Source organism: Martinezella sp. CNPSo 3732 (assembly GCF_057784515.1).
The window spans coordinates 741,647-856,989 of the sequence record NZ_JBXSOO010000001.1; the positions used below are offsets into that span (position 1 = coordinate 741,647).

The 115,343-nt window shown below is 58.1% G+C and carries 91 protein-coding genes and 1 pseudogene (2 of these 92 running past the window's edge); 47 read left to right on the forward strand and 45 right to left on the reverse strand.

What is annotated here, in order from left to right; translation table 11 throughout:
- From treS to AC13RM_RS03445, 4 genes are all read right to left on the reverse strand, one after another.
- Positions 1-2,115, reverse strand: the 5' portion of a protein-coding gene (gene treS, locus AC13RM_RS03430; RefSeq protein ID WP_374817879.1) for a maltose alpha-D-glucosyltransferase. Its footprint begins 1,179 nt before the window's first position; the window shows 2,115 of its 3,294 coding nt (coding positions 1-2,115); the start codon lies at positions 2,113-2,115; its stop codon lies beyond the left edge, outside the window.
- 1 nt (position 2,116) lies between these two features.
- Positions 2,117-5,335, reverse strand: a complete 3,219-nt coding sequence (locus tag AC13RM_RS03435; protein WP_374817881.1) for an alpha-1,4-glucan--maltose-1-phosphate maltosyltransferase — start codon at positions 5,333-5,335, stop codon at positions 2,117-2,119.
- 312 nt (positions 5,336-5,647) lie between these two features.
- Complete coding sequence (locus tag AC13RM_RS03440) at positions 5,648-5,938, reverse strand: hypothetical protein (protein WP_285171078.1); 291 nt, start codon at positions 5,936-5,938, stop codon at positions 5,648-5,650.
- A gap of 1,132 nt (positions 5,939-7,070) precedes the next feature.
- Complete coding sequence (locus AC13RM_RS03445; RefSeq protein ID WP_285171077.1) at positions 7,071-7,451, reverse strand: response regulator; 381 nt, start codon at positions 7,449-7,451, stop codon at positions 7,071-7,073.
- 425 nt (positions 7,452-7,876) lie between these two features.
- On the opposite strand from AC13RM_RS03445, the gene AC13RM_RS03450 reads away from it, so the two are divergent.
- Together AC13RM_RS03450 and AC13RM_RS03455 are read left to right on the forward strand one after the other, a co-directional pair.
- Positions 7,877-8,071 carry a hypothetical protein gene (locus AC13RM_RS03450; RefSeq protein WP_374817885.1) on the forward strand — a complete coding sequence of 65 codons (195 nt, stop codon included), beginning with the start codon at positions 7,877-7,879 and terminating at the stop codon, positions 8,069-8,071.
- 90 nt (positions 8,072-8,161) lie between these two features.
- A complete protein-coding gene (locus AC13RM_RS03455; protein WP_440480230.1) occupies positions 8,162-9,289 on the forward strand; it encodes a helix-turn-helix domain-containing protein in 1,128 nt (375 codons plus the stop codon).
- Between the two features lie 67 nt (positions 9,290-9,356).
- Here AC13RM_RS03455 and AC13RM_RS03460 read toward each other — a convergent pair whose 3' ends face one another.
- The 3 genes from AC13RM_RS03460 to AC13RM_RS03470 form a co-directional block, all read right to left on the reverse strand.
- Positions 9,357-9,737 (reverse strand): response regulator, encoded by a 381-nt coding sequence (locus AC13RM_RS03460; protein WP_113232387.1) that lies wholly within the window; start codon positions 9,735-9,737, stop codon positions 9,357-9,359.
- Complete coding sequence (locus tag AC13RM_RS03465; protein WP_488554563.1) at positions 9,730-13,662, reverse strand: chemotaxis protein CheB; 3,933 nt, start codon at positions 13,660-13,662, stop codon at positions 9,730-9,732. Before AC13RM_RS03465 ends, AC13RM_RS03460 begins: the two co-directional genes overlap by 8 nt.
- 357 nt (positions 13,663-14,019) lie before the next feature.
- The gene (locus AC13RM_RS03470; RefSeq protein ID WP_374817971.1) at positions 14,020-14,247 is read right to left on the reverse strand and encodes a hypothetical protein; all 228 of its coding nucleotides are present in this window, start codon (positions 14,245-14,247) and stop codon (positions 14,020-14,022) included.
- A 535-nt stretch (positions 14,248-14,782) separates the two neighbouring features.
- On the opposite strand from AC13RM_RS03470, the gene AC13RM_RS03475 reads away from it, so the two are divergent.
- The 6 genes from AC13RM_RS03475 to AC13RM_RS03500 all read left to right on the forward strand — a co-directional run bounded on the left by AC13RM_RS03475 (position 14,783) and on the right by AC13RM_RS03500 (position 21,249).
- Positions 14,783-15,793 carry a substrate-binding domain-containing protein gene (locus AC13RM_RS03475; protein WP_113232389.1) on the forward strand — a complete coding sequence of 337 codons (1,011 nt, stop codon included), beginning with the start codon at positions 14,783-14,785 and terminating at the stop codon, positions 15,791-15,793.
- A gap of 46 nt (positions 15,794-15,839) precedes the next feature.
- Entirely contained in the window at positions 15,840-17,114 is a 1,275-nt protein-coding gene (locus tag AC13RM_RS03480; RefSeq protein ID WP_374817893.1) for an ABC transporter substrate-binding protein, read from the forward strand.
- A 72-nt stretch (positions 17,115-17,186) separates the two neighbouring features.
- The gene (locus tag AC13RM_RS03485) at positions 17,187-18,038 is read left to right on the forward strand and encodes a carbohydrate ABC transporter permease (RefSeq protein ID WP_113232391.1); all 852 of its coding nucleotides are present in this window, start codon (positions 17,187-17,189) and stop codon (positions 18,036-18,038) included.
- Positions 18,035-18,895 (forward strand): carbohydrate ABC transporter permease, encoded by an 861-nt coding sequence (locus AC13RM_RS03490; RefSeq protein ID WP_208409439.1) that lies wholly within the window; start codon positions 18,035-18,037, stop codon positions 18,893-18,895. Before AC13RM_RS03485 ends, AC13RM_RS03490 begins: the two co-directional genes overlap by 4 nt.
- Positions 18,896-18,908: 13 nt before the next feature.
- The gene (locus AC13RM_RS03495; protein ID WP_374817896.1) at positions 18,909-19,967 is read left to right on the forward strand and encodes an ABC transporter ATP-binding protein; all 1,059 of its coding nucleotides are present in this window, start codon (positions 18,909-18,911) and stop codon (positions 19,965-19,967) included.
- A gap of 31 nt (positions 19,968-19,998) precedes the next feature.
- Positions 19,999-21,249: an MGH1-like glycoside hydrolase domain-containing protein gene (locus tag AC13RM_RS03500; protein WP_374817898.1), complete on the forward strand. Its 1,251-nt coding sequence runs from the start codon at positions 19,999-20,001 to the stop codon at positions 21,247-21,249.
- Between the two features lie 325 nt (positions 21,250-21,574).
- Here AC13RM_RS03500 and AC13RM_RS03505 read toward each other — a convergent pair whose 3' ends face one another.
- From AC13RM_RS03505 to AC13RM_RS03515, 3 genes are read right to left on the reverse strand one after another with little or no spacing between them, the layout of a single operon-like run.
- Positions 21,575-22,789 (reverse strand): c-type cytochrome, encoded by a 1,215-nt coding sequence (locus tag AC13RM_RS03505; protein ID WP_113232394.1) that lies wholly within the window; start codon positions 22,787-22,789, stop codon positions 21,575-21,577.
- A 29-nt stretch (positions 22,790-22,818) separates the two neighbouring features.
- A complete protein-coding gene (locus AC13RM_RS03510) occupies positions 22,819-24,585 on the reverse strand; it encodes a GMC family oxidoreductase (protein ID WP_374817900.1) in 1,767 nt (588 codons plus the stop codon).
- Positions 24,586-24,587: 2 nt separating this feature from the next.
- Positions 24,588-25,349, reverse strand: a complete 762-nt coding sequence (locus tag AC13RM_RS03515; protein ID WP_374817902.1) for a gluconate 2-dehydrogenase subunit 3 family protein — start codon at positions 25,347-25,349, stop codon at positions 24,588-24,590.
- Between the two features lie 182 nt (positions 25,350-25,531).
- Here AC13RM_RS03515 and AC13RM_RS03520 point away from each other — a divergent pair, with 182 nt between their 5' ends.
- Positions 25,532-25,864, forward strand: coding sequence for a hypothetical protein (locus tag AC13RM_RS03520; RefSeq protein ID WP_488554564.1), 333 nt, complete (start codon positions 25,532-25,534; stop codon positions 25,862-25,864).
- Between the two features lie 61 nt (positions 25,865-25,925).
- Here AC13RM_RS03520 and AC13RM_RS03525 read toward each other — a convergent pair whose 3' ends face one another.
- Together AC13RM_RS03525 and AC13RM_RS03530 are read right to left on the reverse strand one after the other, a co-directional pair.
- Positions 25,926-26,558, reverse strand: coding sequence for a response regulator (locus tag AC13RM_RS03525; RefSeq protein ID WP_113232398.1), 633 nt, complete (start codon positions 26,556-26,558; stop codon positions 25,926-25,928).
- 163 nt (positions 26,559-26,721) lie between these two features.
- Entirely contained in the window at positions 26,722-27,747 is a 1,026-nt protein-coding gene (locus AC13RM_RS03530) for a LacI family DNA-binding transcriptional regulator (protein ID WP_374817906.1), read from the reverse strand.
- 156 nt (positions 27,748-27,903) lie between these two features.
- On the opposite strand from AC13RM_RS03530, the gene AC13RM_RS03535 reads away from it, so the two are divergent.
- The 9 genes from AC13RM_RS03535 to AC13RM_RS03575 all read left to right on the forward strand — a co-directional run bounded on the left by AC13RM_RS03535 (position 27,904) and on the right by AC13RM_RS03575 (position 39,094).
- On the forward strand, positions 27,904-30,645 hold the full coding sequence (locus AC13RM_RS03535; protein WP_440480233.1) for a glycoside hydrolase family 2 protein: 2,742 nt from the start codon (positions 27,904-27,906) through the stop codon (positions 30,643-30,645).
- 163 nt (positions 30,646-30,808) lie between these two features.
- Positions 30,809-32,068: an extracellular solute-binding protein gene (locus AC13RM_RS03540; protein ID WP_488554565.1), complete on the forward strand. Its 1,260-nt coding sequence runs from the start codon at positions 30,809-30,811 to the stop codon at positions 32,066-32,068.
- A 64-nt stretch (positions 32,069-32,132) separates the two neighbouring features.
- The gene (locus tag AC13RM_RS03545; protein ID WP_285171049.1) at positions 32,133-33,026 is read left to right on the forward strand and encodes a carbohydrate ABC transporter permease; all 894 of its coding nucleotides are present in this window, start codon (positions 32,133-32,135) and stop codon (positions 33,024-33,026) included.
- 140 nt (positions 33,027-33,166) lie between these two features.
- Entirely contained in the window at positions 33,167-33,904 is a 738-nt protein-coding gene (locus tag AC13RM_RS03550) for a carbohydrate ABC transporter permease (protein ID WP_285171170.1), read from the forward strand.
- An 811-nt stretch (positions 33,905-34,715) separates the two neighbouring features.
- On the forward strand, positions 34,716-35,669 hold the full coding sequence (locus AC13RM_RS03555) for a sulfonate ABC transporter substrate-binding protein (protein WP_285171048.1): 954 nt from the start codon (positions 34,716-34,718) through the stop codon (positions 35,667-35,669).
- Between the two features lie 187 nt (positions 35,670-35,856).
- Positions 35,857-36,162, forward strand: a complete 306-nt coding sequence (locus AC13RM_RS03560) for a gamma-butyrobetaine hydroxylase-like domain-containing protein (RefSeq protein ID WP_374817914.1) — start codon at positions 35,857-35,859, stop codon at positions 36,160-36,162.
- Positions 36,155-37,891: a fumarate reductase/succinate dehydrogenase flavoprotein subunit gene (locus AC13RM_RS03565; RefSeq protein ID WP_488554566.1), complete on the forward strand. Its 1,737-nt coding sequence runs from the start codon at positions 36,155-36,157 to the stop codon at positions 37,889-37,891. The genes AC13RM_RS03560 and AC13RM_RS03565 overlap by 8 nt, the downstream gene beginning before the upstream one ends.
- Before the next feature lie 11 nt (positions 37,892-37,902).
- Positions 37,903-38,136: a 4Fe-4S dicluster domain-containing protein gene (locus AC13RM_RS03570; protein WP_064841978.1), complete on the forward strand. Its 234-nt coding sequence runs from the start codon at positions 37,903-37,905 to the stop codon at positions 38,134-38,136.
- Between the two features lies 1 nt (position 38,137).
- Positions 38,138-39,094: a HEAT repeat domain-containing protein gene (locus AC13RM_RS03575; RefSeq protein WP_285171037.1), complete on the forward strand. Its 957-nt coding sequence runs from the start codon at positions 38,138-38,140 to the stop codon at positions 39,092-39,094.
- A 24-nt stretch (positions 39,095-39,118) separates the two neighbouring features.
- Here the strand turns inward: AC13RM_RS03575 and AC13RM_RS03580 are convergent, their stop codons facing one another.
- Positions 39,119-39,940 carry a Crp/Fnr family transcriptional regulator gene (locus AC13RM_RS03580; protein WP_374817923.1) on the reverse strand — a complete coding sequence of 274 codons (822 nt, stop codon included), beginning with the start codon at positions 39,938-39,940 and terminating at the stop codon, positions 39,119-39,121.
- 364 nt (positions 39,941-40,304) lie between these two features.
- On the opposite strand from AC13RM_RS03580, the gene AC13RM_RS03585 reads away from it, so the two are divergent.
- From AC13RM_RS03585 to AC13RM_RS03595, 3 genes are read left to right on the forward strand one after another with little or no spacing between them, the layout of a single operon-like run.
- A complete protein-coding gene (locus tag AC13RM_RS03585) occupies positions 40,305-41,717 on the forward strand; it encodes an ABC transporter substrate-binding protein (protein ID WP_488554567.1) in 1,413 nt (470 codons plus the stop codon).
- Between the two features lie 8 nt (positions 41,718-41,725).
- On the forward strand, positions 41,726-42,520 hold the full coding sequence (locus tag AC13RM_RS03590) for an ABC transporter permease (protein WP_488554568.1): 795 nt from the start codon (positions 41,726-41,728) through the stop codon (positions 42,518-42,520).
- Positions 42,517-43,359 carry an ABC transporter ATP-binding protein gene (locus tag AC13RM_RS03595; RefSeq protein ID WP_113232411.1) on the forward strand — a complete coding sequence of 281 codons (843 nt, stop codon included), beginning with the start codon at positions 42,517-42,519 and terminating at the stop codon, positions 43,357-43,359. Before AC13RM_RS03590 ends, AC13RM_RS03595 begins: the two co-directional genes overlap by 4 nt.
- A 291-nt stretch (positions 43,360-43,650) precedes the next feature.
- Here the strand turns inward: AC13RM_RS03595 and AC13RM_RS03600 are convergent, their stop codons facing one another.
- Together AC13RM_RS03600 and AC13RM_RS03605 are read right to left on the reverse strand one after the other, a co-directional pair.
- Positions 43,651-45,177, reverse strand: a complete 1,527-nt coding sequence (locus AC13RM_RS03600) for a SulP family inorganic anion transporter (RefSeq protein WP_488554569.1) — start codon at positions 45,175-45,177, stop codon at positions 43,651-43,653.
- A 4-nt stretch (positions 45,178-45,181) separates the two neighbouring features.
- Positions 45,182-45,871, reverse strand: coding sequence for a carbonic anhydrase (locus AC13RM_RS03605; protein ID WP_113232609.1), 690 nt, complete (start codon positions 45,869-45,871; stop codon positions 45,182-45,184).
- Positions 45,872-46,246: 375 nt separating this feature from the next.
- On the opposite strand from AC13RM_RS03605, the gene AC13RM_RS03610 reads away from it, so the two are divergent.
- Positions 46,247-46,483 carry a hypothetical protein gene (locus tag AC13RM_RS03610; RefSeq protein ID WP_113232413.1) on the forward strand — a complete coding sequence of 79 codons (237 nt, stop codon included), beginning with the start codon at positions 46,247-46,249 and terminating at the stop codon, positions 46,481-46,483.
- 232 nt (positions 46,484-46,715) lie between these two features.
- On the opposite strand, the gene AC13RM_RS03615 is transcribed toward AC13RM_RS03610, so the two are convergent.
- The 3 genes from AC13RM_RS03615 to AC13RM_RS03625 form a co-directional block, all read right to left on the reverse strand.
- A complete protein-coding gene (locus AC13RM_RS03615) occupies positions 46,716-47,477 on the reverse strand; it encodes a LuxR family transcriptional regulator (RefSeq protein WP_374817975.1) in 762 nt (253 codons plus the stop codon).
- Between the two features lie 597 nt (positions 47,478-48,074).
- Positions 48,075-49,163 (reverse strand): hypothetical protein, encoded by a 1,089-nt coding sequence (locus tag AC13RM_RS03620; RefSeq protein WP_113232415.1) that lies wholly within the window; start codon positions 49,161-49,163, stop codon positions 48,075-48,077.
- Positions 49,164-49,468: 305 nt separating this feature from the next.
- Positions 49,469-49,591, reverse strand: a complete 123-nt coding sequence (locus tag AC13RM_RS03625; RefSeq protein ID WP_488554570.1) for a hypothetical protein — start codon at positions 49,589-49,591, stop codon at positions 49,469-49,471.
- 183 nt (positions 49,592-49,774) lie between these two features.
- Between AC13RM_RS03625 and AC13RM_RS03630 the strand changes: the two genes are divergently transcribed.
- From AC13RM_RS03630 to AC13RM_RS03650, 5 genes are all read left to right on the forward strand, one after another.
- Positions 49,775-50,350 carry a PE-PGRS family protein gene (locus AC13RM_RS03630; RefSeq protein WP_488554571.1) on the forward strand — a complete coding sequence of 192 codons (576 nt, stop codon included), beginning with the start codon at positions 49,775-49,777 and terminating at the stop codon, positions 50,348-50,350.
- Positions 50,351-50,453: 103 nt separating this feature from the next.
- On the forward strand, positions 50,454-52,169 hold the full coding sequence (locus tag AC13RM_RS03635; protein ID WP_374817937.1) for a type I secretion system permease/ATPase: 1,716 nt from the start codon (positions 50,454-50,456) through the stop codon (positions 52,167-52,169).
- A gap of 14 nt (positions 52,170-52,183) precedes the next feature.
- Complete coding sequence (locus AC13RM_RS03640; protein WP_374817939.1) at positions 52,184-53,629, forward strand: HlyD family type I secretion periplasmic adaptor subunit; 1,446 nt, start codon at positions 52,184-52,186, stop codon at positions 53,627-53,629.
- A gap of 7 nt (positions 53,630-53,636) precedes the next feature.
- Complete coding sequence (locus AC13RM_RS03645; protein WP_285171169.1) at positions 53,637-53,915, forward strand: transposase; 279 nt, start codon at positions 53,637-53,639, stop codon at positions 53,913-53,915.
- Positions 53,916-54,801: 886 nt separating this feature from the next.
- On the forward strand, positions 54,802-55,329 hold the full coding sequence (locus tag AC13RM_RS03650; protein ID WP_374817941.1) for a GGDEF domain-containing protein: 528 nt from the start codon (positions 54,802-54,804) through the stop codon (positions 55,327-55,329).
- Between the two features lie 367 nt (positions 55,330-55,696).
- Here the strand turns inward: AC13RM_RS03650 and AC13RM_RS03655 are convergent, their stop codons facing one another.
- The gene (locus tag AC13RM_RS03655) at positions 55,697-64,189 is read right to left on the reverse strand and encodes a glycoside hydrolase family 94 protein (RefSeq protein ID WP_488554572.1); all 8,493 of its coding nucleotides are present in this window, start codon (positions 64,187-64,189) and stop codon (positions 55,697-55,699) included.
- A 557-nt stretch (positions 64,190-64,746) separates the two neighbouring features.
- Here AC13RM_RS03655 and AC13RM_RS03660 point away from each other — a divergent pair.
- Positions 64,747-65,096: pseudogene (locus tag AC13RM_RS03660) on the forward strand (LysR substrate-binding domain-containing protein); the annotation flags it as partial.
- A gap of 268 nt (positions 65,097-65,364) precedes the next feature.
- Here the strand turns inward: AC13RM_RS03660 and AC13RM_RS03665 are convergent.
- The 3 genes from AC13RM_RS03665 to AC13RM_RS03675 all read right to left on the reverse strand — a co-directional run bounded on the left by AC13RM_RS03665 (position 65,365) and on the right by AC13RM_RS03675 (position 70,026).
- Positions 65,365-66,624: a hypothetical protein gene (locus AC13RM_RS03665; RefSeq protein ID WP_488554573.1), complete on the reverse strand. Its 1,260-nt coding sequence runs from the start codon at positions 66,622-66,624 to the stop codon at positions 65,365-65,367.
- 38 nt (positions 66,625-66,662) lie between these two features.
- Positions 66,663-68,627, reverse strand: a complete 1,965-nt coding sequence (locus AC13RM_RS03670; RefSeq protein WP_488554574.1) for a glycosyltransferase family 2 protein — start codon at positions 68,625-68,627, stop codon at positions 66,663-66,665.
- Between the two features lie 70 nt (positions 68,628-68,697).
- Positions 68,698-70,026, reverse strand: a complete 1,329-nt coding sequence (locus AC13RM_RS03675) for an HlyD family secretion protein (RefSeq protein ID WP_488554575.1) — start codon at positions 70,024-70,026, stop codon at positions 68,698-68,700.
- Between the two features lie 759 nt (positions 70,027-70,785).
- Here AC13RM_RS03675 and AC13RM_RS03680 point away from each other — a divergent pair.
- Together AC13RM_RS03680 and AC13RM_RS03685 are read left to right on the forward strand one after the other, a co-directional pair.
- Complete coding sequence (locus tag AC13RM_RS03680; protein ID WP_488554576.1) at positions 70,786-72,573, forward strand: methyl-accepting chemotaxis protein; 1,788 nt, start codon at positions 70,786-70,788, stop codon at positions 72,571-72,573.
- A gap of 164 nt (positions 72,574-72,737) precedes the next feature.
- Positions 72,738-73,508 carry an SDR family NAD(P)-dependent oxidoreductase gene (locus tag AC13RM_RS03685; RefSeq protein ID WP_488554577.1) on the forward strand — a complete coding sequence of 257 codons (771 nt, stop codon included), beginning with the start codon at positions 72,738-72,740 and terminating at the stop codon, positions 73,506-73,508.
- 215 nt (positions 73,509-73,723) lie between these two features.
- Here AC13RM_RS03685 and AC13RM_RS03690 read toward each other — a convergent pair whose 3' ends face one another.
- A complete protein-coding gene (locus tag AC13RM_RS03690) occupies positions 73,724-75,655 on the reverse strand; it encodes a methyl-accepting chemotaxis protein (protein WP_374820909.1) in 1,932 nt (643 codons plus the stop codon).
- A gap of 277 nt (positions 75,656-75,932) precedes the next feature.
- A complete protein-coding gene (locus AC13RM_RS03695) occupies positions 75,933-76,118 on the reverse strand; it encodes a hypothetical protein (protein ID WP_374820912.1) in 186 nt (61 codons plus the stop codon).
- A 228-nt stretch (positions 76,119-76,346) separates the two neighbouring features.
- Between AC13RM_RS03695 and AC13RM_RS03700 the strand changes: the two genes are divergently transcribed.
- Positions 76,347-78,521, forward strand: coding sequence for a CHASE2 domain-containing protein (locus AC13RM_RS03700; RefSeq protein ID WP_374820914.1), 2,175 nt, complete (start codon positions 76,347-76,349; stop codon positions 78,519-78,521).
- A 136-nt stretch (positions 78,522-78,657) separates the two neighbouring features.
- On the opposite strand, the gene AC13RM_RS03705 is transcribed toward AC13RM_RS03700, so the two are convergent.
- Positions 78,658-79,698: a FecR family protein gene (locus AC13RM_RS03705; RefSeq protein ID WP_374821238.1), complete on the reverse strand. Its 1,041-nt coding sequence runs from the start codon at positions 79,696-79,698 to the stop codon at positions 78,658-78,660.
- Positions 79,699-80,386: 688 nt separating this feature from the next.
- Between AC13RM_RS03705 and AC13RM_RS03710 the strand changes: the two genes are divergently transcribed.
- On the forward strand, positions 80,387-81,811 hold the full coding sequence (locus tag AC13RM_RS03710) for a hypothetical protein (protein WP_374820917.1): 1,425 nt from the start codon (positions 80,387-80,389) through the stop codon (positions 81,809-81,811).
- A 219-nt stretch (positions 81,812-82,030) separates the two neighbouring features.
- Complete coding sequence (locus AC13RM_RS03715) at positions 82,031-82,510, forward strand: hypothetical protein (protein WP_374820920.1); 480 nt, start codon at positions 82,031-82,033, stop codon at positions 82,508-82,510.
- Positions 82,511-82,707: 197 nt separating this feature from the next.
- On the opposite strand, the gene AC13RM_RS03720 is transcribed toward AC13RM_RS03715, so the two are convergent.
- The 3 genes from AC13RM_RS03720 to AC13RM_RS03730 form a co-directional block, all read right to left on the reverse strand.
- The gene (locus tag AC13RM_RS03720) at positions 82,708-83,688 is read right to left on the reverse strand and encodes an SDR family oxidoreductase (RefSeq protein WP_374820923.1); all 981 of its coding nucleotides are present in this window, start codon (positions 83,686-83,688) and stop codon (positions 82,708-82,710) included.
- Positions 83,689-83,858: 170 nt separating this feature from the next.
- Positions 83,859-84,500, reverse strand: a complete 642-nt coding sequence (locus AC13RM_RS03725) for an NrsF family protein (RefSeq protein ID WP_374820926.1) — start codon at positions 84,498-84,500, stop codon at positions 83,859-83,861.
- The gene (locus AC13RM_RS03730) at positions 84,487-85,044 is read right to left on the reverse strand and encodes a sigma-70 family RNA polymerase sigma factor (protein WP_113232432.1); all 558 of its coding nucleotides are present in this window, start codon (positions 85,042-85,044) and stop codon (positions 84,487-84,489) included. Before AC13RM_RS03730 ends, AC13RM_RS03725 begins: the two co-directional genes overlap by 14 nt.
- A gap of 260 nt (positions 85,045-85,304) precedes the next feature.
- On the opposite strand from AC13RM_RS03730, the gene AC13RM_RS03735 reads away from it, so the two are divergent.
- The 3 genes from AC13RM_RS03735 to AC13RM_RS03745 all read left to right on the forward strand — a co-directional run bounded on the left by AC13RM_RS03735 (position 85,305) and on the right by AC13RM_RS03745 (position 87,678).
- On the forward strand, positions 85,305-85,916 hold the full coding sequence (locus AC13RM_RS03735; RefSeq protein WP_112342907.1) for a hypothetical protein: 612 nt from the start codon (positions 85,305-85,307) through the stop codon (positions 85,914-85,916).
- A 128-nt stretch (positions 85,917-86,044) separates the two neighbouring features.
- Entirely contained in the window at positions 86,045-86,905 is an 861-nt protein-coding gene (locus AC13RM_RS03740) for a cytochrome b/b6 domain-containing protein (RefSeq protein ID WP_374820930.1), read from the forward strand.
- Positions 86,902-87,678, forward strand: a complete 777-nt coding sequence (locus AC13RM_RS03745) for a molybdopterin-dependent oxidoreductase (protein WP_374820933.1) — start codon at positions 86,902-86,904, stop codon at positions 87,676-87,678. Before AC13RM_RS03740 ends, AC13RM_RS03745 begins: the two co-directional genes overlap by 4 nt.
- A gap of 354 nt (positions 87,679-88,032) precedes the next feature.
- On the opposite strand, the gene AC13RM_RS03750 is transcribed toward AC13RM_RS03745, so the two are convergent.
- From AC13RM_RS03750 to AC13RM_RS03770, 5 genes are all read right to left on the reverse strand, one after another.
- Positions 88,033-89,019 (reverse strand): substrate-binding domain-containing protein, encoded by a 987-nt coding sequence (locus AC13RM_RS03750; protein ID WP_374821241.1) that lies wholly within the window; start codon positions 89,017-89,019, stop codon positions 88,033-88,035.
- 53 nt (positions 89,020-89,072) lie between these two features.
- Positions 89,073-90,116 carry an ABC transporter permease gene (locus AC13RM_RS03755; RefSeq protein WP_113232437.1) on the reverse strand — a complete coding sequence of 348 codons (1,044 nt, stop codon included), beginning with the start codon at positions 90,114-90,116 and terminating at the stop codon, positions 89,073-89,075.
- On the reverse strand, positions 90,116-91,633 hold the full coding sequence (locus AC13RM_RS03760; protein WP_374820936.1) for a sugar ABC transporter ATP-binding protein: 1,518 nt from the start codon (positions 91,631-91,633) through the stop codon (positions 90,116-90,118). The genes AC13RM_RS03755 and AC13RM_RS03760 overlap by 1 nt, the downstream gene beginning before the upstream one ends.
- Positions 91,630-92,628, reverse strand: a complete 999-nt coding sequence (locus AC13RM_RS03765) for a LacI family DNA-binding transcriptional regulator (RefSeq protein WP_113232439.1) — start codon at positions 92,626-92,628, stop codon at positions 91,630-91,632. Before AC13RM_RS03765 ends, AC13RM_RS03760 begins: the two co-directional genes overlap by 4 nt.
- A 578-nt stretch (positions 92,629-93,206) precedes the next feature.
- On the reverse strand, positions 93,207-93,980 hold the full coding sequence (locus tag AC13RM_RS03770; protein WP_113232440.1) for an SDR family oxidoreductase: 774 nt from the start codon (positions 93,978-93,980) through the stop codon (positions 93,207-93,209).
- An 88-nt stretch (positions 93,981-94,068) separates the two neighbouring features.
- Here AC13RM_RS03770 and AC13RM_RS03775 point away from each other — a divergent pair, with 88 nt between their 5' ends.
- Both AC13RM_RS03775 and AC13RM_RS03780 read left to right on the forward strand, forming a co-directional pair.
- Positions 94,069-94,686, forward strand: a complete 618-nt coding sequence (locus AC13RM_RS03775; protein ID WP_488554578.1) for a TetR/AcrR family transcriptional regulator — start codon at positions 94,069-94,071, stop codon at positions 94,684-94,686.
- Positions 94,687-95,065: 379 nt separating this feature from the next.
- Positions 95,066-96,049 carry a L,D-transpeptidase family protein gene (locus AC13RM_RS03780; RefSeq protein WP_488554579.1) on the forward strand — a complete coding sequence of 328 codons (984 nt, stop codon included), beginning with the start codon at positions 95,066-95,068 and terminating at the stop codon, positions 96,047-96,049.
- 132 nt (positions 96,050-96,181) lie between these two features.
- Here the strand turns inward: AC13RM_RS03780 and AC13RM_RS03785 are convergent, their stop codons facing one another.
- Complete coding sequence (locus AC13RM_RS03785; RefSeq protein WP_374820948.1) at positions 96,182-96,394, reverse strand: hypothetical protein; 213 nt, start codon at positions 96,392-96,394, stop codon at positions 96,182-96,184.
- Positions 96,395-96,450: 56 nt separating this feature from the next.
- On the opposite strand from AC13RM_RS03785, the gene AC13RM_RS03790 reads away from it, so the two are divergent.
- The gene (locus tag AC13RM_RS03790; RefSeq protein ID WP_374820951.1) at positions 96,451-97,326 is read left to right on the forward strand and encodes an alpha/beta fold hydrolase; all 876 of its coding nucleotides are present in this window, start codon (positions 96,451-96,453) and stop codon (positions 97,324-97,326) included.
- 297 nt (positions 97,327-97,623) lie between these two features.
- Here the strand turns inward: AC13RM_RS03790 and AC13RM_RS03795 are convergent, their stop codons facing one another.
- Positions 97,624-99,414: an ABC transporter ATP-binding protein gene (locus AC13RM_RS03795; RefSeq protein WP_374820954.1), complete on the reverse strand. Its 1,791-nt coding sequence runs from the start codon at positions 99,412-99,414 to the stop codon at positions 97,624-97,626.
- A gap of 533 nt (positions 99,415-99,947) precedes the next feature.
- Entirely contained in the window at positions 99,948-100,373 is a 426-nt protein-coding gene (locus AC13RM_RS03800; RefSeq protein WP_374820957.1) for a DUF3592 domain-containing protein, read from the reverse strand.
- Between the two features lie 248 nt (positions 100,374-100,621).
- Between AC13RM_RS03800 and AC13RM_RS03805 the strand changes: the two genes are divergently transcribed.
- A complete protein-coding gene (locus tag AC13RM_RS03805) occupies positions 100,622-100,888 on the forward strand; it encodes a hypothetical protein (RefSeq protein ID WP_113232447.1) in 267 nt (88 codons plus the stop codon).
- A 319-nt stretch (positions 100,889-101,207) separates the two neighbouring features.
- On the opposite strand, the gene AC13RM_RS03810 is transcribed toward AC13RM_RS03805, so the two are convergent.
- From AC13RM_RS03810 to AC13RM_RS03820, 3 genes are all read right to left on the reverse strand, one after another.
- Positions 101,208-101,420, reverse strand: coding sequence for a hypothetical protein (locus tag AC13RM_RS03810; protein WP_113232448.1), 213 nt, complete (start codon positions 101,418-101,420; stop codon positions 101,208-101,210).
- Positions 101,421-101,606: 186 nt separating this feature from the next.
- The gene (locus AC13RM_RS03815; protein WP_113232449.1) at positions 101,607-101,900 is read right to left on the reverse strand and encodes a hypothetical protein; all 294 of its coding nucleotides are present in this window, start codon (positions 101,898-101,900) and stop codon (positions 101,607-101,609) included.
- A gap of 219 nt (positions 101,901-102,119) precedes the next feature.
- Entirely contained in the window at positions 102,120-103,508 is a 1,389-nt protein-coding gene (locus AC13RM_RS03820) for a flavin-containing monooxygenase (protein ID WP_440480244.1), read from the reverse strand.
- Positions 103,509-103,543: 35 nt separating this feature from the next.
- On the opposite strand from AC13RM_RS03820, the gene AC13RM_RS03825 reads away from it, so the two are divergent.
- The 3 genes from AC13RM_RS03825 to AC13RM_RS03835 all read left to right on the forward strand — a co-directional run bounded on the left by AC13RM_RS03825 (position 103,544) and on the right by AC13RM_RS03835 (position 106,427).
- On the forward strand, positions 103,544-104,020 hold the full coding sequence (locus AC13RM_RS03825) for a hypothetical protein (RefSeq protein WP_488554580.1): 477 nt from the start codon (positions 103,544-103,546) through the stop codon (positions 104,018-104,020).
- 260 nt (positions 104,021-104,280) lie between these two features.
- Positions 104,281-106,134: an ABC transporter ATP-binding protein gene (locus AC13RM_RS03830; RefSeq protein WP_440480246.1), complete on the forward strand. Its 1,854-nt coding sequence runs from the start codon at positions 104,281-104,283 to the stop codon at positions 106,132-106,134.
- A gap of 113 nt (positions 106,135-106,247) precedes the next feature.
- Complete coding sequence (locus AC13RM_RS03835) at positions 106,248-106,427, forward strand: hypothetical protein (protein ID WP_488554581.1); 180 nt, start codon at positions 106,248-106,250, stop codon at positions 106,425-106,427.
- A 328-nt stretch (positions 106,428-106,755) separates the two neighbouring features.
- Here AC13RM_RS03835 and AC13RM_RS03840 read toward each other — a convergent pair whose 3' ends face one another.
- The gene (locus AC13RM_RS03840; protein WP_488554582.1) at positions 106,756-108,270 is read right to left on the reverse strand and encodes an oligosaccharide flippase family protein; all 1,515 of its coding nucleotides are present in this window, start codon (positions 108,268-108,270) and stop codon (positions 106,756-106,758) included.
- A 77-nt stretch (positions 108,271-108,347) separates the two neighbouring features.
- Positions 108,348-109,268, reverse strand: a complete 921-nt coding sequence (locus tag AC13RM_RS03845) for a CheR family methyltransferase (protein WP_488554583.1) — start codon at positions 109,266-109,268, stop codon at positions 108,348-108,350.
- 275 nt (positions 109,269-109,543) lie between these two features.
- On the opposite strand from AC13RM_RS03845, the gene AC13RM_RS03850 reads away from it, so the two are divergent.
- From AC13RM_RS03850 to AC13RM_RS03865, 4 genes are all read left to right on the forward strand, one after another.
- Entirely contained in the window at positions 109,544-109,999 is a 456-nt protein-coding gene (locus AC13RM_RS03850; protein ID WP_488554584.1) for a hypothetical protein, read from the forward strand.
- Between the two features lie 397 nt (positions 110,000-110,396).
- A complete protein-coding gene (locus AC13RM_RS03855; protein ID WP_113232613.1) occupies positions 110,397-110,828 on the forward strand; it encodes a CBS domain-containing protein in 432 nt (143 codons plus the stop codon).
- Positions 110,829-110,855: 27 nt separating this feature from the next.
- On the forward strand, positions 110,856-111,122 hold the full coding sequence (locus AC13RM_RS03860) for a hypothetical protein (protein ID WP_488554585.1): 267 nt from the start codon (positions 110,856-110,858) through the stop codon (positions 111,120-111,122).
- Positions 111,123-111,180: 58 nt separating this feature from the next.
- Complete coding sequence (locus tag AC13RM_RS03865) at positions 111,181-112,116, forward strand: NADP-dependent oxidoreductase (RefSeq protein WP_488554586.1); 936 nt, start codon at positions 111,181-111,183, stop codon at positions 112,114-112,116.
- Between the two features lie 334 nt (positions 112,117-112,450).
- On the opposite strand, the gene AC13RM_RS03870 is transcribed toward AC13RM_RS03865, so the two are convergent.
- The 4 genes in view from AC13RM_RS03870 to AC13RM_RS03885 are tightly spaced (at most 32 nt apart) and all read right to left on the reverse strand, a layout consistent with a single transcriptional unit that may run on beyond the window.
- Positions 112,451-113,308, reverse strand: a complete 858-nt coding sequence (locus AC13RM_RS03870) for a transporter substrate-binding domain-containing protein (RefSeq protein WP_488554587.1) — start codon at positions 113,306-113,308, stop codon at positions 112,451-112,453.
- Positions 113,309-113,340: 32 nt separating this feature from the next.
- Positions 113,341-114,108 carry an ABC transporter ATP-binding protein gene (locus AC13RM_RS03875; protein ID WP_113232457.1) on the reverse strand — a complete coding sequence of 256 codons (768 nt, stop codon included), beginning with the start codon at positions 114,106-114,108 and terminating at the stop codon, positions 113,341-113,343.
- Positions 114,105-114,845: an ABC transporter permease gene (locus tag AC13RM_RS03880; RefSeq protein ID WP_113232458.1), complete on the reverse strand. Its 741-nt coding sequence runs from the start codon at positions 114,843-114,845 to the stop codon at positions 114,105-114,107. Before AC13RM_RS03880 ends, AC13RM_RS03875 begins: the two co-directional genes overlap by 4 nt.
- Positions 114,845-115,343: the 3' portion of an ABC transporter permease gene (locus AC13RM_RS03885; protein ID WP_488554588.1), read on the reverse strand. 221 nt of this gene lie beyond the right edge of the window; the window shows 499 of its 720 coding nt (coding positions 222-720); its start codon lies off the right edge, out of view; it ends in the stop codon at positions 114,845-114,847. Before AC13RM_RS03885 ends, AC13RM_RS03880 begins: the two co-directional genes overlap by 1 nt.

Consider the following 115,343-nt stretch of genomic DNA (forward strand, 5'->3'; position numbering starts at 1 on the left):
CGAGCGATCGCATAGGCCTTGAAAAATGCCGCGTGCCATCATCTCGACGGCAAATCCGTCGGTCAAGAATCCAACCCGCCTACCCTGCCGGATGCGCGCAAGGGAAAGCTGCTGAGCGAGCACGTTGGGCGCCGTATCATCCCATTCGGCTGCGAGCGGCAATTGATAGCTCTCCACATGATCCGGCAGCACAACCTCGATCTCTCCGAGCACGATACCGTCGGCAAAGGGTATCGGTGTCGCGGAAACAAGCCTCGCCTCCTGCAGAGCCTGGTCCTTGGCGCCGAACCAGCGGCGCTTCGCAAGATAGGCCGGCAAGATATCCCTGCTCAGCATCGCCGTGTGATGCGGCAGCTCGGCAAGCTCCGTCAGGCTGCGTCTGATAACGATCGTCACCAGATCGACAAGTTGCTCAGGCGGAGCCGTGCGCCAGGCCGGCCCGTCGGCTTCGGCAGCGAGCTGGAACCAGAAGAAACCATAGGGAGGCAGTGTGAGCAGATAGGTGAGCTGCCCGATCGGCGGGAACGGCGACATACCCGTCAACTCCACCGGAACTCGCCCTTCGAACTGCTGCAGATCGAGCTCTACCGCCTGGGGAACGCGTGACAGGTTTGCAACGCAAAGAATGACCTCATCATCATATTCGCGCAAATAGGCGAGAATCCGCCGGTTCGCCGGCGTCAGAAACCGCATTGAACCCCGCCCGAAGGCGCTGTGGCGACCGCGCAGCGCCAGCATTCGCCGTGTCCAATTCAACAGCGAATGCGCGTCCGACACCTGCGCCTCGACATTCAATGCCTCGTAGCCGTAAAGGGGATCGGCAACCGGCGGCAATACGAGGCGTGCCGGATCTGCGCGCGAAAAGCCGCCGTTGCGATCGGGGGACCATTGCATAGGGGTGCGCACCCCGTCCCGGTCGCCGAGATAAATATTGTCTCCCATGCCGATCTCATCGCCATAATAGACGATAGGTGTTCCCGGCATGGACAGCAGCAATGCATTCATGAGCTCGATACGGCGGCGGTCGCGTTCCATCAATGGCGCCAACCTGCGGCGGATGCCAAGGTTGATACGGGCGCGCTTATCGGAGGCATAAGTCTCCCACAGATAATCGCGTTCAGCGTCGGTGACCATTTCGAGCGTCAATTCGTCATGATTTCTGAGGAAGATCGCCCATTGGCAGATGTCGGGGATCTCAGGCGTTTGACGTATGATGTCGGTGATCGGAAAGCGGTCCTCCTTGGCAATCGCCATGTACATGCGCGGCATCAGGGGAAAATGGAACGCCATATGGCATTCGTCGCCGTCGCCGAAATATTCGCGCGTGTCCTCTGGCCACTGGTTTGCCTCGGCAAGGAGCAGCACGCCGGAATGTGTCGCATCAAGCGCCGCACGGATCTGTTTGAGAATCAGATGGGTTTCCGGCAGATTTTCATTGTTGGTGCCTTCGCGCTCGACAAGATAGGGGATCGCATCGAGCCGGAAGCCATCGATGCCAGTCTCAAGCCAGAAACGCATGACATCGATAATCTCCTTCATGACCAGCGGATTATCGAAGTTGAGATCTGGCTGGTGCGAATAGAAGCGATGCCAGTAATAGGCGCCCGCCACGGGATCGAATGTCCAGTTCGATTTTTCCGTATCGAGAAAAATGATGCGGGTCTCGGGAAATTTCAGGTCGGTATCCGACCAGACGTAGAAGTCTCGTTCGGGGCTTCCGGCAGGCGATTGCCGCGCGCGTTGGAACCAGGGATGTTGGTCCGACGTGTGATTGATGACGAGCTCGATAATGACGCGGATATTGTGTTCATGCGCAGCCGCCACGAACTTCCGGAAATCCTCCAGCGTCCCGTAATCAGGGCTGACGTTGCGATAATCGGCAATATCATAACCATCATCGCGCCGGGGCGAGGGAAAGAACGGCAGGAGCCAAATGGCATTGACGCCGAGTGCAGCGATATAGTCGAGCTTCTGGTACAGGCCTTCGAAGTCGCCGATGCCATCGCCATTGGCATCGTAAAAGGACTTGATGTGCAGCTGATAGATGATCGCATCCTTATACCATAGCGGATCATCGGCAGCACTATCGACCTCGGGCATGTGAACAGTGTCCATCTTAGACCTCCCCTGCCCTGACGCGCCAGATGGCAAAGGGCAAATGGGCCGGATCGAGCCGGATCATCTGCCACTTCCCCGTGCGGCTGAATCTTTGGCCGCTAACGAGATCCTCGAAAGCGAGCGTCCCTTCGTCTGCCAGGCCAAACCGCCAGAGCGGAAATTCGATATTGCTTTCCTCTATCGCGTGCGGATTGAGCGTCACGGCGACAAACAGAACGTTGTGGCGTCCGCCGCTTGCCTTTTCGAAAAACATGACGTTGGGGTTCGACGAGGGCAGAAATGTCAGGCCGAGATGCGAATGCAGGGCTGAATTATTCTTGCGAATGCGGTTGAGCATCGAGATTTCCGCCTTGATGTTGCCCGGTCGGTCGTAATCCCAGGCGCGGATCTCGTATTTTTCACTATCGGCATATTCCTTGCGCTTGGCATCCGGACGTCCTTCGCACAGCTCGAAGCCGTTATAGACGCCCCAAAGGCCGGACAGTGTGGCAGCCAGCGCGGCCCGGATGAGAAAGGCAGAGCGCGGCGCGTTCTGCAGGAAGTCCGGGTTGATATCATGGGTGTTGACGAAGAAATGCGGGCGAAAGAATTCCCTGACCTCACTTCGAGTAAGCTCGGTCAGATATTCCTCCAGCTCTGCCCTTGTGTTGCGCCAGGTGAAGTAGGTGTAGGACTGGGAGAAGCCGACCTTTGCCAGCCGGTACATCACCTTCGGTCTCGTGAAGGCTTCCGAAAGGAACACGACCTTCGGATGACGCGCGCGGATATCGCCGATCATCCACTCCCAGAAAGGAAAAGGCTTGGTATGGGGGTTATCGACGCGGAAGATTTCCACGCCTTCTTCGATCCACATTTCGACGATGTCGCGCAGTTCGACCCAAAGTGCCGGCACGGCTTCCGGTGCATAGAAATCGACATTGACGATGTCTTCGTATTTCTTCGGCGGATTTTCCGCATAGCGGATCGTGCCGTCGGGGCGCCAGTCGAACCAGCCCGGATGCTCCTTTAGCCACGGATGATCAGGGGAGGCTTGAATCGCTAAATCGAGCGCAATCTCCAATCCGAACCGCCTTGCTTCCGAGATCAGATGCTCGAAGTCATGGAATCCTCCAAGCAGGGGGTGGATTGCCTCATGTCCCCCGGCTTCCGAACCGATTGCGTAAGGACTGCCCGGGTCGGTCGGAGCGGCAATAAGAGAATTGTTGCGGCCCTTGCGGTTGGTATGGCCGATCGGATGGATCGGCGGGAAGTAAAGCACGTCGAAACCCATATCGCGGATGGCCGGCAAACGTGCGATGACGTCTTCGAACGTGCCGTGGCGATTGGGATCCCCGCTCTGCGAGCGTGGAAATATCTGATACCAGCTTGCAAAGGCCGCCTCGCGGCGTTCGGCTTCGATACCATAGGTCCGCGAGTGCGAGGCAAAGGGACGGCGGTCGGCGAGCGACATGAGTTCGTTTGTTCGTGTGGCAAGCAGCAATTCAAGCTTGCCTGGCCCGTCACGCCTTTCGAGCTCGGCAAGCAGCGCCGCGAGTTCCGTCCTATCCTCATCCCTCATCCGTACGCCGCCATCGACTGCAGCATCCCGGATCAACTCTTCGCCTTCGATCAGTTCCAACCGGAGATCGAGCCGCGCTTCGCTCTTCTTGAGAAGCTCGTAGCGGAAAATGGCAAAGGGATTTTTCCAGGCCTCGACCATGAAATCGAAGCGCCCGATGCGATCGAGCAGGAATGCGCCCTGCCAGCGATCGTTTTCGGAAAGGGCCATCTTGGTTTGACGCCAATCAAGCTCATCGTGGGCGCGGTAAAGCAGGGCCGCCGACAGCAGATCATGGCCATCGGCAAAGATGTCCGCCTCGACGATTACGGTATCGCCGACGATGCGCTTGATTGGAAAGCGTCCATCGTCGACCTGCGGCGTAACATGTTCGATGGCGATGCGTGGAGAGGCCGTCGCTTCGGCGAGGGACAGCTGCCCTTCGTCAGCCGTGACGAGAGGGCGCGCCTCGGTTGTGACAACACGCACCTCGCCCGGAGCGATCCTGCGGCTGCTAGGCACCGCCTCGATGGGCAGGAAAGGCGAAGCCAAGCGATGCATGATATCGTCAGGCAGTTCCGCGGGACGACGCGGATCTCTGTTAACAGCGAGAAGCCGCGCATGCGTTGCATCCCGCAATGCAGACCGATCAGCCTGGGCAATCACCGTCGCCTGGCTGGTTGTTTCGCAACGAAGGGTCATCGGTCGAGCGGAGCCGCGTGGCGCGGAATTCAGATCGCGTATATCCCCCGAGATATCGTAGGCTCCCTCGGCTTTAACGACACGCAAGCCCTGTCCATGACCATATGTCGGATCGAGCGGCAGGGTGGCGCCGAATTCGAAACCCATCGGCACAAGCAATCCATCGCCGAGTTCGGCCGCAAGATGGAGAGCGCGGCGTGATTTTCGCTCGCGGATTTCCCTGCTTTCGGTGCCATGCGCCAGGCGCCGTCCAAACGGCACTTCCGGAAAGGCGATCTGCCGTCCGAAAGGAAGCTGCAGGTGATATTCCTCAAGGAACCAGCCTTCTCGCAGATCCCACCAGGCAAGCGAGGAAAAGGCACCATCGAAGCCGCAGTCCCGTAATGCCGAGCGTAGGGCGAAATCCGTCCCCGGCGTGTACGCAAAAAACCTCGTTCCCGGTCGTGCCTTTTTCGCGCTGGTCATCAAGCGCCGCCAGCCATCGACAGGGAGGCCGGCAATGCCAAGGACCCGATATCCAGCGATTCCACATGACGCAAACTCCGCCAGCCGCGCTTCCCACTCGTCGATTACCGCGGCTGGGGATAGTGCTACAGGCCTAGTTGAAGAGAGGGGCGACCGCCGTGGGTCGAGCGGGGTAAAGGCGGTTGCGGTCCCCGCGTCATAAGCGCTAACCATAAGGTCGAGCATGAGTTCGATCCCCGATGCTCGCGCCTCTTGCACCAGCATGGAGAGAGCCTCTTTCGCATCTCCTTCCAGCTCGAGCGCCGGATCCAGATGTTCGTAATTGTCCGTGGAAAAAAGACCCCCGCCAGCCTTTTTGCAAAAAGGCGGGGCCGAGAGCACAATGTCGAAGCCGAGCGTACTCGCGTGATCAAATACTTCGCTCCATCGATCTCGCCCTGCCAGCAGCAATGGATTCACATAGTAGATCCGCGGATGGCTGAATGCGACGTCTGACTGAGCTGCAAGCGGCATCAAGTAATTCTCCACGCGTCACGCGGACATGAACTATTGTTTCGGCGGTTACCGAGCCTAACCTGCAGGCAGCTTAGTTGTTCCAATCCGAGCAACTTCCGCTTGAGCGAACATCTCGCCTCTCACATCGCAAAAGGATCTGTGTTCCGGCGATAATCGATGCCTCGCGCAATGAATGAAACTCATTCAAAGACGTTGGGAAGCACAGCTTTTTTCAAAAATTGGAAAGATCAAAGAAAGCGGAAAATTCTAGCGCCGCGAATGGAGCCGCATCGAGGCGATCCGGGACGCCCTTTCCAGCAGAGCCAACTTTTAGTGACTGCAATGATCAACCCGCTCCTCGGGCACCGCGCCATCAGCGTGCAGGCCTTGCTCACGCGACAATTCGATTTCATCGAACGCGTGCCGACGCAATAGCTTGAAAATCGCTTCGTTTATGTCGCGGCCGTCGAGGAGGCTGGGATTGTCGCACAAGACATCAATCGTCCGCTGCGCCACACGTTTTGCCACCATCTCGGATCTGGCAAACTTGCGAGCCCAAAGCACTAAGGCTTCGCGGAAATCAGGATCATTTGGAATAGATGCGTATTTCCGAAAGGGCATAATGCTGCTTCCTCGGTCTTGCAGGCGGGAGCACGTACAAACCCTCAGTCGCCACCGCCTACTTATTCGGTTGGCGACGATATATCATCTTACGCTATGAGAACGACGAGTCGACCCATTTCTATGTACGCCGGCGGACAAAGCTTTCATGAGTTCTAAGGCCTAAGTCCTTACGTGGTCGGGACTTTGGTCCGTGTTCATAAGCAGCGCTCATGTCATACTACATCTAAGGCGCGGATTAGCGCGCCGGAGCTGTATGTAAATTGGAATGGAAAGACATGAAAAGAATTGTAATCGCAGCGCTGGCGCTCGCAACGACCTTGGCCGCATCGCCGGCATTCTCTCAGGTCTATTTTGAATACGGAGTTGGGCCTCGCTACGACTATGATGCGCCGCCACGCTATTATCGCGATCGGCCGGCCTACGCAGATGATGGATACTATGACGCCCCGCGCTACAGGTATCATCGCCGGTGCTGGACAGAGAGGCGCTACGGTTACCGTCATCAACATCGGGTCGTAGTGCGCGAGACGGTTTGCGAGTAGTCGGTGCGAAGAACGTAGCGCTTGGTCCGCCCACGGCCATCGCCCGATGCGAATGGTGGCATTCACAAAGCTGTCGCACAATGATAGATTGAAGCTGCGTAAGTTACTGAACTCCGGTTTATCCCGACTCGCGCTCTCAACAGTGCTCCTGTTGCTGCCCTGCCTGGCCCCACCCGGCAGGGCGATTTGTTTCGAGCAACTGGAACCTTAGCCGGGCTGCCCAGTTTATTCCGCGGGTGATCTTTCACTCATATCACTCAGCCTTCCCGCAAAGCTTGGCCCGACCTTAGATCGGGCCATTTTTGCGTCCCGGCATTGGTCGCGGAGGTGTCACGTTCGTTTCATTATGTTACCTGACCAAGACTTGAGGGGACGCTGGCGTAGGGACATGGCCGAATATACTTCTATTCGACTGATATGAGGAACTTTCCGAGAGGCGTGTAGTTTTACAAGTGGAAGGGCTCCCCGCCTTCCGGTTCTCCTGCCGATGCCGATAGCTGCCGACCAGCGGCTATCGGCATTCCCTCGGAACATCGCCCTGGCTGTCTTTCTCATTCTGTGGGATCAACGGCCGTGCCTACATCGTTCTAATGTCTGCTGGCATGTTTGCTAATCATGGCGGTCAGCACGGGGATGATCTTTTCAAGCTCAACCGGCTTTGAAAGGCGCTCGATCTTTCGAAATCGCTCTGGGATCGCCGTCGCGTCGTAGCCAGTGACGAATAAGTAGGGAATGTTGCTTTCATTAAGCTGATCCGCGAGACCGTATATGCGCTCGGCGCCGAGATGAATGTCCAGCACCGCGGCATCGATCCGTGCCTTCGCAAAAGCACGCATCCCGGCGGCAAGTGTGGAGAAAGGGCCGACGACATCGCAGCCTTGGTCTTCGAGCGCGATCGTCAGATCGCTTGCCTGGAAATAATCATCTTCGACCACGAGAACGCATCTGCCAAGCAGTTCGCTGAACATCGTTTCCCCTCCCCTAAGTCTCAGTTGAACGATTTTATTTCCTGCTATCTACTCCACCCGTCTCACATCCATGAGCTCCGCAAATCCACATTACAGCGGAGCGATCCGCCATCCTAGATTACAACCATCAGCGATTAGACATTGTACGGCAACGTACAAAACGTAGTCACCCACCGCAGCAGCGCGGCTTGGCAGAAGGCAGGCGATGAGCAGGTCGATCAGCATGGTTCTGCGTGCTGCGAAGGAACTTTGCGGTCTTGTTCTGGTTGGGCACGTGGTCGCCGAACTTACTAGGATCAGGTTGTTTTGCTGGCCATTTGAGCGTCATACGGCACAGGTTAGGCTATTCTCCGAAGACAGTGGTGCTTGTTTCCGCTCGCGAACAAAGCCTCGCGCCGAGAGCCCAGCGTGATAAGGAGGGCCAAATGAATGATATTAGGTGCAGCCCGGCGGCGGAAACTCGTCTCTGGAAGATCCGAAACCTCTTATACCGCGCTGTCCAGGATTCGGTGCTGAAGGAGCAAGCGGAAGGTCATCTGGCTGTCAAACAAGCCTACGAAGAAATCTCTGCCCTCCTCGACCAGCTTCAGTCCAATATTCGTCCGTCTGAACAAGACTGAGCGTGCAACGGTATATTGGGATATGATGGAACCGCTTAGGATCGCCTCCGTTTCCAGATAGTGCTCGACCAATCTGATGGTAGGTGCGAAATGGCTGCATCGCAAATCGCTGAGGGAACTCGGGTTCTGCTGGTCGAGGATGATTACTTCATCGCGTCCGACCTGGCGCGACGCCTCGACCAATTGGGCTTCGACGTTGTCGGCCCATTGCCCGGTGTCGAAGAGGCTCTCGAGCGAATTCGCGCGGGTGATAACATCGCGGCCGCGATGCTGGATATAAGGTTATCCGGAGAGATGGTATTTCCGGTCGCCGACGAACTTGAACGTCGCGCTGTTCCGTTCATTTTCGCAACTGCGTTCGATCCACAAGTCGTCCCGGCTCGCCACGCCGACAAGCTTCTTCTGCGCAAGCCTCTGGAAGATCGTGCGATAGTCGCCGCGCTCGCGAACGTGTTGGAGCCAGCGGCCGTGGCCAACGATGACTTGCAGCGGAACGCAATCCTGAGACGATTGCCGCAGCAGCAACTTGGCCAGATCTCCCGCTTTCTGCGCCGTGTGCACTTGCCTCGCGGTGCGGTCATGGAGGTCCAGAATCAGAAGGTCACTCGCGTCTACTTCCCAATTGATTGCGTCGCCTCGCTCATTGCGGTGGGTCGCCAGGGAACGCGGATCGAAACGGGGCTGATTGGCAGGGAGGGCATGACCGGGATGGGAATCGCGATCGGTGACGATCGGACCTCTCACGAGTTAATCAACCAAGTCGAGGGCGACGCGCTGGTCATGGCGGCTCTCGACTTTCGAGCTGCGCTTCACCTGGCGCCTGACCTCGGATTGCTCGGTGCGCGTTTCTCCCGAATTCTGGGGGTGCAGGTCAGTCACACGGCATTGGTAAACGCCAAATTTGAGCTGCGACAGAGATTGGCGCGCTGGCTCTTGATGGTTCAGGATCGCGTTCCTCTACAATCCTTTGATTTGACGCATGAATATCTTTCAATAATGCTCGGCGTGAGGCGGTCATCCGTCACAGACGCGATCCATGTGCTTGAGGGCGAAAAATTGATCAGGGCCACACGATCGAATATCGAGATCCGAGATCGCGTACAACTGATCAAGATCGCTGGCGAAGCCTATGGTACGCCCGAAGCCGAGTATGAACGGCTGATGCATCTTCCTCTTACCCGCGAATTGCCGTCGGAGTTGATACGGCCTGTAGCATGAACTTGTCGCCAATTCCCGAAGCGATCCTGCTCAAATGCCTTAGACGAGCGCACGACAGTCCGCGGCATTATTGGCCTGGTCCGGCTGTCATCCGGCGGATAGTCTCACAGAGTTTGGCCATGTCGTTGGGCTTACCCAGCAAATCGCAATGCCTGAATCGGCTTGGGAGCCCAGCGGCATCATAACCGGACGTGAACAAGATCGGAACATTTCGCTCCACCAGTTTGTCAGCCGCCGGGAAGACCGTCTCGCCCCTCAAATTAATATCGAGGATAGCCCCATCGATAAGCGATGTTTTGCCGATCAATTCAAACGTATCGTTTAGCGTTCCGACAGGTCCAATGATCAAGGCTCCGGCGTCGCTCAGAAAATCGCTAAGCTCCATGGCAAGCAAGTATTCATCTTCGACCACAAGAATGCGGAGACCTTTCAATGATTGATCATTCATCCGGAGTCTCCCTTGCGGATCTCGTCGCCGAAACCGGTATCGCGATGGTGCAATGAACACCGTCAGGACCGAGCACATAGCTTGTTTGGGCGCCGAGTTGATATGGGAGCGCCTGTTCGATCAGCTCACGACCCTGCCCCGTGCCGGCCAGGGCCTCACCTCCGCCGGGCATTTTAACGCCGCTTTCGCGCCAATCGATATGGAGCCAGGGACGACCGCCATCACCCTGCTCATCAAGCCTCCAGCGAACGGACAATCGGCCGGCGGGCTGACCAAGCGCGCCATATTTTACAGCATTCGTGGCAAGCTCATGGAGAGCCATCGCCAGCGTCTGGACCGTGGAAGATCGCAAGCGCACCCCGCTCGGTCCTTCGAGGCTGGTGCGCTCGGCACTGCCATCCATCGCCGAAAGTTCACTTTCGATCAGTTCGTCGAAGGTAACCCGGTCATGTTCGTTGAGACGTGACAGCAGCCCCTGAACTCGCGCCAACGCATTGAGCCGATCGTGGAATTTCTCACGGAATTCCTCAAGGTCGTTGCTGGCGCGGCCGGTCTTGTCGGCCGTCGAGCGTATGACACCCATCAGATTCCGCGTTCGATGCTGCAACTCGGCCACCAGGATTTCCTGGCGTGCCTGCATGCCACGCAAATCATCGACGTCGGTTGATGTGCCGAGCCACTCGACGATGGCGCCATTTCCGTCACGAACCGGTGTTGCCCGTGTGTGAAACCACCGATAAGAGTTCGTATCAGCCCGACGGATGCGGTATTCCGTCTCCATCCCGCCAGATTCAATGGCCTTGGACCAATTTGCCAGCGCACTGTCACGATCGTCAGGGTGTACCGGTTCGAGCCATCCCGAACCGCGGCTTTCGCCCTCAGCCTGGCCGGTATAGCTGGTCCATTGCGGGCTCGACCATGTCCAACTGCCTCCGTCGACCGCGCGCCAGACGAGTTGCGGAATGCCTTCCAAAAGAGCGCGCTGACGTTGCTCGGCGGCTGCAAGCGCCGCTTCGGTATCCTTGATCTCGGTAATGTCGTGGCCAATTCCACCGATATGGGCAACCCGTCCCGTTTCATCCTTAATGGGAAAATCCGTGTTCCGGAGCCAGCGAATACCTCCATCCGAGGCCCTCCGGATGCGATATTCGAAGACCACTCGCTCACCGGTGCGAACCCGTCGCAGGTTTTCGGCTGCCCGTTCACGATCTTCCGGCAGGATCATCTCCAGCCATCCAGCCATATTATCCCCTCGAAGCGCAGCCTCTCGATCCAGGCCATAAATCGCTTCGAATGCGGGTGTCAGATACGACCACTGGAATGTCTCGGCATCCCGGATCCAAAGAATATCCTGCGACGCCTCACCAAACTGGCGCAGCCGATCCTCGCTTGCACGCAACGCAGCCTCGGCCCGCGCGCGGTCGGATATGTCGACAAATGTCACGACGGTTCCATCGATCCGGTCTTCTACCGTCCTGTAGGGCCGCAGGCGCATCGAGAACTGCCGGCCCTTGCGGCTGGTAACTTCGCGCTCGATAGGGATCAGATCTTTCAAAACTCTTCGCGCGTCGCTCTCGATATCGTCATAGTTCAGTTGATGGGTAAAATCGGTGATGGCACGGCCGATATCGTGCCTTGTGACGTTGAAGAGCTCCGCGACCGGCGCGGTGAACATCTTGATGCGGAGGTCCGGATCGAGGAAAAGCGTGCCGATTTCGGTGGCAGCCGACAGGTTCTGCAGATCGCTATGCGCTGCCGAGATACTCTCGAGCTTGCTCTTCAGTTCGGCATTGACGGTGTGGAGTTCCTCGTTGATGGACTGCAGCTCCTCCTTGGAGGTCTCGAGCTCTTCGGCCGTCGAGCGATATTCCTCGTTCATCGATTGCAGCTCTTCATTGGCCGCACGAAGCTCTTGAACGAGGGCGTCGTGTCCGCTGCGGCTTAGCATCAGCGCCTCTTGTGAAGCCTTGAGCTCGGCATAGACGCGGCGAACTTCGTCCGGGCGCGCGTCGGCCACGGGTTCCAACTCATCACTATCGAGGACGACACCCCCGTCCAGAAAGAACACCAGAGCCTGCGCAGCCTTCTGCGCGTCGTTTGTGATGGGGGTCACCTGCATGGAAATTCGCCGCTTACCTTGATCGAAGGCGACCACCGTCGGCAACGTAACGCTCGGCTCTCCTTTCTCGAGCGCTCGTGAAAGCGCTATTCCGAGATCTAAACGAAGTTCAGGTCTGACGATCGCAGTCAAGGTTTTGGAGACCGGCCCGGCCGAGTGCAAAATAAATCGGCCCGCCGTCGGAGACAGATGCAGAATATTCTGCCCATCATCGACCAGGACGCTCGCCGGCGCGTTGTGTTCCAGCGCCGCGAGATGGAGGGCGGCTGGAAGCGCTGCCCGCTCCGTGGTGATTGGCGTTGGCCGATCATTGCTCGTCAGCTGCTGCTCCGGTGCGGCAAACTGCGGCAGGATCGGCAACAAATGGCCGCCGTGAGGCCGGGCGCTATAGATGCGCGCCTGCCTATCGACCGGCGCGAAAAGGTCGGCGGCGACATCAACCGTCTCGGCTGAGCCAAGAAAGAGATATCGCCCCGCCCGCAATCCGTAGTGAAAGATCGAGCAGACCTGGGCCTGAAGGGCGCGTTCAAGATAGATCAGCAAATTCCGGCAGGTAATCAGATCGAGCCGCATGAAAGGCGGCTCCTTCAGGACGCTGTGCTTGGCAAACAGCACGCTTTCTCTTACTTCCTTGCGGACCCGGAAATGGGTACCTTCGTCAATGAAGAAACGAGACAATCGCTCCTCGGAAACGTCAGCCTCGATCGCTCTCGGATAGCGCCCTTCCCTGGCTGTCCCGAGCGCTCCCTCATCCAAATCGGTCGCGAAGATCTGCAGAGGGATTTTTACGTTGCGGCGAGCCATTTCTTCATGCAGAAGAATAGCCACGCTGTAGGCTTCCTCCCCCGTTGCACAGCCGACCACCCATACACGAATACTCTCGTCGTTCTCCCCGCTATAGGCATCGAACAGGGGCTTGATCACCTGGCGTCCTAGCGCTTCGAAAGCCTGTTCGTCGCGGAAGAACATCGTCACCGATATCAACAGATCGGAGAATAGATTCTGCGCCTCCTCAGGTGTCGTCAGCAAATAGTCGGCATAGTCGGCAAGCGTCTCCGTGCGACAAACCTGCATCCTTCGCACAACCCGCCGCATCACGGTGGCGCGCTTGTAAGCGGAAAAATCGTGGCCGGTTCGAGCCCGCAACAAAGCGACGATCCGCCGGAGATCATTGGCCACCCCTGCCATATCGAGCGACCGGACGGCTTCCTTGCTGCGAGCCACCTCAGACAGCCGTTCGACCAATCTGGGTATGGGAGCGACGAAATCAGCGGCGCCAGTCGCGATTGCGTTTTGCGGCATGGCATTGAAGCTCGCCTCGGCAGGATCCTGGACCATGATCACGCCGCCGGCTTCCTTGATGGCTGTCACGCCGAGCGCGCCATCCGCACCCGCTCCGGAGAGAACAATAGCGACGCCATCACCGCGCGCGGCGGCAACCGAACGAAAAAACATATCGATCGGCGCGCGCCGGCCCCGCGGTTCGCTGAATGGTCTTGAAGATATATTATCGCCATCGATGATGACTTCCCGATCCGGCGCGATGACGAAGACGCAATCCCGCTTCAGCGTCGGGCTATCTTCGATCTGGTGCACAGGCATGCGGGTGCACACAGAAAGGATCTCGCCCAGCGAGCTCGGTTCATCGGGAGATAGATGGACGATGACGACATAGGCAAGCCCGAGGTCGGTCGGCAACTGCCGGAATAAATTCTGCAGTGCCGACACCCCGCCCGCAGACGCCCCGATCGCACAAACAAGCACGAAGGTCTGTTGGAACTGTGATTTGAGTTCGTCGTCGGCCATTTTCTATTCGCTCATCTTCAAATTATTGAGAAATTTCCGCGCTTCTACCATATTACCCCGACTACGGATGCTCGCATATCTGTTTCGGCGGAATTCAGTCCGATGTGTCGCGTATCACAAGATACCGATGCTCGCGAATGTCGAGCCGCCAATTCGCCAAGCCGGCTCTCCGAGAGCGGTGATCCCCAAAAATTTCGCTTATGAATTTGTAGCGATGCACCCTCGAATGAACATCTTCGAGGAATGGCGCCTATTCGAAGAAAGTCAGGCCTTTGGCAAATCTCGAAATGTCACCTGAACTTTGAATGGCAGGTGCTCTCCTTAACGTAGCATCCCTCGCGCTCGCTGATGAGCGTGTCAATCGAACGGATTATCGAGATATACCCGATCTACGAGCTTCAGACTGCGATCGGGCTGCAGGATGTAGGTCTCGCGCACCCGTTCGCCCCACTGATCCGTGAATGTGTGGGGGACGATGCTGCCGACGGGTGACTTTTGTAACCGTTGCGTCGGTTGCCCACCATAGGTGATGCTTCCGGGAATAGGCTGCAGCTCCGCTTGGGTGGATTGGCAAGCCGCAAGCATGCCTGCCAAAACTCCAATGGCGACTATTCTTCTCATCGCATCCTCCAATTTCGCTTCGGCACACCAAACCACATGGTAAGCAAGGAAGTTCCACCGGCGGAGTCTTGCTCCGTTGTACGACCCCAGAGCCCTGAACGCTTCCCAAGCGTGGCGGTTGCATAATGGTCTTTTCGGACTCGTCAGTTGTCCAGTCCAAATCGACAGCAGCCGCTTTTACCGAGAATTCCTCGATCTCACCTTCAGCCTATCAATATGTCGATCAGGCTGTTAAATCTCGCGTATCTTATTGAGACGTCCTGTGGCCACGCCACAGACAATCTCCGCAGAGCGCCGATCGGCCCACCGCCAGCTGGACGGCGCGCTAGGGGAGCCTCGCTGGAGCGGTCCTTGCCTTATCGGAATCGATAACGGCATTACTTCCAGTGGTAATGACCACAAATAATCGCTTCGACTATGCGTCGTGAGGATCCAAAACGTTTTGGCTTGACTCCCAAAACGTTTTGGAGAACTCTCTGCATCATTCCGGAGGACGATCTTGGCAAATCTCAAGCAACTCGCGCAGTCGCTCGGACTGTCGATCACCACGGTTTCCCGTGCACTCGACGGTTACGGCGATGTCTCTGCAGCAACCCAGAAGCGGGTGAGAGAGGCTGCAGACATGGTTGGCTACCGCCCGAACGCATCGGCGCGCAGGCTAAGAAAACAACGTGCGGAACTCGTTGCCATCACCCTGCCGAGCGACCCCGGGCATATCGGTCCGCCGCATTTCCTCGACATGCTCTCCAGCTGTGCTGAGCATCTTGCAAGTGCCGGCCTCAACCTGGTCATCGCGCCTGTGCCACGCGGTGAAAGTGAACTCGACATCTGCCGTCGTTTCGTTGATGGCCGCCGCGTCGACGCCATGCTTCTCGTCCGCACCAAACGGCAGGACGAACGCGTCGAATTTCTCCAGTCGCGCGGCATTCCCTTCGTCACCAACGGACGCACCGAAAGCCTCGTACCCCATCCCTATATCGACGGCGATGGTTTTGCCGGGTTTCACGCGGCAACGGTCCGTTTTCAGGCCGCCGGCCACCGCCGCATCGGCCATATCGCCGGGCCACAGGAATATTACTTCGCGCATGTGCGCCGCACGGGCTGGAAGGCCGCGATGGACGAGGCCGGGCTGAATGCAGATCTCTGCGCCGAAGGCGCGCCCACGGAACAGGGCGGTTATCTCGCCGCACTGGAATTGCTCCGGCAGCCTTCGCGTCCCACCGCGTTCGTTTGCTCCACGGACGAAATGGCGATCGGAGCGCTCAGAGCGCTACGCGAAATCGATGGGGGCGAAGCGATCAGCATTGTCGGTCACGACGACCTGCCGACGGGCGCCTTCACCAGCCCTTCCCTCTCGACCATGCGCATGACCGGCGAAAACCTCGGCGCGAGCTTTGCCTCGCTGCTGTTGCGGGCAATCGCCGGCGAACCTGCGGAGGAACTGCAGGAGCTTCACGCGATCGAATTCATCGATCGCGACAGCCATCGCCGTCCGATGAAGGCGGCATGATCCGACACAGTGCATCACGGATAAGAACAATGAAGGAGGAGAGAATATGAAACGCATCACGTCATTCGGAATTCTGGCTTCCACTGTGCTGGCCTTTGCTTCGCCGGTGCTTGCCCAGACGGTTTTCGTATCCACCCAGCTTCGCCCGATCGAAGAGGCGACCGTCGTGCGGCAGGACCTGCTGAAGGATGCCGGCAAGGTGGATTATGTGGTCGAGGAACCGCCGCAGTTCGCCGTACGCATGGAGGCAGAAGCCAAGGCCGGTAAGCACACCGTCAGCCTGGTCGGCGCGCTGCACGGCGAGCTTTCGCCACTTGCCGACAAGGATCAGCTCGAACCGCTTGATGATCTCGCTAAGAAGCTCGCCGCCGGCGGCATGCCGCAATCGCTCCTCGACCTCGGCAAGCTCGGCAAATCCACCCAGCAATACATTCCGTGGATGCAGGCGACCTATGTCATGGCCGCGAAGAAGGAAGCCCTGCAATACCTGCCAAAGGGCGCCGATATCAACGCCATCACCTACGATCAGCTGATCGAGTGGGGCAAGAACATGCAGCAGGCGACCGGCCAACCGCAGATCGGCTTCCCGGCCGGTCCCAAGGGCCTGATGGCACGTTACTTCCAGGGTTATTTCTACCCATCCTTCACCGGCGGCGTAGTGCGCACCTTCAAGAACGCCGATGCTGCGGCAGGCTGGGAGAAGCTCAAGGCGCTCTGGGCCTATGTAAACCCCAACTCCACCAATTACGACTTCATGCAGGAGCCGCTGGCCGCCGGTGAAGTCATGGTCGCCTGGGATCATGTCGCCCGACTGAAAAATGCCATTTCCGCCTCGCCGGACGACTACGTCGTATTCCCGCCCCCGGCCGGCCCCAAGGGGCGCGGATACATGCCCGTTCTCGCCGGCCTTTCGATCCCGAAGGGTGCCCCGGATGCGGCGGGCGCGATGAAGATCATCGAAACACTGACGACCCCGGGGATCCAGCTGCTCACCGCGTCCAAGGTCGGCTTCTTCCCGACGCTGAACGTCCAGCTGCCGCCGGATCTCGACAAGGGCGTCGCACTTCTCGCCGGTGCCGTCACCAAGACCCAGGCGGCCAAGGATGCGGTGATTTCGCTTCTCCCAGTCGGCCTCGGCGACAAGGGCGGCGAGTTCAACAAGGTCTATATGGACAGCTTCCAGCTGATCGTGCTGCAAAACCAGCCCGTCGGCGACGTGCTGGCCAAGCAGGGCGCCGTCATGACCAAGCTGATGACCGATACCAAGGCGCCCTGCTGGGCACCGGATGCCAAGAGTGACGGCGCCTGCCCGGTTCAATAATCCACCCTGGAGTGCCTGGGCGCGAATGCCCGGACATTCTTTCTGCAACCCTGCTTTTCGAGGCGGGAGCCCATGACTCAAAATCGACCCTGGATCCCCTATCTGCTGATCCTGCCATCTGTCGTTTTCCTCGGCCTGCTTTTCATCGTGCCGCTGGTGCAGACGATCTGGCTGGCGGTCTCGGATGATGGCGCACCGTCGCTCGCAAACATGCAGCGCATGGTGACGGACATCAATTTCATGCAATCGGTACGCAACACGTTCCTGCTGACGATCGTGGTCGTACCGGTCCAGATCGCCATCGCGCTCGCCATGGGCACGATGGTCGCCAAGATCGGCCGCGGGCGGGAGACCATTCTGTGGATTTGGACGATCCCGCTCGGCATTTCGGATCTCGCCGCCGGCCTCGTCTGGCTGTCGATCCTCCAGAATACCGGTTATTTCAACTCGCTGCTCTTCAGCCTCGGCGTGATCAGCCGCCAGGCGAGTTGGCTCTCCTACCAGACGCCGGTTGCGCTTTTCATCGCCATCGCGGTGGCGGAGATCTGGCGCGGCACGGCGATCGTCATGGTCATCATCGTCGCCGGCCTCAACCAGGTGCCGAAGGAGTTCAAGGAAGCCGCCGAAATCTTCGGGGCCGGTCCCTGGACGCGCTTTTGGAAAATAACCCTGCCGTTGATCCGCCCGGCGCTGCAATCGGCCCTCATCCTGCGCACAGTGCTCGCCTTCGAGGTCTTCGCAGTCGTATATGCACTGGGCGGCCGTAATTTTCCGGTTCTCGTGGGCGAAGCCTACAACTGGCAGAACCAGAACCAGAATTACAGCGTCGCGGCCGCCTATGCGGTTCTGATCATGGTCATCTCGCTCGCCGCAACCCTCGTCTATCTCAAGGCCTTCAAGGTCGATCCGGAGCGCCTGCCATGAACATGCAAGCCATCAGTTCCGAAGCAGCCGCCACCGCCAATCCCGCAAGCTTCGTTTCATCGCGCCGCTGGTTGCTCTGGAGCGGTATCGCCGCGCTTTGCGCCTGGGTTCTCGTGCCGATCTATCTCGTGGCGCTAGGCGCATTCGGCGGGCGACAGGGCGTCTACATCTGGCCGAAGACCGGCCTGCCGACCGGCATCTCGCTCGAACCCTTCATCCTCTTCCTGCAGACGGAAGGGGTCGTCCGCTCCTTCCTCAATTCGCTGGGCGCCGCAGGCATCACAGTAGCCCTCTCCATTCTGCTCGGGGCGCCCGCGGGCTATGCGCTCGCCCGCTACAATTTTCCGGGCAAGGACAGCTACCGGCTGCTGGTCCTGCTGACGCGTGCCTTCCCGCTGGCGATCCTGGCGCTGCCGCTCACCGTCTCCTTCATCCGGCTCGGCCTTTACGATACGATCGTCGGCGTCGGCCTGATCCATACCGTCCTGGCGCTCCCCTTCGCGGCTCTGGTGACCCAGGGCATTTTCCTCGGCGTCCCAAAGGAGCTGGAAGAAGCTGCATGGGTTTTCGGCTGCACCCGCATCCAGGCCTTTTTCAAGGTCGTGGCGCCACTCGCCTTGCCGGGCATCGTCGCAACCGCCGTCTTTGCGTTCGTCATCTCGTGGAACGAAGTCTTCGCCGCCTCGGTGCTGACGGTGCGCAACCGCACACTGACGGCCTATCTGCTGACGGTGCTTTCCGAAAGCCCGATGCATTATCGCTTCGCCGGCGGCCTGATGCTCATCCTTCCATCGGTTTTCTTCATCTTCGCGGTCAGGCGCTACCTTTTCGCGATCTGGGGCATTTCCTCCAAATAACGGGACCAATTCCATGGCCAATATTGTCATCGACCGTGTCCGCAAGAGTTTCGGGGCATTCCAGGCCCTGAAAGAGGTCTCGCTGACGATCAGCGACGGTGAATTCGTCTCGCTTCTCGGCCCCTCAGGCTGCGGCAAGACCACGCTCCTGCGCATCATCGCCGGTCTCGAAACCGCATCCGGCGGCGATGTCCGCATTGGCGACAAGTCGGTCCTCGGGCTCGCTCCCAAGGATCGCGGGCTTGCGATGGTCTTCCAAAACTATGCGATCTTCCCGCATATGACGGTCTACGAAAACGTTGCCTTCGGGCTGCGCATGCAGAAGGCAGACGAGGCGCGCATCAAGGCGCAGGTCGAAAAGGCCGCCGGCCTGCTGCATATCGAACAGTATCTCGACCGTTACCCGAACAAGCTTTCGGGCGGCCAGCGCCAGCGCGTCGCCGTTGCCCGCGCGCTTGCCGTCGAGCCCAAGGTACTCCTCATGGACGAACCGCTCTCCAACCTCGATGCGCTGCTTCGCCTCGAAATGCGCACCGAACTCAAGACTGTGCTGCAATCGGCCGGCACAACGACGATCTACGTCACGCACGACCAGACGGAGGCGATGGGCCTTTCCGACCGCATCGCCGTCATGCACGGAGGGATCGTCGAGCAGGTCGGCTCGCCGGTCGATGTCTACAATCATCCCGCAACGCGCTTCGTCGGCGGGTTCATCGGCAATCCACCGATGAACTTCATCAAGGTACCTGTCCTGAACGGCCAGGTCTCTGCCGGGATCGAGCAACTGAATGCACCGCAGGAAGCCGGCAAGGAGATCATCCTCGGCCTGCGCGGCGAGGCGGTCGAGCTCGCGGGCCTGCCCGAGGGCCTCGAAATGAAAGTGCGGGTCGCCGAACCGATGGGCTCACACCTGCTCCTGACCGGCTCGATCCACGATCAGCCCGTCCGCGTCATCCTGCCTGCCTCCGAAACCGTCAGGAGCGGCGATACGATCGGCCTGAAGCTCGATCGCAAGCGCATCACCTGGCTTTCCCCCGAAAGCGGCCAATCCTTTCCGGCCGTGATGGCCTAGGGGCGTCCCTCCCCGATACCGGAGTACCGACATGAACCTGCATATCGATCAAGCCAAGCGTATTCTCGTCGCCAACGACCGCGGCGGCTATACGGTGCCGACGGACCGGCTCTATCCCTTCCAGTGGAACTGGGATTCCGCCTTCGTCGCCATGGGCTTCGCGCTCTACGATACGGACCGCGCCTATCGCGAACTGGAGCGGCTGGTCGAGGGCCAGTGGGCGGACGGGATGATCCCGCATATCGTCTTCCATCAGCCGAGCGATACCTATTTTCCGGGCCCGAACGTCTGGCGCACCCGCCACACGGTCCCCACCTCCGGCATCACCCAGCCGCCCGTTTTCGCCATCGCGCTCCGCAAGCTGCACGAAGCCACCCGTGACAAGACCCGCACCCTGCCGCTCTACGAGGCGGCACTGAAATGGCACCGCTGGTGGTATGCGGCCCGCGACCCTGAAGGGACCGGCCTCGTTGCTCTGCTTCACCCCTGGGAAAGCGGCAGCGACAATTCTCCCGCATGGGACCTCGCGCTCGCCCGCGTTCCCACCACTACCGACACGCCTGTCGTGCGGAAGGATACCGGCCACGTGAACGCTTCGATGCGTCCCCGCGACGAGGACTATCAGCGCTTCATCCACCTGGTTGACACCTATGCCGCCTGCGGCTGGGAGCCGGTCAAACAATGGGCGAAGGCCCCCTTCAAGGTCGCCGAGATCCAGACCACCGCGATCCTGCTCAAGGCCGGCGAAGATCTCCAAGCGCTCGCCCACGAATTCGGCCGCATGGAAGACGCGTCCGAAATCGCCGCGCTCAATGAAAAAACTCGCAACGCGATCCTCGCCCAGTGGCGACCCGATCTGTCGCGTTTCGTATCACGCGATCTCGTTTCGGGCTGGGATATCGAGGCACCGACACAGGCGGGGTTCATCCCGCTTCTGTCGCTCGATCTCGACAAGGCGGTCGTCGGCGCTCTCGTCGACGAAATGAAGGCATGGTCCAAGGGGATGAAAGTCGCCTTCCCGACCGTAAAGCCCGGCGTCGCCAGCTGGGAGCCGAAACGATACTGGCGCGGCCCGGCCTGGGCCATCATCAACTGGCTGCTGATCGACGGCCTGAAGCGCAATGGCCGGATCGACGAAGCCGAGAAGCTACGCAAGTCGACCATCTCGGCGATCGAGGCGGAGGGTTTTGCCGAATATTTCGATCCGGTCACCGGGGAAGGCTGCGGCGGCCTTGGCTTCTCCTGGACGGCTGCAGCTTATATGTGGCTCGTCGCGTCGTAAATTAGGCACCGGTCGCGCCCGCGAATAAATCTTAGGTCGTGCACCAGTCTAATGTAAGCGCTATTTTGCTCCTACCTTCCGCACAGCTGGTTGATCGTTGATGTTGTGCTCGAATGGGGCTTCGACATATGACGATTGCAGGACTTACGCATAGCATCAAGGCTGATGCTGTGGTGCAGCGGTTTGGCCGCACGCTATCTTTAAATATGCTGACACGACGCTTCCTTCCGTTCGTAACCCGAGCCATCTGGATTTGGAGCTAAGCGGTAGAAGCGATCCTCAATCCGGCATCTGGATTTTTTCAAGAAACCGTCAGACCACACGATCATTGCTTCTTTAAATAGTCACGCAGACTTGCAACATCCGCGGACTTTACCGCCGGTGCAGCATTGCCCCAGCTATTGCGAACATAGGTCAGGACGCTTGCAACCTGTTCGTCAGACATGTTCCAGTCGAAGGCGGGCATCGCGGGGGAGGTACTGACGGCATCTGTGCTCCCGGCTCGACTTCCGGCGAGGACCACATGGATTAGCGATGTTGCGTCATCGGCATTGACGAGCGGCGCGTCGGCAAGCCTTGGGAACAGTTTTGGTATCCCCTCGCCCGCCGGCGTATGGCAGCCGGAACAACGGTCGGCATAAAGAGCCGCGCCAGCCTTCATGACAGGCTCGGATTGCGCGATGGCGGCAGGTGCCGCCGTTGATGTTTCGCCGCTGTCCTTGAGGTAGGTGGCGATCGCTGCAAGATCGGAATCGCTGATCCTGGATGTAGACTTGGTAACGACTTCCGCCATCGGTCCAGACGCCAGATCAAACCGGTTGGCACCCGTCTTGAGATAGGCAACGATATCGTCCATGCTCCAGTTGCCGATGCCTTGATGCTGATCAGTGGTTATATTGGGAGCATTCCATCCCTGTATGACGAACCCTTGCAATGCCTTGCTGTCCTTGTCTCCTCCGAGCGCATTCTTCGGCGTGTGGCATGTACCGCAATGCCCGGGCCCCTCCACGAGATAGGCTCCGCGATTCCATTGCTCGCTCTTGGCTGCATTCGGTTTGAAAACACCTGCAGTGAAGTTCAGGGCGTTCCAGCCGAATAGCGACCAGCGCTGGTTATAAGGGAACGGCAGCTGGTTGACCTCGACCTGATTTTTAACTGGCTGCAACGTTTGCAAATAGGCGAAAAGTGCTCCGTTGTCCTCAGCGGTCATTTTAGTATAGGCGGGATACGGCATGGCGGCGTAGAGATGATAGCCGCCCCTGCCGATCCCTTCGGACATGACGCGCTGGAAATCTTCCTTCGTGTATTTGCCGATGCCGGTTTCGCGGTCCGGGGTTATATTCGGTGTGACCAGATCGCCGAAGGGTGTTTCGATGCTCAGACCGCCGGCGAAGGGCTGCCCTCCTGGCGCGGTGTGGCAGGCCGCACAATCGCTCAGAATGGAGAGATAGCGGCCCCGGTCGACCACGTTGAACTCCGCATCGCCCAGGGATTGCGCCATGGCAAGTGACGATAAGCCTCCAACTACAGCCGCCGTCATCCCTACCCGGAATTTCCAGAGCGCCCTCGTCATGTGCGCACCATCGGACCTGGATCTTTAAGATAGATGTTCCTGATTGCATCGGCAGCCTTGAAAGCGAGGGCGGCCGCAGTGCCGGTCGGATTGTAGCCTGGATTCTGCGGAAAGGCGGAAGCGCCGACGACAAACAGGTTCGGCACATCCCAGCTTTGCAGATATTTATTGACGCAGCTGTTGGCGGGGTTTTCACCCATGATAAAGCCGCCAACCACATGCGACGACTGATAGGGAACCGTATTCCAATGACCTTTCATGGGGTTCTCCACGATCTGGCGTGGCCCCATGTGCCTGGCGATGTCGGCGACCTTCGACGTGCAGTATTGTGCCATCTTGAGGTCGTTTTCAGGGAAATCGAAGGTAATGCGCAAAAGCGGCCGTCCGAAACGGTCGGTATAAGTCGGGTCCAATGAGAGATAATTGTTCCTGGTTGCATAGCTCGAGGCCTCGCAGCCGATCGACATGGCCGATAGGTAATTCTTCACCGTCGCCTTTTTCCATTCCTTGCCCCAAGCGGGCGTTCCCGGCGGCACGGGCCGATAGCTGATCGGAGCGGCGCCGATCGGCGTGACGCGGATCGACCCGCCACCGAAAAAGCCGAGTCCACTATGGTCGAAATTGTCATTGTTGAACTCATCGATCCCCATGCCGACCGCGCCGCCGCCGATAAAGGGATTGAAGTTCTTGTCATCGAAGAAGAGCTGCACGCCGTTGGCCGTCTGATAGCAATAGTTGCGTCCGGTCGTGCCTTCTCCAGTTGAGGGATCGTAGGGTTTACCGATCCCGGATAGTAGCATCAGACGCACGTTTTCGAAGGTAAAAGCGCCGACAACGACAAGATCTGCCGGCTGCTCCCATTCCTGGCCTGAGGTATCGGCGAAGAGAACGCCGGTCGCCTTTTTACCGGTGGAATCGGTCAGCACTTTCAAGACTTCGGAATTCGTCCTCGCCGTAAAATTCTGCCGGCGAACAAGCGCCGGGAGAATGTTTACGATAGGGCTGGCCTTGGAATAGTTGGCGCAGCCGTAATTGGTGCAGAACCCACAGAAGGTGCACGGCCCCATGGTTACGCCAAGAGGGTTGGTATATGGCTCGGAAATCAGCGAAGACGGCACTGGAAAGGGCCGATAGCCCATCTCCGCCGCGGCCTTGGCGAACAGAACAGGCCCATAAGGCTGGCGAAGCGGTTTCGTCGGATATTCTTCCGAACGGGGCCCCTCGAACGGATTGCCTCCCTCTTGAATCTGACCGCGGAGATTGCCGGCCTTGCCGGAGGTCCCGACGATGCGATCGAAGGCTGTATAGAACGGCTCCATCTCGCTCCAATCCGTCCCCCAGTCCTGCAAGGTCAGTTCGTCCGGAATGACTGCGGGGCCGTAACGCTCCTGCAAATAGCTCTTCAGCCGGAACTCCTGCGGCTGAAAGCGGAAGGTGATGCCGGCCCAATGATTGCCGGCGCCACCCGTTCCGTTTCCAGGATGGAAGGAACCCCAATTGCGCATAGGCAGGGCAGTTTCCGCGGGATTGTTGCGGACGGTCACCGTATTCTGGGCCGTACGCAGCATAAGTTCCTGCCGATGGATATAGCGGAGTTCGTCCGGAACGGACGCAATGCTGAAGTCGCGCGCCGTGTCGCGCCAGGGTCCGCGCTCGATTGCAACGACATCGAGGCCGGAGGCCGTCAGTTCGCTTGCTACAATGGCACCGGTCCAGCCAAGGCCGATGATGGCGACATCCGTGTGAGGCAGCTTCGTCGCCATCGTCAATCCTTTCCGATGTTCCATTCGGGCCGCCCGGCAATGCCGACCGGCGGCAGATCAAGCGTCTCGTTATGGCGCTCCACGTAGTTTCGGTAGTCGTAATGGGCGCCGGGAAAGCCGAGCATCCTCCAGGAGACCATGTCCTTGTTGCCGCCATAGATCGGATCGGCGAAGAACCCCTCCATGGTGTTGGCATGGACGAGCGAAAAAAAGGCCATGGAATCAATGGCCTGCATGGCGATTTTTCCATGCTGAAGATCCGTCAGCACCTGATCGCGCTGTTCGCTCGTCAATTTGGCGAAGGGCTGCTTGAAGGTGGCGGAACAGTGTTCATTCAGTGCCGCAATGCCGATGCGGTAACGGGCACGCGGAACAAGCGACGATTGATCTCCCTGTTCAGGCGTACCAGGCTGAAAAGGACCCCGCATGTAAAGCCGGTCGAAGTTGCCGAAAAAACCTGCCAGCTGCCGGTCGATGTATTCGGTACAGCCTGCCTCTTTTCCGCTGATGCTGAGCTCATCGGCGGGGATCAACTGCTCGGTAATGGCGCCGATCGTCTCTGCTTCCTCATCGGTGAAGAAAAACCATCGTCCGGACGCTGCCGCCGAGGGCACATCCGGCGGACTCGCGTCAAACGGGATCCAGGGACGTTCCCCGCCGACGACGAGGGCGCTCGCCCTTTGCACGGACCCCAGGATGATGGCAACTGCCGTGGATGAGAGGAATGCACGGCGGGTGTGGCCCCGAGCACGCTTACGTTCCATCGAAAATACCCTCGATTAACCAGTATTCGCGCGGGCTCAGGTGACAGGAATAGGATCGAAGTGAATTGTCCCGCTCGGCAACGGAAAACATATGCCCGCTCTAAATATCTGCGACGGGCTTCGGAACTTCGGGCAGCTGCAAAAGTTCCGAGTGAACTTACAAGAATGTTGAGGAGAAAGCCATGCTCTCGAAAATCGCGGCCACCTCGCTTATTTCACTTTGCCTAGCCACAGCCTCGCTGGCACAATCCAACAGCTCCAACAGCTCCAACAGCTCCAACAGCTCCAACAGCTCCGACGGCGCAGCCAGCGATCATTCACCTCCCGCTTCCGCGACAAACCAAGATAAACCGGTGCAGGGAGACAACAAAACCGGAGCGAACGGGGCACAGGACACCGGCAAGAAGACGAAGGCGGATTCGAACAAGAATAGTGGCGGCTGCAACAATCAGGCCAATGCAATGACCTCGACATCGGCTAATCAGGAGCAAGCGGGTTCGCAGAGTTGCGATTGACCGCTCCTGCTCATTGCCGAGGCGAGCTCAGGCTGAGCCGCGACTTCAACTAGGAGACTCATCAGTGCTTATGATGCGCGGGGCGGCGCATGGCACCATGGGTCTTGGAGTCCGCGAGCGAAGCAGCCACCGCGGCCCAATCTGCGGGTTTGGCGAAAGTCGGAACCCTTCGATAGATTGCAGGGACTTGCCGCCCCTCATAACCTGTCACGAAGGCAAACGGAATCCGCTTCATACGCAAAGAGGCTGCGACTGGATAAACCATCTGCCCGTCAAGAGCGATATCGAGAAGAGCTCCATCAAGCATGATGTCCTGAGTCTTGAGGATCTGGAGTGCGTCATTCACGTTAGCGACCGGACCGACGACTTCGGCGCCGGACTCGATCAGCTTTTCCTTTGCCTCCATCGCAATCATGTATTCATCCTCCACGACAAGAAACCGCTGGCCCGAAATATCAGTCATGCCGCGACGGCGGGAAAACCGCTCGTAGGCTACAAGCCGGCAAAGCGCGTCCAGGCGATCCGGCAGGATGAGGCCCCGCATATACATGTGCATCAAATATCGGGCGAACTTCCGTCTTTCTTCCGTACGCACGGTGAACCAAGGCTCCGCGCATATCCGGTCGAACACTTTTTGCAGGATCTCCAGATCGTTTGGTTCGAAAATGCCGTGTGAAAGAGCAAGGGACGTCATTGGTGAACTCCTTTCACCAATACGGAAACGCACGCACCCCACCTTTGTTTCATGCCAACAGGGCAAGACCTTTCGCTCATAAAAGAGCAAACCCCTTCGCGCATTCGAGGCCTTCAGCGAATCGTTGAGAAAGCAACACGCTCGGGCCGTTCTTTCATTGCATTCAAGGCGGTGGGGCGATGGAAGCGCGAAGGATCAACTGGCACTCCATCTTCAGCCTCACTGGCGGCTTCTTCGGCTGCATCACCTTTTCCAGAAGCTCGGCGACCGCCCAACGGCCCATATCCTCGTGCGGCAGCTTCAATGTTGTGAGTGGCGGCAGGATTTTTCGGGCGAGGCTTTCATCGTCGAAACCGATGACGGAAATATCGTCGGGAATCCTCAATCCGCGCATCCTGATCGCATCATAGGCGCCCATCGCCACACGGTCGGAAAAGCAGAAAACCGCCGTCGGCGGCAACGGCAGATCGAGGAGCTGCAGCATCTTTTCCCGCCCGAGATCGAGCGACCAGGCTTCCGAAAGGATCAGCTCGGGATCGACGGCGATATCGTAGGTCGTCAGCGCCTGGCGATAGCCGCTCAGACGATCGCGCGCCGCTTCAAGCCGCTGCCTGCCGGCATCGATCATGGCGATGCGGCGATGGCCGGCCTTGATCAAGGCTTCCGTTGCCGCATAACCGCCGGCATGATCGCCTGGAATGATCGAAGAGAACTCGGCCCGCTGCTGATGGCAATTCAGAAGGACGGCCGGATAGTTGCCAAGTTTGGAAGGCAGCACCGGCGCCAGCTGGGTGATGAGCGTGGCGTAGATTACGCCGACGATCTGGCGCCGTCCCAAATACTCGAGAATGGATTCGGCGAATTCGACCTGTCCGCCCGTCACGACGGTAAGCGCCGCCAAGCCCTGCTCTTCCGCAGCGCTCCGAACACCTTCTATCAGCGGCGCAGCATGCTGCGAGGCCATGAGATCGTCGATCAGGAGAACGATGATGCCGCCGATCGGATCATTGGCCGGCGCGGTCTTCTGGTAGCCAAGTTCCTCGGCGACCGCCAGCACGCGCTCGCGCACTTTCTCCGAAACCCTCTTGCCGGGCGCTTCGTTCAGCACCAGTGAAACCGTCGCATGCGAAACGCCGACCTGCGAGGCGATATCGGACATGGTCGGTCGTTTCGTCGTCTTGTCGTTCACTCAGTTTCTTTCTCGGACTCAAGGGCAGTCTGCACGCACGTTAGGAAATCTGACGGACAATGTGAAGCTGCGGCCCTTGCGGAAGTTAAGTTTATAAGTTACGAAACTTGTCTGTAACTTATTTTGTGACTTAATCCAACCGAAAAGCTCGCGGCTATGACCATCGCCTCTCGCCATTTCGCCGATACTCGTTCCGGGCCGCGTGCACGCCTGTCTCTCGATGGAACCTGGGACTTTCAGCTGGAAGGGCAAACGCCGACGACTGTCGCCGTGCCCGCGCCCTGGCAGGCTCATTTTCCGGATCTGCGGGCCGCGGCTGGCGTGGCAACCTATTCCCGCGCCTTCACGGTGCCGCAGGAGTGGCTTGGCCGTCAGGTCATCGTGCATTTCGGTGCCGTGAACTATTTCGCCGAGGTCTCGGTCAACGGCCGTGCTCTCGGTTCTCACGAAGGCGGCTATCTGCCGTTCGAATTCGTCATCCCTGCCGATCTATTGACCGGCGAGTTGCGTCTGGATGTGAAGGTTACGCTGCCGAACGCCGATGTCCGGGCCTTCCCGGATTTCCCGTTCGACGAGATCCCGCATGGCAAGCAGAGCTGGTACGGGATGCTGGGTGGCATCTGGCAATCGGTCTGGCTGGAGTGCCGCTGCGAGGCGCATATCACCCACCAGGTCATTCGCGCCGATCTCGCAACGGGCGATGTCGCTATCGATGTCGAGCTGTCAGCGGCTTTTACCGGCGCCTTGAAGATCACGCTTATTGATCGCAACGGTGCGGTCGCAGCTTCGACCGAAGTTGCGCTCGATGACGAGGCACGGGCATCGGCCGCGCTCAAAGTCGCCAAAGCGGAGGCGTGGTCGCTTGATGATCCCGCGCTCTATCGGGCCGTTGCCGAGCTATCCGAGAGCGACACAGTTCTCGATGTCGCCGAGCAGAATTTCGGCTTTCGCAGCTTCGAGGCAAAGGATGGAAAGTTCTTCCTGAACGGCGAGCCCTTCTACATGCGTGGCGCACTGGATCAGGATTATTATCCCGAGGGCATCTATACACCGCCGTCGCTGGAGTTTCTGGAAGACCAGGCACGCAAGGCGAAGGAACTCGGGCTCAACCTCCTGCGCTGCCATATCAAGGTTCCCGATCCGCGCTACTACGATGTGGCGGACCGGTTTGGCCTGCTGGTCTGGACGGAGATTCCGAACATTCAGACCTTCACCGAGAAATCGGCGAAGCGCCTGCTCGATACGATGGAAGGGATCCTGCGCCGCGACGGTAATCACCCCTCCATCGTGATCTGGACCATCATCAACGAGGATTGGGGAACGCGCCTCGTCGAAAGCGCCGATCAGCGAGCCTGGTTGAAAGGCGCCTATCACTGGCTGAAGAAGAAGGACCCGACACGGCTGGTCGTCGACAATTCCGCCTGCATTCCGAACTTCCATGTCGTCTCCGACATAGACGACTATCACTACTACGCCTCGGTTCCGGAAATGGCACGCGAATGGACTGACTGGGTATCGGCTTTCGCGGCGCGGCCTGAGTGGTCCTATTCGCCGAACGGCGATGCAAAACGGCGCGGCGACGAACCGCTCGTCGTCTCCGAGTTCGGCGTCTGGGGTCTGCCGCATCCGGAAAAACTCAAGCAGGACGGCAAGGAGCCGTTCTGGTTCATCAATGGCCTGGAATGGGATAGCGACGGTGCGACCTATCCGCATGGCGTCGAACAGCGATTCCGCACCTATCAGTTCGACAAGGTCTTTCCGTCCTTCGGCTCCTTCATCGAGGACACGCAGTGGCATCAGTTCAATGCCCTCAAATTCGAAATCGAGGAGATGCGCCGCCACGCCTCGATCCAGGGCTATGTCATCACCGAGCTGACCGATTTGCACTGGGAAGCCAATGGCCTGATGGACATGCAGCGTAATACGCGTGCCTATCACAGCCGCTTCCACGAGATTAACACCGATGTCGTCATCATCCCGCGCATGCAGCGCCATGCTGTGTGGGCAGGCGATACCGCCAATATCGAGCTCGAAATCTCGACCGGGGGCAAGGCGCTCCCCACGGCCGAGCTAAGCTGGAGCATCGATGGTACGATTGCCGGAAAGATGGTGATCCCGGCTGTGAATGCGACATCGGTGCATCATCTGCCGTCACTTTCTCTGTCCTTTGAGCCGGCCATGGCCGGCAGACAGGTCAGCATCCAGTTTGCGATCACCGCCGGCGGCAAGGAGATTGCGCGCAACAGCCTCGAGGTCAGCGTCTATGGCAGCCGCTCCAAGCCGGTCCTTTCCGTATTCTCGGCCGAACCCGAAATCACGCAATATCTGACTGCGCTCGGCTACACGCTTGTCGAGGCCGGCAAGGCGGATGTGCGGGTTGCGTCTTCCCTCAGCCAGGCCGATATCGACGCCATGGAGCATGGCGCCCATTATGTGTCGCTTGCCGATGTGACGCCGCTGCCGTTCGGCAATCTACGCAACGACCAGCCGAACTGGAATTATCCGACCGGCGGCGATCGCGGACAATCCATGCCGCAGATGCGCGTCACCGAACGCAACGGCACTATCTGGAAAGGCAATTGGGTTACCGGCTTCAGCTGGGTGAAGCGCTCGGGGAGATTCGAGCGCCTGCCGGGCGGCCCGTTGACCGATCTCTCCTTCGTCGGCGTCAACCCGAACCGCGTCATCACCGGTTTCCGGCCGATCCATTTCGACGGCTTGGTGCATGCAGGCATGATGGTGGGCTGGATTCACAAGCCATGTGCAACCATTGCCGAGAGGAAGGTTGGCGCCGGCCGTATCGTCGCCACGACCTTCGGCCTGATGCGCGAAGCGGCCGGTGTCGATCCGGTGGCGGCAACCTTGCTTGATTGCATCATCGAGACGGCCGCCGGATAGGTGGCCAAAAGATTGAACCGCCGCATATGACCGGGAGGAAATTGAGGCGGTCCCGACAGCTGCAAGGGATATCACGCGGCTCATTAGCCGCTGCGCAAGGCATAAGGGTCACCCAGCAAAGAGTGGCCCCGGGAGGAAAACAGAACAGCCTGGAGGAGAGAGAATGCGTAACCTGTTGAGAACATCGATCGCTGCGTTAGCCCTCGTGACTGCCTTTCCGGCATTCGCAGTCGAAAATGTCGTCTGGTGGGACTTTCTGTCCGGAGGCGACGGCGTGCGCATGAAGGCGCTGATCCAGCGCTTCAACGACGAGCATAAGGACAAGATCCAGATCACGGGCACGACGCTCGAATGGGGTATCCCCTACTACACCAAGCTGCAGACATCCGCCGCCGTCGGCCAGGGGCCGGACATCGCCACCTACCATCTGTCACGCCTGGCAGCCGCAGTTGCGGCCAAGACCGTCTCGCCGATCGATCCGAAGGAGCTCGATGCCGTCGGACTGAAAGACAGCGATTATCCGCCGAACGCAATCGCCGCCTCGACGGTCGATAACGTCCGCTATGCCGTCCCCTTCGACGTGCACGGAGAAGTGCTCTACTATAACAAGACTATACTGAAAGAGCTGGGCGCATTGGGCAACGACGGCAAGCCGACCGGCATCGACACGCTGGAAGGCTGGCGCGCGGTGCTGGCCAAGGCGAAGGACGCCGGCAAGAACGGCGTCGTCATCTCCTCATCCAACGGTGATCTGCGCGATATCTATACCCTGTTTGGCCAGGAAGGCGGCCAACTGACAGCCGACGGCAAGTTCCTGCAGGGCGACAATTTCGACAAGATGGAAAAAGCCTACAATGAAGTCGCCGATTGGGTGAAGCAAGGCTGGGCCCAGCCTTATATCGACACCGAGACCATCACCCCCACTTTTCTCGCCGGACAATCCGCCTTCTTCCTGAACGGCAATTGGGAGCTGCCGACCATGGAAACCGAAGTCGCCAAGGGCAACGGTTTCGATTACGGCATGGTCAACATTCCGGCCTGGATGGGCAAACCCGCCAACTGGTCTGACTCTCATTCCTTCGTGATCCCCAACAATGTCGGCAAGACCATGACTCCGGAAAAACGCGCCGCGGTTCTCGAAGTCATCCGGTGGATGAATGTGAATTCGCTGGAATGGGCTGCCGCCGGCCATATCCCGGCCTATCTGCCGGTCAGCACGTCATCAGCCTACAAGGCGCTTAAGCCGCAGGCGGACTACGCCGCCATGGCGCTCAACGCTTTCTACATGCCGAAGACGCCGCTGACGGGTGCAGCATCGAAATTCGACGACGATTGGCAGAACATGGCGTCGGGGCCGCTGAACGGCGACGGCGACGTGAAGGAAACGCTCGCGAAGTTTCGCGATCACATGAACTCTCAGTGACGCTTTCTTCAACAGCTCCGGGGCTCTTCCTGCCCCGGGGCTGCGCTAACGAGAGAGGTGATGGATGGCCGCCGTCAGCAACAGGAAACAGGATAATGTCGTTGCAGCGCTGCTAGTCGCACCGGCGGTCATCGCGTTTCTGGTGATCTTCGCCTATCCGACATGGCGGATGGTGGCGATGAGCCTGACCAATGCGCCACTGATCGGACCGGGCGAATGGATTGGCCTCGACAATTATGCGCGCCAACTCTCCTCACCCCAATTTCAAAAGGCGCTTTTGAATACGCTCTACTTCATCGTCCTGACCGTCGTCCCCGGCACGTTTCTTGCGCTATTCATTGCCATGGGCATCAACCGCCTGAGCGGGCGCATACAGATGCTGGTTCTCGCCTGCTTTTTTCTGCCTTCGATCCTGCCGGTGTCGGTAGTGACCCAGATCTGGACCTGGATTGCAAACATGCAATACGGTGTCATCCAGAATGTTATCGGTCTGTTTACCGGCGGGCGGGCGCTCCCGGTACTGCGTTCGCCAACCTATTTCATGCCGTCGGTTGCAGTGGTCACCATCTGGTGGACGATCGGCTTCAACATCCTTCTGTTCCTTGCGGCACTGCGCAGCATCTCGCCCGACGTCTATGAGGCGGCCGCACTCGACAATGCCAACCGCTGGCGCGTGTTTTCGAGAATAACCTGGCCGCTGATCTGGCCGGTGACAGCGCTGGTTCTGACGCTGCAGCTGATTGCGCAGTTCAAGATCTTCGCCCAGCCCTATCTGCTCGGCTATTTCGCCCATACGCCGGCGGATGCGCAGGCCGTTGTCATGACCGTCATCTACGATCTCGCCTTCAAGCAGAACAAGGGTGGCGAGGGCGCGGCCGTCGCGACCATCCTGTTCGTCATCATTCTCATCGCCTCCGTCCTGCAATATCAGTTCCTGCGTGCGCGAGGGGAAAAATGAGTATTCTCACGACAAGCGCACAAACTGACCTGACCGCGGCAAAGAGCCATGTCGCCTCCCGAGGCTGGAGCGGGCACGCGCTGACCGCCCTGACGGCGTTCGGCGCTCTCATCTGGTTCTTTCCGCTCTACTGGGCGGTCATGACGTCGATCAAATCGGACACCGAGGTGGTAAGCCGCTCGCCCGGGCTCTTCCCGAAAGCACCGACGCTCGAGCCCTATCGCTACGTGATCGAGCATTCCAGCATCGTGCAATGGTACATGAACTCGGTCGGCACCTCGGCGATCATTGCAGTTCTGGTGCTTATGATGAGCGTCGGCTGCGCCTACGCACTCAGCCAAATCCAGTTTCCCGGCCGACGTGTGATTTATGGGGCATTGATCGCCTCGGTGATGGTGCCGGCGGAGGCGCTCATCATCAACCATTTCGTGCTGATGAACATGTTCGGTCTCATCAACAGCTGGGGCGGCATCGTGTTGCCGCAGCTGGTAGTGCCATCGGTCATCATCATTCTCAAGCAATTCTTCGACCAGATTCCAAAGGAATTCCGCGAGGCGGCGATGCTTGACAACGCCGGGCACTTGAGAACGCTCTGGAAGATCTATGTGCCGATGAACTGGGGCGTGATCACTGCGCTCGGCATCACAACCTTCATCGCGGCATGGAATAATTTCCTATGGCCGTTCCTCGTCGCAACATCTGACAGCACAATCACCATTCCGGTCGGGATTACCCAGGTGAAGGATGTTTTCGGCGTGCGTTTTGCCAAGGACATGGCCGCCGCTGTTCTGGCCGGCCTTCCCGTCGCCATTCTCTACCTTGTCTTTCAGAAGCAGATTACGCGCGCCATCATGCTTTCAGCCGGAATAAAAGGATAGGCAGCCTGCGCCATGGCAGGACGGGATTGCGGGAAATCTCTCCGAATCATCCGAGACCATGCGACCAGCGCGATAACGTCAAAACATGGTTCCGATAGACTTGCCTGAAGCCGCGGAAGGATCTGTAGCCAAGTGCCTTGACCATGCGCGAGAGGGAAGACGGGCCTTCGATTGAAGTAAACTCAACGTTTGCTTTCTTCTTCGGCAAGCTTGTGCACCGCTTCGATCAGTTCGAGTTCCGGTCAACCGCAAATTATAACAATGTTCTGGTCAACCTTAGGACACGACGCTGTGCCGGACGTGGTGATGTTTATTGCTTCCAAGCCCTCTGGCTGTCGAGTTTCACGACGCTTTAACCCGAATTTTCATTTGAGGGTGGCCCACTGAGTCACGGGAGCGGGCTGAAAGCGCCGGAGTTTGAAAAAATAATTCGAAGTGATCCCATTTCTGCGAAATGAAAAACCTATCAAATGAATGGATAATATCGAAATTTGTATCGCATTGTTGTGATGCGGCTGGCGACCCATCGCAATCGCGCAGCAGGTCAATTGGGACAAAATCATTGCAAAGGTAACTTTTGCTCGACGCGCTCCAGCCTGGATGCGTCCGAGTCGGTCGTCAACAATCTCTCAGCTTCGAGGATGAGGCGTTCGTTCGTAATCGTGAGGTTGGAATTCAGTTTGATACCGGAATGGCTCATTGCACGAACCACCGTAGCGAACATTTCAAGTCGAGGGCGCGCTGGACGTCGGCCGTGTTCTGCGTTCTCAAAAACACTTTAGTTTGATGTAGCCTTGTTTGGGAGGTCATGATGAAAATCACAAGACGAGCTTTCACTGCGGTTGTGGCGGGTGCCATCGCGGCGCCACTGACGAATATTCAAACGGCAAGGGCCGCCGACAAGGTCGTCCGTATTGGCTTCCAGAAATATGGAACTCTGGTGCTTCTCAAGGGCAAGGGAACGCTCGAAAAGAAACTCGAAGCAATCGACTATAGGGTCGAGTGGGCAGAGTTTCCTGGCGGCCCCCAGCTTCTCGAAGCGCTGAACGCAGGTGCCGTTGATTTCGGCTCGACCGGCGAAACGCCGCCGATTTTCGCTCAGGCAGCGAACGCTCCGCTTATCTATATCGCGCATGAACCGCCCGCCCCGCGTGGCGAAGCCATTCTTGTCCCGAAAGATAGTCCCATAAAGTCTGTTGCGGACTTGAAGGGAAAGAAAGTCGCCTTCAACAAGGGATCGAACGTGCATTACCTGCTCGTTAAAGCTCTCGAAGAAGCTGGCTTGACCTATGAGGACGTGGAGGCATCCTTCCTGGCACCGGCCGACGGCCGCGCAGCCTTCGAAAGGGGCGCGGTCGACGCGTGGGTCATCTGGGATCCCTTCCAAGCTGCCGCAGAAGTGGCGGTCGAAGCGCGAGAGCTTAGAAATGGAGAGGGTATCGTCCCCAATTACCAGTTCTATCTCGGCACCAGTGCGCTGGTCGACAATCACGCCAAAGCGGTTGATGTCTTGATAGACGCAATCTCCGAGATCGACGCATGGACCAAGTCCGATACTGCGGCCGCGGCCGCGGAACTATCACCGTCGGTCGGCATCCCAGAACCTATCCTCGTCAAGGCGCTCGAGCGTCAATCCTATGGCATCAGCAGCCTCGATGCTTCCGTCGTGGCGCAGCAGCAAGCCATAGCCGACGTCTTTTTCGAGCTCAAGCTCATTCCCAAGAAGGTGACAGTCGCAGACGTTGTCCGCAAAAACAAAGTGTAAGCCTTTCTTAAATCTGCGGAAATGGTTCAAGCGGGGAGACCAGGTCGTCTTCTCGCTTAATTTTCATGCCGGAGCACCGCCTTCGCTAAGAGTGCGGTGCCACTTTCTGCAAATTGCTACGAGGCAATTTATTGCGTGTCTCTGTCCCGCGCTCTCTTAGAGTGGGTTGCAATTGACAGGGAAGATCATGACACCATTGGAACTGAAGCTCGAACCGGAACGCCGCACCCTCACCATTACCTGGGAAGGTGGCGACACATCTCTCATTCCCGCTTCCGTGCTGAGGCGGCACAGCCGCTCGGCCCAGGCGGTTCGAGCTTCGCTCGATGGGCGCGAGGGAGCCTTCGAGAACGTGACAGTAGCCGGCATCGAGCCGATCGGCTCCTATGCCGTCCGGCTGGTTTTCTCGGATGGGCACGATCGAGGAATCTACCCCTGGCAATACCTGCGCGAAATCGCTGATTCATTGGCTTTAGGAATGATGCATGGATAATTTTGTAGAAGGCCTGGCCGAGGTCGAATGCGACGTGCTGGTGATCGGCGGCGGCACGGCAGGCCCCATGGCGGCGCTCAAGGCAAAGCAACGAAATCCCAAGCTGAACGTCATCCTGCTCGAAAAGGCCAACGTCAAGCGCTCGGGCGCGATCTCCATGGGCATGGACGGCCTGAACAATGCCGTCGTTCCGGGTTATGCGACGCCCGAGCAGTATACCAAGGAAATCACCATCGCGAATGACGGCATCGTCGATCAGGCGCCGGTCTATAAATATGCGTCGCGCTGCTACGAGATCATCGAGGAGCTGGATCGCTTCGGCATCCGCTTCCAGAAGAATGCCAATGGCGATTTCGACCTCAAGAAAGTGCATCACCTCGGCACTTATGTTCTGCCGATGCCGAACGGAGATACCGTCAAGAAGGCGCTCTATCGGCAGCTTCGCCGCGAACGCATCCTGATCTCCAACCGCTACATGGCGACGCGACTTCTCACGGCCAAGGACGGCAGGATTGCCGGCGCGATCGCGGTCAACACGCGCTCGGCAGAATTTCTTGTTCTCCGCGCGAAGACGGTGATCCTCTGCATGGGGGCGGCAGGCAGGCTCGGCTTACCGCATTCCGGCTATCTCTTCGGCACTTATGAAAACCCGACCAATTCGGGCGATGGCTATGCCATGGCCTATCATGCGGGTGCTGCGCTTGCAAACCTCGAATGCTATCAGATCAACCCGCTGATCAAGGACTATAACGGCCCCGCTTGCGCCTATGTTGCGGGTCCCTTCGGCGCTTATACCGCCAACAGCGATGGCAACCGTTTCATTGAAAGCGACTACTGGTCGGGTCAGATGATGCAGGAATTCTATAACGAACTGCAGTCCGGCAAAGGACCAGTGTTCCTGAAGCTAAATCATCTGCACCATGATACGGTCGGCGAGATCGAGCAGATCCTGCATAAGGTCGAGCGCCCATCGCGCGGGCGCTTCCACGAGGGGCGTGGCACCGACTACCGCGACAAGATGATCGAGATGCACATTTCCGAAATCGGCTTCTGTTCGGGTCATAGCGCCTCGGGCGTGTTCGTCGACGAATTTGCACGGACGACCGTCGAAGGCCTTTATGCTGCAGGCGACATGGCAAACGTCCCGCATAACTACATGCTCGGCGCCTTTACCAATGGTGCCGTTGCCGGAGAGCACGCGGCCGATGTCGCCTCGGCAACAGAGCTTCCCGACTATGATCGTGAGTTGGTGGTGCGCGAGCGCGAACGAGTGCTGGCACCCACGCGGCGCGAGGACGGGATTCCGCCGAACCAGCTCGAATACAAGACGCGCCGCCTGGTCAACGATTATCTGCAGCCGCCGAAGGTGACTGCCAAGATGCGGATCGGCCAGGCGCGGCTCAGCGAAGTCCGCGACGACCTCGAGACCGGGCTGGTGGCTCGCGATGCCCATGAACTGATGAGGGCGCTCGAAGTATCGTCCATTCTTGATTGCGCGGAGATGGCAGCCCACGCCTCGCTTTTCCGAACCGAAAGCCGCTGGGGTCTGTATCACAACCGCGTCGACTATCCGGAAAAGGACGACGACAACTGGTTCTGTCACACGCTCCTTAAGAAGATCGACGACCGCATGGTCTCGGAGAAGCGGCAGGTCCAGCCCTACGTCGTCCCGATCGAGACCGAGGAACGGACGGCCTACGAGCGTCTGCGTGTTCAAAAGCAAGCCTGACAGGAAGATCCATGCCTCTCGCCCTTTCCCCAAGTACAGTGCCCGTGACTGTCGATGACGCCAAATGCATCGCCGACAAAGGTTGTACGGTCTGCGTCGACGTCTGCCCGCTCGACGTCCTGCGCATCAGCGATCTCACCGGCAAAGCTTACATGAAATTCGACGAATGCTGGTACTGCATGCCGTGCGAAACCGACTGTCCGACTGGGGCCGTCACCGTCAACATTCCCTACCTGCTGCGTTGACATGAGCGCCTTTGAACCTTTCGAAGACTTCGGCGATATCGAGGTCATCGCGGAACGCCTGCTCGATCAGGATGCCGCCATCCGCCGCCTTGCTGTGATCGAGCTTGCGGAAACCGCCAGCCTCGAAGCCCTGCCGCACTTGATTACCGCAGCTGGCGACGTCAGCGAAGATGTCCGCCTCCAGGCAGCGATCGCTCTCGCCGAATTCGATGGCGTTGATGCTGCCGCAGGCCTGGCGCGATTGGTCGTCGACGACGATCATTCGGTCGCTCAGGCCGCAGCGGATGGCCTGGCGGAGTTGAAAAATCACGAGGCGGGCGACAGCCTGCTGCCTCTTCTGGATCACGCAAGCGCCTTCGTGCGAGCGGCGGCGTTTCGCGGATTGAAAGGACTACGGCTGCAGCATGCGCTCGGCCCTGCCCTCGTTGCGCTACGCGACGGGGACGCATCGGTGCGCGTGCAGGCTCTTGGCACGATCGCCTACCTCAAGCTCGACTCGACGATACCATCCCTCATCGCCGCGACGCGCGACGAGAACATCGAGGTGCGCGCCGCTGCGGTCAGTGCCCTGACGTTCACGACTCAATCGGCTGCAGCAGAGGCCGTCGCGACCGCCCTTGGCGATGCGAACTGGCAAGTCCGGGCGGCGGCGGCGGAATCGCTTGGCCGCATCGGCCATAATTCGGCGGTCGAGGCGCTGTGCCAGACCCTTTCCGACGACTATTGGCAGGTGCAGCAAAAATCGCTCGGCGCGCTCGGCAAGCTGAAAGCAAATACCGCCCTGCACCGGATTATCCTTCTGCTTGAAAGCGACATACCGACCTTACGCAAGGAAGCGGCGGCCGCACTCGGCGAGATCGGCGACCATAGTGCCGAGGAAGCACTGGCCATGAACATTGACGATCCGGATCCGGATGTGCGCAAAACAGTGCGCTGGGCGCTTACTCGCCTGGGTTAAGCAACATCAGGAAAAGGGGGTGTCTTAGACGCCGCCTTTCGAAACCATTGCCATCAGCAGATGCGGCCGTTCGATGCGGATATGTCGCGGCGTGACCGTCAGCAATCCTTCCTTCTGAAAACGCTTCATCATCATCGTCACCCATTGCCTGGTAGAACCGACCATCGCGGCAATTTGGTCGTGGGTCACCTTGGCGTTGATGATAACGGCATGACCATCCCGCACGCCATGCAGCTTTCCAAGGTTCATCAGAAACTGGGCCAATCGCTCGATAACTGAGCGGGTCCCGAGCATCTGTGCCATGGCGGAATAGCTTTTACCTTTCGACGCCAGGCCCTGGATAAGACAGAGCGCAAAATTGGGCAGTTCGACGATCAGCTTTCCCAGGACATGAGCAGGCAGGAACAAAATTTCGCAATCATCCATGGCCTCGCCCGACCAGATATGCGTGCCGCCGCCAGTCATCTCGGGACCGCCGATGAAGTTGCCCGGTGTCCAGTAGGCAAGCGTGATCTCACGACCCGACGGCGCGGAATAAAAGACGCGCACGGAGCCGCGCTCGATGATGAAGATACCGCCGTGCTTGTCCCCCTGAGTAAAGATCGTTTCGCCAGCTGAGAAGCTGAGTCGCCGTCCATGGCTTCGTAATATCGCCCACTCATCGAGCTTGAGCGGATCGAGAAAATGCGCACCCTCGTCGAGCCCGTCGACGGTCTCACTGAGAAACAACGACTGCGCGCCGGGCAGGATAGCCTGCCGAGGCAACTCAGGGTCAGTATCGCGCAGTACGCGCTTACGCCCCGGCTTTAGCGGCTCCGGCTGTGCGATTTCAACATCCAAGCTCATCGTCGATAGCCCTCTGGTATTCAAGAGAGGGTCAATAGATATAAAATCTATGGATTATAAAGAAATATAATTGCAAATTCGGCTGTGAATGTGGTCGTTTATCGCGATGTCGCTACAAACTCACTCTGCCAACCCGACATTAAACCACTGAGATCTCTAATTATTCGACTTGATGGCTGTGCTCTCAGATCCGCGAGATATGGCGCCGCGCTGCCAGCCCCATGATGCAAATTAATTGCTTCCGCCGTCTCGCCCCACACCACATAAATCTGCACGACGCCGGCTGATGAACGGTTGCTAGGCGTCTCCGCAAGAATTCGGAAAGTTGCTGTCGCGGGACGACGGGATCACAGGGGGTGGCACAATGCATATTCGCTCAACATTGGCAGCTGCAGTTTTGACTGCGATCAGTTTTACCGGCGCGGCTCATGCCGAAACCATTCGCGTCGCGATCGGCACGCAGGACACCACGATCAATACGGCGACCGGTGGTCTTTTGATCCGGGAACTGCACCTTCTCGAAAAATACCTGCCGCATGACGGCAAATACAAGGACGCGAGCTACGACATCCAATGGAAGAACTTCACCAGTGGTGCACCGATCACCAACGAGCAGATTGCCGGCAAACTCGATTTCGGCGTGATGGCGGACTTCCCCGGTTCCTTCAATGGTCTCGCGCATTTGAAGGCGGGACGCAAAAGCCTATTCGTCTCGGTCCTTGCGGGTAGCGTCAAAGGAAGCGGAAACGGCATCGTCGTGCCCACAGACTCCCCGATCCAGTCCATCTCGGAACTTAAGGGCAAGACGATTTCGGTCCCCTTCGCCTCCACATCGCACGGCCTATTGCTGCGCGCCATCAAGGCTCAAGGCTGGGATCCGGAAACCGATGTCAACATTGTAGCTCAAGCCCCCGAAGTCGCCGGCGCCGCTCTGAAGTCCAACCAGATCGAAGCGCATGCCGATTTCGTGCCCTTTGCCGAGCTTTATCCCTGGCGCGGCTTCGCGCGGAAGATCTATGACGGCTCGCAGGCGAACGGACCGACCTTCCATGGCGTGCTCGTCGATGCGGACTACGCCGAAAAATATCCAGAGGTCGTCACGGCCTATCTGCGCGCTGCGCTGGAAGCCGATCAATTGATTGCCAAGGAGCCGGAGAAATACAGTGAATTGATCGCGAAGGTGACCGGCGTCGAAGCGGAGGTAGATTATCTGTTTCACGGCCCGCTTGGTCTGCAGACCCGCGATCTGACCTGGAAGCCCGAATACCGGCAGGCCGTCGGCACGGCGATCGAAACGCTGAAGTACCTGAAAAAGGCCGACACCGGCCTCGATGTCGACAGTTTCATCGACGATCGCTTTATCAAGGCCGCCTTCAAAGCATCGGGTCTCGACTATGAAGCGAGCCTGAAGAACTATGACCAGCTTCCGCTCGACGTGAAGGACGCGGCAACGGGCGAACCGATCAAGGACCCAAAGCGCGTCGCCGAGATCTGGGTCAAGGACGAGCCGCTCGTTCGCCACTACGCCACGGCGGAAAATGCGTTCAAGGCTTTGAGGACGCTCGAAAGCGAAGGTAGGAGCATCCGCGTTTTCTATGCTCAGGATCGGGAGAGCGGCATCAAACTGCTCGGCAACCAAGCCTGGTTCGTTCGCAACGAAAAGGGGGAGATCAGCGCCTTTCTGCTCAAGGAAAATGCTGAAGGCTGGGCCAAGGCTCATGGCGGCGCAGTGCTCGATTTTGCCGTCGCCAAATCCTCTGTCGTGGCAAGCAACTGAGGCCGGGAATGACGACGTGGATGCGCCCCGATTATGTATCTTGGCTGCGCCGTACAGGATCGATCGCTATCTGCCTTGTCCTATGGCAGGTGGCGTCCACTCTGCGGCTCGACCTCGGCCTCGTCACCTTCCGGAACGTGCCTTCGCCCGTGGAGGTGCTTATGGCCGGCCTGGCCTTTGTCCGATCGCCAAAGCTCCTCTCGCATGTTTCCAGCAGCCTCGAAAGAGTATTTGCCGGATATGCAATTGCCAGCGTCGTCGGCATTGCCTTCGGCTTGATCATTGGCTGGTCGCGTAACGCTTCAGATTTCCTGCTCGCACCTCTCGAATTGCTGCGGCCGATCCCGGCGGTTGCCTGGATACCCCTAGCAGTGCTGATGTTCCCGTCGTCCGAGCTGTCGATGATCTTCATTACATTCACCGGTGCCTTGTTTCCCATCCTGCTCAATACTGTTCACGGCGTCGAGGGTGTTGATCCGCGTCTGATCGCAGCCGCGCGCAGTCTCGGCAGTACCCGCCGCGCGATGCTTTTCGAAGTCGTCCTTCCCGGCGCCGCGCCAAGCATCGTCACGGGCCTCGCCATCGGCATGGGCACCTCATGGTTCTGTCTGGTGACGGCCGAAATGATCTCCGGGCAATTCGGCATCGGCTATTACACCTGGGAAGCATATTCCTTGCAAAATTATCCGGAGATTATCGTCGGAATGATTGTGATCGGCGTGCTTGGCATGGGCAGCAGTACCTTGCTGCGAGCCGCCGGCAATGCATTGATCCCGTGGCAGAAGAAGGAAAAGGCCAGATGAACACCCACCAACGTCTGCCGCGATCCGAGACGGGGAGAATTCTGGCGGAACGGGTTTCCATCCGTCTGGGCAAAGGCAAAGCCGCCTTTGAAGCCGTTTCCGACGTCAGTTTCTCCGTCGCTCCCGGCGAATTCGTCTGCCTTCTCGGCCCATCCGGCTGCGGAAAATCGACACTTCTCGGCGCACTCGCCGGCCATATCGAGATCGCCGGCGGTCGATTACATGTCGACGGAAGCTCGGTCAGGGGCCCGCATCCCGAACGGGGGATCGTTTTCCAGCACCACACCCTGTTTCCCTGGAAGAGCGCGCGCGACAATGTTGCGTTTGGGCTCAAGATGCGCGGCGTCGGAAGACAAGAGCGGCATCGCGAGGCGCAAAGGATGCTCGACCTCGTCGGCTTGAACGGTTTTGCCGATCGGTATCCGACACAGCTTTCGGGCGGCATGCAGCAACGGGTGGAAATTGCCCGCGTCCTGATCAATCAACCGCGACTGCTGCTCATGGACGAGCCCTTCGGAGCGCTCGATGCCCTGACGAGGCTGAAGATGCAGGAATTGCTGCTCACCATATGGGAGCAATTCCGCAAGACCATACTGTTCGTGACACATGATATCGACGAAGCTCTGCTGCTCGCTGACCGGATCATCGTCATGAAGGCACAACCTGGCCGCATTCATGAAGAGCTCATCGTCCCCTCCCCGCGGCCGCGTTCGACAGATATCATTGCATCGCTCGAATTTTCGCGGCTGAAACGTCATTGCCTCGAACTGTTGCATGAAGACAAAAGCGCCGACACGCTTCCGCGGCTAACGCCGCTCGGCTTGGGGAGAGCGGTCTAAGGAGGCACCACATGATTCATCGCGATTGGCTCCAAGAATTTTAGACAGTTCGCGGTTAATCGATCCGGTATAGCTTTGGAAGGAAAGCGAACCAATGAGGCATGAGGATGCCAGGTTGGCTTGTCGCCGGTTCGTGCAAGGTGCTGCCACGTCTCACGAACTGATCGCCCTTGGAAATAACCGCAGCAATGAAAATCAACTAATATTTCGCGCTTTGCTTTTTGCTGTTCGCCTTGCCCCATCAAGCGGGGCAAGAGCATTGTCGTAAGATCCCTGACGTCTTACCGCCGATCAGGCAACTTCCTCTGACAGCCTTTCAAAGATCGGCTTCAATCTGCGATGGCGTCCGAGCGGCGGGAGCTCAATTTCAACAAGGCGTCCCGATTTCTTCTGTCGTTTCAGCCATTCACGCAGGGTTTCGGCGCTCGTATGGTCAAGATAATGCAGGCGGGCGCCGACAATCCTGATCTTGCGACCCTCGGGAAGCGTTTCCAGCGTGTTTAGCAGGGCTGGAACATCCTTGCATGTCGCCACACCGACGAGGTCGAGGTGGATGGTTTCATCATCCTCCAATCTGTCGATAGCGAGCTTGCGACGCAGATAGGGGAGAATTTCCAATATGGATAGCGCAAGGCCGAGCGCCACGCCGACGAGCAGGTCCTGAAGCACCACCATTGCCACCGTCGCGGTCCAGATCCCGACGGGAACCCAGCCGTGATGATCGAAGAGGTGACGAACATGATGGAGACTGATCAACCGCCATCCCGTCACCAGCAGCACCGCTGCAAGTGCCGTCAGCGGCACCATCGCGAGCAGCTCCGGCAGAAATGCCACTAGGCCAAGAATCCAAACGCCGTGCAGCACGGCCGAAGCCCGGGTTCTCGCACCTGCCTGAATATTGGCGGACGATCTGACGATGACGCCGGTGATCGGCAGCGCACCCAGCAGACCGCAGAGCCCGTTGCCGATGCCTTGCGCAAACAGCTCCTTGTTGAAGCGGGTTCGCACGCCATCATGCATGCGATCGACGGCGGCGGACGACAGCAGCGTTTCCGCACTGGCGATCACCGCGATAACCAGCGTCGTCACGATGATACCGGGCTCGACCATCCTGGCAAAACCATCGAGCGTCGGCAGCGAAATACTGTCGATGAGAGAGGACGGCACCTCCACCCTGGCGATCGGCAGCTGCATCCCGGCCGTCAATATCGTGCCGGCCGCGACCCCCACCAGAGCACCGGGTACCAGCATCAATGGCTTCGGCCTGAACTTCTCCCAGGCGACCATGGCCAGCAAGGAAATCAAGCCTACGAGGAGAGCAACCGCTTCCTGGGTCAGTCCCGCGCCCCACACGCGGCCAAGGGTCTGCTCCATGGCAGTGACGTTTTCGATACCGCCGGCAGCAGGTCTTGCCCCCATCAGCACATGGACCTGGCCAAGAATGATGAGGATGCCGATCCCGGCGAGCATGCCGTGGACCACCGCAGGCGAAATGGCGCGAAACCACGATCCGATCTTCAGGAATCCGGCAAGGACCTGCAGCAATCCCGCCACGATGAGAACCGGCCCGAGCATGGCAGCGCCATATTGCTCGACAAAGCCGAAGACGATCACGGCGAGACCAGCCGCCGGTCCTGATACCTGAAGCGGAGATCCGGCTAGAAGGCCGACGACGATGCCGCCGACAACGCCTGAGATGAGGCCCATGGCCACCGGAACGCCTGAAGCCACGGCGATGCCGAGGCAGAGCGGTATGGCGACGAGAAACACGACGAGCGACGATGCGAAGTCTCGCGACAGAACAGAGCTTGATATCATCGGCCTACTCCGCAGCTTGCGGCATCACATGCGGACGACCACGGCCGGTGACGGCGACGGGCAAAGGCCTGTCCTCCATGATATCCGTGAAGCGAGCGGCCGAACCGTCATAGACCAGCACCTCGCCCGTCTCGATATCGAAAAACCAGCCATGCAGGGTAATGTCGTTGGTCGCCAATTTGGCCGCGACCGAAGGATGCGTGCGCAGATGGTCAAGCTGGACAACGACGTTTTCCATGGCAATGGCGCGAACCCTTTGGCGCTCCGGCAGATCGGCAGGATAGGCTTCGCAAACAATCGAATGGGCCGCATGGCTATGTTTCAGCCACGCGGCGACATTCGGCATCGGCTTCAGGAGATCGGGATGGCAGAGCCCTTTCATTGCGCCGCAATCGGAGTGCCCGCAGACGATGATATCGCGAACGCCGAGCGCGACGACCGCATATTCTATCGCCGATGATACGCCACCATTTGCCGTCGAAAACGGGGGAACGATATTTCCGGCATTGCGGCAAACAAAAAGTTCGCCAGGGCCGGATTGCGTGATCGTTTCGGGCATCACCCGGCTGTCGGCGCAGGAAATCATAAGCGCTTGTGGTTGCTGTCCCTCCTCCGCCAGCCGGCGATAAAGTGCCCGATGGTCGGGAAAGACGGCTCCGCGAAAGCTGGAGATCCCTTTAAGCAAATCACCCATTGTCGAGTCCTTGTGATGGGCCGGACGGCAGGCAGGGGGCGTACCCATGCCCGGCGGGTTGGAATGCGCGATCATTTCGCAAGTGCGAGATAGGAACAGGAAACAGGAAGAAAATAGCGAAGTCGGAATTAGTCGGATCTAATTTATAAAAATCTTGTGATTGGATTGTGAAATGGATTTAATCGACACCGCCTGCCTATGAATATTTCGACCGATTTGATGGGCGACATGAGTCTAACCTGCAACAGTCTTCAGACAATCTGACGCTCGGTCATTTTCGCGCTGGATCTCTTTCATTCCCAGGAGATATTAATCCGTTAGCGGAATGATTTGAACGCGCGCAGCGGCCGCGCCATTTCCGCACAAGGATACGTCATGACGGCGCAGATTATTGCGGCATGGGCAGTACAGAACGGATTCTATCTACTGGATTCATGGAAGTATCGTCGCAGTGACGAGGCGCGCACAATCACCCTTGAAATCAAAAGACTCTCGGTGGTGTTAATCGATGAAAGGGCGGGATTGGCTCCGCGGGTTGCTTCCGCCTTGTTCAAAGAGTTGTTTTCCGGGAGTTCGAACGGCAAACTCGACCGATTTTTGTTGGATCGTTGAAAGCACTAGAGGAGCTTCAGTCGGATATTCGTCCTTGAGAATAAACCTGATCACGCGTGGGTCCGGGGGACTGATGGTACGCCGCCCGAAAGCTTGTTGCTTTCTTTTCCACCCTCCTCCCCACCGGCCACGGCTGGCGCTGCCCTGCGAGGAATGAAGTTAGTTCCGTCCCTAAGCATGCGTGCAACGCCACCGCCAGCTTGCGAGCCAGCGCACCGCGCGCCTTTCACGGTCATGGCGACGCGTCCTGCCCGCCGGAGGCTCTTCGAACCAGGCGGGCAACCACCTCCGTGCGGTTCTGCGCCTGCAACTTACGCATTATGTGCTGCAGATGCATCTTCACCGTATGCCCCGACAAATTGAGTTTTCCTGCAATTACCTTGTTTGAGCAGCCGCATTGCAACTCTGCGAGGACGTCCGCCTCCCGGGGGGTGAAATCGGCAATCTGCAAATACTGAGCCCTATCATCCAGGCTTTTTTCGGCCTCAATTCTGAACGGAATATGCTCGTTTGAGCCGTTTGTAACAGCTCCCAACAGCTGTGGGCAGAATGTTCCTCCAGCCAGAACAAGACGAAGACCGGCAAGGGCGATGTCAATGGGAAGTGAAGTCGAGAAAAAGCCACGGATACCCATCTGGAGTGCCTGACGAACTATGTCGACATCATCCGTTCCCAAGAGCAACGTGATAGGAACATCGGGAAATTGTGCGGCAATTACCGTGAGATCGTCGCGCAGGCTTGTGCTCTCAACATCTCTGCCGGCTAGATCTAGCGCTATCAAACGCACCTCGGCTCCGAGAGCTCTATCGAGACTCTCGGTCGAGATCATGTCGATAAAACTCCACCCGGCGAGTTCACGCTCAAGAAGCTTGACCACAGTTGTCCGCGCCAGTGTGGAATGCTGAATTACGACAATAGTTGGTAAATTGCGCCGCATTTGACGCTTGGTTTTAGCACTGTTGGACATCTGCGTGCTCCCCCGGAATATTGGCAGCCCAACGGCAATACGTATTATTCCTGTTCTCATTTCATGTCATGACACAAAAAAGGGGTACTCTCGATATCAATAGTCTTATCTTTCATGATAGTTCTTATAGCCAATGAGCTCAGAGCGATAGACAACCCATGCATGCGGAGCACGTTGAAAAAGCTTGATTGTGAAGACATGCGGAATCGACTATTCGCTGCAGATGACACATCTTTTCGCGGAATTCGTGTGTGGCAAGCAACTCAACATAGCTTTCAAAAGCACTGAAAAGACAATCAATCTTCGGCATATCCATTCAATAAAGAGTAGTTGGATGTAATCAGATGCTGATCAACCTGCGTTTGATACCATATCTCAACTTAAGGCAGTTACAGCACTGCACAGGCAGATACCGGGCAAACGTAATGGCATCTGCCGGTCGTATCGACGGCAATGCGTAGAAGGTCGTGGTCGAATGTTCGATTTTCCACGTGAAGCGATCGTTCCGCGTGATGTTGGGCCAGGAGACGAAAGCCGGCGGAGGAAGTGATCTACCATACCGCTTGAAATGGCCGGAGGAACGGTTTCGCGCCGTCGCGGTAATGTGAGTGAGGAGACTATCCGCTAGGTATGGATGAAGCCGAGAATGTCGTCTACGAGAGCCGAATGGGCGTCCGTGAGGTTACCGCCTCCGCCATGGCCACCGATGCCGGCCAACTGAAGCGCATGCTGATCGTAGAGCACGTGATCGATCTGTTGAGCGTCTGCCGTCCCGCCGGCGGGAACGGCAATATTGATAGGATGGAAATAGGCGAGATTGACGTCTACCATGCTGCCGGTTGACGATCCGATCCCGCCGCCGCCCGCCGCGTGGCTGCCGGTAAAGATCGTATCCGACGACATGTTGAAGCCGCCGCCGTTGCCGCCGACACCCGCAATCTGCATGCTGCCCTGATCGAAAATTGCGTTGTTTGTCTGATGTGCCTCCGCCGAACCGCCTGCGGCACCCACCGCGATGTTGATCGGGGAAAAGATGGCTACATTCACGTCGACCATGCTGCCGACGAAAACTCCGCTGCCGCCATGCCCCGCATAATTGTTACCAGTAAATGTAACTGCGGTTCCCGGGCTCATCGTCGAATCGTGGATCGCGACATTATGATCTCCGCCAGAGCCGCCGATGCCACCCATCTGGGTCGCCCCCTGCAGGAACATAGCGTTGTTCGATTGATCGGCGTGAGCCTCAGCGCCAGGGCCAACCGCCACAGCCGTGTTCACGGGGGCAAACACCGCAACATCGGAGCTTACGAGCCCGCCGAAAAATAGACCGTTGCCGCCGGTGCCGGCATGATTGACGCCACCGCCGCCGCCGATGGCAACATTGCCGCTCCCGCCATTCCCGCCAATCCCAGCCATTTCGGTGGGATGCTGATTGATCAGCGCATCGTTACCTTGAAAAGCGTCTGCGCTCGAATGAGGTCCTGCAATAGCCGCATTGGAGGGCACGAAGATCGCCAGTGCGTTGCTGTCGATCACGCCGTCGCTTATCCCGTCACCGCCACTGCCGGCTGAATTATAGTTCGGACCCGACGTGACATCCAATGGAAGCCAGGTCGGCACTAGCGCCAGATGCCCCACAGCCGAATTGGAGGTGAGGTTCTGATCGGTGCCTGTTTTGGGCAAGTCTTCCGATAAGGGCCGAATTTCCGTCATTACCATCTCCATTTCGCGGTCAAACGCACACCCCAACGAGTGTGCGGCAGCGCATGCAGCTTGAATTTTTGAGGTATTGTGCATCTGAACATGAGAAAAGCAGAGCCTGCAATTCGTCTACATCCCGTCGGCTAGTTACTATAGCCATTTGGCTGTCATGGATGCAGAACCCCCTTGTACGAGTTTGAAGGCACCAAATCCGCCTTTGGATTGGAGGTCCGGCATTATGTGCGCCCGCTTTTCCGGCCAGGGAATACACCCGCCTTCAGCCTTGAACAGAATCTCCTCTGCCATGCGCAGCATGATCAGAATCCCGGAATTTGGCCGGTACGCCTGAGCGACCGTTGCGACGAAAGCAGCACCGCCTCGACGAGATCGCGGACATAGTCGTTGGCCATGCCATCCGGCGCCAAATCAGGAAGCATCAAGCCGAAACAACGCCGCTCCATCTCCAACGATACGTCCGAAAGAACATCGCCGAATATCTAGATAGCTCACGAATTAAATCGCGGATAATATTAACCTGCGGTTGTATTGGCTGGCGATGAGATGCTGGATACCCACGCCGTAGTAAGGAACTCGGACGAAACGAAGTTGAAGGAGGGACATCAATGCCTATTCCACAAATATCTGACACGATTCATTTCAGTGACCCGGTTGCCGGCGACGGGAGCGCCGGCAACGGCGGCGATGGCATCAGCCATGGCAACATCGACTACAATCCGGTTGCGTATGTCGCCAATGTGCAATCGGTCGAAGGAGCATCCACCGATCTGCACAACGGTGATCATGTCGGGCAGACAGCGGATTGGACCGCCGGCAGCGGCGGACCTGGTGGCTTTACCCAGGCCCAAAACGGCTTCCTGGCGGCGGTCACGAATAGCGGCGCCGGCGGCGCCGGGGGAGATTCTCACTCCAACGGCAGCCAAGGAAGCGTGAGCGGCGGCGACACGGCGGCGTTAAGCGCCGATACGACGGCGACGCAATATACGCAGCTTCTGGCCGATCAGCATGCCACCATCCTCGCCGGCGTCGGCGGCAATGGCGGCAACGGTAACACAGCTCGCGGCGGCGACATCTCGGCAGCATTGGTTCACACGGACCCATCAACGACGACCGTGAACAATGCTCTCGATCATTTCACGAACGACTTCGGTCATATCGATCTCAGCCATCTTGGCTCATGACCTCAGGCCCTGAGGGTCGTCGGTTTCGGCTGGCGACCCCCATAGGTTGCGGAACCCGCCGGCAGCCTCGTCTTGTCAGTATCAAGTGGAGCGAGATCGGATAATGGCAACACTTTCTGTAAAGCCATCGCGCCCACAGACACAGCTCGTTGTTGCGCTCCGGGCTTGTGCCGGAGCCTTCGGGTTGGTTTTCCTTTACAGCTGCGGCTACAATCTCTTTCTTCTAGCGCCTTCCATCTATCTCCTGCAGATCTATGACAGGGTTCTGTCCAGCCGAAGCGTCGACACGCTCCTGATGCTGACGATCATCATCGCCATCGCCGTCGTGGTCGGCTCCATTCTGGATATCGTGCGCAGGGCTGCTCTTTCGCGCATCGGCAGCTGGCTGGATCACAGGTTGCGGCCCATGGTGCTCACCGCATCATTCGAATATGCCGCTCGCGTCGATGCCGGAGCCGCCACGGAGTGCTACAGGGACTTGGCCACCTTACGACAATTCCTCGATTCACCGGCGAGCTCCCTTTTCTTTGACGTTCCCTGGGCGCCGGTCTTCCTGCTCCTGCTCTTTCTTGTTCATCCGCTGCTTGGGGCGATCGGTCTTCTGAGCGCACTGGCGCTTCTGCTATTTGCATTCCTGACGGAACTGGCGACGCAAGAGCCGCTTGCCCGCGCCAATCTTGCCCTTTCGAGGAGCTATCTGCGATTTGCGAACGCTCTCAAGAACATCGAGGTGATCCGGGCAATGGGCATGCAGTATGGTGCAGCGCTGCTCGTCTATCGCGATGCGGAATTGGCAAGAAGAGCGCAGGACATCGCGATGCACCGTACGGAGATAATTCTTGGTTTCTCCAAATCGATCCGCACCCTCGCGCAGATCCTGATGATGGGATCGGCGACATGGCTGGTGCTTGCGAGTAACAGCAGTCCCGGCATCATTTTCGTTGCGAGCTTACTGCTCGGACGCGGCCTCGCACCGATCGAGGGTGCAATCGGTGCATGGCGCTCCCTAACGTTTGCGCGGAATGCCTTCAATCGCCTGAACAGAATGCTGATCACCATGGCATCGGAACACGATGCCCGAACGGTTCCGCAACCGGAACCCAGTGGCCTCATTCTCGATAACGTCGGCTATATTCAGCCATTCGCCAACCGGCAGATATTGACTGGTATCACATTGCGCCTGGCACCCGGCGATTGCATAGCGCTCATCGGCCCGTCTGGATCGGGAAAATCGACGCTGGGCCGCGTCATAGCGGGCGTTGTTCAGGCAACGAGCGGGTGCGCCCTTCTTGGTGGGGTCGATATCTCGGCTCTGCGCCTTTGCGGAGGGACCCACCACGTCGGATACCTGCCGCAGGACATCGAGCTTTTTGGCGGAGCAATCAAGGATGTGATAGGCAGGCTGGACGGAGGAGATCTCGCCAAAGCGATCGACGCCGCAAAGCTGGTTGGATTGCACGAGGCGATCATCCGGCTGCCAAAGGGCTACGAGACCGATATCGGCGAAGGTGGAAACCTGCTTCTTCGAGCTCAGCGCCAACAGCTAGGACTGGCACGGGCGGCCTATGGAAATCCGTCCCTCATCGTTCTCGACGATCCGAACTCGAGCCTTGATTACGACGGCGAACGCATGCTGTACAAAGCGATTGAGCGCATGAAATCCAGGGGGATGACCGTCGTCATCATAACTCACCGGATGGGTATCCTGCCGGTCACCAACAAGATTGCCATTATGCGTAACGGGACGATGGCCGCCTTCGGCGATAGCGAGCAGATTTACGAAACCCATCTTCAACCGCCATCTCGAACAGGAACGTAGGGAGGGAGATGGTCATGACCCTTGTTCGACTGGACGAAACGTTGGCGAGATTTTCAAATTCGTCAAGAGCGAGCCAACGGTTCGCTGAACGATCGATTGCGACGCCCAAGCAACTGGCAGCCTACTCGCCGGTGATCGGGTCGAAAAAGCGCGGCCCCGCCCCTCCTTCGCCGATACCAGGGCTTAGAGGCGTTATCTGGACAGGGAACCTGTTGGTCGGCGTCTTCATAGTCGGATTGGGAATCTGGTCGGTTCTGGCGCCGCTGAAAAGCGCAGCGGTCGCATCGGGCGTCATCGAACCGGAGTCCAGCCGCAAGACCATTCAGCACCTGGAAGGCGGCATCGTGCGGCGCATACTCGTCAAAAACGGCGACGCGGTCACGGCCGGACAAGTCTTGATAGAACTCGACGACACGAAGTCCCGCTCGGAGCGCGACAGTATTCAAGGGCAGCTTTGGGACGCCGAAGGAAGCCGTGCCCGCCTGCTTACCGAGCAGACGGGCACCGACCATATCGCCTTTCCGCAGGATCTCCGGGCGGCAATGGACAAAGATCCCTCGGTCGGCGCGATTCTGACCGGGCAGCGAAAAATTTTCGAAGCGCGTCGCCAGGTCATGCAGGCGGAAGCTGGCATCACCAATGAAAAGATCGCACAGGTGCGCCAGGAAATCATCGGACTTGGCGCCCAGAGGGCCGCATTGACCGACAGAGTGGCAATCTCGCAGCAGGAACTGGATCAGGTTACGGCCCTCAGCGCCAAGGGATTGGAACGAAAGAATACTGTTCTCAACCTCCAGCGGGAAAAAGCAGACCTCGCTGGCCAGCAAGGTCAGGTGGAGGCGCAAATTTCCCGCGCCTACCAAGTGATCAGCGAGGCACAGGCCGATCTTGCAAAGCTTGAAAGCGACCGGCTGAGCGAAATCGCGCAAGGCATGCGCGACACGGAAAGTCAGATCATGCAATTGCGCGAGCGCTTGTGGGCGATCGACGACCAGCTTTCACGGACCGATATCCGCGCTCCGGAAGACGGAACAATCATGAACCTGCGCATCCATACGGCCGGCGGCGTGATCGGCGCGGGCGAGCCGCTCGTCGATCTTGTGCCGCGCAGCGATCGCCTCATCGTGTCCGCCCACGTCAGACCGGAAGATATCAATCTCGTTCATGCGGGACTTGAGGCGCAGGTTCACCTCCTTCCATACAATCAGCGGCGCGTTCCATTGCTGAAGGGCCGGGTCGAGTATGTATCGGCGGACCGTCTCACCGACGCACAAAGCGGCCAGCCATACTTTGCCGCGACGATCCGAGTGACGGACGAACGGTTGGCGAAAATGAGCGATGTCGAACTGGTCCCGGGCATGCCCGCACAGGCACTGATCGAAACGGGCGAAAGCAGCGTGGCGTTCTATGCCATCAGACCACTTCTCGACAGTTTCCACAGAGCATTTCGTGAGGACTGAAGCGGTGATGGGCAAGAGAAAATTCGACGACGACCAGATTACCGGCATTCTGAAAGAGCACCAAGCGGGGGTGACGGTTGCTGATGTTTGCCACAAGCACGGCATCAGCGAGCCGACCTTCTACCGGTGGCAATCCCTACAGTTTGGAAGCGCTGGTCTCGCTGCCAAAAGAATGAGAGCACTGGAGGAAGAGAACCAGAAGCTCAAGAAGCTTTTGGCCGAAGCCATGCTGTCCGCCGCAACGCTGAGCGAGATGCTGGCTAAGACATCGAATGGTCGAAACTAACCTCTGATCACGGGGTGCGATCACCTTCGGGCCCTATATTTAGGGCACTCTGAAGCGGCGAAGGCGGGGGCATCGCCGATGCATTTAGAATCTAGGTCCTGTCGACAAAGTTCGATCAGGAGCTTGCCGCCCTTGCTGATCGAGATATGCTCGATCGATGACAACTTTGCCTTGCCCGGTTTATCTTTTTAGAAGCGCAGGTTTCGCTCCGTCGGGCGATACGGTCGTCAGCGTTGCGCCGCTGGATCGCGTTGTCGCGGTTTATGGGGCCGGAGGTGTCGTTGGTGAAGGCGGCCTGTCTTCAGCTTTTGGTGGAGCTGTGGTCTTCACGAACGATGCGTCCGGAGAGTGCTTTGCTGGTGTATGGGGAACCCGCAACGCCTCGCGCTTTCGAAGTGAGCTTCGAGCTCATATGCAAATCGCGGTTTGCAAGGAAGTCCCAAACGCTCGACTTTCCTTTTGGGGAGCAGAGAAAGAGCGCTCTAAACGAGCTGTGCGCAAATGACAGGGAGCCAAAGTCTGGCTGAGGCCAGAGCAAGGAAAGCCGGCGAATTCGTGAGAACAACGGTGCAAAGCAACAAATTTTACAGATTTTCTTAAATCGGTTTTTTTCAAGCCCATGTTCAGCTAACATAGCGTCAAGAACGGATGTAACTTCGATATGATTCAGCGACATCCCTCCGCCACCATTTTCAAAGCCCTGCAGAGGGCCACACTCGGTACCCTGTGCGCCATCGGCGGTTCTGTTGGTCTTTTCCTTATATTAAACTTATGGATGCCGGATCGACCATTTTTGGTCGGATTTGTCGGTGCAGCGCTTTTTTCCGCATTTATTGCCTTTCCGCTGCTTTTTGCCTTGCAGCTCCACAAAGGCGTCGTCCGCGAGATGCAAGAAAACGTCGCCCATGTGGCGCGCCACGACAGCGTTACGAACACGCTGAACGGCACCGCATTCGCCGCGGCCGTCGAGCACTTTATCGACCGGCGCAAGCATACCACCACCGATGCCGGCGGCATCGTCATCGCCGTCATCGTCGATACGCTTGACGATATCGGCCGCCGCTACGGACCGCAATGGGCCGACACTGTGATACAATCGCTTGCCTCTATCATCCAGTCCTCGGTTCGTCGCGACGATCTGGTGGCCCGGCTTGCGACCAACGAACTCGGCATCTTCCTGTCTGGCGCCACCATCGAGGATGCCCGCGACATCAGCACCCGCATCCGCACACGCCTCTCCGAGGCCACCTTCAGCGCCGACGGCGCGCCGCTTTCCGTCGTCATCCGCCTCGGCGGCATCTCCTTCGACGGCCCGGCCGACTTCAACCAACTCCGCCAGCTCGCTAACCAAATGGCCCTCGAACGCGACGACGAGAACGACGACATCCCGATAAGGGTGCTGCCGGCCGCATGAGCCCGGCGACCCACCGCCGCGGTTGAGATCAGACCTCTAGGAGGGATAGATGTCGATGTGCGGTCCCGGCAGCGGCCCTCTGGTATTTTCATGTCGGGGCACTTCGGCAAGTGGGGTTCTTCTTGCTGGCGCTGGACTTACGAATATGGCGCGACAATCCGGCCGTCGCTTCAACTACGAAACGGCAACCAATCGAAACGTCCTGGCGCGCTTGCCCCTTTCCCCGCTTCGCTCGCGGATTGGGCTGGTGCAAATGTCACAACCGGTTCCTCGTCGAACGAGGAACCGAAGTGCCCACAATTGACCGCCAGGCAGCGCAAGCAACCGCAAATCACATTGCGGACTTCGAATTGCCAGGGGACTTCGCTCACGAGGACGCGAGCGAATATCCTTCCTGAAGGTCGTCGACGACAGTCCCATTGATGGCGACCGAATATCCTCCGGCCGCATCCGCCTTCGAAACCGAGACCTCGTACCTGCCGTCTGGAAGTTCCAGGGTGGCCGAATAGCCGTTCCAGCCTGCCGGCAAGACAGGCTTTACGTGCAACCGTCCGTTCTCAGTACGGATGCCGAGGATGCCTTCGAGCGCCGTGCGGTAGAACCATCCGGCCGAGCCGGTATACCAGCTCCAGCCACCACGGCCCCTAAGGTCGCCTTCGCCATAAACGTCGCCGGCGATCACATAAGGCTCGACGCGATAGGTCTCCGCAGAGGATTTATCGAGCGCGTGGTTGATGGGGTTCAGCATTTCGACAGCGCGCCAGGCGTCTTCGCCTCGACCCATCCGGGCTAACGCAAGGGCCGTCCACATGGCGGCATGCGTATACTGGCCACCGTTTTCGCGCACGCCTGGCGGGTAGGCCTTGATCACGCCGGGATCATTGACCGGCTTCACGAAGGGCGGCGTCAGCAGGCGGATGAGCTTGCCCTCGTTGTCAACCAGTTTGTCGAGGACCGCGTTCATGGCCATAACGCTACGGTCGGCGTCACCCTCACCCGAGAGCACGCTCCAGGACTGCGCAATTGAGTCGATCTTGTCTTCCGCCGATTGGCTGGAGCCGAGAGGCGCGCCGTTGTCGTAATAGCCACGGCGATAATATTCGCCATCCCAACCGGCCGTTTCGATCGCGGCCTTGAGCTTTGCCAGATGATCCGACCAGCGGCTGACGCGTTGCTTGTCGCCGCGCTTTTCGGCATAGGCGATGAAGCGGCGCAAGGCGCCCGCAAGGAACCATGCAAGCCACACGCTCTCGCCGCGACCGGCGATGCCGACACGATCCATCTTGTCGCACCAGTCGCCGCTCATCATCAACGGCAGGCCGTTGACGCCCGTGCGCTTAATTGCGAGATCGAGGCCAAGGGCGGCGTGCTCGTAGAGCGAAGCGGTCTCGTCGGAAACACGCGGCTGCAGGAAGGCGTCGTACTGGCCGGGGCTGAGCTGTGCACCTTCGACGAAGGGCAGCATCTCGTCCATGATCGAACTATCGCCGGTCACCGTGCAATACTGGTCGACGGCATAGGCGAGCCAGACCGGATCGTCGGAGATGTTCGTACGAACGCCCGCGCCGCTGTCTGCCAACCACCAGTGCTGGAAGTCGCCTTCCGGGAACTGACGGCGGCCGGTATTGAGGATCTGCTTGCGTGCGATTTCAGGCGAATGCAGCAGAAAGGCCAGCGAATCCTGCAGCTGGTCGCGCAGGTTCCACGCGCCGCTCGACTGGTAGAAGGCGGTGCGAGCCATGATGCGGCAGCTATAGGTCTGATAAGGCAGCCAATTGTTGACCATGAAGTCGAGCCGTTGGTCCGGCGTCGAGACACGTGTCTTGCCGGTGAAGGTCTTCCAGAACCCACGCGTCTTCTCAAGAACGTCGCCAAAGCCGACGGAGCGTATCTCGGCGATGAGAGCGGCGGCTTCTTCCTGCGAGGCGGCGTCACCCATATAGAAGCAGATGTCGCGCACTTCGCCGGGCTCGATCGTCAGATCGAATGCCATGGCAGCCGCCGGATCACCATCGAGGTCGACGGCATTGGATAGCCGCGAGCCGGCCAAGACCGTGCGCGGCTGCTGGATCGTTCCGTGCCGGCCGATGAATTCGCGGCGGCTGGTGGAGACGCTCGACGGTGTTTCACTTGCCGCAAAAGCTGCGACACGCGTGCCGAAGTTTACGCTGAACGGATTTTTCGCAAAGACCGCTCCGCTCACGCTGTCGAAGCTCGATATGATGAAGGGCTTGCTCTTCGTCGGGTTGTTGCCGAGAATCCATTCAGCGTAGCCGTAAAGACGCAGCTTGCGTGCTTCACCCGCATCATTGCGGATGCGCAGCTGCGTCAGCTTAACGGGCTTTTCCATGTCGAGGGTCTGGGTGACCTCCAAGGAAATCTCGTCCTGAACCGTCGAAAAGATCGAATAGCCAAGCCCGTGACGGGCTTCGAAACGCGTGTCTGCGCGCTGCGCCAGCGAGGCGTACGGCACGATGACGGAGCCACGATCGAGATCCTTCAAATAGAAGGCCTCACCTGGCCGGTTGGTCACCATGTCGTTGGTCCAGGGCGTCAGCTGATGGTCGCGGGAGTTTTGGCTCCAGGTGAAGGCAGCACCTTCCGCCGAGACATGGAAGCCGAAGCTCTCGTTGGCTACGATATTGACCCACGGATGCGGCGTCTGTTCGCCGCCGGACAGGCGCACGACATATTCGCTGCCATCGGCCGCAAAGCCGCCATAGCCGTTCCAGAAGGCAAGATCGCTGCCATCGACCGGAGAGATCCCGGCAGTGTCGCGAACCATACGCGGCACCAGGGTGGAATCGCCCCACTGACCGAGCAGCGCAGGCGAACCGGCAACGGAACGAGCCTTCTGCACCTGATCGATGAGGCTGCCGTCGCGACCGCGCAGCACGACGCGCGAGGCGGCGATGATGGCGTCATAGGCCTCCGGTGTCGTCAGATCCTTGCGCAGGACGTAGATATTGCGCTGGATGCCGGCGACCTCGCTGGCGTGACGCGCCGCATCACAGAGCTGGTCGATGGTCCGCTGCATTTCGGCAGCCGCCTCACCGGTGCGCTCGTTGAAGATGACGAGATCGACCTCGACTCCGCGCGACTGCAAGAGGCCCTGCGCACGCAACAGTTCCTTGACAAGATCCGTGCCGAGCTCGTCGGTGATGCGCAAGGTCATCAGGGGTGCATCGCCCGACAAGGTAGCGCCCCAAAGAACGGACTGCGAATTCAGCCCCTTACGGACCGCCTCGTTGTCGGCGCGCAGAGCCATATCCGGATAAATGATGTAGCGGGCAAAGCGTTGGTAGGCGGCCGCCTCCTTCGAATTGACGCCGATCTGGCGCAGCTGGCTCTGCGTTCTCGTCCAGGCCTGAACGAGACCCTGGGCAAAGCTTTCCGGTTGGCGATAGTGCTCAACCGCCGCCTCGAGTTCGGCACGTTCGGCCGCGGCAATGGTCCAGAAGGTTACGCTGACCTTCTCTCCTGCCGGCACCCGAAGCGTCCGACGCAGCGACAAGCAGGTGTCCATCGTGAAGCCGCTGGAATTGGAAAGTTCCGCACCGGCGTCGAAGGCCGCAGCCTCCGTCAGCGTGCGACCCCGTCCAAGGAAGCGCATGCGATCCGTCTCATAGTGAGTCGGCAAATCTTCGCCCGACGTATCGACGATCAGATGGGCGATGGCGACGTCGGGATCCGTCACACCGCGTTTCTGGCGCTCGACAAAGATCGCATCGCCATTTTCGGCGATTTCGGTCTTGAGGAACATGCGGGCGAAGACCGGGTGACCGGTATCGACGGCATCGAGCGCTGCAACGGGCTCCATGTAGGAAGTGACTTCGATGACCCGGTCTTCCGCGCCGGTATTGCTGATCGTCAGACGGCGGCCTTCGGCATCGTAGTTGCTGGCAACGAAGACCTCCATTTCGCTCGTCAGCTCGCCGACGGTCTTGATGAACTCCGCCTTGTCGTCGCTGAAGCATACGCGAACATGCTCGTTGGCGATCGAACGCGGCTCTGCCGTCGCAGACCACCATTCGTTCGATGCCGTGTCGCGCATGAAGACGAACGATCCCCAGCGATCCTCGGTCGGATCGGCGCGCCAGCGATTGACGGAGAGGTTTTTCCAACGGCTGTAGCCGGAACCGGTCGCCGTCAGCATGGTCGAGTAACGGCCGTTCGACAACAGCAGCAACTCGCGTTCGCGCGATGCAGGGTCTTCGAGGCGACGCACTTCCGGACGCATCAAGTCGCCCTGGATGGTCGCGGGCGCATCGGTTTCGTGCTTCGAGGCCATAACGGGGATGTCACGCGGCGCCTTTTCCTGCAGCAGCAGTTCGGCAGCCTCGATTACAGGATCGGCATGGAACAGCTCTCGCAGCAGGCCATCAAAAGCCACGTTGGCAACAGCAGCAATCGACATGCCATGATGGTGCGCATAGTAGTTGTAAACCACTGCGCATTGCTTGCCCTCGGGCACGCGGCTTGCCGTGAAATCGACGGCATCATGGAAACCATACATGCCGAGCGCGCCGACTGCCCGCAACCGATCGAGGTTTTCGAGGGCGGCGACCGGATTGTATTGGCTGGCCAGCAGCGAGGCGTAAGGTGCGATGACGGCGTTCTGGCCGAGACCGCGTTTCAGACCGAGCGTCGGCACCCCGAAATTGCTGTACTGATAGTTCATCTGATGATCGCGGGCGTTGAAGGCCGCTTCCGAGATGCCCCATGGCGTGCCAAGCTTGCGCGCATAGTTCATCTGCTCGAGAACGATCAGATTGTTGGTCTGGTTGAGAATCCCGCCGCTGCGCTCCTGCATGACGAGGGGCGGCATCAGATATTCGAACATCGAGCCGGACCAGGAGACCAGCGCACCGCGCGTGCCGACGGGCACCACGTGGCGGCCGAGCTTGTACCAGTGCTCGGTCGGCAGATCACCCTTTGCTACGGAGAAGAGGCTCGTCAGACGCGCTTCCGAAGCGAGCAGATCGTAGCAAGCGGCATCCACTTCCTCCGTCTCGACGCGGAAGCCGATCGACAGCAGCCGGCGTTCCGGGCGATAGAGGAAGCTGAAATCCATGTCGAAGGCGATTTCGCGGGCGCGATTGCCGACCCGCGTCAGCCTTTCGCTGATGTCGGGCGCCTGCGAGGGATCGAAAGCCTTGTCGATTTGATGGAGTTCGCAGGTTTCGACCAACTTCTCCGCCCAATGGACGACCTCCTCGCTCCGCGTGGTCTTGACTTCCCTGTCGAGGCTTCCGGCAAGCTCGCGGATTTCCCGAGCCTGTCCTGCAAATCGTTCAATGAGACCCGAGGAGAACTCCTTCTCGCGCTTGCCGGTCGCGACTGCCGCTTCCAGCTCGGCAATCCGGCCGTCGAGCCGGTCATGGAGCGAGCGATTCGAGCGTGTATCGTCATCGAGTTCGGAAAGCACCTCGCGCAGAATTGCGGCGACATCGCCGATGCCATCGAGATCGGTATGGATATGGGCGAGCGGAGACTGAGCCCAGATACGGCACGCCGATGAAACGGCAATCAGATGGCCAGCAAAATTGCCGCTATCGACCGAGGAGACATATTTCCGGCCCAGCGGCTTCAACGTATCGGTATGATACCAGTTGAACAGGTGCCCACGATATTTTTCCAGCTTTTCGACAGTTTCGATCGTCTGTTCGATGCGCTTGACCGCGTCCTCGAACGAAATCCAGCCGAAACGACGCGCCGAGATGACCGACAAGAGATAGACGCCGATATTGGTCGGAGACGTACGCATGGCAACAACGGCATGCGGCGTCTGCTGAACGTTGTCGGGCGGCAGGAAGTGCTGATCGGGAACGACGAAGTGATCGAAATAGCGCCAGGTACGTCTCGCGATCTTGCGCAATTCGTTGCGGACGTGATCGGGGACGACGAGCCGATCTTCGGTTTCCGCCGTCTGGCTGACCAGCCAGGCGATGGCTGGCGACAGCACCCAGAGAAGCACGAAAGGAAGCCCGACCAGCCAGGCGATGTCGCCGGAAGAGGCTGCGAAGACCAGCGCCAGAATGGCCAGCAGCGGCGCGCGCCACATGACCTTGTAATGACCGAGGATCGTCGTTTGAGCCATGGCCTGCGCGCTTGCAGCGGTACGCCATTGCAGCATCAGCTTGCGGCTGACGAACATGCGGTAGAGCGAGCGGACGATCGCATCGGCCATGACGCAGGCGATGTCGGCGATGAAGATGATGCGCAGCGCCACCTGGGCGTTGGCATTCTCAATGTCTTTCCAGACGGTATGGAGATGCGCCTGCAGGATGATGTCGCTGGTTCGCGGGATGATGCCATTGATCAGCGACAATGTCGGGGCGACGAACAGGCTAAAGATCAGCAGGATCTGCCAGATGAGCGCCCCGAAAGGATCCATCCAGTACCAACCGAGCACGGAAGCGAAGAACCAGGCGATCGGCGTCAGTGAGCGGCGCAAATTGTCGAGCATCTTCCAGCAGCCCAGCGCGGTAATGCCACGGCGCTCGTCGAAAATGTAGGGAATAAGCTGCCAGTCGCCGCGAGCCCAGCGGTGCTGGCGCGAGACTTCGACTTCGTAGCGGATTGGGAAATCCTCGACCAGCTCACAGTCCGTCACCAGACCGCATCTAGCCATCGAGCCTTCGAGCAGGTCGTGGCTCAGAATAGAGTTCTCGCTGATACGGCCCTTCAATGAAGCTTCGAAGGCGTCGACGTGATAGAGGCCCTTGCCGGTGAAGGTACCCTCGCCGGTGATGTCCTGATAAACGTCGGAAACCGCGAAGACGTAAGGGTCGAGACCGCGATTGACCGAAAAGACGCGCTGGAAGGTCGACGCGTCCTTGCCCGTGGTTAGCGATGGCGTCACGCGCGGCTGCAGTACGCCATAACCATCGACGACGCGCTGCTTCTTGTCGTCGAAAACCGGGCGATTGATCGGATGATGCATCTTGCCGACGAGTTTGACGACGGTATCACGTACAACGCGTGTATCGCTGTCGAGCGTCATGACATATTTGACGTCTGCCGGCACAACATCGACACCTGCGATAAAGCTCGTGTCTGGGCTGCCGCGCAACAGCATGTTGAGCTCGTGCAGCTTGCCGCGCTTACGCTCCCAACCCATCCAGACGCCCTCGGCCGGGTTATACTGCCGGCGGCGATGCAGGAGATAGAAGCGCTGCTTGCCTTCTTCCGAGTAGCGTGATTCCAGTTCGGCGATCTTGCTGCGCGCATAATCGAGCACTTCGAGATCGCGGGCGGTCTGTTCTTCCTCGGCATCGGGCCAGTCGGTCAAAAGTGCGTAATAGATCTCGCCGCGGGCATTGGCAAGGTAATGCACCTCAAGATTGCGGACGAGCTCATCGACATGCTCGCGCCTGCCGATCAGGGAGGGAATGGTGACGAGCGTGCGGGCGTCTGCAGGCAATCCCTTCTTGAACTCATAGCCGACGAGACGATCCGGCGTGATGAAGAAGGTGGCAAAGAAATTGAAGAGACCGGTGGCACCTTCGGAGGCTGGGAGCGCGAACATCAGCAGCAGAACGATGGTCGCAAAAAGCGGCATGCCGGCATCGACGAACACCCACTCGACCAGGACCAGCGCCAGCAATGTCAGGAGAAGTACGGGAACGGCGATCGATAGCCAGTTCAGCTTGCGGACCATCCGCATGAACCGCAGGCCGAGCGTCGGCCGGAAACCGATCTCCGCCTCGAGTGCCGGGCGCCCGTTTCCGACGAAATAGTAGCCGATATTGCTCGCTGATCCGTCCCTGCTCTCATTTTTTGCACGGTCGGTCAGCCTCACGGCGGCCTCGGCGATATCCATTTCCGTCTTGTCCGAGCGCTTTGCAAGCTTTTCGATCTGACGGCGGTAGCTGTTGCGAGATCCGGCATCGAGCTCGGCATAGTCCGTCTGCTGCCAGAGCAGCTTGTCGATGGTGCTGACCTCTTCGACCCATTCGGACCAGTCGGTGTCGTTGATCTCACGCAGACTCTTGATGATGCTGCCCATGAGCGCATTGGCTGCGCCAAGACGGGTCTGCTCGGCCGACATGACAGCTTCGGCATCCGTTCCCTTAGCGGAAAGCTTGCCTTCGAGCCAATTCAAGGCAGCTTCGGTTGGCTCGAGCGCATTGCGAAGACGATAGTGCAGCTGCGTGACGAAGGTCGTGTCGTCGAGATTGGCAGCGAGCGTTTCCAGATGTTGCGCTGCGCCGGCGTCACCGAGCGAAATTACCTCGGTAGCCGCTGCATTGGCTGCCGCGCGCATTTCGCGGCTCTTATCGATCTGTGATGCCACCCGGCGAAGATTGTCGATCAACACGTAGCGCACCAGCGAAGGGAGCGCCCAGAGTTCGCCGATCCGCAGTGTTTCGCGATCCTGGAATCCTTCCGTTACAGCGGTCATTCCGGCATTGCTTATATTGCTGTGCGCATGCGCCATGTAAAGCCAGGCGAGCGCAAGGGTGCGCGGCACCTCCACGCCGTCGAGCTTGATCTTGCGCAGTTCACGATAGAACTTCTTCGGAAAGTCGCGGCGTACTTCCTGAATTGCTTCTTCGACGATGTAGTGATTGTCGAGCAGCCATTCGGCAGCTGGCGTAATGCTCTCACCGGCGTCCACATCCGCGGCAGCAGCGCGATAGACCCTGAGTATCTCGTTCTCGTTCTCTTTGTGCCGGAGATAAAAATCGAAGTCTTTAAACCCGACCAGATCGAGCGTGCGACTCTCAGCAAACTTCGCAGCATTCGCCCTCAACTGTTCGTTCGATAGAAGAGCGGCGCGGATTCCGAATTCGCGATCCGAATGAGCCACCTGGGGAGTTGAAGCAGAATCGTTTGCAATATTTTTTGACGACATGTGTCTTTCGCTTTTGTCGGGTCGTTTCTCGAATGCGAGTTTCTAAAAACGAGAACCGGGAGCCTGAGATCTTCGTTGCAGCGCCCCACTTGACAGCAACCGGGGCAATCGTTGTCGCCTAACTAGCGGCAACACCCTGAACGCACGATTAATCATTTGACGCGTTTGACACCCTGCATGGCTGTTCGGGTTCTCTTCTTCAAGGAGCTGCCTCTCCTCACTGGGCATATTGTTCAGCGTCAGGGACTCTCCTGAGGGTCTCCATCGACACCCATGATGACCGAATGCTCTGTCGAATTGCCAGACCTTTTTTGCCTCGGTAGGCAGTTACAGGCTAATCCCTCCCGTAAAGCCCATCAGTATTGGAGCAAAAGAATCTTCTTCATCTTACCCTTGAATTAATTGATACGCGATCTAGCGCCCTATTTTATACCGCAAGTTCACGAGCAAATTGAATTTCTTGATAGAAGAACCCTGATATCCGTGACTGGCCCACCCTTTCATATGTGATTGAAAATATTGAGCGGTTCAAGGGAAAGCTGGACGCCAGCGCTGATCTCGTGACCCATCAGGCGCTTATGCAAGGAATGGAAACGTGGCAGGTGATGGATGGCGACAAGGTCCTGACCATCCGCCCGGAGGGCCGTTTCAAGGCTGACAACGGGCTGCTCTCGTCGTCGCCGCTTCGGCAGGATTGGGTATCGCTGTGCTCCCCGATGGCCTCACCCAGGATTACCTCGATTCCGGCGCTCTGGTGACAGTCATGAAAAATCATCCGCCGCCGCCGGCCGGGATCTTCGTCGTTCGCCCGCCAGGGCAGCATTCCTCAAGAAAAGTGCGCGTGCTGACCGAAATGCTGATCGAATGCTTCGACAGCAGCAGCCGAGAAAACAAAAATTGTGACTGACGATATCAAGTGGCTCACGGAGACCGTTCCGGACCAGCCTGGAGCAGCAACTACGTGATCAGATGCTTCGAATAAAACACCGGGAGCCGGTCGGTAGCCTGATTCACGTATTCCGGCTTGTAATACATGTCGTAGTGGCCGGCGCTTTCGACTTGGAAAAAGCCCCGCTCACGGGTCGGTGCAGGAGCGAACAGTATGGAATTACGAAATCGCCCTTTGTTTTTTCGCAATTCCAGACGAAAACCGCTTCGCACTTTTCCGGGAAACTCTAACGGCTCGCCGACTGACCGTCTGTGCCTATGAAAGGATTGCGCTTCAGTGCAGCAAGCACAGCCCATGCCGTCGCTCCGACATGGGGAAGGCGGAAGTAATTGAAGTCAACGGACGCGGAGTCGGGTCCGACCTTCAGGCCGGTCGATAGCTCAGCGTTGACCGTGGCATAGAGCAGCCCGTCGGGGGCAATTTGCCTGGAAATCGTTTCGAACAAAGGTTCGGCCTCTTGCGCCCTGCCGCTCAGACGAAACACGAGGGCGGCTTGGGCAGTGCCCTCCAGCCAGATGCCGTCTCGGTCGTTGTTGAAGTCGAAACCGCCATCAACGCCATGATTGCGTTTCGTCCATTCCAGGACGCGCGCGCGCCTAAATGCGTAGGACGGCACGGCGATGAGCGGCCACAATTCGGCATCGAGACCCGACATCTTCATATTCGGCGCATCGCTGTCGGGCAGACTTCCGACGAAAAAGCGGCCGTCCTCGAAATCCCACATGACCTCCAGAAACGCGCGCGCTTTCTCGGCGTGATGCGTCCAGTCGCCCATGGGATCGAGCCCGGCAAGCCAGCGATCCGCCGCGTAGACGTCGAGATTATGTTCCGTGGATTTCCAGCCGATGCGTTCTGGTGAGGGCTCCTCACCAAAGAAGCCACCGAAATAGCCAGGCGTCTGCGGATCTGCAGTGCTGCGATGGATCCAGTTCATGATCGTTCGAGCAGCGTCCAGATAGGGCATTCGGCCGGTCTGCTCGTAAGCGGTCAGTAGCGCCAGCGCACCCCAGGCCGTGCTGCCCGTCGCGCTGCCGACCTGGTAGTCGTCTTCAATCCAGGACTTGCTGATCGGGCTCCAATAGCCCGGAAGCAGCATGCTGCCGTTACCCTCAACCGGGCCGGCACGATAGGCGTTTCGCAGCCGTCCGTCGTGATAAAATCGATCCGCCTTCAGAGCGAGCACCAGGGCATCGGCGACGCGACCTGCTTCAGATTTTCGGCCGCAGGCATATAGCGCCATCACCGCCAGTGCGTTGTCGTAGGTAAAGCCGGCATTTTCAAGCACGGGATGGAGCGGCGAAGCATTGTCCGCGGGCTCGTAGCTGCGGAAGACGAAAGGTTGCGCCGGCTCGCCGCTCATATGCGCAACGAGGCCGGCGCAAAGCTTGGCGGCGAGCTGAACGTGTCGTTCCTCGCCGCCCCATGCCGCGTGCATCAAATATATGACGACGGCGCCGGTCAGAAAGGCCCTGATAGAGCTTCGCATATGTCACCCCGCGTCTGTCGAATGGTCCTGCCCGCCCATCAGGAGAAGGCACGCGTCAAGAGCATGTGCATTGATTTGCGCAAATCGCCCCGTTCCGCGACGTTGTCGGGCGCGCTCCTGAAAAGCAGCCGCAGGATGGCATTGTGTTGCTCCGGCGTCGGCATAAGGCAGAAGGCCGTCGACGATGGCGCCGCTCTGGCCGGGGAGGAAATCCAGCCGATTTCCGGGATGAACACCGCCTCGTCCTTCGCACCGGCCGGGCCGTGCTCCGCCAGCGTCGCGCCTTCCGTGGACAGGGCTGTTATCGTCACATCGCCGATGTGTCCATTGGCGCGGTGCCGCCCGCGAAGCCGGACTTCGATCGGCTCCTCCTGTCCGAAGCGCGGCAGCTCAATGCAGCAAAGCAGGCTCGTGAACGCAATGATCATCGCCACCGACGACCAGACCAGATTGAGGCATTCGCGTGCGGAAAATTCGACGGGCGCATCCCAGCCATAGACAACCCTGACGACAGACAGGCCCGACAAGGCCGCTACAAAGCCGAAAAACAGCGCCGTTGGGCGGTGAACGCGGATCGCGGACCGGTCCCCTCCCTTCTCCGTCACTTTGAAAGGGCGGCCAAAGGGTTTGCGGATCGCCTGGAACAGGGTGATCGTGATCGGCACGGCCGTCAAGGCATGGGTGACCTCGGTGAAGAGCGGCAGCGTGCGCCTTTCGGAGATCCACGTCGAATAGGTCCAGAACAGGAAGAGCGAGCTGAGGCCGTATTTCATGAAAAGCAGTTCGTCAGCCTGCAACGCCGGAACTCCGGTCAGCCAATAGACGGACGGCGCCAGCAAAAGGCAAAGGATGAAAGGCTTCGACAGCCAGCAGAACAGCCCGTGCAAATAATGCAGACGCTGGATGAGCGTGAAATTGCCGCGCCAGAGCGGTCCATCGTGCAAGAGGCCGATCTGAATGGTGCCGAGACACCAGCGAGTTCTCTGCGTAATATATTCGGGAACGCCTTCGGCCGACAAGCCGACGCTCAGCTTCTCATTCAGCCAACGTGTCACGTAGCCCCGCTCCATCAGGCGATAGGTGAGCAGCATATCCTCGGACAGTGCATCATGCGGAAAGCCGCCGATCTCATTGACGGCGGCGCGGCGTACCACGAAGCTGGTACCGACGCAGAACGCGCATCCAACGGCATCCTTGGCCGGCTGGAACGTGTCGAAGAAGACGCGCTGGTCATCGACGAAGGAGCGCCGGATGCCGAGATTGTGCTGGATCGGATCGCTGTTGAAATAAAATTGCGGCGTCTGCACGACGGCGACCTTCCCATCCTTGAAGAGACCGATGACGCGATTGAGGAAATTTGCCTGAGGGGCGAAATCCGCATCGAGAACCATGATGAAATCGGAAATCTCGGCGAGCGCGTTCGTATGGTTCAAGGCATTGTTCAGATTGCCGGCCTTGGCATGCTTGTTATCCGGGCGCGTCAGGTAATTCACGCCGACGCGTACGCAATAGTCTCGCACTTCCGGGCGACGGGTGTCGTCGCAGACGAAAATCCGAAGCCTGCGGTAGTTCATCGCCTGGGCAGATATGACCGATTTTTCCAGGACATTCAGCGGCTCGTTGTAAGTGCAGATGAACACGTCGACGGAAGGAATGTCCGCCGTGGCCGCCAGTTCTTTTTCACCGCGATCGGCCTCCTTCGTCCAGTCGCTCGTTCTCAGAAGGATCAGGATCGAACCGATGGCGTAAAGCACCGACACCCCCTCGAAGAGGAAGTAAACATAATTCCAGAGCACTTCGGCAGAAAGCTCGAAAGGCGGAAGCGTGTCGAGGGCGCGCCACGAAAGGTAGAGCCCGAGCGACAAGAGCATGAGCAGACTGAATGCAGCCCGCTCGAACGGTCTCTTCGGGTTCGCGAGCATTGCGAACAGCATCGCGCAAGCGGCGATGACAAGATCGAAGGTCAGAACGCTGAATAAATCGTCGTCGGAATCAAAGAACACGATCTGTTTCTCCCTGGCTTCAGCCTGGATACGATCCGTCGCGGGCTGCCGGGTGCCGCGGCGGCTTACGTCAGCTTTTCACCGGCGCAGCTTTCATTCGCTCGTTGAAGAGCTCGACGGCATGCGCCTCGGCACGCCGAGGCTGGGGATAGAGGATCCTCCAGCTGACGCGCATGTCCCGAGGGCCCTTTGCAACGCGCTCCTCCAGATTGAGCACGCCGAACCGTTCGGCCGACCGCCGGACGAGACCGGTCAGTTCCGTTTTGGCGGTGGGCCATTGCGCGGCGGATGCCTGGGCTATGCCAATGAGCGAGGTCGATGCCTCGCGTATATAATGCTGCGTTTTTTGAAGCCATTCCTGCGGCATCGTCACGTCGACCCACGTGCCGACGGAGCAGAACCGGCTGTCTCGCAAATCTGCCTGGCCGGGCTCTGTCAGCCGGATGTACGCATAAAGCTCGCGACGCTCCGTCGGCGGGAAAGGAACGGCGTAATCGAGATCCACCCTGTCGGTCGTACGAGGAACCAGCCGCTCAACGACGCCGCTTGCCGCTTGCGCCCAACCTTCGGCATTGACATCAACCTTCGATCCCACGGCGAGGGCTTGCGCCTGCCGCTCGGAAAAGATTGCGACGACAAATGCGTCTCGGCAGTCGAGCGTTTCAGCAAGCGTGTCGCCGGCCGTGACTTCGCGTCCGGATGCAGCCACCGGCTTGTAAAGCTGGCTCGTCGAGGGAACATGCAAATCGGCCCGCGCCAGCCTGTCGACCCGCAACGCCTCCGTCGTCACGAGCGAGCCGAGCTCGGTCTCCTTCGAGCGCATCGTCGCAATCAGCAACTTGATCTGCAGAAGGTCGGCCTTGCGCGTGCGTATTTCCTGCTGGAGATTTTGCAGCGACTGCAGGTCGGCGCCGACATAGACACCCTGGCGGGCAAAATCAAGTTCCGAGGCGAGCTTGGCAACGGCGAGCTTGGCGGCTTCCAGCTTGGTGTCCTCCAGACGAACCATATCGGCGACCTCGCCTTCGCTGCCGGCGGCAATACCCCGAGCCATGAGCCTGAGTTTACGGGCCGCCTCGGCTTTCGCGATGCGGGACGAATAGGTCACCATCTCCAGAGCCGCCTCGGCGGCCTTGAGATCAGCAGTGATCCTGACGAGGAGTGCCGCCTGCTGGCCTGAAAGGTCGTTTTCAAGGTCGCCGATACGCTGGGCATAATCGCCTACGATCGAATTCTTCTGTTCCATCTCGTTGCGCAGCGCGGCAAGCTGAACCTTCAGGCCGATCAAGGTCGAATTGTCGACGCGATCGTTCTCGACCGTTATTTCGCCGGCCACGCCGAGCGACGTCACCTTGCCGCTAATCGGCGTTGTCAGCGGCACTAGCGGTGCGTTGATCACAGCGCGAGTAGAAGTCGACGTGAAGAATGGAGGGAATGCGGATGAGGCAAATACTGTACCCATGATGCCAAGTACAGCGTAAGATGCCAATCTCACCGACGCATCATTATTTCTGTCATCTTTGCTTTTTCGAAAGGGAAACATAGCCATAGATCCTTTGATGAATGCGCTATATTCTTCCTCCCGAAAGAATTCATGGATCGTGGCACGGTTTTTTGTGCGCCGCAATATAGTTAAGATTGTGCTAGCGGCTTGACCCGCAGGTGCCCAATAATTGATCAGCAATCCAAAAGGGCCATCTCCGGATTGGGATCAGCCTCTCAGTCCATCCCACTACAATAGCAGCCGTTATACCCACTATGGCAAAAATCGAAGCCCATCGCGCGCAAGTGAAACATGTGGCTTATTTGTGCATCTTTGGCTTCTCGGACCTCGGCGAAACCGGCCGGGCACAACTTACAAGATCAATTATTTTGCCAAATACTACCATTGTATTATCTGTAGCTTGGAAACTCATCATAAAGGGGTAGATGAAACGCAGCACCGGCACGGATTCCCGCCGCTTCTCCCCACCTTCTGGTGTCGGCGCTATTCCAAAAGGATGATCAGATCCGCGGCGCTCGAACTTCTCGCCCTCCCAGATCACTATAATATAATATTAGCAGATTCAGATTATGGTTAATAGCATTTTAAACAGTTTACAGTAAGTTTTACTACAATTTAACTTCGGATATTCCGAACCAATACAGGAATGATCGAATGGTTATCTTTGATCGTGGCCCAGATGCCATTGCTGTTCTTACCGCATTGTCAAAATCGCAGGCCATGATCGAGTTCGATCTTGCCGGCAGGATCCTCACTGCCAATGAACGCTTTTGTCTAGCACTTGGCTATGAACTGGCGGAGATCGCCGGGAAACATCATAGCATGTTCGTCGAGCCAGCTTATGCGGGCTCTCGGGAGTACAAAGCCTTCTGGTCAAAACTTGCGGCCGGCCATTTCGATCAGCAGCAGTATAAGCGCATCGGTAAGGGCGGAAGGGAGGTTTGGATCGAAGCCTCCTATAATCCGGTCTTTCGCCGCGGAAAGCCAGTCAAGGTCGTCAAGATTGCTACCGATATTACGGCAAGCAAGCTGAGGACAGCCGAGGACTCTGGCAAGATCGAGGCCCTATCGCGAGCGCAGGCTATGATAGAATTCACTCCCACCGGCGAGATCCTGACGGCCAACGAAAACTTCCTGTCGGCGCTCGGCTATTCACTGACGGAGATTCAAGGCAAGCATCATTCAATGTTCTGCGAGCCGTCCTACACGGCATCGAGCGCCTATCAAGACTTCTGGAAGAAGCTCGCTGCTGGTGATCTGGTTGCGGACGAATTCATGCGGCTCGGGAAAGGTGGCCGAAAGGTCTACATTCAGGCGTCTTACAACCCCATTTTCGATCTTAACGGCAAGGTTTTCAAAGTGGTCAAGTTCGCGACCGACGTGACCAGCCGCGTTGAAAATGTCAATCAACTGGCCGGATGTTTGACAAATCTCGCCGAGGGCGATCTCTCGCAAGAGATCGAGAAGGCTTTCATTCCTTCGCTGGAGCGGTTGCGAACCGATTTCAACAGTGCCTCCGACAAGCTGAAGCTGGCGATGGCAACGGTCGCGGAGAACGCCTATGCGATTGCCTCCGGATCGAATGAGATACGGGTTGCTGCAGATGATCTTGCCAAGCGCACCGAGCAGCAGGCAGCCTCCATCGAGGAGACCGCTGCCGCCCTTGAGGAGATCACCACGACAGTGAAGAATTCCAGCCAAAGGGCCGAAGAGGCAGGAAGACTTGTTGCGCGAGCAAGAGCCCACGCCGAGCATTCGGGCGGCGTCGTGCGCAACGCCATCGGTGCCATGGATCAGATTGAGGCCTCTTCGCGCGAGATATCCAGCATCATCGGCGTTATCGATGAGATTGCCTTTCAGACCAACCTTTTGGCATTGAATGCGGGAGTAGAAGCCGCGAGGGCCGGAGATGCCGGCAAGGGTTTTGCCGTTGTGGCACAAGAGGTTCGCGAACTCGCTCAACGATCGGCAAAGGCGGCAAAAGAGATCAAGACGTTGATCACGGCATCCGGCGCTCAGGTCGCCAATGGTGTCGCCCTGGTTACCAATGCCGGCGGGGCCCTGCAGGAAATCGCCGCCCAAGTCCAGGAGATCGACACCAACGTCGTGGCCATCGTCGAAGCCGCAAGAGAACAGTCGACCGCTCTCGGCGAGATCAATCAGGCAGTCGATACGGTCGATCAAAGCACGCAGAAAAATGCCGCCATGGTAGAAGAGCAGACGGCGGCCAGTCACAGTCTCGCACGCGAGGCGGCTGCGCTGTTCCAGCTGCTCGGGCAATTCAAATATGGCGAGGCGGTGCGAACCGCCCCGCCGGCCAAGCCGCTCAATCGTGCAGCCCATTCTCCCGTTCAAGACGCTGATCGGCGCGTTCGGCCGCAATTCCAGACACAGGGCTCCGCTGCCTTGGCCGTTGGCAACGATAGCTGGGAGGAGTCTTGACCGACCTCAAGCGCCGCATATCGCATTAAAGGCGTTTGCCGCCGCGGTCGCCACAATATCAATTGGCGGCGTACGGTGTGCCTAACCACCCCGCTCTTCACAATCCTGACTATTGTTCCACATTGGCTGTGAGCATTGTTTGCTAGCTGCCAAAAGAGAGTTTCATGTCCCGCATCTTCATTTCCGGCTCGTCCACCGGCCTCGGCCTTATGGCGGCTGAACGTCTAACCGAGCAAGGCCACCAGGTCGTGCTTCATGCGCGTAATCCGGCTCGCGCCAGCGATGCCCACCGTGCCCTTCCGAAGGCGGAAGCGGTCGTGATCGGCGATCTCGAGACAATCGCCGGCGCAAAAAATGTGGCTGCCGAAGTCAACAAGCTCGGCCGGTTCGACGCGGTGATCCACAATGCTGCCGTCGGCTATCGCGAAGCTCATCGCCTCACCTCCGATGGACTGCCGCATGTCTTCGCCATAAACACGCTGTCGGCCTACATCCTGACCGCACTTGTCGAACCACCGAAACGACTGGTCTACCTGTCTTCCGGCATGCACCATCATGCGGATGCCAATCTCGATGATATTCTTTGGAGACAGCGCCGGTGGAACGGATCGGAGGCCTATGCCGAAAGCAAGCTGCATGATGCGATGCTTGCGTTCGCGATCGCGCGGCGTTGGAAGGACGCATTCTCGAATTCGTTGGAGCCCGGCTGGGTTCCGACCAAGATGGGCGGCCCCGGCGCACCCAACGACATGGCACAGGCCCATCTGACCCAAGCCTGGTTGGCAGCCGGCGACGATCCGAGAGCAGATGTCACGGGAGAATACTTCTATCATCTGAAGCGCCGAACCGCGAATCCGCAGGCGCATGATTCAGCGCTTCAAGACCGCCTCATCGCCATTTGCGAGAAGATCTCAGGCGTCACTTTCCCAAAATGATCATCGGCGGTCGATCTTTTAGATCTTTACCAGAGATCCAGTCAGCTCGCACGCCGCGCCTCATTGCGGGAGAGACCGCCGCATCTTCATCGCCAACATTAGGGCCGCGGATGTACATGGCGTTGCGCGACATGCCTTAGCTGAGGTTTCGGTTTGCTGTCACATGACAAAGGGTACGAACAAACGCCCCTCTGCCGCCAAGCCCCATGGAGCGCTCAGAACTCCTTCCACTCGGAAGCGGCTCTGCCGCCAGCGGCGACCGCTCTGCGCGCCATTTGCGCAACCGGCTCTGCGGATGAAGCGCGACGCGACGGCTCTGCCATGGCGCGCGCCGTCTGCCGCAAGATCGCAGAACTGGCAGAGGCCGCGGCCTCGAGGCGGAATTGAGATACGAGTTCACTTAGCTTGCTGGCCTCAGCGGCAAGTGCCGCCGAGGCTGCCGTCGACTGCTCGACCATCGCCGCATTCTGCTGCGTCGTCTGATCCATCGTATTGACCGCCGCATTGACCTCGGCAAGGCCAGTCGACTGCTCCTTGGCGGATGCGGCGATGGCGTTCATGTGCTGGTTTATGCCGGAGATGCGCTCACCGATTTCCTTCAACGCGACACCCGTTTCACGCACGAGCTTCACTCCACCATCGACCTCGGCCGAAGAAGCATTGATCAGCACCTTGATCTCTTTTGCCGCCGCAGCGGAGCGCTGCGCCAATTCCCGCACTTCCTGTGCGACGACTGCAAAACCCTTGCCGGCATCTCCGGCACGCGCCGCTTCCACACCGGCATTGAGCGCCAATAGGTTGGTCTGGAAGGCAATGTCATCGATCACGCCGATGATGTTGGAAATCTGCTGGGAAGAACTCTCTATTCGCTGCATGGCTTCCTCGGCCCTGCTAACGACATCAGCCGACCGGGTAGCGCTATGATCGGCGGCGGTCGCTGCCGCCCGCGCCTCTTCCGTCCGCTTGCTCGAATTGCTTACATTGACCGTAATCTGATCGAGAGCGGCGGCGGTCTCTTCAAGCGATGCTGCCTGCTGCTCCGTTCGGCGGGAAAGATCGTTGGCTCCGGAGGAGATCTCCTGCGTGCCGCTGTCGATCGATACAATGCTCTCGGCAATCGCGCGCAATGTGCTGCTCAATTGCTGCAGCGAGGTATTGAAATCATGCCGAAGAGCTTCGAAATCGGAGGCAAATGGCTCATCAAGCTGGAAGGAAAGATCGCCCGATGCCAATCTCTTGAGCCCCATGGCAAGACCGGAAGTTGCGACCCGAAGACGCTCCGCGGCATCGGCTTCCGCCTGCTGCTGGGTAGCGATCCTGTCGGCTTCCGCCTGCTGACGGTCCCTTGCGGCATCCGCTTCGAGCTGGTTATTTGCGATCGCTGCCTTTCGGAATACTTCGACGGCTTGTGCCATCGTCCCTACTTCGTCCCTTCGGCCGATGCCCGCACAAGCGATATTGGTCTCGCCGCCCGCGAGCTTGGCCATATCCGCGCAAAGCGCCAGGATGGGTTTGCACACGGTCCTGCGGAACAATACGAAGAGCATGATGGAGAACAGCGCTGTCAGCCCCAGAAGCCCCTGCATGAAGTCGCGAATGGAATTTGCTGTGCGGGTACTCTCCGCCGAGATCGATTCCGATACCTTTTGTATCTGATCGCCCGCTTCTTCCATGGCAGCCTCCAAGGTGGAAAACTGCTTCATGAAATCGGGCAATGCCTTCAAGGCGCCGGCTGGATTCTTCTCCGCCGTCGCCACCATTTTGGTTGCGTTGTCGATATAGGCCAGCAACGGAGATTCGACGCCGGCAAGCACCTTTTGGGTTTCCGGATCCGCCGCGAGCGCCTTGTTGGCCTTAATCATCTCGCGAAACGAGGTGACATGTTCCGAAAGATCCGAGTTGACCGTTTCAAAGCGGATGCCGGATGCGGGATCGGAAGCAAGCAATGCAGCCAGAACATCCGCTCTTAAAGCATCATGCATCATATCCGCCTGCATATGATTACGCAGAATCTGAGCAGATCCTGCTATTTTCTCGGCATTCTGCGTCAGGGTCGAGGCAGACCATATGCCCACACCAGTTGCGCCGCCCGCAATCACGAATATTGCAACGCTTGCAAGGATGATTTTCTGCTGGATCGATGCCATGAAACATATCCCAATATTTCCTCAAGAAAAGGATGTGGGATCGTCGTTAATTATCCGTCAAAATATGTCAATCTCTGGAAATTTACGCGCAAATCATCAAAATACAACTAATATGATAGTACCTATCTTGGTACATACCGCTAAGCGTTGATCTTTGACGTCGATGAGAAAATATACATTAAGACAGATCTGATAAGTAATACTATATCGTCCATGAGATCACCTGAAGAGAATCGAACTCAACTCCGGCCCAGCAGAAATTGAGGAAGAATCCGACTCAATGCCAAACGACAGCCGCCAAAGCCTTTAGGCTCTTATGTTGCTGGTCAGTGATGCCGATTGCCAATCGGCTCATCCAAGATGCCCTCTGAACTGAGAAACCCAGAGTGGCACATATGTGGCCACCGTTACAAACATCTCGTGAGCCCGAATAGCTATGTTCGATTCCCGGGAGTGGGCTCATTCCTGGCTGAAACGCTGTATTTCACGAAGTCTTCGCCAACCTCCGGCATAGCCTCGGCTACCGCCGTGCAAAAATTCTGTTCTCTATCGCTTCGATATTTTGATCGTTGCATCGCGCACGGGAACAAGGCAGCGTATTCTTCCTTGGTGCAGCAGACCGATAGATTTTTGTATTTCTTCGAACCGTCACTTATTGCCGGGGATGGAGGGCAAAGGGGCTGAGACCATAATGGTGACGCGTGCGCAGCAAATTGGCGTCGTTATCGGTCTGACCTTCGTCACGGCATTGACGACCCTGCGGGCAAGCGATCCTCCATTGCTAAGGCTCGCCCGCGATTTGACATTCGACCAATATCAACGCCTGGTGCCCCGGCCGTTCGAAAACCAGCCTGTCCGGGTCGTCGACATAGACGAGGCGTCGCTGCGGGAGTTCGGTCAATGGCCCTGGCCAAGAAACCGGATTGCCGCGCTTGTCGACAGGCTTTCCGATCTGGGCGCGGCCGCCATCGCTTTCGATATCCTCTTCGCCGAGCCGGACCGACTGTCGCCGCGCAACGTCGTTCGCGATATCATTGGCATTGATCCGTCACTGCTTGGCAAACTACCGGATAACGATCAGATTTTTTCCCGATCGCTGTCGGGAAGGCCTGTGGTTCTGGGCTTCGGCCTCTCCAACGAGGGAAATTATCTGCCGCCGGTCAAGGCGGGGTTTGCCTATACCGGCGAAGATCCCTACGGCGCGCCGCCGACGATCAAGGCCGCCACGCCACTCCTGCCGCAATTGGAAACCAATGCTGCGGGGCTCGGCCATATCAGCCTCAATCCGGGCGCCTCATCGGCGGTGGTGCGCGCGGTTCCGCTTTTTCTCAGCGACGGCAAGCAGCTTTATCCCAATCTCGCGCTTGAGGCGCTTCGCGTCGCACAGGGAGCCTCCACCTACGTGCTTGACGCTGCGCCGCATACACCCAATACACTCACCCGGGTCAAGATCGGCAATTTCGTCGTGCCGGTAACGGCAGCGGGCGAGCTTTGGCTCTATGTCAGCCGCGATACCGCGGAGCGATATATTTCGGCAAGCAAGATACTCGGGACCGAAGGCGCCTCCGCCGATATCAGAACCGCCATCGAAGGCAGTATCGTTTTCGTCGGAACCTCCGCTTCCGGCCTCCAGGATGTCCGCACGACGGCCCTTGACGAGAATGTGCCGGGTGTTTCCATCCACGCGCAGATCGTCGAGCAGATCCTTTCAGGCCGCTTCCTGTCCCGGCCGGACTGGGCAGATGGACTGGAAATCCTGTCCATCGCCGTCCTGGGCAGTCTTCTGGTGATCGTCACCACCTTCGTCAATCCGGCCGCAGCCCTCGCCTGCGGCCTGCTGATTACCTTTTTTGCCCTTGTGGCCTCATGGGCTGCCTTTCTTTATGGGGGGCTTCTCTTCGACCCACTGGCACCGATCGTCTCGGGATCGATCACGCACTTCGCTGCAACGGCATTCCGCTTTCTCGTGACGGATCGGGAGCGGCGCGACGTGCGGCGAGCTTTCGGCCACTATCTCTCGCCATCGCTGCTCCATCGCATCGAGCATACGCGCAATGCCCTGCGCCTCGGGGGAGATGAACGCGAGCTGACGGTCATGTTCGTCGACGTGCGAAACTTTACCCAGATCAGCGAGGAGATGAACCCGAGCGCCGTCGTCGCGTTTTTGAACACGCTGCTCGATGCGCTCAGCCACCATGTCATCGCCAATGACGGCACGCTCGACAAGTTCATCGGAGACTCGATCATGGCCTTCTGGAACGCCCCCGTCGATGTCTCCGATCATGCCGGCAAGGCCGTGCGTGCGGCTCTCGGCATGCGGGAAACGCTCGCCCGCCTCAACGACGACGATGCCTTCGGTTTCGGAGACGCGCGGCGGGTCGGAATAGGGATCGGCATCCATACGGGGCTTGCATGTGTCGGCAATATGGGGGCTGAGACGCGTTTCAATTACACGGCAGTCGGCGATGCCGTGAACATTGCCGCGCGTATCGAATCCGCCTGCAAGGACGTCAATTTCGACATTCTCGTATCCGAACCGACGGCAGCCTTGTTGTCCGATTGCGCTCTGCTCGAAGCGGGAGCGCTGACGCTGAAGGGTAAGAGTATGCGAACCAAACTCTTTGCGGTGGTCGGCGATGAAAGCGTGGCAAGATCCGCCGGATTCGTCGAACTGCAGGCTACGCACAGGCAGCTTGTCAATGCTCTTCGGGTACGCTCGACAGGCAGCCGCAAACTCATCAGCACCGCCAAACTTAAGGCGCAAGCCGCGGCAACAGGACTATTGCAGGATTTTTACAGCCAGATTTCGCGACGGGGCGGACACTTCGTCGACGAGACCGCGGAGGACAAGGCAGCCGACATCTAGAGCAGTTCCAGCAAAAGTGCCGAGCGGTTTTTGCATCCGGAACTGCGTAAAAACAAGAAGATAGAGCGTTTTCGCGATTCGAAGAAAGCGGAAATCGTCTATCTGGTTTGAAAGCCATCCTGCGCAACTCACGGCGCTATCGCTGGTGATGCCCACCACCGTGACCGCCATGGTTGCCGCCATCGCCTTGGCTATCCCCGTCATCTCCTTGATGATCACCCCATCCGTGATCGCCTCTGCCATGATTGTCGTGATGTTCATGGCGATCGTGATGCTCGCTTTCGTCGCCATCATGCTCGTGCGGTTTGCCTGATTTGTCGGGCGCGCTTGGCGGATTCGAGACATCCGGCGTACTGGGAGTTTCGTGTGGTGCGGCAGGCGCATCGGCGTGTGGTGATTGCTGGGGACTGGGTGTGCTCGGCGTATCGTGCGGTGCCGGTGCAGGATTATTCGCGGGAGCGCTGCGGGGAGAGATCCCGTTCGGCTGGCTCCTCGTCGCCATCGACAGACCACAACCACCGCCACCGACAAAACCCATTCGCCCTGAAAGTTGCTGATCCCCCGACAGAAACGGCAGAGCCCGCTGGTTGCCCAGCGTCTTGAGAACGTCGCGATTGACCCGGCGAGGTTCGCTGATCTGACCGTTGCGCTTCGCAACGACGCAATCACATTGCTGTTTCAGCTGCCTGCAGCCACCCGCGCCGCAGAATTGCGCGGCGCCGTTCAACAGAACGACCGCAGTCGTGCTGTTGGCTCCGACATAAAAATCAAACGCGGTTCCGCGCACGCCGATCGTTCCGGCCGGCGTCACGATCTGATAGGCTGAGTGGTTCGAATTTCCGCTCATCCAACGAAAGCTGCCCTTTGCCGCATTTATGGTCAGCTTTTTCACTGCGCCCGAGTCATCGAACACGAATTTGTCAATGGTAACGGACGATCCGGCTCCGACGGCCAATCTCGTGCCGTCGCGAAATGTGAACTGTCCGAGGCCGGAAATCGAGGTGCGAATTTGCTCATCCCGATGAACGGGATCATCGACCGCCAGCGCACCGCCAGCACCCGTAACTTCGGTTTTAATCAGCACCGCCTGGCCGACCTGCTCGGCGGCTTTCAAAGACAATGGTGCGAGCAGCATGGCGCTCAACACAACGGTCATGGCGTGACGGAGATAAAACACCGCGCCCTCCCCAAGCTTATCCATGTTTTATCACAATATATTTTTGAATACAAATTACAATTTCTGATTATAATAATGTATATTATGCTACTACTGGATTAACATTCGATGAAATACGCGTGTATTTTGGCGACGATTTTCTTTATATTTCTTCTGAAAATGGAACTTATAAAAATAATTACAATGATATGACCTACAGGATCTTTTCCAAAACACTCGAAAAAGAGCGGCTATTCAGGGTTGCCGAGCTCGAAGGATTTGAGGCAGGCTCATTGCCGACGCAACATGCATCACACGATTTACAGTCCGTTCGGAGTTGTTGAGAAACAACGCGAGCAACCACAACGTTGATTTCCGCTTGGCTTAGGACCCAATGATTGGATGTGCAGACGACATCATCAAGCGCATGGTCTCAAACATATTCGCTCTGACACACAGGAGGAGTTCGTCGTCAAGACGGTCTAAGATTGTCGGAACGTGACGATTGGTGAAATGGTCGACGCCTGGAAGAGGTTCATGCCCTCCAGACGACGTCAATCGCTTCAGACCGGGTTTATTAGCCGTCCAACACTCTGAAGAGGATCGAATGCCAACTGATCTACCGCTTAAGGGGGAATTGATCGGCTAACCTCTTGGACCCAGTATCCGGCTAGGTTGTGCCCAAAGCATCGGAGGAGCGACGATGCCAATGGATAAGTTACCCATCGACAATCTGCAAGATCGGATCGATGCGGACATTCGTGAGCGCATCAAGGAGCACCAAAAGACAATCGCACGAATTTCCGCCGGAAGACAGGCTGCTGCGCGACTATCCGCGAAGGCGATAGCACCGCCCTTCGTCATGATGTCCGTGGGAGATTCCTGGTTCGACTATCCGCTATTGAACAACGGTCCCGCCTTCCAACAAACCGACGTAATTTTCCAACTTCAAACCTATGGGACGCATCCGGTAACAGTGTTGAACCTTGCCCACTGGGGCGATGCGTCCACCGATATGATGTCAGGGCCGAAGCAAGAAAGAATGATTGCTCAACTTAGGGACGGGGCCAACTGGATCGGAGGCAAGCCGCATGGCATCTTAGTGTCGGCCGGCGGAAACGACGTCGTTGGCAGATTTGGAATGTTCCTCGAATTCAACAACGGTAAGAATTCCGGTCTGAATAATGATCGATTTGCGAAGGCCCTCGGCATTGTGAAGGAATCGTACCTGTCGCTCTTCGAACTTAGAGACAGGTACGCTCCGGGAGTCCCGATATTCGGTCACGATTACGATTTTCCGATTCCAAGCTATGTGCATCCCTTGTGTGCCGGGCCATGGCTGAAACCCGCTCTCGATCTCAATAACTGGTCGCAAATCGATGGAGAGCGTATAGCTAAGGATGCTCTACAGCGATTTCGAAAAATGCTCCTAAGCCTTGAGGCAGTCGAAGGAAACAACTATCACCTCATCAATACACAAGGGACGCTTACCAGAGACGAGTGGGCAAACGAACTCCATCCGGTATACCTCGGTTTCCGCAAGGTAACCAAAATCTTCTATCAAAAACTCAAAAACTATGCGGATTCGGGATCAAAGCGGGCCGACCGGCATGTTGGGAATTTTCGGAAAGAATTCCAACCTTACGACGTCGTAATTGCGGAAGAAGCGGCATCGGTCGAGGGGGCAAGCCCCTCTAACGACAAAAGCCACATCCCAGAACTGATCGAGAATGGAAAATCTCCGCAGGGACTTGCGAAAGCGTGGAAGACCGCTTCGAAAGCCCTCCCGGAATTTCCACACAACGGATGCGCCGCGCACCTAAGCGCACTCCTTCAAGAGTCCGGAATCGACATTCCGATGACCGTCGGAGCAGGCAATCTGGCGCGACTGCTCGAAAGGCGAGGCTGGCAGCGCATTGAGGTTCGCTCCCAGCAAGCCGGCGACGTCGGAGTAACTTACGATCTGGATCCAGACCCTCCCGGACCCGACCATGTTTACTTAGTCGTCGAGCGGCTGGATGAGGACGACATGCTGATAGCGGACAACCAGAGGCATTCGGATGAACCACACCACCGGTCCGCAACCGGGAAACATGGCAAGACTCCAACCGAATTCTTCTTGCGCGCGACCTGAATTAGCCATGCCATTCTTAGCGATTTCGATTTCATTCTTGGGTAGCTTTTTGGCTCCGCACCAAATTGCACTATAAGCGTTCCCGGGCCGGCTGCTGCGTCAGTGCCGATGAAGATCTCGTGTCATTCCGGAACGACGCCCTTGAGACGGCATGATATCTATTGACCTCCGATCGGTGTTCGTGACTTCCTCTGGCGCGAGACACATCAGAGGGCTGCCATGTATCGCTTCTCCACCATCTTCGCCGCATGTGTATTTGCTACATCTGTTGTTGCCGCGGACTTCAAACCGTATGAAAACGGCAGCTTCGGGTACGTGATCGACCTTCCAGCAGACTTCAAAACGATTCAGACGCCCGACAACGGCGACGGGATCGGTCTTGAGAGCGCGGACGGAACGGCGAAGCTGTCGGTCTGGGGCAACTATCTGACGGAAGGCGGCTTCAGCCAGGAGAGTGACCTTCGGAAGAAGTTCGAGACCGAGGACGGCTGGAAGTTCACCTACGAGAAGCGCGGTGCCTCATGGGCGAGCTTTTCGGGAACCAAGGGCGACCGGATCATCTACATGCGGCAGATCGCGCTCTGCGATGACGCAATGGGAAACTTCACACTCGAGTACCCCGCCACGCAGCGGAAGCGGTTCGGACCGGTGATTGACAGGATGGCGAAGACGCTTAAGGCACCAAAGCACTGCGACTGAGAGCCGCTGACTGTATCACCAAAGGGCGTGCCGCATTCCGCTCCAGAATGCCGGCAAGTTCGTTGTCACCAGCCCAGAATGTCCTTTGCACCATTCAGCCACGGCATGCGGACGTTGCTCCGGAAGGCGTCCAATGGATCATTTTCAGCTGGTAATCAACAGGCAGCGCCCTAAGCGGCGCTCAAGAAATGCCTGTCCTATCCCAAAGCGTTTTGCGCTGCGCAAATTCTGTCGATCAGAGCATCGAGCTCGCCCTTTGGGGGACGATTTTTGGAGAGGCGATGCTTCAAATGCATGATCGGTTCGGCGAGGATTTCGTCCAGGTTCTCGGCGCAGGTGAAGTCACCGGCAACGCGCTTGACCTTCGAATTGTCGAAGATCGCGGTCCAGGCCTTGTCGCCGACCAAGGGGCCGACCCAATCCGGATTATACTTGATGAGCGTATCCGTCGGCACGTGGACGATTTTCGCCTCGACACCCAGCAATCTGGCGATCGCCTTCTGAATATCATCCCATATATGGGCGCGATCGGAGGTGATGTGGAAGACTTCACTCAGGGCTGTCTGCTTACCGAAAAGCCCGACGAAAGGCACCGCGAAATCGACCGAGCGCGTCAGGGTCCACGGCGTGTGGCCATCACCCGCGACGATCGTGGGCTCGCCATCCAACATCCGCCTCGCCATTATGTCGCTATCACCCATCATGATCGGCAGGCCGGTGCGCACGGTGTGACTGGGGCGGACGATCGTCCAGGTCAGCCCCTTTGACGCCGTGAGCAGCTCCTCGCAGGCGATCTTGGCCTGGCTGTAGGGCCAGTAGGGATTGATGGCCGGCGTTTTTTCGGTGATGACGTAGTGGCGTGCCGGCTTCTCGTAGACCGAAGCCGAAGAGATGAAGATGTACTGGCCGCAATTGCCCGCAAACAGCTCGATGTCTCGCGCAATCTGATCCGGCGTGAACGCGATGAACTGGCATATGACGTCATAGTTGGCTCTGGCGAGATCGGCATAGACGGCCGATCCGAGTTCGCCGGTGATCGAAGTCACACCTGCAGGCAACGGCTCGCCCCTCAGGCCGCGGTTGTAGACGCTGACACGATGTCCCTGGCCAACAGCACGCTCGACGCAGGGATATGAGATCTGGCCGGTACCGCCAATGAAAAGCACGTTCAAAGCCATGTGAAGAACCTCAGCGCGTGATTGGTAGGATCAATGACTACCTTTCATAACGCGAAAAAGCCTTATCGTCTCCCGCCGATCGCCCTCACGATGACCATCACCGTCAAAAAATTGCGAAAAGCTTCAGATCCGCCGCGTGCGCGGGTGCCAATCGGCTGGCGCAAACAAAGCTACCAGCGCAGGGTAACTTTCCCAACCAGGCTTCCGACCACGCCGCTGAGCAGGATGCCGAGCGTGTACCATATCGCGATGAATGGGATACCGTTTTCGACACAGGCCCAGGAATATACCCAGCCGCCGACGGCCCCGGCGCAAGCGCCTGCAACGAAACCGGCAAGGGCCGGGCGCGTGGGGGCTGCACGCCTGAGAAACCACATGTTGGCACAGAAAGCGGGAATGCCGAAAGCCACGATCAGGAGCGGGCAAAAGGACGCCGAATATCCAACGATCAAACCCGGATAGGATGAAGCCGGCGATAGCCAGAGTTGAGCGATCGCCAGAAGCATGACGATACTGAATGCCACGACCGGAACCCGAACCATGTTCCCAATCGAACCTTCCGGCCGCGCAACCCGGTCAAGGGCGACGATCGTCGCGCTCATCAATACGGCTGTGTATAAAAACTTCACCCAGAACGCCGCCACCGTCACATGATGCAGATGCGGGCGAAAGACGAGCGATATCAGCAGCGCAACAGCCGCGCCGATCACGCCGACAACGATCGTAAGCGCAAGCCGCATTCGCAGCGCATGACGGCGAACCGGGGTAAGATCGCTTACCAGAACCTCGATGAATTCATCATTTTTCGTCATTGGCAAAACCCAGCTTGCGTCCAATCGCGCGCATCCCTCGGTGAATGCTGACGCGAACCATTGCTTCAGACTGCCCGCTCTCGATCGCGGCTTCAGCAGTGGTCTTTCCGGCGATCTTTACCTGCCGCAGAAGCTCCTTCTGTTTGGCGGGCAATTGATCGAGAAGACGGTCGACGTCGAGATGAGCAAACAGCGCCTCCTCTCGAAATTCAGCCGCGATCTCGTCTCCCAATGCTATTTCGACACCACTTTTGCTGCCATTTGCCCTGAAGTGGTCGATCAACTTGTATTTCGCGATTTGGAAAAACCACGCGGTGAACGGCCGTTCCCGATCATAGGTAATGCGCCGGCTATGCACCGCCAAAAGCACCTCCTGGACCAGATCCTCAGCGTCGCGGTCGGCATTGGACCCAAGCCTCCGCCGATAAAAGGTCAAAAGCAGATCCCGCAAAATAACGAGCAAGCGTCTGTATGCAGCTTCATCACCGTCAAGCGATAGAAGCATCAAGCCTTTCAGGACCTGTTCCGACACCGATTTCGTCATCCACCGACAGTCATTCGTTGACGAGCGCTACTTGTTACATCCTGAACCCGATTTTTTGTCGCCTGTCTTGTGATCACAACGGCGTGATCGCTGTAACGCATTCGCATGGGCTCCGAATGAGGGGGCGGAATTGAGGGACAATCTGCTGTTGCCGACAGGATGCGATAGCCACCTTGCCCCGTTTCCAAAGCGATCGCCCTACCTGCTTCAGATAGCCGGATGGGCATCATATCGAAAATATGCAAGATATGGAGAGCAGTATGTCGCTCACGAAGTTGAAGATCATGGGTATGGTGCTGGCGCTTGGGGCCGTGACCACACTATCCGCGCAGGCTGCCGATAAGGCGCGCGTTCGCGGCGTCGTGGAAAGCCTCAGCGGCGATACGCTGATGGTCAAATCGCGCGAAGGCAAGGACGTGACGATCAAGCTGAAATCCGGCTGGGCCGTTAACGGCATCGTCAACGCCTCCGTGACAGACATCAAGCCTGGGGATTTCGTCGGCATTGCGTCCGTTCCGACCGACAGCGGCATCAACGGAGCGCTCGAAGTGCTGATCTTCCCAGCCGCGATGAAAGGCACCGGCGAGGGCGATTACGGCTGGGATCTGAAGCCGAAGAGCTCGATGACCAATGCGACGGTTGCCAGCGCCGTCACCTCGGTCAACGGCCCAACCCTGTCGCTCACCTATAAGGGCGGCGAGAAGAAGATCTCGATCCCGCCGGGCACGCCGGTCGTCACCTTCGGCAAGGCGACGAAGGACGACATCAAACCCGGCGCAGGAGTCATCATCAACGGCACGACCGATGGAGACAATACGGTTGAATCCGACCGTGTCGTGGTCGGCATAAACGGCGTCATCCCGCCAATGTGACGCATCTATGCCGACATCACGGGACTGCCCGGTTGCCGATCGCATCCGGGCAGCTCAATGAGCGGCGATAGCGTCGCAGCATATGATTTCAGATGCCGCTTCCCGGCGACACGTCAGGAGAGTAATCCATGGCAAGCATCGAAGAGATCGGCACCGCGCCACCATCTCCCCCCGCCAAGATCTTCATTCGCCGTCATTCGGCTCTTACGCGGATAACGCACTGGATCAACGTGCTGTGTCTGACCTTGCTGCTGATGAGCGGCATGCAGATCTTCAATGCCGACCCGCAATTGCATTGGGGCAATTACGGAGCGGTTGAAGATCCATCGTGGTTCGAAATCGGCAGCAATCAGAATGGCGACACCGTCACCGGAATGGTGCGCATCGGCCGTCTCTCGATCACCACAACCGGCATACTCGGTGCTTCCACGGCCGACGGCGAAATGATGCCGCGCGCATTCCCCGCCTGGGCGACGATACCCAGCTACCAGGATCTTGCGGCTGGCCGGCGTTGGCATTTCTTCTCCGCGTGGCTGTTTGTCATCAATGGGCTCGTTTACATGGCCTACGGCCTGATCGGCGGTCATTTCCGCCGCGATCTGGCGCCGACGATTCAAGATATCACGCCTGGAAATATCTGGCATGAAATCAAAGATCATGCCCGGTTGCGCTTCCCGCAGGGCGAAAAGGCGCGACGCTACAATGCGTTGCAGAAGCTGACCTATCTCATCGTCATCTTCATCCTGCTACCGCTGATGATTGGTTCGGGATTGACCATGTCACCCGCGATAGATGCCGGTTACCCCTTCCTGCTCGATATTTTCGGTGGTCGCCAATCGGCCCGCTCCATTCATTTCATCACCGCCTGGAGCCTGGTGGCCTTCGTCGTCGTGCATATCGCGATGGTCATTCTTTCCGGCCTTTGGAACAACATACGTTCGATGGTGACCGGCCGCTACGCGATCATCAACGAGGAGGCCGACCGATGAGCTCCATCTTCACTCGCCGCCGTTTTCTCATCGGTTCGGCCGCCAGTCTGGGCGCCGTCGGCCTGACCGGATGCGATGACATTTCCCAGAACCAACACGTGCAGAAGGTGCTCGCTCTGGCTGAGCGGCTGACCATGGGCACACAGCGGCTCATCGTCTCTCCGCAAACGCTTGCCCGGGAATATACCGACGCGGACATCTCGCCGAGCTTTCATCCGAATGGATCAATTCAGCCAAACAGCGCCGAATATGTCCGGATGGTCGAAACCCAATTTGCCGACTGGCGGCTCAAGATCGACGGCATGGTCAATAGGCCGATGGAATTTTCGTTGGCCGATCTGAAGAAGCTGCCTTCTCGCACCCAGATCACCCGCCACGACTGCGTCGAAGGCTGGAGCGCTATCGGTAAATGGCAGGGCGTTCCTCTCGGGTTGATCCTGCAGACTGCCGGTTTGAAGCCAGGCGCTCGCTACGCCGTCTTCTATTGTGCAGATGAACTGGAACAGACGCTCGATGGCAGTGGCCGCTACTACGAGAGTATCGACCTGATCGACGCCTTTCATCCGCAGTCGATCCTCGCCTACTCACTCAATGGCAAGGATCTGGAAGTCGAACACGGTGCCCCCTTGCGCCTGCGGGTCGAGCGTCATCTTGGCTACAAACACGCCAAATACGTCATGCGTATCGAAATCCGTGACCGGTTCGATGATCTCTGGGGCGGCAATGGCGGGTTCTGGGAAGATCGTGGCTACGAATGGTATGCCGGCATTTGAGATATCAATATTTAGGCGCGGCGAGACCGTAGACGATATAATTGGCACAGGCGTACTCAAGCACGCAATTTAGCCTCGCTCTTGCACGGGTCAGAACTAACGGCCATCCAAATCGACGATCGCACTACCTTTTGAATTGGAAAGCTTTTTCCGGCCTGTGTAAGGCGTCCAGCAACCTTGGCTCAGTCCGCGGCAAGAACATAATAGGTCGAATAGCCACAAGCTTCTTTTACCAGCGTCAAGGTGACAGGCATTGGCACGGTGACGCCGGAAGGTATATGCCGCGACAGCAGTCGCCGTGCGATCCCCTCAATCCGGCTGGATCTTATGTCCAGCCGGATTTGTTGCAGAGTTCTATTTACCGGTCATCTGCTTTGCATTCTCAGGCGTGATGGCGGTTGTGTCGACCGTTACTGTTGCAGGTACCGAGGACGCGCAGTCCAGCAATATCGACTTTGCCATATCGATCGCTTCTTTCGCGCCCGTCGGATACGTGAATGTCGCGGACCAATCACCCTTGGCGACCGCTTCAATCCCGCCAGCTGGGCCGGGCAATCCGTCAGTGCCGATGATCTTCACGCTCTTTCCGGCACCCTTTGCGGCAAGCAGAGCACCCGCCGCCATCATATCGTTGCTGGCATAGACCATTTTGATATCTGGATGTGCCTGAAGCATAGCGGCGAAAGCTGTTTGCGCCTTGTCCGGCAACCAGTCAGCCGCTTGTTCCGCCACGATCTGGATCTTGGGATTAGCTTTTACGCCATCCTTAAAGCCATTCAGTCGCTCGACTGCAGGCGTTGAACTCGGGAGCCCCTCCAGCACCGCAGCTTCGCCGCCATCGGGCAGAAGCGTCTTGCTTGTATATTGACCCGCCGCCAGAGCGATCTTGTAGTTGTCTCCTCCGATAAACGCAGTGTAGTCCTTCCCGGCTTCACCATTGGTCTTTCGATCAAGCTCGATCACCGGAATACCCGCGTCCATTGCTCTCTTTACGGCGGGTGTAAGGGGCGCCGCCTCGAAGGGCGAGATCAACAGAAGGTCGACCTTTTGCGTGATGAAATTGTCGACCTGCGATGTCTGCGTGTTGACGTTGCCTGCGCCGTCGGCGATCTGCAGCGTGAACTGCGGAACGGCCTTGGCGGCTGTCTGCAGTTCATCGTTGACATGCTGGCGGTAGGGTTCCGCATTGTTTGCCTGCGAAAAGCCGATCACGAATTCGCCGGTCTTGGCACAGGCTTTCACGAGCGGATCAGCAGCCTGAGCCACATTGGCGATAGCCAGACAAGAGCTCGCCAGCAAGCCAATGCGCCAGGCATTCGATAATCGAAGTGCATTTGTCATTGCTTTTTCCTCCACGTTAATCCCGGCTCCACCTTCCGGGAGATGCCACCAAACTACCTTCCCAATCCTTCGCGGCGGCGAACGAGGGATTGGAGGACTGCCGCCAGGACGATAATCGCTGCTGTCGCAAGCAGCTGCATGGCCGGCGTGATGTTGTTGAGCTGAAGAATATTTGCCAGCGCGCCCAGCATGATCGTACCGGCAATTGTTCCCACCATCGATCCCGAGCCGCCGAAGAGGCTCGTTCCCCCGATGACAACCGCCGCAATGGCCGTCAGTTCATAGCCGGTGCCGTCGTTGGCGCTTCCAAAATTGAACTGCCCCGCATGAACGATGCCAGCCAGCGCGGATGCGAAGCCTGTGATGGCATAAACGGCGATCTTGATTGCCGATACCGGAACACCCGAGATGCGGGCAGCACGCTCGTTGCCGCCGACAGCATAAACATACCGGCCGAACCTGGTGGTGTTTAGGATGAGCGTCGCAATGCAGGCAAAGATCAGAAAGACAATCGTAGCAACGGGAACGACGTTACCGAAGAGCCGGCCTCCCAGAATTGCAAAACTTGGCGGCGCGAGCCCAGGTCCATCTCCGTAGGAAATGTTGATGTACTGATTTCCCGATACCACAAGTGCAAGCCCACGCGCGGCCTGCAAACCAGCAAGAGTGACGATAAATGCCTCAAGCCGAAACTTGCTCGAGATCGCTCCCTGGACCAATCCGAAACAGGTGCCCATCAGCAGCACCGCCAGAACCGTTGTTATCAGCCCGAAACCGCCAGACACCATGAGCGTTGCTGTGACGACGCTCGCAAGACTGAGTATCGCCCCAACCGAGAGATCGATTCCGGCGGTGATGATCACGAACGTCATCCCGATCGCTATGATACCAGTTTCGGATACGGCGCGGACAACGTTGGCAATGTTGTCGGGTTGAAGAAACAGGATGACACCATGCCGACGCGGCGAGAAAATGATGCCACCGGCGAAGACAAGTACAAGACCGATCAGGCTTTGGAAGCGGACCATCACCGCAAGCGGATCAATACGCTTGGCAGGCTCGATCGCTGGACTGGACGTGATTTGTTGTTCGGACATCAGACCTCCCTCCCGTTAGCAGCCGCTAGGACCGCATGCTCGTCGACGCCGCCAGAAAATTCAGCAACGCTGCAGCCGTTGCGCAAAACCACTATTCGATCGCAAAGGCCGATCAGCTCAGGCATTTCGCTCGACGCGACAAGAATGCCCAATCCCTCAGAAGCAAGGTTGCGCAAGCGGGTATAAATTTCCACCTTTGCGCCGACGTCGACGCCTCGCGTTGGCTCATCGAGAAGCAATAGGCGCGGGTTGCCCAGCACTTCCTTTGCAAGGACCACCTTCTGTTGATTTCCCCCTGAGAGAGCTCCGACCGCGACACCGGGATTCTTTGGGCGGATGTCGAATTGGCCGAAAGAACTCTTGATCGCTTCCTCTTGGCGTCGCCCAGACAGCAAGCCATTGGGTGATATCCGGCGGATGACCGACATGACCAAATTGAGGCCTACCGACATGCGCAGCATGAGACCGGCCCCTCGCCGATCGTCGGTTACGAATGCCAACCCTGCCCTACGAGCAGCCGCGATCGACTTGAGCTTAGCCGGCCTACCGCCAAGCACAATCTCACCCTGCCAATAGCCCGGCACGCCTGCTCCGTAGAGAGCGCTCAAAAGCTCGGTGCGACCCGCCCCCATAACGCCGGCGAGCCCGACGATTTCGCCACGCCGAACATCCAGATCGACCTTGATCGGAGTCTGCCAACCGGGAGACGCCCGATATGGATGGAAGGAAGCCTGCCGCATCCGCAGAAGTACATCACCAACATTGTCTGAGCGACGCGGATAAAGCTCGTTCAAGGGACGTCCGACGAGAAGCTGGACGAGTTCGCCCTGCGGCGCATCCGGTTCGGTTACGCCAGCCACTCTGCCATCCCGCATGACCGTTACACGATCGGCGATCTGGGGGACCTCCTCGAGACGATGCGAGATATAGATGATGCCAACTCCCGACGATGCCAGGCTGCGCACTATATCGAACAAGCGGTCCACTTCGCCGACGGTCAAGGCAGCCGTCGGCTCATCCATAATGAGCGCTCTTGACGCGTAGGAAAGCGCCTTGACGATCGCGACGACCTGACGCTGACCGATGGAAAGCTCACTCACAAGCTGGGCCGGATTGATAGACCGATCGATCGTGTCCAGTCTTTCGCGCGCCGCGTGCAGCATTGCCTTGCTGTCGAGCATGCCATGCGGACGAACAAGCTCGTGCCCGAGAAAGAGATTGGCAGCCACACTTAGGCTTGGAACGAGATCCAGCTCCTGGAAGATCGTTGCGATGCCCGCTGCTTGTGCATCGCGTGGACTATGGAACAGCGCAGGCTTCCCGCCGACGAATATCTCACCCTCATCCGGTGTATGCACACCAGACAGCAGATTCATCAACGTCGACTTTCCGGCACCGTTCTCGCCCAGCAGCGCATGAATCTCCCCGGCCTTTAACTCGAAGTCGACGCCACGCAGCGCTTGAACCCCACCGAAACGCTTGGAGACACCTTTCGCAGAAAGAACAATCTCGCTCATGCCGCCTCCCCACACGATTCGCGCACTCGCAACAGAGGCAACAGCCGGATGGTTTCGCGCGGGCGACGCTTATTGCCGATCCGCTCGATGAGCAGGTCCGCGGCCTTCCTGCCAATCTCGTCGCAAGGCTGAGCTATCAGCGTCAGGCGCGGTTCGAAATAGTCTGCCCATTCGAAATCATCGATCCCCAGCACGGAAATGTCCTCAGGAACGCGAAGTCCCCGTTCCCGGATCGCTCTCATTGCGCCGATCATGGTGAGATTGTTCGATGCAAGAATGGCTGTCGGAGGCTCCGTCAATTCGAGCAGGCGATGCGTCGAAGCAGTGGCGTCAGCGGTGTTGTTATTGCTGTCGCTAATCAAGTCGTCCGGCACCTCTATTCCATTTTCCGTCATTGCAGCCCGAAAGGCATTCATTCGCTCCACGGTCGTCGCAAAACCGGGCTGCCCAAGAATGATCCCGACTCGCTTATGATGGAGCGTCACGAGATGATCCACGAGCATGCGAATGGCAGCGACGTTATCGGTCCCGACCTGGTCGAAACGGCTGTCCGACAGCCTGTCAACGAGTACACAGGGAAGATCGGCTTCGATGAGGTAATCCAGCGACCTCTTAGGATCGCCCGAAGGGGCAAGAATAATCCCGTCGACCCGACGCTGATGCAGATGCTGGACCAGCTCCAGTTCTCGATCCGGGTCATCCTGCGTGTCACACAGGAACACGATCAAGCCTCGCTTGGAACATTCGGCTTCAATCGCACAGATAATGTCACTGAAGTAAGGATTCGAAATCGCCGATATTACGAGCCCGATGGTGCCTGTGGAGGAAAGCTTGAGCGAGCGAGCCAGGGCATTGGGGATGTAGCCGATCGCCTCCACGGTATCCATCACGAGCTTCACCTTCTCGGGCGAGACGTAGCGCGTCTTGTTGAGAACATGCGAAACCGTGGAGACCGAGACCCCGGCCGCCTTTGCCACTGCAGAAATAGTCGTCACTAGCGCACTCCGGCTCTCACCAGCAGCGCAACAAACAGGCTTTTCAAAGTATCCTCCCAAGCGGAATTCCAACCTCCAAGAGGCCTCCACAGGATCCGCTAATATGGCCACGCTAGCGTCATCGAAACGTTTGCGCAATCGTTTTTTCTCACTGTCCGTCACAGAAGGTTTCTTGCGAGGGAATTATCGTGTTGAAGGGTGTGCCTCCATTTATCACGGCCGATATGTTGTGGATCATGGAAGGCGCGTCGGTGTTTTCCCCGATCTTCGGGATATCAGCAAGATAAGCTGATCTTGCTGGTCCTATGTGGACGCGAGACAATAAGAGATGAGCAAGGTAGGAGTTGTGTGCGGGGTCCGTTTATTAGATAGCCGGCCAACACCCGCATTTTCCGTGCGGGCATTGGACCTGAAGGGCAAACCGCAATGATCGCGAACTGGGTCCAGTATGAACCTTTAGGACCGGGACCAGCTTATTGTCGGCGCGTTCGTTGATCAACGTCACAACAGATGCTCAGCAAGACACGTCCCCTCTCGCGGTTTGAACGGCAGCAAACATAGCGGAGCCTCGGGATCGATCAGATCCGGGCGCCGCCCGTCGCATCAATCATCTGGCCAGTGGTCCAGCGCGCATCGTTCGATGCCAGGAAGGCGATGACGTCAGCGACGTCCTCCACTCGGCCGACACGGGAGAAGACCGAGAGGGCTTCGGCGCCGGCGCGCGCATCAGGCGATGCCAGCCACTCTGCATTCATATCCGTCTCCGTCACACCCGGCAGCACGGCATTGACCGTAATCCCCCGAGCCGCAAATTCCGGTGCCAGCGCCAATGTCAATGTCTCCAGCGCGCCCTTTGAGGCGGCATAGGCGGGATGCGTCGGTGCCGCGATCCGTGTAAACCCGGTCGAAACATTGATGATGCGGCCGTTGTCGCGGATGTGGTCGGCCACGACCTGGATCAGGAAGAACGGCGCCTTGTAATTAATCGTCATCACCTCGTCGAAAGCGGCTTCGCTCGTCTGCTTCAACGGCAGGGCGGGCGCGATACCGGCATTGTTCACCAGAATGTCGAGAGCGGACGAGCCCGTCTCAGCACGCGTGGCTTCACTGAACTGCACCCAGAGATCGTCGGCCGCGTCCTTGCCCTGTCTGAGATCGGCCTTCACAGCGACGGCCTTGACGCCGAGCGCTTCGATGTCGCGCACCGTGGCATTGGCCGCATCCGCATTGGCGGTGTAGTGCACGCCAATCAGCGCGGCACCCTCCCTCGCAAAAGCAAGGGCAGCCGCCCGGCCGATACCGCGCGAACTTCCAGTGATGAGGGCTATCTTGTCTGCGAGTCGTTTGGACATTGATCACTCCGTTGCCAAAATAAATAGTGATCCCTACAATAAGAGGCGAAATGCATCTGTCAACAATTTAATAGGGATCACTATTTTAATGGAGAAGCCAGTCCGCAAACGAGGCAGGCCACGTGTGCTCGATCGCGACGTTGGGCTCGACATCGCGGCACGGCTGTTCTGGGAACGCGGTTACGAGGGAACATCGACCGCCGATCTCACCAAGGCCATGGGGATCAATCCGCCGACGCTCTATTCGATGTTCGGCTCGAAGGAGGAATTGTACCGTCAGGCGCTCGACTTCAGCGTTGCCCGCGAAAACAGCCGTCGATTGGAAATCTTGCAGTCCAATCGCCCGCTTCACGAAGCCCTGAGGCTCTATCTCTACGATATTGCCGACGGAGACACGCAGCCCGACAAGCCGCGCGGGTGCATGGTCTCGACGGCTGTCCTGCAACATGCGGAAGAGAATGCATCCGTGGCAAGGATGACGGCAGCATTGCGCGAGGCGTCGATGCAGACCCTCAAAGCCCGCTTCGACCGTGCCGTCGAGGAAGGCGAATTGCCTTCACACACCGACACCGACACGCTCGCGCGCTTCTATGGTGCGATCATCCAGGGCATGTCCGCTCAGGCTTGCGACGGCGCCTGCAACGCCCTGTTGAAACGGCTGATCGACCTCGCACTCACGGCCTGGCCTGGAAAGCATAGCATCTAACGGGGAGTTCGATCCAAAGACACGTCAAGTGGTCTTGCTGGCCGGAAGCGTCGCGGGACTTTTCTGGTGATTGCCCCCGGGCGCTCTTGAAGAGAATCGAACCCACGACCTTGTTACCAAGAAATTCCCCTCAAGGGCGAGAACCTGGGCTTCGCACAGCCCGCCTTGATCGCCGACATCGAGTTTCGGGGACGGAACGATGACCGGGGTGTGCCGAACTGCATTCATCCTCAATCGTGGGTACAGGACGATTGAACACCTCAATATCTGGCTGAAAGAAGCCTTGGATGATTTTCACGTCGCGATGAGCGATGAGGCGGAATAATCGTCAATCATCCGTTCGGATGGAACAACTTGCGCGGATGGCTATTTCCCAGTTATGGCCAATGCGCGCTGCTGTTACCTTGCGATCTCGATCATTTTGACATCATGGCATCCGGCTGTCGCTGCGGCGATAACCGCGCAAGATGTGAATACAGCTTCCATTTCGTCCATACAGATCGAAGCGCCAAGCGCCAAGCCGAAGGATCCTGACGCGGCGATCGTAAAACTCCAGATTTTGCTAGATCGAGCCGGCGCTTCACCGGGCGCGATCGACGGCTTTCGCGGGGAGAACCTCGACAAGGCAATTGCCGGATTTGAAGATTTGCAAGGACTTCCCGTTAGTGAAAAACCCGATGCCGCCGTAATGGCGCGGCTCGATGACCAAATCCCGGTCATTCAGAGTTATTCAATAACAGCAGACGACGGGAAGGACCTCGTACCGAACATCCCCAAGGACTATGCCTTGCAGGCAAAGATGCGGCATCTCGGTTATACCAGCATTGCCGAGAAATTGGCCGAACGTTTCCATATGAGCATTGTCCTCCTCAAGACACTCAATCCGAGCGCTTCCTTCACCCCCGGTGAAACAATCTCGATTGCGGTATCTGGCGCTGCAAAGAGCGGCGCGGTGAAACGAATCGAAGTCCATAGAAAGTTGGGCCAAGTATACGCATTTGCGGAAGACGGGTCATTATTGGCAGCCTACCCAGCCACGATCGGCAGCGAGGAATCACCTTCTCCTTCCGGCAGACACAAGGTCAAAGGTGTCGCACGCTTGCCGACATACACCTACAATCCGAAGATCAACTTTCAGCAGGGTCATAATAAGAGGATGTTAAAGCTACCGAGCGGGCCGAACAATCCTGTCGGTACAGTCTGGATCGATCTGACGGAACCCACCTATGGGATCCACGGAACGCCGGATCCAGAACTCATCGGCAAGGTCGGCTCTCATGGATGCGTCCGCCTGACAAATTGGGATGTAGAAGAGCTCGCAGGAATGGTTAAGCCGGGCGTAGTTGTTGAATTTCTCGACTGAACATCAGCCGGCATCCTCGTTGCCGGAGAAGGGTTCGCGATAGTGGCGTGCTTGACGCAGCTCGGCACAAGCAAAGCCGAGCGTTCTTGAAACTATTGAATAGGCCGGTGCGTCCTGGAAGGGTGGCTTCTGCTACTTCGTTGTCGGGTCGTCCATCTGCGTGTTCTCCTGCTGTTCGAAGCCGATCACGCGGCGCAGGGAAGGACCGGTGCTACGAGCGTTGCGCTTGCGGCGGCGAGGATAGAGCGTCCGCCGATCGAAAATGGGTGCGGGAATTTCATGACTGCCACCTTCGGCGTGTGGGGCGTTTTCTGCCCGAGGCACCGGGGCGCTGTAATGTTCCATTCACCGGAACCAAGCGCCGGCTCTGCGTGTTGCCTTGTCGAACCAGGAGTATTGTCATGCCGCACCTCCACACCCGTGACCTGCAGATTGCTTTCGAAGAATCGGGAGCACGCGACGGTCATCCAGTTCTCTTGCTGCATGGATGGCCCGACGACGCCTCCACTTGGAAAGCTGTGTCGTCAAACCTGCAGCACCGAAACCTTCGTCTCGTCGCGCCTTACCTTCGCGGCTTCGGCGGAACCGTTTTCCGAAACGACAAGGCGTTGCGCACCGCGAACGGCGCGGTTCTCGCAATGGACGCGATCGCCCTTATGGACGGTCTCGGCATCGAGCGGTTTTCCGTCGTCGGTCACGACTGGGGGTCGAATATCGCCGAAGCGCTTGCTATCGGATGGCCGGGCCGCGTCGACAGGATGGCGCTTCTTTCCTCGCTGCCGCGCTTTGGCGGACTGAAGACGCCGCCCTTCCGGCAGGCGCAGCGCTATTGGTATCATTGGTTCATGGCAACGAAGCGCGGCGCCGACGCGATCGAAAGGGATCCGCACGGGTTCGCACGGATTCAATGGGAAAACTGGAGCCCCGACGGCTGGTTCGACGAGGAGACGTTCGACGCCGTGTCGAAATCCTTCGACAATCCGGACTGGGTGGCCATTACCCTCCACAGCTACAGAGTTCGGTGGGGCGAGGCCGAGCCCGATCCGCAAAGCGTCTGGCTCGAAGATCGCATCAGGGAGACGCGATCCCTTTCTCTTCCCGCGGTTTACTTTCAGGGCATCGAGGATGGCGTCAATCCGCCGGAACTGTCCGAAGACCTGCACAAGAAGTTCTCCGGTCCCTTCGACCGGATCGTCCTTCAGAATGTCGGGCACTTCCCACAGCGAGAAGATCCGGAAACGGTGGCCCGGGAACTGGCGATCTTTCTCAAAAAGTGAACCCGACCCGAAATACTAAATGGTAGCTGGCTGTCACCTAATGTGGGGAGCCACAGCCCCGACCTCGGCGCTGATTTGTTGAAAACACAATACGCTCCCGAGGAGAGATGAATCGAAAGACCCTGTTGCTTCAGGAACTATCCGTTTGAACTCCTCATCAGCAGCGGAGGTCGGCTTGGCCTGCACGGAATGACCGATTTGGGTTGACGGCTGCCGACCTGGACTGAAGGCGGTGACAGCGGAGTTCAAGACCTGGTTTGTATCGAGCAACTGGACACAAAATATCGGCGCCTGCTCTCATGCCACCAGCCCCTTGGTCAGTTCGAGTGCCTGTCGTTCGAACAGCCTGCGGTAAATGCCGTTATTGAGGCGAATGAGCGCTTGATGGTCACCCTCTTCCACGATCTTTCCCTTGTCGAAGACCAATAGACGATCCAGCGCCCGCACCGTCGAAAGTCGGTGCGCGATCACCAGCGTCGTGCGGCCCTCCATAAGGCGTTCCATCGCCTGCTGGATCTGCACCTCGCTCTCGCTGTCAAGGCTTGAGGTCGCCTCGTCCAGAATGAGAATGGGTGCATCAGCCAGAAAGGCTCGGGCGATGGCGACACGCTGACGCTCGCCGCCGGACAATTTGACGCCGCGCTCGCCTACCATCGTCTCATAGCCCTTCGGCAAGTCCATGATAAAGTGATGCGCACTGGCCTGTTTCGCCGCATTCTCGATCTCGCGCCGTGACGCGTTCGGCCGGCCATAGGCGATATTTTCGGCGAGCGTGCGATGAAACAGGATCGGCTCCTGTTGGACGATGGCAATCTGGCTGCGCAGGCTAGACTGCGTGACATCGGCGATATCCTGTCCATCAATTCGGATCGATCCTGACTTCACGTCATGGAGGCGCTGGATGAGCTTGACGAAGGTCGTCTTGCCGGAACCGGAATGGCCGACCAGTCCGACCCGCTCGCCCGGTTTAATATCAACCGAGAAATCTTCATAGAGCGGTGTAGGATGAGCCCCGTACTGGAAGGTAACGCGATCGAACACGATTTCGCCCCTACCGATCGAGATCGCCTTCGCATTTGGCTTATCCTCAATACCCAGCGGCGTTTTGTCGAGCAGGACAAGTTCTTCCATATCGTTGACGGCGCGCTGTAAGTTTCGAATGTCTTGTCCGACCGAACGCAGATATCCCTGCAGGACGAAGAACATCGCCAACACGAATGTGATGTCGCCCGGCGTCGCCAGCCCCTGCTGCCACATGACAAGGCCAGTGCCAAGAATACCGGCCTGCATGGAGACCATCATGAAACCCTGGATCGTGCCGTTCAGTGTCCCGCGCTTCCACGTCCGCCGTGTTCGACTGTCCCATTTGGCCAGCACATGGCGCAAACGTTCCTCTTCGCGGTTTTCGGCGCCGAAAGCCTTCACGACCGAGTTGCAGCTGATGGCATCCGCTAGCGCGCCACCCAGCTTGGTATCCCATGCGTTAGCGAGCTTTGCCGCCGGCGACACGTACCCCGTGGAGAGCATGACCGTCACGCCGATATAGATCAGCGATCCTGCCGCCACGAGCAGACCCATGATCGGCCAATAACTGCCGAGCACGATACTGGCGCCCACGAGCATGATGATCGAGGGCAGCAAGGCTATCAGGAGGAGGTCGTTGAGCGAGTCGAGCGCCCACATGCCACGAGTGATCTTGCGGACGGTCGAGCCGGCGAAACTATTGGCATGCCAATCGGTCGAGAAGCGCTGCACTTTGTGAAAGCCGTTATTGACCACGTCCGCCATGATGCGCAGCGTCAGACGGATGATCCCGTCGAAGATAAACCAGCGCAGTGTAACACTGGTCAAGCCAAGGGCGACGACGACAACGAAGGCATGGATGGCGTCAGCGGCCGCACTGCCGCTGGCAATCGCATCGACGATCTGACCGGAAAACACCGGCACCAGAACTTCGGCCAGAGTGCTGACAATTACCAGCAGGATGATGATGCCCACCAGAGTGGGACGATGGGTCCACTGACGAAAAACAAAGCCGAGCACATTGCGATAAGCATCGGCACGGAAGTCGAACTTCTTGCGAGTCATTTTAACCAGTCCGGCTCCGTATTTACTCAGCCGGCCCCAAAATCGAGAGTTAATAGACGCGGCCGGAGCGGAAGACGAGCTAACCCCGGCAGATTGGTTGAGTTGTGAAGGAAACGGAAAACCGCATGACGTCGTGCCCCGTGGCGGGAAACGAACGGAAATAACCTAGTGTCGGGTCATTCCGGACGGAGGCGTTTCGATGAATGCTGGTGTCATGCAACGCCTCCTTTGATTATTTGCAGCGATGGAATTTCTGTATCGGACTAATTCGGCTTTGCCAACTCGTTTTTTCTACTTTGCGGAGTATAATGCGCGAATCCACACCATTTCGACGCATGATGCGACCGCATACTGTCTGGAGCTTGTCGCAGTTGCGGTGGATTCACGCTGCGAGTCAAAATCCGTCTTCCTGCACCTTCAGGGCTTTGCGCCTGTCGCAGCCGAACTGAAGCAAGTCACTCAGCGGCGGAGGAGCGTGAGCCGGCGGCGATCGGCAAGCCTATTATCTCCACTTCGGAAAATAACATAGTTTCCTAGCGGAGCAGAATGGCGGCCCCAATGAGGATGACAAGGAATGCAGGCGGCAGAAGGACGATAGATTGGAGCCAGACGCCGGAGAGCGAGTCTGCTTGCGCATGGTTTGGATTAGCGGGGTCGTAAAGGATCGCCAGCTTGGAACCGGATGCATATTCCTGAGAGGTTGAACCGACGCCGGATGTGAACGACACCACCCGACCATCGGCCGTGCGAAAGGTGAATCTGGGATAGTACATGACCCCATAGCTGGTATTGCGCTCGACAGCACCCTCGAAGCTGGCCTCGGCCCGCTGTGCCCGCATAGCGAAACCCAAGCCGTGCGCGAAGGCCACGATACCAGGCACCAGCAGGAGCAGGCCGATTCCCAGGACGATGCGGCCGCCCTTCCGGACACGAACGTGATGCTGATCGTCGACGGGCATCAGGCTCCCTCCCCTTACAATGCCCGCGAACTTACATCCACGATACAGAGACACCAAGCGCTCTATGCTCGCCAATTTGATCCTCTCTGCTAGAGTGCGCAAACGGAGTTTGACAATAGTATCCAGCGAAAGAGGCGAACCGTGGTGCTGTCCCGCACTTGGGTGAAGAGTTCGGTTGCGGGTCAACGACAACGAACTGAAATCGCCGTTGCTGGCGTGATGAATTTGTTGACGGAAAGGCGTGTCGAATGGCGAAATGGGAAGCAAATGACTTCGGCCCTGAGAGTATTGCGCTGGACTTCGACAAGGGGTTGCGGCCGGTCACCGCGGACGAGTTGGGACGTCAGATAATTCGGATCAATCGGCTGTGTACGATTTTGTCCCGTGTTCTCTCTGCGGCGGAAATAGCCGTGACGGACCGCGAGCGGATCTGGACGGAGATTGAAGAGTTTCAGGATCAGAACTTTAAGGCGTACAAGTCTCTGCTTGGGCGTGACGCTGCGAGCAGCCCGTAGCCAGCTCTTCTTTAGATCCAAATTGCTTCCCGGTTGAGAAGACGCTGGTCAGCGCCGCGGCGATATCAACCTATCGCCAACCGGCTCTCCATTGAACAGGCGGCGTTACTCCGAAAGCTGCAATTCCGGGCTTCGCGCGGCCCATCTCCTGATAGCGATGGATGTGGTTCGATTACCTCTTTCGAGATTCCTTCGGGCGTGGATCAGCATTCATGATTACCCATAGCGCTGGAAAAAATTCTCGGAAGACATCAGTCGGAAGTGGTACCTTGGGATCCTGATTGCCGCTGGAAGGGAGCCCTGCGGGCGCGCGCGCACCTCAATTTGTCCGCCGTCCACCGCCCTCGGCCCGGAGCTGATCGATGGCATCCAGCGCCTCATCCGCTGACCACCCCGCCCGCAAAGCCGCGGCGACCAGGCGAACCTCCACCTCCTGCTCCAGTTTAAGAAAGGAAACCTCAAGCGCTTCTTTCGCCGTCACGACGTGATCATCATGCGGCGCAACGTCAGGAATTCGTGCAGTCTTTGGCAATGTACTCTCCCGTCAAGTCGAGGAACTATCTTGATGGTTTAGTTGCCGTCCGGATCGCGGCCTAGAGGTCTTCGCCAGCCCATTGCGCACTTAAGAGGTTCAGTCAAAGTCTAATCAACGACCGTCTCACCCGCGGACGTTATAAGGATAGATGCGAGCTGGCAGAGAGCACGCGTATCGGCGCTGCTAATCGCAGCGCCGGATGGTTTTAGTGATCTGATCACCGTTTTCATCGGTGCGAGTGACGGTCCTTGTCATGCATCCGCCGCGATCATTATAACGATCGTAACGGTCACGATCGCGACCCGATCCGATAGCGATGCCCCGATCGCTTAGCGCCACATATGGATGGTGATGGCGATGATGACGATAGCCTTGATCATACGAAGGCCCATCGACGATTACCTCCTCTGCAACCGCAGCCGCAGGCAAACCAGCACCGATAACGATGGCCGCACAGGCAACAATTATCTTTCGCATTTGCGTATCCTCCTTAATTTCCCTCATGATCAACTGGCAAAGCGGAATAATGTTCCACCCTCCTCGCCTGATGGCCGAGTATGGTGCGAAGCCTTTTCACATCCTGACCGGTGCTGCCGTCATCTTTCGGAAGCGATCAAAGGGGCATGGCCGCGCATTTAAAGAGAGTTTGTGGAGGCGGGACTGCGTAGCGGCGACACCTTATTAGTTTGCGCCACTTCAACTCCGCCCAGATGAAACACTTTGCGCGCGGGTCGTTGCCGCAATCGACTTTGCGATTTGCAATGCCTCGATTCCAATCTGGCGAAGCAGGCCGGTGGTGGCAGGATTGAAGCCGCAGAAGTATAGATTGTCCTTTCCCGGCTGAAGCTCGTCCCTTGCCGGCTTCCCGGCATTCGAAAACCGCTCCGCCAAATCCGGCAGAAATGCTTCGAGAGATGGTCTATAGCCGGTCGCCAGCACAATCGCATCGAATTCAACGGATCGGTCATTGACGAAAAACACGTTGGCGCCGTCCGACATTTCGATGCCGGGAAACACCTTGATCCGACCATCCCTGATCTTCGCGATGGTACCAATGTCGATCAAGGGAGTCCGGCCTTGCTCTATCATCGTTGTCAGAGGTCCTTGCCGGGAGCGCTTGAGACCCAGTTCCTCGATATCGCGGTAGCGCAAGTGCAGAATGGGCGCGTTGACCGCGTCGACCATTCTGTGCGGAAAATGTTGTTGAGCGATGGCGATCGTCGCACTTGGCAGGCCAAAAATCTCCCTCGGTACGATATTGACCGGACCGCGGACCGACATGGCGACGTCAAGACCCGCTTCGGCACATTCCAGCGCAATCTCTCCTGCCGAGTTTCCGAAGCCGACGACCAGGATGCGACCGGCGCCGAGGGCAGAAGCATTCCGGTATTCGGAAGAGTGAATAATATTTCCTGGAAAATTGTTCTGACCGGCCCAATGCGGTCTGATGGGAGTCCTCGACAGACCGGTCGCGACTATAACCGCTCTCGCCTCGAACACATCGCCGTCGGTGGTCTCGACACTCCAATCCGTCTTTTTGGCTACGCGCGCCACGGTCTTGTCGGTGAGAATTCGAAGGTTGTTTTCCCGCGCATAGCTTTCGAGGTAGTCGATGACCTGCACCCGCGACGGATATTTCGGAAAGCCGGCGGGCATCGGTCTTCCGGGAAGGGCTGAGTGGCTCTTGTCAGTATGGAGGTGAAGACGATCGTAGTGCCGCCGCCAGGACGCGCCAAGCTTGTTCGTTGCTTCGAGGATGATGGAACGGCAGCCACTTGCACGGAGAGCCGCGGCGCATGCCAACCCCGCCGGGCCTGCACCGATTATGACTGTCTCCTCATCAGCCATGTGCACTTCCTCGAGTAAGGTCCCATCTTCAACACCGGAGGCTACACCATCATCGGGCTCCAAGCCTATACCGGCAAGCGCGATGTCTGCGATGCCATTGATATTGCCGGCTTCGATGAAGAGCCATTGCCGGATGATAAGTTGATCGTCGCATCCCGCGAGCCCTATGGATCGACTAACGTCACCAATGAGAGTGCGCTGGTCAGCCAGCCGGAAGTGTTTTAATTTTGCCGGCATATGCGTTGCCGGGAGACGGCATTGGACGGAACTACATGAGCGAAGAAAAGATCTGCACAGAAACAGGGCCAATGCGGATGGTGACGCTTACCCGCGCATTCCTTTATGCCTACTATGTTGGCGCGGCGATGTTCCTGTTCTATTGCGAGTTTATCGTGCCTGAAGCTGCCGGCCTGCGACAACAATCGATTTGGCAGAACCTCGAGATGGTCTTATTCGGGCCTGTTATGCTTTGCGTGTTCTTTTTCTTTTTCACGATCGTGCCGGCGAGTGTTCTGATCGCAATCGGCGAGTTTCTGATGGCTGGCTTCTACTATTATATGATTGCCGGCGTTGGGCTAGCGATCTCGGTTTATTGGGAACTTCATGGGCATCTGCCGCAGTTACTTCAGGCTTCGCGGGGACAGCCGCCGTTCGAAGCTTATCTAGCGGGTTCGCTGGCGGCGAGCCTGACCTTCTGGCGTTTTGCCTCTGGCGAGCGCACACGAATGACAGAGGCCGCCTCCAAATAAGCGAACAGCGTCTGAGGCCCTTCGCCCGTGCGACAATCCCTTCGCTTATCAAGGATAGAGGTGTCGCTATCCGCAGAGCCCTTGTCGGGTTCGCGCCTCCGCGCTGGTGCTTGGCCGATGCTTAAGCAGCAATCTGCCAATCATGCTGTCGCGGAACTCCTGACATTTACTGAGATGTTCTAATTGATGTTGTAGGCGGAAGGTGATCCTATTCCGATAGTTGAGTCCTCGCCCGTCTTCCATTTAGAGTTCGAGCACCCATGTCGATTTCAGATGTGATCTACCGCCCCTTCGAAGGCCTGATCCGGCCGCTCGACATTCCCTACCGGCCGCTGCCGTCAAACGGGCCATGGGCCGTTCTTCTTCACTTCGTCCTGATGTTTCGTGGCATCCTGGTCACGCTCGCCCTTTGCACCATGGCGATTGAAGTCATGAGCCTGACCATCGTTTGGGGCCTGTCCGTCATTGTTGACGGGGTCACGCAACAGGGCGCTGCCGCTTTCCTGCACAACGACCGGATGCTGCTGATCTTCCTCGGCGTGATGCTTTTCCCCTGCATCCCGATCGGCTCCTTCCTCGTCAATACGCTCAACTCGCATACGCTTGGCATCGGCATGCCGGCCGCTATTCAATGGCAAGGGCACAGGGCGGTGGAGCGGCAGGACCTCGCCTTCTTCCATGATCTCTATGCCGGCCAGGTCGCCTCGCGCCTGCAGCAGGTGGCCTCAGCCGTGCAGCAGCAGGTCATTTCAGCCTTCCAATCCATTCCGCGCTTTATCATGCAGATGATCGGCTCCGTCATCCTTCTGGGCGCGCTCTCCTGGCAGCTTGCCCTTCCGTCCATCATTTGGATCACGCTCAACGTGCTTCTCGCCATCAGGCTGGCGCCCGTCTTCACTGAACGCTCTCGCCGCTCGGCCAAGCGTCGCAGCCTGATTTCCGGTGCTGTCACCGATCTTTACGCCAATATGCAGATGGTCAAACAATTCGCCGCGGAAGACAGCGAGGCCGGCGCTATCAGAGGCATAATCGACAAGGCGATCGAAGCGCAGCAGAGCGAACAGCGCATCTACCGTACCGCTGAGGTCATCGTCGTCGTCCTCAACATGATGCATTGGCTAGCAATCCTGTCGATCGGCTTTACCGGGCTCGTGGATGGCTTCGTCACGATCGGCGAATTCACGGCCGCCGTTTATGTTCTCAACCGCTTCTCCGGTCACACGTTTACTTTCCTGCAGATGGGCCAGCAAATCTTCCAGGCGATCGGCACGATCAAGGACGCGATGCCGGTCATGACGACCCCGCCCACCATCACCGACGGGCCGGACGCAAAGGACCTTGTCGTCCCGACTGGCGAAATCCGCTTCGAGAACGTTCGTTTCGCCTACAAATCTGGCAAGCCCATCATCGATGATCTTTCGCTGACCGTGCGGCCGGGTGAAAAGGTCGGTCTTGTCGGCGTCTCAGGTGCCGGCAAGACGACGCTCGCAAATCTGCTCCTGCGCTTCTACGATATCAACGACGGCGCGATCCGGATCGACGGGCAGGATATTCGGGCGGTGACGCAAGCAAGCCTTCGCCGCGCGATCGGCGTCATCGCCCAGGATGTCGCGTTGCTGCACCGTTCCGTCGGTGACAATATCCGCTATGGGCGACCAGAGGCGACGCAGGAAGAGGTCGAAAGGGTGGCGAAGATGGCGAGCGCCGATGGCTTCATCGCCGACCTCGCCGACAGCGAGGGCCGCAAAGGCTATGACGCCTTCGTCGGCGATCGAGGCATAAAATTGTCGGGCGGTCAGCGCCAGCGGGTGGCCATAGCCCGTGTGCTCCTGAAGGATGCACCGATCCTGGTGCTCGATGAAGCGACCTCGGCGCTGGACAGCGAATCCGAGGCCGCGATCCAGGAAAGGCTGAACCTCGTGATGGAGGGAAAGACAGTGATCGCGATCGCACATCGCCTCTCCACGATTGCGAAGATGGACCGGATCGTAGTCCTCGATCGGGGACGTATCGTGGAAGAAGGCGGGCCAGACGAACTGGTGGGAAAAGATGGTCTCTTTGCCCGTCTGTGGAAACATCAGACCGGTGGCTTTATTCCTGACGAGATTGGTTAACTCATACCTTCACCGCAAAATTCCTAATCTTCGTTGCGGAAATCGGCGCTACATCAATTTGAAGTTGGCGGAATGGATAGCGCCTAAAAATGCATCCATGATAAGGATTGTCGATGCTGAAATATCTGGCCACGTTTGCAGACCGTTACTTTGAGATGCGCCTCATGGCGAAACACTACGTCAGCGACGGCATGATCCCCGAGACCGGCGACATCGAACGGCTGACCGCGATTTTCGCTCGTTCACTGCACAGCTATCGCGACTTCGCGGTTGCGCTAACGACCGTCGCCTGAGATCCCGCTGTTGGAGGAAATCCGCAAGCCGTTCGCGGGACAACGGAGCGCCCTGTCTTGGCCACGAAAACGAGAAGCGCGAGCGGCAGCAACCGCTCTCGCAAAACAGCTGCGAGCACCGTCAAGGGTCTCCGAAGATCGGCATCCGGGACTGAAGCAGCGACCACCTACCATACCTCACAGCGTGTTGCCGACCGAAGCGACCATTACCAGGCCCACAGGTGGAAAATTGTCCAGTGAGGATCAACGCTGTGAGAACTGCCTTAGACTGCGGCGTCGGGTGAGAATCCGAGAGGCTCGATGTAACGCATGGTCCTCGGCGTTCCCTCTATTTCAACGTCAGCCAGCGTAGACGCGTGCCTAGTCCAACCGCGACCATCAGTCCGGCGGCATAGGCCAGAACGCCTGCGCCGATCTGAAGGACAAGAACGGGCCGCCAGGACAAGTCCTCGGAAAAATACTGCCGGACCAGTCCCACGGTCGCGACCATCATGATGCTCGCCGGCATGATCAACAGGACGACTCCCCGCGCAATTTCCAGCCAGTTCACACCCACGAACTTTGACTGCAATCCAATGCAGGTCGCCAGCGCGAATGCCGCTGTGAAGCATTGCACGATCGCCAATTGCCACAGTCCGAACCGGGCGGCTGCGATAATTGCCACAAGCGAAACGACGACGTTCAACAGTGTTACGGGGAGCCGGTACCGAATGTGACCAACCACAGACAGCGACGCTTCATTGATGTAACCTGGCGAAAGCAGCAACTGCCGCAGGCAAAGGAAGGGGATTATGGAAGCTGCAGGTATCCATACCTCGCCGAGCGTCAGCCGCACGACAGCGTCGGATACCTGCGCCAGTCCGAGATACATGGGCGCGGCGATGGCGAGGAGAACGAGTAGGAACCGGATGCCGGCATGGCCGACCGATCGAGCTGGCGCGCCAGGCTGCAGATGCGCGCGCCGGAAAACAACCCAGCTCAACGACCGTGCCGGCTCTCCCAGCAATTCCGAAATAACGGCGACGATACGCTCGGCAGCACGATAGAAACCGGCGTCCGCTATTCCGAGAAAACTTCCGACGACGAGCGTGCCCGAATACGAGCCGAGAAACGCGACGAGACGATTGCCGACAATCTGGCGCGAAAACGCCATGACCTCGGCAAGAACGGGCTTCGTCACGCGCAGACGCGGCAGCCGCCTCGTGGCCCGCGCCGATCCTATAAGGAGAACGAGCTGGCAAATTACCTTGGCTGCCGCCAGCGCCGATGCATGCGCATGAAGATGGAGCAACACCATTGCGGCGATCAGGCCAGACGTTTCTCCCACAATCCTGACGATCGCACGTTGACGCAGGCGGCCGGAGACGACAAGTGTTCCATCGAAAGCCGCGGTCAATGCCGCAGGCAACATCCAGCAGCTGAACAGGGCAAGAAGCGCACTCTGTTTTTCGTCGCCCGTAAAGCAGTAGAAGACGGCGGTGGCAACCACGCCGACGGCGGTGAATAAACAGCCGCTAAAAAGCGAGATGGTGGTGACTTGATCAAAGCAATCGTCCTCATCGCCGGCTTTCATCATGAATTCCGCCCACCCGCCCTCCGCCACGACCACGAGCAGCATGGCAATGGCGGAAAAGAATGCGAAGAGCCCGAACTCCGCCGGGCTCAGCAGGCGCGCAGCAACGAAGAACATCGCGACCTGGGAAAGCTGCGAAACAATCTTCGCGGTGACGATCCAAACTCCGCCGGATACGATCGCCGGCTTGAACTGACGTTGGCCAGCTCCGACCGATAGCGGTCGATCCAGGTGTTCCCGGGGTTTGGCATCTTCGACAGGTGAAAGCATCGTCAACGTTCCATACTGGCAGATCACTGGTTTCGGTCTGCCCGAGGGGCAGACTTCGGCGGCCACCATGAGCCGATCTACGCGCTATCGGTTGCAAGGCGAAAGATGACCGAATATCGCCAAGCCCAGTCGGGCGCGCTGCGATCCAGAGGTTCCCGCGCCCAGCGAAGCCATGGCCAGCCATTCTTCCATGCCTCAGACGCCCATATCTCGTACTGCCGGGTCACCACGGGCCGGAAGCCGGATGTCTTCAACACTTTGGTTTTGACGTCGAGATCGATTCCGTCGACGATCAGATATCCGCCCGGAGCGACCAGCCTCATCACGTTGCGCAGGCACCGTTCAGCCATGAGGTCGTCCATGGGTCCCATGAAATTATTCGCCAGCAGGAAGTCCTGCCGTCCAACAAGGTCCAGCAATTCGACATCCGTAGCATCGGCCGTGAGCCAGGTAATGTCACGTCTGAGCCAATCCCTCACCTGTAAGGATCCATCTGGAAGAGGCTGCAAAATCTCGACGAGCGACGGCAGGTCGGCGCTTGCGACTTCGGCTCTGCCCGCGGCGTAGGAGCTTCCTTCAGCGGCCGGAACATTCGGAAAGTAAACGCCCCGCTTCGCAACCTCCACGACTACGCCGGATATGTCTGCGCCATGTGCTGTGACAAATAGATCACTCCGGGCCTTCTTGATCGCATAGAGGACGGAGTACAGTTCGGCTCCCGTGCTGCAGCCGATCGACGCGACCTTGACATCGCCATTGCGCGGATATCCGGACGTGAGCATTCCGATCACGGACAGCAGCGGTGGGTTGCGCATGAAATGGGTATAATGGGACTGAAACCGTGCGGTGTTCTTGGTGAATCTGCGGTAGATGTATCGTCCGGTACGGAACATGAACGGCGTTCGCCGTAATGGACTTGGAATGGACTCCCAGAACACGCGACAAAGGCGACGAGGGGTCTGACGTAGGGTGTTTAGACCGGTCATGGTGGTCGACATCGATAACTCCTTCGAACATGCCGCCGGCTCCGGCGGAGATCGGGCGGGCAATAAGGACTCGAATTGGTTTGGGGCAACTTGCGAACCGCCGGGCTGACCTCACGTGAAGCTTGCCGAGATCCACGTCCTGAGACGTGATTATTTTCGGCAGCCTTTGTCGCAGATATGTCGACCGGCTTTGAGCTTCGCGTTTTGTGGTAGGAACGACTTGTCCTGCCGAATGAAGACGCCTGGCGGAGTTAGGCAAGAAGGCGTTTTGGAGGACGAAGAAGGTCTTGGGGATCGGAAGAAGACAGTGGCGGCCAATACCGTACAAGGAATGTCCGTACGATCTCAGGACCTGTGACCTGGAGCGGCGAAGTGATGATGCCGAAGACAGAACAGGCGACGGTTTTGCGGCATTTGTGATGATGCGTATGTTTGCTTCCGTCGCTGCGGTCAGCCTGGCCACAATCCTGCAAATTACACGGCGCGGCGGATATCGCCATTACCTGGTAAAGCTCGTGATGACTCGTTCCCGACGGGACATCCGGGATGCCCATGGCGAGCGCTACGGTGGCCAGCAATCCGACCATCGTGAGGAGCATCTGGACCAAAGTCATCTGGAGTTTCTTCATGCGGAAATATTAGGCCTGTCCATCCCTGCGGCTCAATTCGGCAAACTGGGCCGCGTCATGACCAAAGGAAGTAGCGCTACGTATGCTCCTACTCCGCCAGCAAGAATTATGTAGACGCTATGGCATTGCGGTTGAGCTTACGGCTTGGGCCGGGTCGAGGTCAGCGAGAGGCGCTCGGGTTATGTTGCTGCTTCCACGAGGCCACGAAACACGGCGTTGCGGTCAGTCGATGTGCCAAAGAGCGGCATTTTCACAACCCCTCCTAGTCATCCGAAGTCCTGTATCAAAATCGAGCGCCGGATTTTCGGCTTTCGACTTCAATTGAAATCGACAGGGCAAATGCCTCATCCGGCCGGAACCGCACATCTAGGATATTGGCGCAAGCTCAGGAGGCATGGCCGAAAGCTCCGCTTTGGTGGTCGGCGATGCATTTTTCAGCTGCTTTTATTCCGATGAAGGAACTCTGGATGCCCACGCGAGTTGGGGTCTTTCTTTCAAGGAGGACAGAGACATGCAAGTGAACGCAGCAATGACGCGCGACGTGCGCGTCGCAAATCCCAACCATTCCATTCGCGACGCCGCGGTCATGATGGCCGATCTCGATGCCGGCGTTCTTCCTGTTGCCGAAAACGACAAGCTCGTGGGCATGATCACGGATCGCGACATTGCAGTACGTGCAGTCGCACGCGGCAAGGGACCCGACACCAGGATCGGTGACGTGATGTCGGCAGAAGTCAAATACTGCTTCGAGGATGACGATGTCGACGACGTGATGACAAACCTGGGGAACATTCAGGTGCGGCGGCTGCCGGTGCTCAACCGTGACAAGCGGCTGGTCGGCATACTCTCGCTCGGAGATCTCGCCGTTTCCATGGCCGATGGGTCCGCCGGCCCGGCGCTCGCGGAAATCTCCAGACCCGGTGGAGCGCATTCGCAGACCTGAACCAGAAATCATCGAAGGAATGACGCCATGTCTGCATCAAAAACAACGACAGACCACGAAACAATCCGTCAATGGGTGGAAGCAAGAGACGGACGTCCATCACGTGTGAAAAGCGCCGGCGGAAATGGCGGCCTCTTGCGGATCGATTTTGGTGAGCCCGAGCAAAATTTCGAAGAAATCGGCTGGGACGAATTCTTCCGGATCTTCGACGAGAATAAGTTGGCGTTCCTCTATCAGGAAGAGACGGAGGATGGTCGCGAAAGTCGCTTCAATAAGTTCCTCAATCGGTCGTGATGCCGAAGGCTGGCTTATGCCGGCTGCGAATCCATAATTCCCGGAAAGGCGGTTTAACATGCCCAAGATGATGGCCATTAGAATGCATGAATTCGGCGATGCGGATGTATTGCGGCTTGATCAGATCGAACGCCCCTCCCCCGGTGAAAACGAGGTTTTGGTCAGGGTCGCGGCAGCAAGTGTCAATCCGGTCGACTGGAAAATCCGCAAGGGCGGCTATCCCGCCGTCGAGCAAAGTGATCTGCCGATCGTTCCCGGACGCGATCTTGCGGGCACCGTCGAGGCACTTGGTCGCGAGGTAACCGGCTTTGCCAGCGGCGATCGTGTAATCGCGTTCCTCGACATGAAGCGTGGCGGCTACGAGGAATATGTCGCCGTTCCGGCTGCGTTGCTCACGAAAATGCCATCCTCGATCAGTTTCGAGGAGGCCGCGGCCATTCCGCTCGCCGCCATGACCGCATGGCAGGGATTGTTTGATCATGGCCGCCTTCGAAGCGGTCAGCGGGTTTTGATCCATGGAGGGGGTGGAGGCGTCGGCCATTTCGCGATCCAATTCGCAAAGGCCAAGGGAGCCTGGGTTGCAACGACTGTGTCAGGGCTGGACGTCGATCTTGCCCGGCGCCTTGGGGCGGATCAAGTCATCGACTACAAGTCCGAACGTTTCGAGGAGGCGCTTGATCCGGTCGATATGGTTTTCGATCTTGTCGGGGGTGAAACGCAAAAACGTTCGTTCGGAGTTGTCAAGAACGGAGGAATTCTGGTCTCGACGCTCGGCGAGCCGGAACGCCCAGACACCGTATCCGGAAATATTCGGATTGCCGGCTATATGGCCAAGCCGAATGCGAACCAGCTTCATGAAATCGCTGATCTGATAGAGCAAGGGCAAGTCAAAGTCCTCCTCCACAAGGTCTTTCCGCTTGATAAGGCCGCCGACGCGCAACGAACCCTGGAAAACGAGCACGTCCAAGGAAAAATCGTTCTGAGCGTGGACTGATCGGTGAAGGCGGCGGCCGTGGTTCCTGCGCCGCCATGATGCACGGCGAGCGTCATGCACGGCAAGAGCCAGTCATGGGGGGTGCTCAAGCACGAACGCTTGCATCGATATCCAGCGTCTCGCTGAGCCACCCCATCTGGTCGGCAGATTCGTGGCGCAATGATTTCAGATTGTCGGCATCGATTGGAATCGCGCAACTCCGCGACCTCGCAGGCCGCGGAGCATGGCTTCGTCGCAAGAAGAATATTTTACAAGGAAGCAGAGCATTTTCCGCCCTTGCCCGGCACGATCAAAGGCCGTGCAACGAAGGCGACTGATTGGCTTCGTTGTGGAGTTACTTCGGGGTCACGTCGAAGCCGAACCATTTCTGAGACAGCTTTGCGATCGTGCCGTCGGCTTTCGCCGCTGCGATCGCATCGTTGAACATCGCCTTCAGCTGGGTGTCATCCTTGCGCAGGCCGACGGAACTGCCGCGGCCGAGAAGGCCGCCTTGGAAGCGCGGTCCGGTCACGGTCATGTCCTCATTGCCGGGCTTTGCCGCCGCCGTCGACAGATAGGCCATGGACGCCATGATGAGATCGACACGGCCGGCCTTCAGGTCGAGGTCGTGCTGCTCGGTCGTCTTATATTCGCGAATATCGGCAACGCCCTTTAGATACTTATCGAGGAAGGTTGCCGCGATCGATGCCGTCTGCACCCCGATCGTCTTGCCCTTGAGGATCGGCTCAAGTTCCTTCAGCGCCTTGGCCGCGCCGGCTTCATCCGTCGCGAGGGAAAACACCTGGCCCTTCATGGGAAGATCGACAAGCGAGGAATCCTTCAGCGTTGCGAAAGTCTGGCCGGTCGTGCCGTAGGAATCGCTGAAGGCAATGACTTCCTCCCGCTTTGCGGTTGCCGACATGCCGGAAATGATCGCGTCGAATTTACCCGCATTGAGCGCCGGGATAATGCCGTCGAAGGGCTGGATGACGGTCGTGCATTCGACCTTCATGTGATCGCAGAGATATTTGATCAGTTCGATCTCATATCCGTCCAGGCTGCCGTCCGCCTTGGTGAAATTCCATGGGCGAAAAGCGCCCTCTGTCGCGATGGTGACATGTGTCCACTTTTTGTCCTCCGCGCGCACGATGCTCGCCGTTGCGAGCGTGGCGACCATCATGATCGCAGTCAGAAGTCCGGTCAGGTATTTCATGATCGAGTTCCCCATTGTGATTGAGTTTGAAATTATTGGCTGATGAACTGGCGGAAGCGTTCGGACCGTGAACCGGCAAAGACATCCTGCGGCCTGCCGTCCTCCTCGACGACGCCCTTGTGCAGGAAGATGACGCGGCTCGAGACATCGCGCGCAAAGCCCATCTCATGCGTCACGACGAGCATGGTGCGTCCTTCCTCGGCGAGCGCTCGCATGACCCTCAGGACCTCGCCCACAAGCTCGGGGTCGAGCGCCGATGTCGGCTCGTCGAACAGCATCACCTTCGGGTGCATGGCGAGTGCACGCGCGATGGCTGCGCGCTGTTGCTGGCCCCCCGAAAGATGAGCCGGATAGAAATTGCGCTTGTCTGCGATGCCGACCTTGGCGAGCAGCGCTTCTGCTTCCTCGATACATTCGGCACGTCCCCGGCCCTGGACGTAGACGGGTGCCTCGATCACGTTCTCCAGCACCGTCTTGTGGGACCAGAGATTGAAGCTCTGAAACACCATGCCAAGCTGCGAGCGGATACGATCGACTTGCCTTCCGTCGGACGGGCGATGGGCGCCGCGGGCGGTGCGCTGCATGCGGATCGTTTCGCCCGCCACGGTCACCTCCCCGGAATCGGGCGTCTCCAGCAAATTGATGCATCGCAGGAACGTCGATTTTCCGGAACCTGACGATCCGAGAATCGAGACAACGTCGCCTTCCGACGCATCGAGCGAGATACCCTTGAGCACCTCGACCGGTCCAAAGCTCTTGTGCATGTCGCGCACGCTGAGTGCGATTGGCGTGGCCGTCATTGCGGATCTCCTACGGGGGCCGCCGCAGCGGCGGTATCGTGCATCACCGGAACAGGCGGGCGCAGGTGCGGGCTCAACCGGTACTCGGCAAGCTGGATGAGGCGTGTCAGCACGAAGTTGATCGCCAGGTAGATGGCGCCCGAGACGACGAAGACCTCAATGGCGCGGTAGGTCTCCGAAATGATCTTCGCCGCAACGCCCGTGACCTCCATCAACGTGATGATCGAGGCGAGCGATGTCGCCTTCACCATCGAGATCATCTCGTTGCCATAGCCCGGCAGGGCCTGGCGGATGGCAAGCGGCAGGATGATGCGCCGGAACATCATGAGACGATGCATGCCGCAGGCCCGCGCAGCTTCCACCTGCCCATGCGGCACCGAGAGCAGACCGCCGCGGATGATCTCGCTGGCGTAGGCCGCGGTATTCAGTGTCAGCGCCAGGACGGCGCACCAATAGGGATCGCGCAGGAACGGCCAGAAAATGCTGTGCCGGATGGCAGGAAACTGGCCGAGACCGTAGTAGATCAGGAAGATCTGGACGAGCAGCGGCGTACCGCGAAAGACGAAAACGTAGAGCCGGGCAAACCAGTCGAGGACGGTGACGCCCGACAGGCGAGCGAGCGCCAGAAGCAATGCGAGGATAGCGCCGAGGCAGATCGACGTCACCGCAAGCTCGATCGTCAGCGGGATCGCCGCGACAAGGCTCACGAAAGTCTCTTCAAGGAATTGCCAATCCATCAGCGTTTCCTCACACCGCGCGACAGATGGCGCTCGGCCTGCTGGATGATCAGGCTGGATAGGGTCGAGATCATCAGATAGATCATCCCTGCGATCAGGTAGAAATCGAACGGCAGCCCCGTGGAGCCAGCACCGACCTGCGCCTGGCGCAGCAATTCGGCAACGCCGGTGATCGAGACCAGCGCCGACTCCTTGAGGACGACCTGCCAGACGTTCCCGAGCCCCGGCAGCGCATGCCGCAAGGTCAGCGGCGCGATAATCCGGCGCAGGCGCAGCCAGCGCGGCATTCCACAGGCGACGGCAGCCTCGATCTCACCAGGATGCACGGCCTTGAACCCGCCGCGCAGTACCTCTGTGAACTGCGCACCGGACGTGACGCCGACGGCAAGGGAACCGGCCAGGAAACCCGGAAAACCGAGGAAGCCCTCCGCTCCGAACATCTTGCCAATGGCCGTGACGACCGCGCTGCCGCCGAAGTAAAAGAGATAGATGACCAAA

What these genes read in the sequence shown, in the direction of transcription:
- AC13RM_RS03580 (WP_374817923.1), bottom strand. Translation starts at nt 39,940, where the DNA reads ATGAGCTTGGATGTTGAAATCGCACAGCCGGAGCCGCTAAAGCCGGGG.
- AC13RM_RS03485 (WP_113232391.1), top strand. Translation starts at nt 17,187, where the DNA reads ATGACTCAAAATCGACCCTGGATCCCCTATCTGCTGATCCTGCCATCT.
- AC13RM_RS03440 (WP_285171078.1), bottom strand. Translation starts at nt 5,938, where the DNA reads ATGCCCTTTCGGAAATACGCATCTATTCCAAATGATCCTGATTTCCGC.
- AC13RM_RS03630 (WP_488554571.1), top strand. Translation starts at nt 49,775, where the DNA reads ATGCCTATTCCACAAATATCTGACACGATTCATTTCAGTGACCCGGTT.
- AC13RM_RS03520 (WP_488554564.1), top strand. Translation starts at nt 25,532, where the DNA reads ATGCTCTCGAAAATCGCGGCCACCTCGCTTATTTCACTTTGCCTAGCC.
- AC13RM_RS03760 (WP_374820936.1), bottom strand. Translation starts at nt 91,633, where the DNA reads ATGAGCGAGATTGTTCTTTCTGCGAAAGGTGTCTCCAAGCGTTTCGGT.
- AC13RM_RS03455 (WP_440480230.1), top strand. Translation starts at nt 8,162, where the DNA reads ATGGCTGCATCGCAAATCGCTGAGGGAACTCGGGTTCTGCTGGTCGAG.
- AC13RM_RS03775 (WP_488554578.1), top strand. Translation starts at nt 94,069, where the DNA reads ATGGAGAAGCCAGTCCGCAAACGAGGCAGGCCACGTGTGCTCGATCGC.
- AC13RM_RS03875 (WP_113232457.1), bottom strand. Translation starts at nt 114,108, where the DNA reads ATGACGGCCACGCCAATCGCACTCAGCGTGCGCGACATGCACAAGAGC.
- AC13RM_RS03645 (WP_285171169.1), top strand. Translation starts at nt 53,637, where the DNA reads ATGGGCAAGAGAAAATTCGACGACGACCAGATTACCGGCATTCTGAAA.
- AC13RM_RS03710 (WP_374820917.1), top strand. Translation starts at nt 80,387, where the DNA reads ATGGATAAGTTACCCATCGACAATCTGCAAGATCGGATCGATGCGGAC.
- AC13RM_RS03665 (WP_488554573.1), bottom strand. Translation starts at nt 66,624, where the DNA reads ATGCGAAGCTCTATCAGGGCCTTTCTGACCGGCGCCGTCGTCATATAT.
- AC13RM_RS03435 (WP_374817881.1), bottom strand. Translation starts at nt 5,335, where the DNA reads ATGCCGCTTGCAGCTCAGTCAGACGTCGCATTCAGCCATCCGCGGATC.
- AC13RM_RS03830 (WP_440480246.1), top strand. Translation starts at nt 104,281, where the DNA reads ATGTCGATTTCAGATGTGATCTACCGCCCCTTCGAAGGCCTGATCCGG.
- AC13RM_RS03855 (WP_113232613.1), top strand. Translation starts at nt 110,397, where the DNA reads ATGCAAGTGAACGCAGCAATGACGCGCGACGTGCGCGTCGCAAATCCC.
- AC13RM_RS03570 (WP_064841978.1), top strand. Translation starts at nt 37,903, where the DNA reads ATGCCTCTCGCCCTTTCCCCAAGTACAGTGCCCGTGACTGTCGATGAC.
- AC13RM_RS03805 (WP_113232447.1), top strand. Translation starts at nt 100,622, where the DNA reads ATGGCGAAATGGGAAGCAAATGACTTCGGCCCTGAGAGTATTGCGCTG.
- AC13RM_RS03835 (WP_488554581.1), top strand. Translation starts at nt 106,248, where the DNA reads ATGCTGAAATATCTGGCCACGTTTGCAGACCGTTACTTTGAGATGCGC.
- AC13RM_RS03515 (WP_374817902.1), bottom strand. Translation starts at nt 25,349, where the DNA reads ATGGAACGTAAGCGTGCTCGGGGCCACACCCGCCGTGCATTCCTCTCA.
- AC13RM_RS03880 (WP_113232458.1), bottom strand. Translation starts at nt 114,845, where the DNA reads ATGGATTGGCAATTCCTTGAAGAGACTTTCGTGAGCCTTGTCGCGGCG.
- AC13RM_RS03790 (WP_374820951.1), top strand. Translation starts at nt 96,451, where the DNA reads ATGCCGCACCTCCACACCCGTGACCTGCAGATTGCTTTCGAAGAATCG.
- AC13RM_RS03595 (WP_113232411.1), top strand. Translation starts at nt 42,517, where the DNA reads ATGAACACCCACCAACGTCTGCCGCGATCCGAGACGGGGAGAATTCTG.
- AC13RM_RS03650 (WP_374817941.1), top strand. Translation starts at nt 54,802, where the DNA reads ATGCAAGAAAACGTCGCCCATGTGGCGCGCCACGACAGCGTTACGAAC.
- AC13RM_RS03840 (WP_488554582.1), bottom strand. Translation starts at nt 108,270, where the DNA reads ATGCTTTCACCTGTCGAAGATGCCAAACCCCGGGAACACCTGGATCGA.
- AC13RM_RS03575 (WP_285171037.1), top strand. Translation starts at nt 38,138, where the DNA reads ATGAGCGCCTTTGAACCTTTCGAAGACTTCGGCGATATCGAGGTCATC.
- AC13RM_RS03450 (WP_374817885.1), top strand. Translation starts at nt 7,877, where the DNA reads ATGAATGATATTAGGTGCAGCCCGGCGGCGGAAACTCGTCTCTGGAAG.
- AC13RM_RS03510 (WP_374817900.1), bottom strand. Translation starts at nt 24,585, where the DNA reads ATGGCGACGAAGCTGCCTCACACGGATGTCGCCATCATCGGCCTTGGC.
- AC13RM_RS03550 (WP_285171170.1), top strand. Translation starts at nt 33,167, where the DNA reads ATGACGTCGATCAAATCGGACACCGAGGTGGTAAGCCGCTCGCCCGGG.
- AC13RM_RS03555 (WP_285171048.1), top strand. Translation starts at nt 34,716, where the DNA reads ATGAAAATCACAAGACGAGCTTTCACTGCGGTTGTGGCGGGTGCCATC.
- AC13RM_RS03755 (WP_113232437.1), bottom strand. Translation starts at nt 90,116, where the DNA reads ATGTCCGAACAACAAATCACGTCCAGTCCAGCGATCGAGCCTGCCAAG.
- AC13RM_RS03525 (WP_113232398.1), bottom strand. Translation starts at nt 26,558, where the DNA reads ATGACGTCCCTTGCTCTTTCACACGGCATTTTCGAACCAAACGATCTG.
- AC13RM_RS03495 (WP_374817896.1), top strand. Translation starts at nt 18,909, where the DNA reads ATGGCCAATATTGTCATCGACCGTGTCCGCAAGAGTTTCGGGGCATTC.
- AC13RM_RS03505 (WP_113232394.1), bottom strand. Translation starts at nt 22,789, where the DNA reads ATGACGGCGGCTGTAGTTGGAGGCTTATCGTCACTTGCCATGGCGCAA.
- AC13RM_RS03470 (WP_374817971.1), bottom strand. Translation starts at nt 14,247, where the DNA reads ATGCTTGCGGCTTGCCAATCCACCCAAGCGGAGCTGCAGCCTATTCCC.
- AC13RM_RS03560 (WP_374817914.1), top strand. Translation starts at nt 35,857, where the DNA reads ATGACACCATTGGAACTGAAGCTCGAACCGGAACGCCGCACCCTCACC.
- AC13RM_RS03865 (WP_488554586.1), top strand. Translation starts at nt 111,181, where the DNA reads ATGCCCAAGATGATGGCCATTAGAATGCATGAATTCGGCGATGCGGAT.
- AC13RM_RS03730 (WP_113232432.1), bottom strand. Translation starts at nt 85,044, where the DNA reads ATGACGAAATCGGTGTCGGAACAGGTCCTGAAAGGCTTGATGCTTCTA.
- AC13RM_RS03500 (WP_374817898.1), top strand. Translation starts at nt 19,999, where the DNA reads ATGAACCTGCATATCGATCAAGCCAAGCGTATTCTCGTCGCCAACGAC.
- AC13RM_RS03565 (WP_488554566.1), top strand. Translation starts at nt 36,155, where the DNA reads ATGGATAATTTTGTAGAAGGCCTGGCCGAGGTCGAATGCGACGTGCTG.
- AC13RM_RS03715 (WP_374820920.1), top strand. Translation starts at nt 82,031, where the DNA reads ATGTATCGCTTCTCCACCATCTTCGCCGCATGTGTATTTGCTACATCT.
- AC13RM_RS03590 (WP_488554568.1), top strand. Translation starts at nt 41,726, where the DNA reads ATGACGACGTGGATGCGCCCCGATTATGTATCTTGGCTGCGCCGTACA.
- AC13RM_RS03820 (WP_440480244.1), bottom strand. Translation starts at nt 103,508, where the DNA reads ATGCCGGCAAAATTAAAACACTTCCGGCTGGCTGACCAGCGCACTCTC.
- AC13RM_RS03800 (WP_374820957.1), bottom strand. Translation starts at nt 100,373, where the DNA reads ATGCCCGTCGACGATCAGCATCACGTTCGTGTCCGGAAGGGCGGCCGC.
- AC13RM_RS03445 (WP_285171077.1), bottom strand. Translation starts at nt 7,451, where the DNA reads ATGTTCAGCGAACTGCTTGGCAGATGCGTTCTCGTGGTCGAAGATGAT.
- AC13RM_RS03825 (WP_488554580.1), top strand. Translation starts at nt 103,544, where the DNA reads ATGAGCGAAGAAAAGATCTGCACAGAAACAGGGCCAATGCGGATGGTG.
- AC13RM_RS03685 (WP_488554577.1), top strand. Translation starts at nt 72,738, where the DNA reads ATGTCCCGCATCTTCATTTCCGGCTCGTCCACCGGCCTCGGCCTTATG.
- AC13RM_RS03770 (WP_113232440.1), bottom strand. Translation starts at nt 93,980, where the DNA reads ATGTCCAAACGACTCGCAGACAAGATAGCCCTCATCACTGGAAGTTCG.
- AC13RM_RS03785 (WP_374820948.1), bottom strand. Translation starts at nt 96,394, where the DNA reads ATGGAACATTACAGCGCCCCGGTGCCTCGGGCAGAAAACGCCCCACAC.
- AC13RM_RS03465 (WP_488554563.1), bottom strand. Translation starts at nt 13,662, where the DNA reads ATGGCCGACGACGAACTCAAATCACAGTTCCAACAGACCTTCGTGCTT.
- AC13RM_RS03695 (WP_374820912.1), bottom strand. Translation starts at nt 76,118, where the DNA reads ATGAGCCCACTCCCGGGAATCGAACATAGCTATTCGGGCTCACGAGAT.
- AC13RM_RS03605 (WP_113232609.1), bottom strand. Translation starts at nt 45,871, where the DNA reads ATGGGTGATTTGCTTAAAGGGATCTCCAGCTTTCGCGGAGCCGTCTTT.
- AC13RM_RS03860 (WP_488554585.1), top strand. Translation starts at nt 110,856, where the DNA reads ATGTCTGCATCAAAAACAACGACAGACCACGAAACAATCCGTCAATGG.
- AC13RM_RS03585 (WP_488554567.1), top strand. Translation starts at nt 40,305, where the DNA reads ATGCATATTCGCTCAACATTGGCAGCTGCAGTTTTGACTGCGATCAGT.
- AC13RM_RS03680 (WP_488554576.1), top strand. Translation starts at nt 70,786, where the DNA reads ATGGTTATCTTTGATCGTGGCCCAGATGCCATTGCTGTTCTTACCGCA.
- AC13RM_RS03655 (WP_488554572.1), bottom strand. Translation starts at nt 64,189, where the DNA reads ATGTCGTCAAAAAATATTGCAAACGATTCTGCTTCAACTCCCCAGGTG.
- AC13RM_RS03620 (WP_113232415.1), bottom strand. Translation starts at nt 49,163, where the DNA reads ATGACGGAAATTCGGCCCTTATCGGAAGACTTGCCCAAAACAGGCACC.
- AC13RM_RS03735 (WP_112342907.1), top strand. Translation starts at nt 85,305, where the DNA reads ATGTCGCTCACGAAGTTGAAGATCATGGGTATGGTGCTGGCGCTTGGG.
- AC13RM_RS03480 (WP_374817893.1), top strand. Translation starts at nt 15,840, where the DNA reads ATGAAACGCATCACGTCATTCGGAATTCTGGCTTCCACTGTGCTGGCC.
- AC13RM_RS03490 (WP_208409439.1), top strand. Translation starts at nt 18,035, where the DNA reads ATGAACATGCAAGCCATCAGTTCCGAAGCAGCCGCCACCGCCAATCCC.
- AC13RM_RS03740 (WP_374820930.1), top strand. Translation starts at nt 86,045, where the DNA reads ATGGCAAGCATCGAAGAGATCGGCACCGCGCCACCATCTCCCCCCGCC.
- AC13RM_RS03600 (WP_488554569.1), bottom strand. Translation starts at nt 45,177, where the DNA reads ATGATATCAAGCTCTGTTCTGTCGCGAGACTTCGCATCGTCGCTCGTC.
- AC13RM_RS03690 (WP_374820909.1), bottom strand. Translation starts at nt 75,655, where the DNA reads ATGGCATCGATCCAGCAGAAAATCATCCTTGCAAGCGTTGCAATATTC.
- AC13RM_RS03725 (WP_374820926.1), bottom strand. Translation starts at nt 84,500, where the DNA reads ATGACGAAAAATGATGAATTCATCGAGGTTCTGGTAAGCGATCTTACC.
- AC13RM_RS03610 (WP_113232413.1), top strand. Translation starts at nt 46,247, where the DNA reads ATGACGGCGCAGATTATTGCGGCATGGGCAGTACAGAACGGATTCTAT.
- AC13RM_RS03745 (WP_374820933.1), top strand. Translation starts at nt 86,902, where the DNA reads ATGAGCTCCATCTTCACTCGCCGCCGTTTTCTCATCGGTTCGGCCGCC.
- AC13RM_RS03635 (WP_374817937.1), top strand. Translation starts at nt 50,454, where the DNA reads ATGGCAACACTTTCTGTAAAGCCATCGCGCCCACAGACACAGCTCGTT.
- AC13RM_RS03460 (WP_113232387.1), bottom strand. Translation starts at nt 9,737, where the DNA reads ATGAATGATCAATCATTGAAAGGTCTCCGCATTCTTGTGGTCGAAGAT.
- AC13RM_RS03700 (WP_374820914.1), top strand. Translation starts at nt 76,347, where the DNA reads ATGGTGACGCGTGCGCAGCAAATTGGCGTCGTTATCGGTCTGACCTTC.
- AC13RM_RS03545 (WP_285171049.1), top strand. Translation starts at nt 32,133, where the DNA reads ATGGCCGCCGTCAGCAACAGGAAACAGGATAATGTCGTTGCAGCGCTG.
- AC13RM_RS03815 (WP_113232449.1), bottom strand. Translation starts at nt 101,900, where the DNA reads ATGCGAAAGATAATTGTTGCCTGTGCGGCCATCGTTATCGGTGCTGGT.
- AC13RM_RS03720 (WP_374820923.1), bottom strand. Translation starts at nt 83,688, where the DNA reads ATGGCTTTGAACGTGCTTTTCATTGGCGGTACCGGCCAGATCTCATAT.
- AC13RM_RS03535 (WP_440480233.1), top strand. Translation starts at nt 27,904, where the DNA reads ATGACCATCGCCTCTCGCCATTTCGCCGATACTCGTTCCGGGCCGCGT.
- AC13RM_RS03750 (WP_374821241.1), bottom strand. Translation starts at nt 89,019, where the DNA reads ATGACAAATGCACTTCGATTATCGAATGCCTGGCGCATTGGCTTGCTG.
- AC13RM_RS03540 (WP_488554565.1), top strand. Translation starts at nt 30,809, where the DNA reads ATGCGTAACCTGTTGAGAACATCGATCGCTGCGTTAGCCCTCGTGACT.
- AC13RM_RS03795 (WP_374820954.1), bottom strand. Translation starts at nt 99,414, where the DNA reads ATGACTCGCAAGAAGTTCGACTTCCGTGCCGATGCTTATCGCAATGTG.
- AC13RM_RS03780 (WP_488554579.1), top strand. Translation starts at nt 95,066, where the DNA reads ATGGCCAATGCGCGCTGCTGTTACCTTGCGATCTCGATCATTTTGACA.
- AC13RM_RS03845 (WP_488554583.1), bottom strand. Translation starts at nt 109,268, where the DNA reads ATGTCGACCACCATGACCGGTCTAAACACCCTACGTCAGACCCCTCGT.
- AC13RM_RS03870 (WP_488554587.1), bottom strand. Translation starts at nt 113,308, where the DNA reads ATGAAATACCTGACCGGACTTCTGACTGCGATCATGATGGTCGCCACG.
- AC13RM_RS03640 (WP_374817939.1), top strand. Translation starts at nt 52,184, where the DNA reads ATGACCCTTGTTCGACTGGACGAAACGTTGGCGAGATTTTCAAATTCG.